The sequence below is a fragment of the Pantoea sp. ABR1s genome, assembly GCF_057812235.1.
In genome coordinates this window covers 3,540,262-3,655,604 of sequence record NZ_CM173823.1, presented here as the reverse complement: position 1 = coordinate 3,655,604, position 115,343 = coordinate 3,540,262, and the positions used below count along the sequence as shown (strand labels likewise).

Below are 115,343 nucleotides of genomic sequence, written 5' to 3'. Positions count from 1 at the left end.
TGCAATAGCAGGTTCAGGGATGCTGCTGTTGTTGCTTCTCGCGCTCAGCCTGATGCTGGGTGCCAAATCTATCCCCTTTCATGATGTCACGCAGGCCTTATTCAGCGACTGTAACCGCGTCGATTGTGTCATCGTGCGCGATGCCCGACTGCCGCGCACCCTGGCGGGTCTGCTGGCCGGGATCAGTTTAGGTCTGGCGGGCGCGCTGATGCAGAGCCTGACGCGCAATCCGCTGGCCGATCCCGGCATTCTCGGTATCAACGCCGGTGCAGGCTTTGCGGTGGTGCTGGGCATCGCCCTGTCTGGCGCTGACTCCCCCGCGGACTGGCTTGGCTTTGCCTTTACGGGCGCACTGCTGGCCTCCCTGCTGGTGGCGCTGACCGGTGCGCTGGGCGGTGGCCGCGTTAATCCGGTGCGTCTGACGCTGGCAGGCGTGGCGCTGGGCGCGGTGCTGGAGGGGTTAACCTCTGGTTTATCGCTGCTCAATCCTGACATCTACGATCATCTGCGTTTCTGGCACAGTGGCTCGCTGGATATCCGCAATTTTGCCATTCTGCGCACCACCTTTCCGGCGGTAGTCGCCGGGAGCCTGCTGGCGCTGCTGCTGGCGCGTTCGCTCAACAGCCTGAGTATGGGCGGTGATATGGCGACTGCGCTGGGTACCCGGGTGATGCGTACCCAGCTGGTGGGATTACTGGCTATTGCGCTGCTGAGTGGGGCGGCGACAGCCGCTGTCGGCCCCATCGCTTTTGTCGGCTTAATGACGCCACATCTGGCCCGCTGGCTGCTGGGTAACGATCATCGCTGGATGCTGCCCGGAACCCTTCTTATCACCCCCTGTTTGCTGCTGGCCGCCGATATTCTGGGACGGCTGCTGGTACCGGGCGAACTGCGCGTGTCGATTGTCACGGCCATACTGGGCGCGCCGATGCTGATTGTGCTGGTGCGCCGCAAGTCGGGAAGAGGGCAGATATGAAACGGGTGATAATTAATGCGCTGATGCTGCTGGTGGCCTGCGGGGTGCTGGCCTTTCTGAGCATTACGCGCGGCACCTTACCGATCTCCGCCAGCCAGTTGTGGGCCCTTATCAACGGCGAGGCGGCGCGTAACATACAGCTGATTGTACTGGAGTGGCGACTGCCGCGCGTCATGATGGCGCTGCTGATTGGTGCGGCACTGGGCGTCAGCGGGGCAATTTTTCAGTCGCTGCTGCGCAACCCGCTGGGCAGCCCCGATATTCTGGGTTTCAATACCGGCGCTTACAGCGGCGTCCTGGTGGCACTGGTGCTGTTCCAGCAAAACATGGAGGGCATGACGCTGGCGGCACTGCTTGGCGGACTGCTCACGGCGGGCGTGGTCTGGCTGTTCAGCTGGCGCAACGGCGTGGAGACCTTTCGTCTGATCATTGTGGGCATCAGCGTGCGGGCGCTGCTGATGGCGCTGAACAGCTGGCTGATTATCAGCGCCTCACTGGAGGCGGCACTGAGCGCCGGGCTCTGGAGCGCCGGTTCACTCAACGGCATTACCTGGGCGAAAACGACGCCGGTGATTACCGTGCTGCTGCTGGCGCTGCTGGCGACAAGCATGCTGGCCCGGCGCATGCGTCTGCTGGAGATGGGTGACGACACCGCCTGCGCGCTGGGCGTACCGGTTGAACGCAGCCGCGTTTTGCTGATGCTGACGGGCGTGATCCTCACCGCCGCCTCTACCGCGCTGGTCGGTCCTGTCTCCTTTATTGCGCTGCTGGCACCGCAGATTGCTCGTCGGCTGTGTGGCGGTATCAAAGGCGCGCTGCCGCTGGCTGCCTTGTGCGGCGCGCTGCTGTTAACCGCCGCGGATTACGCCGCGCAGCACTTTTTCCTGCCTTATCAGCTGCCGGTTGGCGTCATCACGGTTAGCCTGGGCGGACTCTATCTGATTGCTTTACTGGTACGGGAGGCGCGACGCCAATGACAGTGAAAACACGTTTGCAGGGCGACGCGCTGACGCTGGGGTATGACAAAAAAATCGTGGCGGAGAATCTCACCGTCGCGATCCCCGACGGTGAACTGACCGTTATTATTGGCCCCAACGCCTGTGGAAAGTCGACGCTGCTGCGTACCTTAAGCCGCCTGGTCTCGCCTCTGAAAGGCCAGGTGCTGCTGGATGGCAATGCGATTGCTCACTACGCTACCAAAGAGGTGGCGCGTCGGCTGGGGCTGCTACCGCAAAGCTCGAATGCACCAGCGGGCATCAGCGTCAGCGAACTGGTCGCGCGCGGGCGTTATCCGCACCAGTCGCTGTTTGGTCGCTGGCGACAGGAAGATGAGACGGCTGTTCAGCAGGCAATGCAGGCTACTGGCGTGGCAGATTTGGCGCAGCAGCAGGTTGATACGCTCTCTGGCGGCCAGCGGCAGCGGGTGTGGATTGCGATGGTGCTGGCTCAGCAGACGCCACTGTTGCTGCTGGATGAACCGACCACCTGGCTCGACATCGCCCATCAGATTGAGTTGCTGGAATTAATGCAGGATCTCAATCAGCAGCATGGCCGTACGCTGGTGGTGGTGCTGCACGATCTCAATCAGGCGTGCCGCTATGCCAGCCACCTGATTGCGATGCGAGACGGGAAAATCATTGCCGAAGGGAAACCGGCGGAGATCGTCACGCCGGAACTGATAGAAGCGATCTACGGCCTGCGCTGCATCATCATTAACGATCCGGTGGCCGGTACGCCGATGATTGTGCCGCTGGGAAGAGGCTGACCTGCGCTTTCTCCACCCGAAGAAAGCGCAAAGTCAGAACGGTTCAGGGATCCAGCGACGCCAGGCACTGCTGCAGTCGTGGCCCAATCTGTTCGAACATGCGTGGTGAGATGATCTCGACGTGCGCACAGTCCAGCGGCCAGATGGTAAGCTCGCCGACATAGGGCGCCCAGGCGCGGCGCGCATCCTGACCGGGCTGCTGCGTCTGTTCCGCCAGGAACAGGGTTGCGTGTCCGGTGAAACGGGCACTGCGCGCTGTTGCCAGCAGGCGCACCGAACTGGCGTAGTTGGCTTCAATGGTGGTAAACAGTGCCTCCATTCCTTCACCGGCCTGCTGCCGCTGCGCAGCGATAAACTGCTCGCGCTCACGATTAACCTCTTCCAGCACCGCCGGATCCAGCACGTTTTCACCGCGTCGTTCATCCCAGTTCTGCGTCTCCGGCGGCCAGGTATCCAGCAGTCCGAGGAAGGCAACGGTTTCACCTTCGGCCTCCAGCCGCGCGGCGATACCCTGCGCCAGCGTGCCACCCAGCGAGTAGCCCAGGAAATAGTATGGCCCCTGTGGCTGCTGCTGACGCACCGTCGCCAGATGCGCCTCACACACCGCGTCAAGGTGCTGCGCCTGGTTCAGCGGGCTGGCGGTGTGGGGTGACTGAATGCCGAGTAGCGACCAGCGTGCATCCAGATAGCGCTGCAACACGCTGAATTGCCAGGCAAAACCGGAGGCGGGATGGAAGCAGAACAGCGTCGGGCCAGTGCTGCGTCGCAAGGGTAATACCGCTTCAAATCCGGCGCGAGCCACATCCGCGGGCTCGCTGCTGAGCAGTGCCGCCAGCTTTTCTACCGTGGATGCCACCATGATCTGGCCCACTGACACAGGCTGATTCAGCGTCCGGCGCAGCTGTGCTGCCAGCCGCATCGCCAGCAGCGAGTGACCGCCCAGCGAGAAGAAATCATCCTGGGCGCTCACCGGTTCGCACTCCAGCAGCCTGGCAAACGCCTGTGCCAGTGTCGTTTCGAGTCCGGGATGCGGCGCGCGACCAGCCAGCGCTGCCTGCGTTTGCGGCAGCGGCAGCGCTTTGCGATCCAGCTTACCGTTGCTGCTGAGCGGTAACGCCGCCAGCTGAACAATCGCCACCGGCACCATATGCGCCGGTAACTGTGAGGCCAGAGTCTGACGTATTGCGTCGGTATCGATCGGGCCATCAGCCACCACATAGCCGACCAGCTGGCGGGCATCGCCCTGCTGATCGCTGCTGCTCCCCAGCACCACCGCATGCGTGACGGCCTGCTCAATGCCAGGTAGCGCAGCCATGGCGTGGTCGATCTCGTTCAGCTCGATACGCTGTCCGCGAATTTTAAGCTGATCGTCGCTGCGGCCCAGATACTCCACCGCACCATCCGGCAGCCAGCGCGCCACATCACCGGTGCGGTACATCCGGGAGCCGTGTCCCCACGGATCGGCGACAAACCGGCTGGCAGTGAGGTCGGGACGATCAAGATAGCCATGCGCCAGCTGCACGCCGGTCAGATAGAGATCGCCAGCCACGCCCGGTGGCACCGGCTGCAGACGCGCATCCAGAATCCGTAAGCCGGTGTTCCAGACCGGGAAGCCAATCGGCACGCTGGCCCCTTCGACGGCCGCCAGCTCCGGGCCAAAGGCCGGATAGTAGCTGACATCAACCGCCGCTTCGGTCGGGCCATAAAGATTATGCAAGGGCACACGGGTCAGCGCCTGCCACTGGCGCGATAACTCTGCGGGCAGCGCTTCGCCGCTACAGAAAACCCGGCGCAGGGTGGCGCAGCGCGCTATCGCGTCACCTTCCTGCAACGAAGCGACAAAAGCAGCCAGCATCGACGGAACAAAATGGGTGGTGGTCACGCGGTAGCGGGCAAACAGCTGCTGCAGCGCGTCCGGGTCGCGATGAGCATCGGGCGGAGCCATCACCAGCCGTGCGCCGACGATAAGCGGCCAGAAGAACTCCCATACCGAAACATCAAAGCTGCTCGGGGTTTTCTGCAACACCACATCATCGCTGCCGAGCGGATAGCGATCCTGCATCCATAACAGACGGTTGACGATCGCCTCATGACTGACCAGCACCCCTTTTGGCCGACCGGTCGAGCCGGAGGTATAGATGATGTATGCACCATCCTGTGGACGCGGGGCCTGCATCAGCACGCTATCCACGGGTGTTAACAGCGCGTCGTAAAACAGCGGCGCGACGGGTGAGAGTGCCGCCAGCCGCTCGGCCAGTTCACGACAGGTGATCAGCGTTTTCGGCGCGGCATCTTCCAGCATCATCTGTAACCGATCGTCCGGGTAGCCGGTATCAAGCGGCAGCCAGGTTGCCCCCACGCTGACGATCGCCTGCAGCGCCAGCGATAAAAAGACCGAACGCGGCAGCGCTACGGCGACGATATCACCCGGCGTCACTCCCTGCGCAATCAACTGTTGCCCCAGCGCAGCGACCTGCTGCTGCATCTGTTGATAGTCAAGCTGATGCCCCTCATCTGCCAGTGCCGGAGCGCGCGGCGAACGCTGTGCCTGACGGAGCAGCAGGCTGCTCAGGGTTTCTGCGGGCAGCATTACGGCAGTCTGGTTGATCGCCGCGAGCTGCTGATGCTCTTCCGGCATCAGCATGTCCAGCTCGCCACAGGCACTGGCTGGCCGGACGGCAAGCTGCTGAAGCAGCAGGCCAAAGCGGCTGGCGTGTTGCTTTAGCGTTGTCTCACTGTAGCGCTGTGCATTAGCCAGTAACTCCAGCGTCAGGTCGCCCTGTTCGCTGAGGTAGATAGCAATCTCCAGATCGCGTACCGGTCCTGACGCCAGCTGATGAGTTATGCCTTTGATGCCAGCGAAATCGAGCTGGTAATCAAACATCTTCAGATTGATTACCGGCCCATAGAGCGGATCGCTGTCGCCGGAGCGACCCAGATCGCGCTGCACCTGTTCAGCGTCGTAGCGCTGATGGCGACGCATTTTTTTGACTTCGCCCGCCAGACGCCCGGCTAGTGCCGTCAGCGGCTGTGCCGGATCGTAATGCACCGCCATTGGCAGCACGTTAATCACCGGACCGGTGGCGCAGAGCGCGGCCGAGCCGATGCGGCGCATAAAGATGAAACCGGCGGCGAACGCATGCTGGCCGGTGAGGCGCGCCAGCCATAATGCCACCAGCGCAAAGGCGGTATCCGCGGCACTGAGGTTGTGCTGCCCGGTGTGCGTCAGCAAAGCCTGAAACGTGTCGCGATCCACGGCAAACGTGTGGCGCAGCAGGTCGGTACTGGCGCTCTGACCGGCCAGCGGCAGAGCGGACAACGAGGCGGGCGCAGGTAGCTGCGCGCCTTTCTCCAGCCAGAACTGGCGATCGCGCTGCCAGCCCGAAGATTGCTGATAGCGCTGATATTCATCAACGACGTCGCTGAACGGTACAAACGGGCTTGGCTCCGGCGTGTCGCCGCGCTGCCAGGCGCTGTAGAGATTGGCGATACGGCGGGTCAGAGCGGTGAAACTAAAACCATCGACCACCAGGTGATGGTATCGCTGATACCAGTACCAGTGATTCTCATCCAGCCGAAGCAGGCTGTGATGGTAGAGCGGCGCGCCGCTCAGCACCCGCAGATCGCCGGTCATATCCTGCTGCATCAGCGCACGTGCTGCGGCCACCGGATCGGCGGCATCGCGCAGATCGATCACCTCAGGCTCGTGGAAAGCCTGGGGTTCAGGCCACTGTAGCGGTTCACCCTCCTGCTCGCCAAAGGCCATATTCAGTGTGTCCGCTTCCTGCATGCCAGCAATTATGGCCTGTGACAGCAGCGCGCTGTTCAGCGCACCGCGCAGTTCGACAAAATGCGCCACGGCGTAAGCGTTGGAATAGGGCGATAGCTGGTCAGCGATCCAGATTCCGGGCTGAGCGGCCACCAGCGGCAGCGTTTTTTGTTCTGTCTGCGGGTTGAGGGTGATCTCAGACATTTTCGCCTCTGTCCTGCGTCATAACCGGACGGATATCGTGCCAGTTTTCATTCAGCCAGCTCAGACAGTCAGCCTGTGGCCCGGGGCCAAACACCGGCTGCCATCCTGCCGGAACCGCACAAAAGGCGGGCCATAAGCTGTACTGCTGCTGATCGTTCTTCAGCACCTGACAATCCTGTTGCGGATCGTCGAAAGGGTTAAGTTGTTGCATGTCGGTCTCCTGTCCGCAGTCACCGGGCGCGCTAACGCCGCTGTCCTGCATAGATATCTTTCAGTGGCGCGCAGAAGGCGGAATATAAGCGGGTTAGGGCTATTGCCACATGGCTTTAAGGCCTGCCAGCAGTCCACCGCGCCAGCACAGCGCATCGTGACCGCCTTCGACCGGGTGATAGCTGACCTGATGTCCGGCAGCGGTCAGATCGTGCTGAAACTGCTGGTTTGCTGCCAGAATCAGCCGTTCGCGTCGTCCCGCTTCCAGGTAGAAGCGGCGAGGGGGGGCCTGCAGTAAGCCCTGTTGTAACTGCTGTGGCAGCCAGCCATTGGGATCGCCGCGCGCGGGCCACCAGAACGACCCGGAGAGGCTGATCGCCCCAGCAAAGGTTTCCGGCCAGGTCAGGGTGGCGTAAGCGGCAGAAAGGCCGCCAAAACTCTGTCCCGCTACCAGCGTGCTGTCGGCACGAAACGGCGCCCAGCGCTGAACCTGCGGCAACAGCTCGTGCTGAATCGCCAGCCAGAAGTCAGGGTTACAGGTCAGCTCACGCGTGCGGTGCTCGCGGTCGATGATGTCGATCATGACATAGACCGCAGGGGGCAGTTCGCCTGCCTCTGTCAGTTGCTGAAGCGGGCCGGCAACCGGCATGTTCTGTGCCCAGAACTGACCATCCAGCAGCAGTACCAGCGGACGATCGCCTGCACTGGCGTCTCCGGTAACAGAGATCCAGATCTGACGCTGGTTTCCCAGTCGTTCGCTGCGCCACAAATAGTGTTGCAGCGGAATATCGGCGGCACGGCCCTCATCAACCGCATGCCACACCTGCTGATCCGGCGCGTGTGGCAGGTGCAGTGGCGAGACCCTCATTCCGCGTCCACCCGCCCAGCTACGCAAAGGATTCAGCGGGTCGCTTTGCGCCTGCGGGAATTTCTGACGCCACCACTGGCGCACTGACTGCATATCGGCCTGCCCGGTAAAAGTCTCTTCCTGACTATCAGGAATCAGGCAGTAGCTGCCGCGCCAGTCAGCGGGCAGGGCGGTTTGCCACCACCAGACATCGGTATCGGGAACAGGCGTTAATGAGGAGGGGACGGCTGAATGATGATGATCGGTTACGCCGGTGATATTGATCCAGACGCGCCGGGTATCGGAGTGCTGCGTGTCACCCTGGGGATCGCGCCAGAAAAAGGTGACCTGACAGGTTCCCTTTTCGCCAGCTTCAACCAGAGGAATGCCCCGTTGCTGCTGCTGTTGCCACCAGTATTCACTGCCGGTTTCTTCATTTAACCACGTCATACGCGCCATCTTTCGATCACCCTTGATTAGGGTCATGCATGTTATGAATAATAGTATTGATAATTATTTGCATTTGCAATAGGGTGTTTCCGCCCGACAGGGAGCGCGCGCATCCTCTCTGCCGCACCGGCTTTCAGACTGATGCAAAGCGGTTCTGACGCTGGCCCGGCGACAAGGGGAAAACGTTGCAGGCAAGGTTATTACTTTTTTACCGGCACGCCGGCAGTGGCATCCTCGCCGGCACTCCAGGAACAGAAAAATGAAAAAGTTATCCCGGCTTTCGTTAGCCATTATGATTGAACTGGGTTTCACCGCCTCTCTCATTTCTGCCGGTGCCGTGGCTGCTGAAGCCACCCGCGAACCGGCTATCGACAGCAGCACCTCCGATACCCTCCACGACGACACCATGATGGTGACCGCCGCCGAGCAGACGTTGCAGGCACCTGGCGTGTCGACCATCACCGCCAACGAAATTAAAAAACATCCACCCGCACGCGATGTCGCCGAAATTATTCGCACCATGCCTGGCGTCAATCTGACCGGTAACTCCACCAGCGGCCAGCGCGGAAACAATCGCCAGATCGATATCCGCGGCATGGGGCCGGAAAATACCCTGATTCTGATCGATGGATTGCCGGTGACCAGCCGCAACGCGGTTCGGCTTGGCTGGCGTGGCGAGCGTGATACGCGCGGCGACACTAACTGGGTGCCGCCAGAGATCATTGATCGCATTGAGGTAATCCGCGGTCCGGCAGCGGCCCGTTACGGTAACGGTGCAGCGGGCGGCGTGGTGAACATCATCACCAAAAAAGAGATGGATAATCAGTGGCACGGCTCATGGAGCGCCTATTACAACGTGCCGGAACACAAGGAGGAGGGCGCGACCCGTCGCACCAACTTCAGCCTTGAAGGGCCACTGGGCGAGGATGTCAGTTTCCGGCTCTATGGCGGACTGGCAAAAACGCAGGCTGATGCTTACGACATTAATGAAGGGCACGCCGCAGACCGCACCGGCAGTTACGCCGGATCGTACCCGGCGGGCCGGGAAGGCTCGATCAACAAAGATATTCATGGCCTGCTGCGCTGGGCATTTGCGCCGATGCAGACGCTGGAAGTGGGGGCCGGTTACAGTCGTCAGGGCAACCTCTATGCCGGGGACACGCAGAACACCAATACCAACGCCCTGGTGAAAAGCAAATATGGTGAAGAGACCAACCGGCTCTATCGGCAGAACTTTTCTGTTAAGTGGACCGGTGCCTGGGATAATGGCATCAGCACCAATACTTACGCGCAATATGAGAATACCCGCAACGCGCGTCTGAATGAGGGGCTGGCAGGCGGCACCGAAGGCATCTTCGCCAACAGCAACTTCAATACCATCCAGCTGGATGATGTGTTGTTGCACAGTGAGATCAGTGTGCCGTTTGAATGGCTGGTGAACCAGACCGCGACTTTCGGGACGGAATGGAATCAGCAGCGGATGAAGGATCCTTCATCGACGACTCAGGCCGCCAGCTACGGGTCGATTCCCGGTATCGCTACGACCGGCCGCACACCCTATTCGCAGGCGGAGATCTTCTCGCTGTTTGCCGAAGACAATATTGAGCTGACCGACAGCACCATGCTGACGCCGGGCCTGCGCTTCGATCACCATTCGATTGTCGGCGATAACTGGAGCCCGTCGCTCAACCTGTCACAGGGATTAGGCGATGAGTTCACCCTGAAAATGGGCATTGCGCGCGCCTATAAAGCCCCGAGCCTCTATCAGACCAACCCGAACTATCTGCTCTACAGCAATGGTCAGGGCTGCGCCGCCAGTGCCGGTGCCTGTTATCTGATGGGTAATGACGATCTGAAAGCGGAAAACAGCATCAATAAAGAGATTGGGGTCGAATGGAAGCGCGACGGCTACCAGGCGGGCCTGACCTGGTTCCGCAACGACTATCGTAACAAGATCGAGGCTGGCACGGCGCCAACCGGCACCGCATCTAACGGCAAAACCGACATCTACAAATGGGAAAATGTGCCGAAAGCGGTCGTCGAGGGACTGGAAGGCACGGTTAATGTCCCGTTCTCCGACAGCGTAACGTGGAACAATAACTTCACTTACATGCTGCAGAGTAAGAATAAAGAGACCGGCGATCGTCTGTCGATTATTCCGGAATATACGCTCAATTCGACGCTGAGCTGGCAGGCGATGCAGGACCTCTCCCTGCAAACGACCCTGACCTGGTACGGTAAACAGGTACCGAAGAAATATGACTATAAAGGTAACGCCGTTACCGGTAGCGCCACCGATCAGGTGAGCCCCTATTCGGTTGTGGGCATGAGCGGCACCTATGACGTTAATAAATATGCCAGCGTCACCGTGGGTATCGACAACCTGTTCGACAAGCGCCATTTCCGTCAGGGCAACGCGCAGACCACCGGCAATGCCACCACCGGAGCGTGGCTCTATGGCGCAGGGGCCAATACCTTTAACGAGTCGGGCCGCACCTGGTATATGAGCGTGAATACCCGCTTCTGATGGACGGGCAATAAAAAGCGCAGCGGTTGATCTGACCGCTGCGCTTTTTTTATGACTGAATAATCAGTTGTTCTGATTGATATCGCGGTAGAGACGGCTCTCAAATCGCACCAGCGGAATACGGCGGGTACGCTGATCTTCCGGCGGGACCGCATAACCGGAAAGGAACTGAACGAACGCCACCCGCGCGCCACTGGAGGTGGTAATAAAGCCCGCCAGGTTATAGACGCCCTGCAGTGAACCGGTTTTCGCCGAGACTTTGCCATCCAGCCCCGCCTCATGCAGCCCGCCGCGATACTGCAGCGTGCCGTCGTAACCTGCCAGCGGCAGCATCGAAATATAATCCAGCGTGTTGTCATTCTTCGCAATGAACTGCAATACCTGCATCATGGTTTGCGGCGAAATCAGGTCATGGCGGGAGAGACCTGAACCATCCACCTGAATGCTATTACCCATGTCGACATTGGCTTTGGCTTTCAGGATGCGGCGAACGGCATCCTGTCCGGCGCGGAACGTGCCGGGCACATTGAAATAGTGATGACCAATGGTGCGAAACACCGTGTCGGCAATCATGTTGTCTGACTTCTTCAGCATGGTGTGCAGCAGCGTATGCAGCGGCGCGGACTGGGTCGATGCCAGCACCGTACCCGGTTCGGTGACCTGCGTCTGTCGCACCAGATGCCCGCTGTAATCAATCTCAGACGACCGCAGTTCCGCCTTGAGGATTTCGCCAGCCCAGGCCGCGCCATCCTGCACCGCAAATGCCAGCGGCAGCGGTTCCGCGCGCTGGCGCATACAGCCCGTGAGGGTGTAGCGGTTCAGCTCGCCCGGCACCACATCCAGCTCGCAATATTGCCCTTCGCCGCTGTTGCGGCCAATGGTGCGCACCTGGCTGTACATATGCGCCGGATAATAGGAGGCGATACGTACAAAGGCATTCTCACCCGGCGTATTAGCACTGTAGAGCGACACCGAGAAGCAGTTTTTATCAACGATTGCCGCACCCGGCGGAGCACTGAAGCACTGGGTCATATCGTTCCACGGCCAGCCCGGCGCCATATCGTGACTGGCAAAAACGGAGGTGTCGATAACCAGATTGCCTTTGATATGGTTAATGCCCTGCTTCTTTATCGCCGCCACCATGTTGCGCAGATCCTGACGGCTTAAGGTGGGATCACCGCCGAAACGTGCAACTAAATCGCCGTTCAGGGTGCCATCGATAATGGCGCCGCGAGTCTCAAAAGTGGTCTGAAAACGGAAGTCGCCACCCAGCTCCAGCAATGCTGCCAGCGCCGTCACCACTTTCATGGTACTGGCGGGCAGGGCCATCTGTTTTCCGTGATAATCAATAATCGGTGTTGATGCGCCTACTTTTTGTACCATCAGCGCCAGATTGGCGCCGTCTGGCAGGTACTGCATGTATTCATCAACTGGCGCTGCGTGTGCCTGCAGCATAAATGCGCAGCTTAATCCGGTAACAAGTCGTGAAAATCGCATAATCTCGCGGTAACTGGCAGGTGAGGGCGTCAATACTACGTCGCTGGACGGTGCAAAGTAAACGATGACCCGCAGGGAACTCTGGGGTAAAATACGTATCAAATTGCAAAACTCTTTTCTGGCCTGGAAGCATCTCCGGGTCAGGATTCTTTTATTTGCAAAAACGGGCTAATGCGCCGCAGAACGCTTTTTTCTGCAGTCACCGGTCAGGATGACATCGTTAAACAGGAAAGATGGCGAGGAGCTTAAATGAATCAGATTCCGATGACGTTAAGAGGCGCTGAAAGATTGCGCGAAGAGCTGAACGAGCTGAAAACCGTGAAGCGCCCGCGCATTATCGCCTCTATCGCTGATGCACGCGAACATGGCGATTTAAAAGAGAACGCGGAATATCACGCTGCGCGTGAAGAGCAGGGTTTTTGCGAAGGCCGTATTCAGGAGATTGAAGCCAAACTCTCCAATGCGCAGGTTATCGACGTCACTCAGATGCCGAAAACCGGACGCGTGATTTTCGGTGCAACCGTCACCGTGCTGAACGTCGAAACCGACGAAGAAGCCACGTATCGCATTGTGGGCGATGACGAAGCGGACTTTAAGCAAAATCTGATTTCGGTCAATTCGCCGATGGCGCGTGGCCTGGTGGGTAAAGAGGCCGATGACGTGGCTATCGTGAAAACCCCGGGCGGCGACGTTGAGTATGAAATCCTGAAGGTGGAATACCTTTAAGATGTTGCTACGCTTTGAAAAGCGTTAAAGCACAATGTAAAGAAAGGAAAAAGGCCGCATTGCGGCCTTTTATCTGAGGTAAGAGCATGTCACTTTCTTTGCCCACTTAGCGTGGCAGAGAAATTTTGCTCTCTTTAGAGGGGCGATACAGCACCAGCGTTTTGCCGATCACCTGTACGTTGCTGGCACCGGTCTCACGCACGATAGCCTCAACGATCAGCTGCTTCGTTTCACGATCTTCCGAGGCAATTTTTACCTTGATCAGTTCGTGATGCGACAGAGCCTGCTCGATTTCGGCCAGCACGCCTTCAGTCAGGCCATTGCCACCCAGCATAACCACTGGCTTGAGCGGATGGGCGAGGCCCTTGAGGTGCTGTTTTTGTTTGGTACTTAGATTCATCGTAGTTTTTTACTTACTCAGGGATTGAAAACGGTTCATTCTACCGCCATCTCGGGTATATCACCAAATCGACGCAACCCATTGCGTGCAGGTTTATCGCTACGATGACGATTTAGTTGGAAATATTATGACGGGTAAAAAGCGTTCGGCCAGCTCCGGCCGCTGGCTTCAGGAACACTTTAGCGATAAATATGTGCTCCAGGCGCATAAAAAAGGGTTGCGTTCGCGCGCCTGGTTTAAACTTGATGAAATACAACAGGGTGACAAGCTTTTCAAACCCGGCATGACCGTGGTAGATCTGGGTGCTGCACCCGGAGGCTGGTCGCAATATGTGGTACAGCAAATTGGGAACAAAGGGCGAGTCATTGCCTGTGATATCCTGCCAATGGATCCGATAGTCGGTGTCGATTTCCTTCAGGGCGATTTTCGTGAAGAATCGGTGGTCAATGCGCTGCTTGAACGCGTTGGCGATCAAAAAGTTCAGGTTGTCATGTCCGATATGGCGCCGAATATGAGTGGTACACCTGCCGTAGATATTCCCCGGTCGATGTATTTAGTCGAGCTGGCGCTGGAGATGTGTCGGGATATCCTGGCACCTGGCGGCAGTTTTGTAGTGAAAGTGTTTCAGGGAGATGGCTTCGATGAATACCTGCGGGAAATTCGCTCCCTGTTTACGAAAGTGAAAATTCGTAAGCCGGACGCTTCACGTTCACGTTCACGTGAAGTGTATATTGTGGCGACTGGGCGCAAACTATAACCAAATTGCTGGAGAAGTCCGCAGTTTTGCTGCGATTCCATGTATGCGGGATCTATAGTACCCTACGCTATCTGTTAACACCGTTGTAATATGAGGTTAATCCCTTGAGTGACATGGCGAAAAACCTGATTCTCTGGTTAGTCATCGCGGTCGTGCTGATGTCAGTATTCCAGAGCTTTGGGCCCAGCGAGTCGAATGGCCGTCGGGTTGATTATTCAACCTTCCTGTCGGAAGTGAACCAGGATCAGGTCCGCGAGGCACGTATTAACGGGCGTGAAATTAACGTCGTTAAAAAAGACAGCAATAAATACACGACCTACATTCCTGTCAACGATCCCAAGTTGCTCGATAACCTCTTGACCAAAAACGTCAAAGTGGTTGGCGAACCGCCGGAAGAACCAAGCCTGCTGGCTTCAATCTTCATTTCGTGGTTCCCGATGTTGCTGCTGATCGGTGTGTGGATCTTCTTTATGCGTCAGATGCAGGGCGGCGGCGGTAAGGGCGCGATGTCCTTCGGCAAGAGCAAAGCCCGCATGTTGACGGAAGACCAGATTAAAACCACTTTCGCCGACGTAGCAGGTTGTGACGAAGCGAAAGATGAAGTTGCTGAGCTGGTGGAATATCTGCGTGAGCCAAGCCGTTTCCAGAAGCTGGGCGGTAAGATTCCAAAAGGCGTTCTGATGGTGGGGCCACCGGGTACCGGTAAAACCTTGCTGGCAAAAGCGATTGCCGGTGAAGCGAAGGTGCCTTTCTTTACCATCTCCGGTTCTGACTTTGTGGAAATGTTTGTCGGTGTCGGTGCATCCCGTGTGCGTGACATGTTCGAACAGGCCAAAAAAGCGGCTCCGTGCATCATCTTTATCGATGAGATCGACGCAGTCGGTCGTCAGCGTGGCGCCGGTTTAGGCGGTGGACATGACGAACGTGAGCAGACGCTGAACCAGATGCTGGTTGAGATGGATGGTTTCGAAGGTAACGAAGGTATTATTGTTATCGCCGCAACTAACCGTCCTGACGTACTGGACCCTGCGCTGCTGCGTCCAGGTCGCTTTGACCGTCAGGTTGTTGTTGGCCTGCCAGATGTTCGCGGTCGTGAGCAGATCCTGAAAGTGCATATGCGTCGTGTGCCGCTGGCAACTGATGTTGATGCAGCAATCATTGCACGTGGTACGCCAGGCTTCTCGGGTGCCGATCTGGCCAACCTTGTTAACGAAGCAGCGCTGTTCGCGGCCCGTTCAAACAAGCGTGTGGTTTCGATGGTAGAGTTCGAGAAAGCGAAAGACAAAATCATGATGGGTGCGGAACGTCGCTCCATGGTGATGACGGAATCGCAGAAAGAGTCAACTGCCTACCACGAAGCAGGCCACGCCATTATTGGTCGCCTGGTGCCAGAGCATGACCCGGTTCATAAAGTAACGATTATCCCGCGCGGTCGCGCACTGGGTGTGACCTTCTTCCTGCCTGAAGGCGATGCGATCAGCGCCAGCCGTCAGAAACTGGAAAGCCAGATCTCAACGCTTTACGGCGGTCGTCTGGCAGAAGAGATCATCTACGGTGCAGAACGTGTTTCTACCGGTGCGTCCAACGATATTAAAGTTGCGACCAATCTGGCGCGTAACATGGTGACGCAGTGGGGCTTCTCTGAAAAACTGGGTCCGTTGCTCTATGCAGAAGAAGAGGGTGAAGTGTTCCTCGGACGTTCTGTCGCGAAAGCGAAACATATGTCTGATGAAACGGCCCGCATCATCGACCAGGAAGTTAAGCACCTGATCGACAGCAACTACCAGCGTGCTCGTCAGATTCTGGGTGAGAACATGGACATCCTTCACGCGATGAAAGACGCGCTGATGAAGTATGAAACCATTGATGCACCGCAGATCGACGACCTGATGGCGCGCCGCGAAGTGCGTCCGCCAGCGGGCTGGGAAGATCCAGGCAGCAACTCAGACAGCAACGGTACGCCAAAGGCGCCACGTCCGGTTGATGAACCGCGTACGCCAAACCCAGGCAATACCATGTCAGAGCAGTACAACAAATAAGACGCAACATCGTCAGACAAAACCCCGGCTGGTCCGGGGTTTTTTACATCCAGATATTGATCAGCAAGGAGTTTCCGCCATGAAGTTGTTCGCCCGTGATTCCCATCTCGATTTATCTTTTCCACATGTGATGGGCATTCTTAACGTCACGCCGGACTCTTTTTCAGATGGTGGAAAGCATAACGCGCTGGTTGATGCGCTGACGCATACCAATGAGATGGTCAATGCAGGCGCAACCATCATCGATGTGGGTGGGGAATCAACCCGTCCTGGCGCGGATGAAGTGAGTGTGGAGGAGGAGCTGGAGCGGGTGATTCCGGTCATCGATGCCATTGCCCAGCGTTTCGAAGTCTGGATTTCAGTGGACACCTCTAAAGCCGATGTCATCCGGGAAGCCGCGCGAGTGGGTGCTCACATCATTAACGACGTGCGTTCACTTTCCGAACCCGGAGCACTGGAAGCCGCCGCCTCGACCGGGCTGCCCGTCTGTTTAATGCATATGCAGGGCGAACCGCGCACCATGCAGCAGGCACCGGTTTACGAAAATATTTTAAGCGAAGTGGACACTTACTTCGCTCAGCAGATAGCGCGCTGCGAAGCAGCGGGCATTAAAAAAGAGCGTCTGATACTCGACCCGGGCTTCGGTTTCGGTAAAAATCTCAGCCACAATTATGAACTGCTGGCTCATCTTGGCGATTTTCACCACTTCGGCCTGCCGCTGTTAGTGGGGATGTCGCGTAAATCGATGATTGGCCAGCTGTTAAACGTCGGCCCGTCACAGCGTTTAACCGGCAGCCTGAGTTGCGCGGTGATTGCTGCTATGCAGGGCGCGCAGATTATTCGCGCCCATGATGTAAAAGAGACGGCTGAAGCGATGCGCGTGGTCGAAGCGACCCGAAGAGCAAAAGGAGTATCATGAGTAATCGTAAATATTTCGGTACAGACGGCATTCGTGGCAAAGTCGGTGAAGCACCCATCACCCCCGATTTCGTCCTGAAGCTGGGCTGGGCTGCAGGTAAAGTGCTGGCGCGCCACGGTTCAAAGAAGATCATCATCGGTAAAGATACCCGTATCTCTGGCTATATGCTGGAGTCGGCGCTGGAAGCCGGCCTCGCCGCGGCGGGCCTGACGGCCGCCTTTACCGGCCCGATGCCGACGCCAGCCATCGCCTATCTGACCCGTACCTTCCGCGCAGAGGCAGGCATTGTAATTTCAGCCTCACATAACCCGTTTGACGACAACGGGATTAAATTCTTCTCGTCCGAGGGCACTAAACTGCCCGACGATGTTGAAGAGGCGATTGAGCTGGAGATGGAAAAGCCGATTACCTGCGTTGAATCAGCGCAGTTAGGCCGAGCCAGCCGCATCGTCGACGCAGCAGGGCGTTACATTGAGTTCTGCAAAGGGACGTTCCCCAGCGAACTGAATCTGAATGGCCTGAAAATTGTGGTCGACTGCGCCAATGGCGCCACCTACCACATTGCGCCGAATGTATTGCGTGAACTGGGCGCGACGGTGATTGCTATCGGTGTCCAGCCAGACGGCATGAACATCAACAAAGAGTGCGGTGCCACCGATCTCAAACTGCTGCAGCAGCGCGTGCTGGCGGAGAAGGCTGATATCGGCCTGGCCTACGACGGTGACGGCGATCGCATCATGATGATTGACCATCTGGGTGACAAAGTTGATGGCGACCAGATCCTCTACATCATTGCGCGTGAAGCCCTGCGTCAGGGACAGTTACGCGGCGGCGTCGTGGGTACGCTGATGAGTAACATGGGGCTGGAGTTAGCGCTGAAACAGCTTGGCATTCCGTTTACCCGTGCCAAAGTCGGTGACCGTTATGTACTGGAGAAGATGCAGGAGAAGGGCTGGCGTCTCGGTGCAGAGAACTCCGGTCATGTGATCCTGCTGGATAAAACCACAACCGGTGACGGTATCGTTGCAAGTTTGCAAGTGCTCACTGCGATGGTGCGTAACCACATGAGCCTGCACGATCTCTGTAGTGGCATGAAGATGCTGCCGCAGGTTCTGGTTAACGTACGCTTTGCGGGCGAACATGATCCGCTTCAGAGTGACGCGGTAAAAGCTGTCACGGCTGAAGTGGAAAAAGCGCTGGCGGGTCGCGGACGCGTTCTGCTGCGTAAATCAGGTACTGAGCCATTAATTCGTGTCATGGTCGAAGGCGAAAATGAGGCGCAGGTTACCGAACTGGCGAATCGCATCGCCGACCAGGTCAAGGCCGTTTAAAACCGTAACAGGCGGTCTGCAGAGCACTGAACTGCCTGTAAAATCACCGGGATGGCGTTTTTTTCTGCAAACAGTATGGGTAGTAAAAATTGCACTTGCAGAGATATGCGCCTTTGGTTAGTATTCACACCCGCTTCTGATGGGTGATGACGAGACTCCCCATCAATACTGGTTGAAGCTTTAACTGTACGATTACCGTGCAAGGAACAGGATGATATGTACCAAGCTCTTTTAGTAGTTTTCCTTATTGTAGCTATCGCCCTCGTGGGTATGATCATGCTGCAGCAAGGCAAAGGCGCTGATATGGGAGCCTCATTCGGTGCAGGCGCATCCGGTACGGTGTTTGGTTCTTCGGGTTCAGGTAATTTCATGACTCGTACAACCGGCATCTTAGCAGCGCTGTTTTTCATCATCAGCCTGGTTCTGGGTAATCTGAACAGCAATAAAGCGTCTAAAGGAAGCGAGTGGGAAAATCTTTCTGCGCCGGCGCAGTCTTCTCAACAGACTGAAAAGCCAGCTCAACCGGTAACGCCGGGCAGCGATATTCCTAAGTAAGGTCGTCAGCACAACGAATCGTTGTGGTCAGTGCAGTGCCGTGGTGGTGGAATTGGTAGACACGCTACCTTGAGGTGGTAGTGCCCGATTGGGCTTACGGGTTCAAGTCCCGTCCTCGGTACCAAATAGTAGTATCCCTTGCATTTTATGCAGGTCTGGCGTATTATTCGCCACGTTTTCGGACGCGGGGTGGAGCAGCCTGGTAGCTCGTCGGGCTCATAACCCGAAGGTCGTCGGTTCAAATCCGGCCCCCGCAACCAATTTTCCCTTTGAGTTCTTTTTCAAATATACTGTATGCATCGACGGACGCATTCACGGTTATTTTTTGAAAGAAAATTCTTTGGATGGAGTCCGGGCCGCATTGCGGCATACAGGGTCCAGTGATTAAAAGCCCCGAATATTCGGGGTTTTTTGTTATTAGCGAATCGTAATACTGGGCTATAGGCCCTTTTTTTATGTCTTGGGGGTGGGCTTGTCCACATTAGAGCAAAAATTGACAGAGTTGGTATCGGCTCCCGTAGAAGCGCTGGGTTACGAACTGGTTGGAATTGAATTCGTTCGTAGTCGCACATCTATCCTGCGCATCTATATTGATAGTGAAGATGGCATCAATGTCGATGATTGCGCCGATGTCAGCCACCAGGTAAGTGCGGTAATGGATGTTGAAGATCCCATTACGGTCCCTTACAACCTAGAAGTCTCTTCACCGGGACTCGATCGTCCTCTGTTCACTGCAGAACACTACACCCGCTTTATGGGTGAAGAAGTGAGTCTGGTGTTGCGTATGGCCGTTCAGAACCGCCGTAAATGGCAGGGAACCATTAAGTCAGTTGATGGCGAGATGATCACGGTGCACGTTGAGGGTAGCGATGAAGTGTTCGCGCTGAGTAATATTCAGAAAGCGAACCTGGTCCCCCACTTTTAAAAGTCCGGATTGAGGCTAACCAGGATGAACAAAGAGATCTTAGCTGTTGTAGAAGCCGTTTCTAACGAAAAAGCCCTGCCGCGTGAGAAAATCTTCGAAGCGCTGGAGAGCGCGCTGGCGACTGCGACCAAGAAAAAGTATGAGCAGGAAATTGAGGTACGCGTCAGCATTGATCGCCGCAGTGGCGATTTCGATACTTTCCGCCGCTGGGAAATCGTAGAAGAGGTGACACAGCCGACGCGCGAGATCACGCTGGATGCGGCCCGCTTCGAAGATGAAGCATTCAATCTGGGCGAATATGTCGAAGATCAGATTGAATCGGTCACCTTTGACCGTATCACCACCCAGACCGCTAAGCAGGTTATCGTGCAAAAAGTGCGCGAAGCTGAGCGCGCAATGGTGGTTGATCAGTTCCGTGAGCAGGAAGGCGAAATTATCACGGGCGTGGTGAAGAAAGTTAACCGCGACAACATCTCCCTCGACTTAGGCAGCAATGCCGAAGCGGTGATTCTGCGCGAAGATATGCTGCCGCGTGAAAACTTCCGTCCAGGCGACCGTATTCGTGGCGTACTCTACTCTGTACGTCCGGAAGCGCGTGGCGCGCAACTGTTCGTGACGCGTTCTAAACCAGAAATGCTGATTGAACTGTTCCGCATCGAGGTGCCAGAAATTGGCGAAGAACTGATTGAAATTAAAGCCGCTGCCCGTGATCCGGGTTCGCGCGCTAAAATTGCAGTCAAAACCAACGACAAACGTATTGATCCGGTGGGTGCCTGTGTGGGCATGCGCGGCGCGCGTGTTCAGGCAGTTTCCAGTGAACTGGGCGGCGAGCGTATCGATATCGTGCTGTGGGACGATAACCCGGCGCAGTTTGTTATTAACGCCATGGCTCCGGCCGATGTGGCGTCAATCGTGGTTGATGAAGATAACCACACCATGGATATCGCCGTAGAAGCTGGCAATCTGGCTCAGGCGATCGGCCGTAACGGCCAAAACGTGCGTCTCGCTTCACAGCTGAGTGGCTGGGAGCTGAACGTGATGACCGTCGATGATCTGCAGGCTAAGCATCAGGCTGAAGCACATGCAGCGATCGATATGTTCACTAAACATCTCGACATCGACGAAGAGTTCGCCACCGTACTGGTGGAAGAGGGCTTCTCCTCGCTGGAAGAGCTGGCATACGTGCCAATCAACGAGCTGCTGGAAGTCGACGGCCTCGACGAAGAGACCATTGAAGCCCTGCGTGAACGAGCAAAAAATGCGTTAACCACCCTGGCACTGGCGAAAGAAGAGAGTCTTGGAAATCAGGAGCCCGCTGAGGATCTTCTGAATCTTGAAGGCCTCGATCGTGCGCTGGCGTTCCGCCTGGCGTCGAAAGGCGTTTGCACGCTGGAAGATCTCGCTGAGCAAGGTGTTGACGATCTGACGGATATTGAAGGCATGTCTGATGAACAAGCCGGCGCGCTGATTATGGCCGCACGTAATATCTGCTGGTTCGGCGATGACGCGTAATAACAGGAAGGAACAGCATGACAGATGTAACCGTAAAATCGCTGGCCGCAGAAATTCAGACTCCGGTCGATCGCCTGGTACAGCAATTTGCTGATGCGGGGATCCCTAAGTCTGAAAATGACGCGGTGACCCAGCAAGAGAAAGAAACCTTACTATCTCATCTGAACCGTGAACACGGTCAGGTCGGTTCAGCTAAGCTGACGCTGCAGCGTAAAACGCGCAGCACCTTGAATATTCCAGGCACCGGGGGTAAAAGTAAGTCGGTGCAAATTGAAGTCCGCAAAAAGCGTACCTATGTGAAGGGTGATGCAGAGGCTGAGCAAGCTCAGGCAGAAGCTGAAGCCGAGGCGCAGCGTGAAGCGGAAGAGCAGGCGCAACGCGAGGCTGAAGAAAAAGCCCGTCGCGAAGCTGAACAGAAAGCGCAACGTGAAGCCGAAGATAAAGCCAGGCGCGAAGCCGCTGACAAGGCCAAACGTGCAGCAGCGGAAAATGAAAAAGTGACAAATCAACCTACCGACGAAGTGACCAGGGCTGCGCAATCAGACAAAGCCCGTCGCGAAGCTGAAGCTGCCGAACTGAAGCGTAAAGCTGAAGAAGAAGCCCGCCGTAAGCTTGAAGAGGCTGCCCGCCTCGTAGCAGAAGAAGCCCGCCGTCTGGCTGAAGAGAAATCAGCTGAATGGGAAAAACCGGAAGAAGAGGATAAAGGCGACTATCACGTCACCACTTCGACCCATGCCCGTCAGGCGGAAGACGAAAACGACCGTCAGGTTGAAGCAGGTCGTGCGCGTGCGCGTACTACGGCTAAAGCTGCGCGTCCGGCGAAAAAAGGCAACAAACACTCTGAAGCCAAAACTGACCGTGAAGAAGCGCGTGCGCAGGTTCGTGGTGGTAAAGGCGGCAAGCATCGCAAACCTAGCGCACTGCAGCAGGGCTTCAACAAGCCAGCGCAGGCCGTTAACCGCGATGTTGTGATTGGCGAAACTATCACCGTAGCCGAACTGGCTAACAAAATGGCGGTGAAAGGTTCTCTGGTCATTAAAGCGATGATGAGAATGGGCGCCATGGCGACCATCAACCAGGTCATCGACCAGGAAACTGCACAGCTCGTTGCCGAAGAGATGGGCCACAAAGTGACCCTGCGTCGTGAGAACGAGCTGGAAGAAGCGGTAATGGACGATCGTGATACTGATGCTGCGCAGGAGTCTCGTGCTCCGGTTGTCACCATCATGGGCCACGTCGACCACGGTAAAACGTCCCTGCTGGACTATATCCGTTCCACTAAAATCGCCTCTGGCGAAGCGGGCGGTATTACTCAGCACATCGGTGCTTACCACGTTGAAACCGACAACGGTATGGTTACCTTCCTGGATACCCCGGGCCACGCCGCGTTTACCGCGATGCGTGCACGTGGTGCGCAGGCGACCGATATCGTTATCCTGGTGGTTGCAGCAGACGATGGCGTGATGCCACAGACTGTCGAAGCTATTCAGCACGCCAAAGCCGCTAAAGTGCCGGTTGTGGTTGCAGTGAACAAGTGCGATAAGCCAGAAGCGGATCCGGATCGTGTTAAAAACGAACTGACTCAGTACGGTATCATTCCGGAAGAGTGGGGCGGCGAAAACATGTTCGTTAATGTCTCTGCGAAAGCGGGTACCGGCATTGATGACCTGTTAAACGCTATCCTGCTGCAGGCGGAAGTGCTGGAACTCACCGCTATCCGTGAAGGTATGGCGAGCGGCGTGGTGATCGAATCGTTCCTCGACAAAGGTCGTGGTCCGGTTGCCACCGTGCTGGTACGTGAAGGTACGCTGAACAAAGGCGACATCGTTCTTTGTGGTTTCGAATATGGCCGCGTTCGTGCAATGCGTGACGAACTGGGTCGCGAAGTCATGGAAGCGGGTCCATCTATCCCGGTTGAGATTCTGGGCCTGTCCGGCGTGCCGGCTGCGGGTGATGAAGCGACCGTGGTACGTGACGAGAAGAAAGCACGTGAAGTTGCGCTCTATCGTCAGGGCAAATTCCGCGAAGTTAAACTGGCTCGCCAGCAGAAATCTAAGCTCGAGAACATGTTTGCTAACATGACCGAAGGCGAAGTGTCTGAACTGAACATCGTTCTGAAAGCTGACGTTCAGGGTTCTGTGGAAGCAATCTCCGACTCCCTGCAGAAACTCTCCACCGACGAAGTGAAGGTGAAGATTGTGGGTTCAGGCGTGGGCGGGATTACCGAAACCGATGCGACCCTGGCTGCTGCCTCTAACGCCATCCTCCTTGGCTTCAACGTCCGTGCCGATGCCTCTGCGCGTCGCGTCATTGACGCAGAAAGCCTGGATCTGCGCTACTACTCTGTCATCTATAACCTGATTGACGAAGTTAAAGCGGCGATGAGCGGCATGCTGGCACCAGAGTACAAACAGCAGATCATCGGTCTGGCTGCGGTGCGCGATGTGTTCAAATCACCGAAGTTTGGCGCGATTGCCGGTTGTATGGTGACGGAAGGTAACATCAAGCGTCACAATCCAATCCGTGTCCTGCGCGACAACGTGGTAATTTACGAAGGCGAGCTGGAATCTCTGCGTCGCTTTAAAGATGACGTCAACGAAGTGCGTAACGGCATGGAGTGCGGTATCGGCGTGAAGAACTACAACGACGTTCGCGTTGGCGATATGATCGAAGTGTTTGAAATCATCGAAATTAAACGCACCATCGAGTAATAGACTGCTGATGTGTTGCAATTTGGGAGGCCTCTGGCCTCCCGAATTATTTGGGAGAAATAATGATGGCGAAAGAATTTGGTCGCCCGCAGCGCGTTTCACAAGAGCTGCAAAAAGAGATTGCGATGATCCTGCAGCGTGAGATCAAAGATCCACGTCTTGGCATGATGGTCACCGTATCTGGCGTTGAAGTCTCACGCGATCTCGCTTACGCAAAAGTGTTCGTGACTTTCCTCAACGACAAAGATGAAGAAGCGATTAAACATGGCCTGAAAGCGCTGAAAGAAGCGTCAGGTTATATCCGCATTCTGCTGGGCAAAGCGATGCGTCTGCGTATCGTGCCTGAGCTGACTTTCTTCTACGACAACTCGTTAGTCGAAGGGATGCGCATGTCCAATCTCGTCACCAGCGTCGTGAAGAACGATACTGAACGCCGTGGTCCGGACGCCACTGGCGATGACGAGGAGGCGTAATGAGTCGTCCGCGTCGTCGCGGTCGCGACGTCCATGGCGTGTTGTTGCTGGATAAGCCACAAGGCGTCTCGTCGAATGATGTCCTGCAGAAAGTGAAGCGTATCTTTAACGCGAATCGCGCAGGACATACCGGCGCGCTGGATCCTCTGGCTACCGGCATGTTGCCGATCTGCCTGGGTGAAGCGACTAAGTTTTCGCAGTATCTGCTCGATTCCGACAAACGCTATCGCGTGATTGCCCGACTGGGCGAGCGGACCGACACGTCAGACGCCGATGGCAACATCGTGCAGACGCGTCCGGTCAGCTTCAGTCAGGACGATCTGGACAGTGCTCTGGAGAGCTTCCGCGGCGAAACGCTGCAGGTGCCTTCGATGTTTTCGGCACTGAAGCATCAGGGACGCCCGTTGTATGAATATGCGCGTCAGGGCATTGAGATTGCGCGTGAACCGCGTCCGATCACTGTCTATGAGCTGCAATTTATTCGCTGGCAGGATAATGAGCTGGAGCTGGAAATTCACTGCTCCAAAGGCACCTATATCCGCACCATCATCGATGACCTGGGCGAAAAGCTGGGATGCGGTGCGCACGTGATTATGCTGCGTCGCGTTCAGGTTGCCCGTTATCCGTATGAAAGGATGGTGACGCTGGAACAGCTCAACACCCTGCTGACGGAAGCCACAGAAGCCGGCATTTCACTGGAAACGCAGCTCGATCCGCTGTTGTTGCCAATGGACAGCCCCGCCTCTGATTTCCCTGAAGTGAATATCCCGCCTGCCGTGGCAGATTTCTTCCGCCAGGGACAGCCGGTACAGGCCAGCAATGCGCCTGCGCAGGGGCTGGTAAGGGTATCGGAAGGCGAAGCGCGTAAGTTTATCGGTATGGCAGAAATTGCCGACGATGGCCGGCTTGCGCCACGTCGTTTAGTGGTTGAGTATCAGGATTGAGCCAGGCGTTCACTTTTCGCTGATGGGGCATTTGCGTTGCTATCGGGCGCAGAGTAGAATAGCGCGGCTTTAAAGCGGGATGCTGAATTAGAGATCGGCACCCATACATTCATTTATTACTGGAGTTTATTATGTCTCTAAGCGTAGAAGCTAAAGCAGAGATCGTTGCTAAATATGGCCGTGGTGCTAACGACAGCGGTTCAACTGAAGTTCAGGTTGCCCTGTTGACCGCGCAGATTACCCATCTGCAGGGTCACTTCTCTGAGCACAAAAAAGACCACCACAGCCGCCGCGGTCTGCTGCGCATGGTATCTCAGCGTCGTAAGCTGCTGGACTACCTGAAGCGTAAAGACGTTGCACGCTACAGCAGCCTGATCGAAAGTCTCGGTCTGCGTCGCTAAGTCTGAAGAATCTGATCGTCGGGGCATTATGCGGGCTTTTGCACTCTGTGCAGCTTACGATCAGATTTGTGCGAGTTTCGTGAAGAGGGGGCCTTTATGGCCCCTTTTTTCGAGCAATCGGCAGCAATCCGGACCAAACTGATGTATTGTTGCTTAGTGTGATCTTTAGTTTGCAGAATTTCGCGCGGCTAATGAGAGGCTTTACCGCAGGGGCGGTCGAGGGTTGTCATTAGTCGCGAGGATGCAACTGAAGATTGGTAATCAATGGCGGGCTACAGATAGCCATGCCCCGAAGTTAAGGACTTTGATTTTGCTGAATCCGATCGTACGCAAATTCCAATATGGTCAACATACCGTCACGCTGGAAACCGGCATGATGGCTCGCCAGGCGACAGCCGCTGTTATGGTGAGCATGGACGATACTGCAGTATTCGTCACTGTAGTAGGTCAGAAAAAATCTAAACCAGGTCAGGATTTCTTCCCACTGACCGTGAACTATCAGGAGCGTACTTACGCTGCTGGTCGTATCCCAGGCAGCTTCTTCCGTCGTGAAGGCCGTCCAAGCGAAGGCGAAACCCTGATTTCGCGTCTGATTGACCGCCCGATTCGTCCGCTGTTCCCGGAAGGTTTTGTTAACGAAGTTCAGGTTATCGCCACTGTTGTCTCTGTGAACCCACAGGTTCATCCGGACATCGTTGCCATGATCGGTGCTTCTGCTGCACTGGCGCTTTCTGGTCTGCCGTTCAATGGCCCAATTGGTTCTGCGCGTGTTGGTTACATCAACGATCAATATGTCCTGAACCCAACCGCAGATGAGCTGAAACAGTCTCGTCTGGATCTGGTGGTTGCCGGTACGCAGAATGCCGTTCTGATGGTTGAATCTGAAGCTGAGATCCTGTCAGAAGAGCAGATGCTGGGCGCCGTGGTCTTTGGTCACGACCAGCAGCAGATTGTTATCGAAAACATCAATGCCCTGGTTGCTGAAGCGGGCAAACCACGCTGGGACTGGCAGCCAGAAGCGGCCAATACCGCACTGATTTCTCGCGTTGCTGCCCTGGCAGAAGCGCGCATCAGCGATGCTTACCGCATCACTGACAAGCAGGAGCGTTACACCCAGGTTGGCGTCATTAAAGACGAAACCATCGCTGCGCTGCTGGCTGAAGATGAAACGCTGGATGGTTCAGAAATCGGCGACATCGTGCATAGCCTTGAAAAAACCGTCGTTCGTACTCGCATCCTGAATGGCGAGCCACGCATCGATGGTCGTGAAAAAGATATGATCCGTGGTCTGGACGTGCGTACTGGCGTATTGCCACGTACACACGGTTCATCACTGTTCACCCGTGGTGAGACGCAGGCACTGGTTACTGCAACGCTGGGTACGACCCGTGATGCGCAGAACCTTGATGAGCTGATGGGCGAACGTACCGACAGCTTCCTGTTCCATTACAACTTCCCTCCATACTCTGTCGGCGAAACCGGCATGGTAGGTTCGCCGAAGCGTCGTGAGATTGGTCACGGTCGTCTGGCGAAGCGCGGCGTGTTAGCGGTAATGCCTAAAGCGGAAGATTTCCCTTACACCATTCGTGTTGTTTCTGAAATCACCGAATCTAACGGCTCTTCTTCAATGGCCTCTGTCTGCGGTGCCTCACTGGCGCTGATGGATGCAGGTGTGCCAATCAAAGCCGCCGTTGCCGGTATCGCAATGGGTCTGGTGAAAGAAGATGAGAAGTTTGTTGTTCTGTCTGACATTCTGGGCGATGAAGATCACCTGGGCGACATGGACTTCAAAGTAGCCGGTAGCCGTGAAGGTATCACCGCGCTGCAGATGGACATCAAAATCGAAGGCATCACGCGTGAAATCATGCAGGAAGCGCTGAACCAGGCCCGGGGTGCACGTCTGCACATTCTGGGCGTTATGGAACAGGCTATCAGCACGCCGCGTACTGAGATTTCTGAATTCGCACCACGCATTTACACCATCAAAATCAGCTCTGACAAGATCAAAGATGTGATCGGTAAAGGCGGCTCAGTGATTCGTGCACTGACCGAAGAGACCGGCACAACGATTGAAATTGAAGATGACGGCACCGTGAAAATCGCTGCGACCGATGGTCTGAAAGCGAAAGAAGCGATTCGTCGTATCGAAGAGATTACCGCAGAGATCGAAGTGGGCCGCGTTTACAGTGGTAAAGTGACCCGTATCGTTGACTTCGGCGCCTTTGTTGCAATCGGCGGCGGTAAAGAAGGTCTGGTTCACATTTCACAAATCGCTGATAAGCGCGTTGAGAAAGTGACTGACTATCTGCAGATGGGTCAGGAAGTACCGGTTAAGGTGATGGAGGTTGATCGCCAGGGCCGTGTACGTCTGAGCATCAAAGAAGCGACAGAATCTAAGCCGCAGGCTGAAGAAGCTGTCGCGGTGACCACGCCTGACGCTGCTGAATAAGTCGTTGCTGATTTGCCCCTCTCTGCCTGGCAGAGAGGGGCGTTTGTATCATCGCGAGGGCGGGAATCCTTGTGCACAGCAGGCGGATGACAGGATGGTTATCCCAATGTTTGTATTCGGGAGTGGGAAATGAAGCCTTTTCTGCGCTGGTGTTTTGTTGCGACAGCTTTGACGCTGGCAGGATGCAGCAACTCCAATTGGCGTAAGAACGAAGTTCTTGCAGTGCCTTTACAGCCCACACTGCAGCAGGAAGTGATACTGGCGCGCATGGAACAAATTCTTGCCAGTCGCGCTCTCACCGATGATGAACGCGCACAGCTGTTATATGAGCGCGGAGTGTTGTATGATAGTTTAGGTCTGCGGGCATTAGCGCGGAACGATTTTTCGCAAGCGCTGTCTATAAGACCAGATATGCCCGAAGTGTTTAACTACTTAGGCATATATTTAACGCAGGCGGGCAACTTTGATGCCGCCTATGAAGCGTTTGATTCTGTACTTGAGCTTGATCCAACTTACAACTATGCGCATTTAAACCGTGGTATCGCCCTCTATTACGGCGGTCGATACAAGTTAGCGCAAGATGATCTGCTGGCGTTTTATCAAGACGATCCTAACGATCCTTTCCGCAGTTTGTGGCTCTATCTCGTTGAACGTGAGATGGATGTCGACAAGGCAAAAGTCGCGCTTCAACAGCGTCACGACAAAGCGGTCAGAGATCAATGGGGATGGAATATTGTCGAGTTCTACCTTGGAGATATCAACGAGAAAACGTTGATGGAAAGTCTCAAGGCGGACGCAACGGATAACACCTCGCTCGCTGAACATCTCAGTGAAACCAACTTCTATTTAGGTAAGTACTACCTAAGTCTGGGGGAGAAGGACGACGCGAAAGCGTTGTTCAAACTGGCGGTGGCCAACAACGTCAATAACTTTGTTGAACACCGATACGCATTGTTGGAACTGGCGCAACTCGGCCAGGCACAAGACGATTTATCAGAATCTGACCAGCAATAGCTGACGAACTTAATTTGCCTGTAAAACCTGTTAAGTCATCATCTTAAAGGATGAAGGCTTTTCTGTTCGTCAAAACTTTTAATTTGAGCCGGTTCACACTTTTTGATGAAAATGACTGAAAGTTTTCACGACGAGTTATGTAGACTGGCCGCCGCAATCTAAGAGGCACGTGTACTACATGACTGATATTCAAACCACTTTTGCTGACCTTGGCCTGAACGCCGACATCCTTGAATCACTGAATGGCATGGGCTACGTAAAGCCATCCCCAATCCAGGCTGAGTGTATTCCTCACCTGCTGGCGGGCCGTGACGTGTTAGGCATGGCGCAGACCGGGAGTGGTAAAACCGCGGCGTTCTCTCTGCCGCTGTTACATAACATTGATCCTACTGTTAAAGCGCCACAAATCCTGGTGCTGGCACCTACCCGCGAACTGGCGGTACAGGTTGCTGAAGCAGTTACCGAATTCTCTAAACACATGCGTGGCCTGAACGTGGTTGCCCTTTACGGCGGCCAGCGTTATGACGTGCAGCTGCGCGCACTGCGTCAGGGACCACAGGTTGTTGTGGGTACGCCTGGCCGTCTGCTTGACCACCTGAAACGCGGCACGTTAGACCTTTCTAACCTGCGTGGCCTGGTGCTGGATGAAGCAGACGAAATGCTGCGCATGGGCTTCATCGAAGACGTTGAAACTATCATGGCGCAAATTCCAGCCGATCATCAGACCGCGCTGTTCTCTGCAACCATGCCGGAAGCGATTCGTCGTATCACCAAACGCTTCATGAAAGATCCACAGGAAGTGCGTATTCAGTCAAGCCTGACCACGCGTCCTGATATCAGCCAGAGCTACTGGACCGCTTACGGTCGTAAAACAGACGCACTGGTTCGCTTCCTGGAAGCAGAAGACTTTGATGCTGCCATCATCTTCGTGCGTACCAAAAACGCAACCATGGAAGTGGCAGAAGCGCTGGAACGTAGTGGCTATAACAGCGCCGCGCTGAACGGTGACATGAACCAGGCTCTGCGTGAGCAGACGCTTGAGCGCCTGAAAGATGGTCGTCTCGACATTCTGATTGCAACCGACGTTGCGGCCCGTGGCCTGGACGTTGAGCGCATCAGCCTGGTTGTTAACTACGACATCCCGATGGACTCAGAATCTTACGTTCACCGTATCGGCCGTACCGGTCGTGCTGGCCGTGCTGGCCGTGCGCTGCTGTTCGTTGAGAACCGCGAACGCCGTCTGCTGCGTAACATCGAACGTACCATGAAGCTGACTATTCCTGAGGTAGAACTGCCTAACGCAGAACTGCTGGGTGAGCGTCGTCTGGCTAAGTTCGCTGCTAAAGTTCAGCAGCAGCTGGAAAGCAGCGATCTGGATCAGTACCGTGCTCTGCTGGCTAAAATGCAGCCAGAAGAGGAAATGGATCTGGAAACACTGGCAGCTGCACTGCTGAAGATGGCACAGGGCGAACGTCCTCTGATTCTGCCACCAGAAGCACCGCGTCCGGCACGTCGCGAATACCGCGATCGTGACGAGCGTGATGGCCGTCGTGACAGCCGTGAAGCGCGTGGCGATTCTCGTGCTCCGCGTGAAAACCGCGAAAGCCGTGATGGCGATCGTCCACGTCGCGAACGTCGTGACGTTGGCGAAATGCAGCTGTACCGCATCGAAGTAGGCCGCGATGATGGTGTTGAAGTTCGTCACATCGTTGGCGCTATCGCTAACGAAGGCGACATCAGCAGCCGTTACATCGGTAACATCAAGCTGTTCGGTACCCACTCGACTATCGAGCTGCCGAAAGGCATGCCAGGCGATGTGCTGCAGCACTTTACCCGTACCCGTATTCTGAACAAGCCGATGAATATGCAGTTACTGGGTGATGCACAGCCGAACGAAGGCCGTGGTGACCGTCGTCCAGCTGGTGCTGGCGGTGAGCGTCGCAGCGGTCCAGGTGCAGGCGGTCCGGGCGCAGCTAACCGTGAAGGTGGTCGTCGCTTCTCTTCTGAACGCCGTGAAGGTGGTCGTGAAGGCGGCGGACGTACTTTCAACCGTGAAGGTAGCCGTGGTCCACGTCGTGAAGAGGGCGCAGCCGCCGCTCCACGTCGTCGTGATGCATAACGACTTAGCGTCGTAACAAAAAGGGAAGCCAATGGCTTCCCTTTTTTTATGCCTGTCAGGCACCGCCGCTGATCATCACGCGCTCGCCGCTGACCCAGGCGGACTCTTCAGAGGCCAGAAACAGCGCAACCTGCGCCACATCTTCCGGCAGACCAAAGCGTCCCAGCGGCGTGGCTGCCAGCAGTTGCGCTTTGAGCTGTGGGCTCATCCTCTTCGCGGCCAGTAATCCCTCCGTCAGAATCATGCCTGGTGCCAGGGCGTTAACCCGGATGTTCTTTGCGCCCAGCTCGCGCGCCAGTCCCTGGGTCAGGGTATCCACTGCGCCTTTGGTTGCCGCCCAGAGCACGGAACCCGGCGTGCTGTTTTTACTGTTCAGGGCGCTGAGATTAATAATGCTGCCGCCGTGCGCCGGGAAGTGATGAATCGCCTGCTGACAGACCATCAGCGTACCCAGCAGGTTAACGTTAATCTGCTGCTGCATCTCCTCCAGCGTCAGCGCCGCAAACTCGCCGTGATGAAAGCTGCCCGCATTGTTCACCACAATGTCGGGCGCGCCGAAGCACTCTGCGGTGGTGGCGAAGAGCCGTTCCACATCGCGCAGGAGAGAGATATCTGCCTGTACCGCCAGGGCTTCACTGCCCAGGGTGACGATATCGCTGACCACGTCAGCCGCTCCCACTTCATCCTGACGATAGTTGACCACGACGCGGGCGCCAGCCGCGGCAAAAGCGATGGCAATCGCCGCACCAATGCCTTTTGAGGCGCCTGTTACCAGCGCGATTTTATTCTGCAGTGCCTTCATTATGTTGTTCTCCGCCGTAATGATTGCGTCGAAAGACTATGCGCGCTGGCGCCGAAAAGCGGGTAGTGCAATCCTGCAAGCTTCTTGCACGATCCTGCAAAAGTAACGCAACGGGACAGGTATTCCGCTCAGCGTCAGGTAATATCAGCACAGATAGCGGGAGGGGAGAACACAGTGACAGAGAGTGAGAAGTGGCAGGGGCTGGCACAGTTAATTGCCCGTCATGCTCCGGAGGATGGGCGGCATTCAAGCGCCATAGATTGCCTTTTTTTTGGCCGGGTTTCAGCACCGACTGAGCCAATGCACTTTGCTCAATGGGCCAGTTTTGCCCTGGTGGCACAGGGCGGTAAGGCGCTGCATATCGGTGATGAGGTGCTGCACTATGGTCCGGGCGATCTGCTGCTGGTGACGCTGGATATGCCGGTGCGCGCCTGCGTCACCGTCGCCACGCCGGAAAAACCCAATCTGGGGATTGGTATTGCCATCAATGAATCCCGGCTGATGCGCTACCTCGAACAGTTTCCCCCGACGCTGCCGCTGGTGACACCAGACAGTGAACGCGGCGTCACCGTGCATAAGGTCTCACCTTTGCTGGTGGATGCGGTTATCCGGCTGGTACGCCTGCTTGACCATCCTGAGGACATTGAGGCGCTGGCCCCGCTCATTGAGCAGGAGATTTTCTATCGGCTGCTGACCGGGCCGGAAGGTTCGCGCATCCTGAATATGGCGCTGGCTGAGCGGCCGGGCAACCGGGTCGCGCAGGCTGCCCGCTGGCTGCGGGAAAACTTTCATCAGCCGCTGAAGATCGATCGGCTCGCCAGCAGTGTCGGCATGAGTATCTCTTCGCTGCATCATCACTTCAAAGCCGTCACGGCCATGACGCCGATGCAATACCAGAAACAACTGCGGCTGAATGAGGCGCGACGTTTGATGATGGTAGAAAAGCTGGATGCCGGTACGGCAGGCTATCGGGTGGGGTATCAGAGCGCGTCACAGTTCAGCCGGGAGTATCGCCGCCTGTATGGGCAATCTCCGGCCAGGGATAGTCGTCAGCTGGCGGTGAGCCCGGATAGATTGCGCCCACCGCAGAACTGATTACAGGCTGTTAGCCGCTTCCATCGCAATGGCGAAGGAGCGCAGGCGCGCTTCGGAATCAAAAATCTGGCCATTGACCATAATTTCATCCGCCTGGGTTTCACGCATCAGTGAGGCCAGCCCATGACGCACTTTGTCCGTATCGCCGACCAGCGACATGCTGAGCGCCTGCTGTACACCGTACTGTTCTGATGGCGACCAGAGGTTATCCATGTTTTCAACCGGTGCCGGTAACGGGCCCGGTTTGCCGCGGCGCAGGTTGATAAACTGCTGCTGCTGCGAGGTAAACAGGAAGCGCGCATCACGCTCACTGTCTGCGGCGATCACGTTAATGCAGACCATGGCATAAGGCTTGTCGAGACGCGCCGATGGCTGGAAGTTTTCGCGGTAGACGTGCAGCGCCTGGAACAGCTGGTCAGGGGCAAAATGGGAGGCAAACGCAAACGGCAGGCCCATTTTCGCTGAAAGCTGTGCGCTGTAGAGACTGGAGCCGAGCAGCCAGACCGGAATCTGCAGGCCCAGACCGGGTACCGGCTGCACTGGCGGCTGCGCATCCGCTTCGGCATCGAACCAGCTAATCAGTTCAGCCACATCCTCGGGGAACGTGTCGATGTGCATGTTGGCCTGATGACGGCGCAGTGCCATCATGGTGCGCTGGTCAGAACCTGGCGCGCGACCTAAGCCGAGATCGATACGGCCAGGATAGAGAGAGGCCAGCGTACCAAACTGCTCGGCGATCACCAGCGGCGCATGGTTGGGCAACATAATGCCGCCGGAGCCCAGCTTCAGAGTCTCGGTATTCGCCGCCAGATAGCCAATCAGCACGGAGGTGGCTGCGCTGGCAATCCCCGTCATGTTGTGATGTTCAGCCAGCCAGTAGCGTTGATAGCCCAGTTTTTCAGCCTGACGCGCCAGCGCCAGCGAATTATGGAACGCATCCCGAGCGGTCGCGCCCTGTGGAATCGGCGCGAGATCCAGCACGGACAGGCGAAGAGGTTTTTTATCAGACATGACTACTCCCGTTGTATGGCGCAGGCGTTAAGTTAAGGCCTGCACCATTTAGTATTACGCATCATTCCTTATATTAAAACTGCTAACCTCAGCAGGAATATAGCCGGTATGTGCTTTTATTCAGGATGCCAGCGTCATGCCCGCCAGTTTGCGCCAGTAACCATTACAATCACTGCCTTTTGCGACCATTAGCGGAGCCTGACCGTTTTCATTGGCGCGGAAACGGTCGATCTCTGCCAGCGTCGTCACATCCTGCGGCGAGAGCCGTATGCAATCGACCTGGCCGTGCATACCAGCCAGATCGTTACCCAGGTTATAGCAGTAGCCGCTCATGGTCTGAATGCCATTGAGGACGAACACCTGCTGCCCCTCCTGGGAGTTGACGCGCCGGCCTGTCGGATAGTTGATACAGCAGGTTTCGCAGTCATCTTTCGCGCGGTTTTCCGAGCGGGCGGTGAAGCAGCGCGCTGAGAGCGCCAGCGGCAGATGACCGTAGCCCAGCACCTCCACCTCAAACTGCTGCCGAATACCCCGCGTCTCGCACTGCTCCAGCAGCTGCATCAGCCAGTCACGTGACATCTCCACCGGCATACACCAGCGCGTCATGCCCTCTTTGACCAGCAGCTGCAGCGTGTCGGCGTTATAAACATTGAGCGTCGGGCCCGCGACAAAGGGCAGATGACGCTCAGCGGCCATGTTTACCGTGCCGATATCATTGGCTTCAATCAGGAACTCACCGTTCTCTACGTAACGCTGAAGCTCTTTCAGCTCAGAGGGCGATTGCAGCAGCGCCAGCGTGCTCAGCACCACCTGTTTGCCGCTGGCCGCGAGTTCACGGGCCAGCGCCATCCAGCGGGCATAGGGCGTGGCGCGACGTTTACTGCACACCGCTTCGCCAAGGTAGATAATATCCGCGCTACTGCGGGCAGCCTGCTGGTAAAAATCTTCCAGCGTATCGGTCGGCCAGTACCAGAGCACCGGCCCAAGGGCATATTGCATCATGACTCCTTATTGCCATTCACGGTGATAAGCACCCAGCGTGGTTTGCGAACCTTCTGAGAGATCGCCCAGCGTCTGCATCCACTGTGGTGCGACTTCAAACTGTTCCGGCTGCGCCTTGCAGCGATCAATTGCCTGACGCCAGACGCGCGCCACGTCAGCGACATAGGCAGGGCTGCGCTGACGGCCTTCGATTTTCACCGAGGCGATGCCTGCCCGCAGCAGTTCCGGCAGCAGCTCCAGCGTGTTCAGACTGGTGGGCTCCTCGAGCACGTGATAACGCTTGTCGTTAACCATATACCGTCCTTTGCAAAGTGTCGGATAACCCGCGCTTTCGTCCGGGGCGTAGCGATCGATCAACACTTCATTAAGACGTGACTCCATGCCCTGCGGCGTCTGCTGCCAGCGCACAAACTTCGCCGGGGAGCAGGCACCGGCGCTGTTAGGCGATTCACCGGTCAGCCAGGAAGAGAGGTAGCAGCGGCCTTCCGCCATGATGCACAGGCTGCCAAAGGCGAATACCTCCAGCGGCACCGGTGTGCTGCGCGCCAGCTGTTTAACCTGGTGAATCGACAGGACGCGCGGCAGCACCACACGCTGCAGATTGAAGTGGCGATGGTAAAAGCGAATCGCCTCCAGATTGGTCGCCGAAGCCTGTACAGAAAGATGACGTTCAACCTGGGGATAGCGCGTCGCGGCATACTCCAGCGTGGCGATATCTGCCAGGATCAGCGCATCGGCTCCGTTTTGCGCCGCCACATCAATCGCCCGCTGCCAGCGACCCATGCCATCCGGATGGGCAAAGGTGTTGATCGCGACATGCAGTTTGCGACGATGCTGATGAAGATAACGCGCGGCTTCAGCCAGTTTTTTATCGGTGAAATTCAGACCCGCAAAATGACGGGCATTGGTGTCATCTTTCAGCCCCACATACACCGCATCAGCGCCATTCTCTACAGCGGTGCGCACTGCGGGTAAGTTTCCTGCCGGGCAGAGCAGTTCCATAGATATTCCTCTCAACATGCAGATGGGCGTCGAGTCTAGGCATCTGGTCCGGGCTGCGTGTTGATTTGGGGCAGTGAAATTCAAATTCATCCGCCCGGCGGCGCTTTTTTTACCTGCATGGCAGCGGTTTTTATTGATCTCAGAGGAGGCGCGCAGAAAAGGATATGGCAATATACGTAAAATTTTCTGAAGGGAGTGACGAAAGTGTTAGAGCGGATACATGCCCATTGTGTGAAAAACGGTCCTAAAATCTTAGGGTTACCCGCTGCGTTCACCCCATTCCCGGTCAAAAAGTTGCTTCTGCAACAACTCTTAAACTGGCAATTTCGTCATGCTTTGGCTGAAGGTGAGTTAGACTTTCTGGATGGTCGCCTGCTGGGTATTGAAATTGCCGATCTCAATCTGCAATGGATAACCACGCTGCAGGACGGCCGACTGGCGGTATTGCAACAGTCCGAAGCGGATGTCTGGTTTCGGGGCAATGCCAATGATCTGTTGCTGGTGGCAGCACGTAAAGCAGATCCCGACATGCTGTTCTTTCAACGCCGGCTGGTGATTGAAGGTGACACTGAACTGGGACTTGAGGTGAAGAACGTAATGGATGCTATTGAACCCGAGGCTATGCCCACCGCGTTACGCACGGCAATTGAGCAGATGGCGGCATTTGTCGACGCCGGCATGAAACAGGACGCGAAGGCCGCTCAGGCGCGCGCAGGTGCTGCATGTTGATTCGTAGTGAAATTGGCGTGGATGCCGCAGGCATCGACGCGCTGCTCAGACGCTGCTTCAGTACCTCTGCAGAGGCGGAACTGACTCAGGCGCTGCGTGAAGATGGCTTGCTGACCTTAGGCGTGGTCGCGACGGATGACGAGGGACAGGTGCTGGGTTATGCCGCATTCAGTCCGGTCAGCGTTCAGGGTGAAGATCGCGGCTGGGTTGGGCTGGCACCGCTGGCCGTCGATGAGACGCTGCGCGGTCAGGGAATTGCCAGCAAGCTGATCTATGAGGGGCTGGATACGCTCAATGAATTTGGCTACAGCGCGGTAGTGGTGCTGGGCGATCCGGCGCTGTTCAACCGTTTTGGTTTTGAACCGGCGGCACGCCACGGCCTGCGCAGCCGCTGGCCGGGCACAGAGGCAACGTTCCAGGTCTACCGTCTGGCGGATAATGCGTATGACGGGGCGGAAGGGCAGATCGACTACGCCGAACCCTTTAATCGCCAGCCGTAATACCCAGCCAGCTCTCCAGACAGCCGGGCTGGCCCGCCACCAGCAGTAATTTCTGCTGGCGGGTCAGCTGCTTGACCTGATACTCCAGTCTGGAGGCGCTGGCGCGATCGCCCGCGTCACAGTGAAACACCAGGTCCAGCGGCCCTTTGCCGCGCAGCGCGCGGGCGCCGCGTCCGCTCTGGTGCTGAGCGACCCGGCGCACCACATCCGTGGTGATACCGGTGTACAGGCTCCCTTTCGCCGTACGGACGATGTAGAGTTGCCACTGCTGACTCATCGCAATCATTTCCCAAAAAAAGGTGCCGGGCAGTGTAGCGCGCTTCACTCTCCGGTGCACCGCCAGGAGTTTATCTTGTCCGATCACGCCCATCTGGTTCGCTATCTGAGAAAGCAGCATGTGCTTTCACTCTGCTGTACCGCCGACGATCAACTGTGGTGCGCTAACTGCTACTACGTCTTTGACGAGACGCGCATGGTCTTCTGGATCATGACGGAACCCGATACCCGCCATGGTGAGTTAATGGTGCAGAATCCGCAGGTTGCGGGCACCGTCAATGGCCAGCCCAGAAGTGTGCTGCTGATTAAAGGGGTGCAGTATCGTGGCCATGTCAAACGGCTGGAGGAGACAACAGAGCAGATCGCCAGAGCCGCTTACCAGAAACGTTTTCCGGTCTCACGCAAAGTGTCGGCACCGCTGTGGGAGATTGTGCTGGATGAAGTGAAGATGACGGATAATGCGCTGGGATTCGGCAAGAAAATTGCCTGGCAGCGGGAGAAATAGAAACGCCCTTTTCAGCAGAAAAGGGCGTCGCGGCTTACAGCGCTTCGAGGATCCGCAGGGATTCACGATTAAAGGCCGGTAAATCGGCCGGAGTGCGGCTGGTGACCAGCTTATCGTCGTCTACCACCACTTCCTTGTCATGGAAGTCGGCACCGGCATTGATCAGGTCAATGGCAACGGCTTTAACGGTAGTCATCTTGCGACCACGCACGCCGTTAGCGCTAATCAGCAGCTGTGGCCCGTGGCAGATGGCAAAAATTGGCTTGCCGCTGGCGACAAACTCTTTGGTAAAAGCAACAAAACGATCGTCGCCGCGCAGGGCATCGGGCGAGTGACCGCCAGGCAGGAGCAGAGCGTCAAATTCAGCCGGGCTGACGTCATCAATGCTGCGATCGATGGTCACTTCCGCTTCGCCTTTCTTGCCTTTAACGACATTACCGGCTTGTTTCTCAATGGTAACCACCTCAAAACCAGCGCGTTTGTAAACTTCCGCAGGTGAGGTAAATTCTGAGTCTTCAAATTCATCGGTAATTAAAACCGCCACTTTCTTGCTCATTTTTTTCCTCCTTCAGCATGTGGAGCGCGAGACGCGCTTTCCGGATAACGCTATAAGCCTGGTCGCTGAGAGTGAGAACGCAAGCCAGCCCGTTAAGATCAGCTATCTTTTAACCAGTCAGCAGTGAAATAAGGATGAATCTGAGATGAATCGCGTATTACTGACCGGTGCCACCGGCTTAGTCGGGTCGCATCTGCTGCGCTTACTGATTGAGGATCCACGCGTCGATGAGATCATCGCGCCAACCCGTCGGCCACTACCCGCCATGGACAAGGTGGTGAATCCGGTTGAGGCCGATCTCACCGATGTACTCGGGCCGCTGCAAAGCTCGCTGGACACGGTGTTCTGCTGCCTGGGCACCACGCGTAAGCAGGCGGGCAGTAAACAGGCTTTTATCCACGTTGATTACACCCTGGTGGTGGACAGCGGGTTAAGCGGATTACGTCTGGGGGCGAAGCAGATGCTGGTGGTCAGCGCGCACGGGGCCAGTCGTCACTCGCCGTTTTTGTACAATCGCGTCAAAGGCGAAATGGAGAATGCGCTGCGCCATCAGGGCTGGCCTCGCCTGACGCTGGTGCGGCCTTCATTGCTGCTTGGGGATCGCGCGCAGAAGCGCCGGGGCGAAAGTCTGGCGGGACCGCTGTTTTCGCTGCTGCCGGGCAACTGGCGGGCGGTCAGCGCGCACGACGTGGCACGCTGTCTGCACCAGCAGGCTTTTACGCCGGGGAGTGAGAGCGTCAATATCATTGAGTCTGGCGAAATCCCGCGCCACTCAGCGTAACTGCCAGATAATCTGATTACGGCTGCCGCGCCATTGCAGCGTGGCATCCTTCTCCTCTTCGACAAAACGGCCATCGATCAGCACGTCGAGATAGACCAGCACAGCGCGCTGCGCCGCATTCAGCTCCTGCATCCGGTAACCGGTCCAGAGCCAGATATCTTTACCGGGACACGTCTGCCGCACCCGTTTCACCAGACGGCGAATGTGCGGCACGTTATGCGGGTGCAGCGGATCGCCACCACTCAGCGACAATCCCTGGCGTGGAATGCGGGTGTCCTGCAAATCCGCCAGCAGTTGCTCCTCCATCGCAAGCGTAAAGGGCACGCCGGAGTCGATCCGCCAGGTGCTCTGGTTATAGCAGCCGCGGCACTGATGTTCGCAACCAGCGACAAACAGCGTGCAGCGGGTGCCGGGTCCATTAACGATATCCACATCATAGTAGCGATGGATGTGCATCATCCCAGCGGTCCTTCAGACAGATGCTTCACCCGACGCTGCACTTCCTGCTGTTTACCGGCATTAAAGGGCCGCGCATCCGGGCTGCCCAGATAGCCGCAGACCCGCCGGGTAACGGAGACGCGCGCCGGATCGTGGTTGCCGCAATTCGGACAGGTGAAGCCGCGGCTGGTACAGGTGAACTCGCCGTTGAAGCCGCACTCGTAACACTCATCAATCGGGGTATTGGTGCCGTAATAGGGCACGCGGTCGTAGCTGTAATCCCAGACATCCTCCAGCGCCTTGAGGTTGTGCTGCACATTCGGGTATTCGCCGTAACAGATGAATCCGCCATTCGCCAGCGGCGGATAGGGCGCTTCAAAGTCGATTTTGTCGTAAGGATTGACCTTCTTCTCAACGTCAAGATGGAAGCTGTTGGTGTAGTAGCCCTTGTCGGTAACGCCTGGCACCAGACCAAACTGCGCCGCATCAAGACGGCAGAAGCGGTCGCACAGATTCTCGCTTGGCGTGCTGTAAAGGCTGAACCCATAGCCTGTTTCTGCTTTCCAGCGCTCGGTGGCATCGCGCATGTAAGCAATGATCTCTACCCCTTTGGCGCGCAGGGCCGCGTCATCGTAAGGATGCTGATGACCGCCGCTGAGCGCATTCAGGGTTTCATGCAGGCCGATATAGCCCAGCGACAGCGACGCGCGGCCATTACGGAAAATAGGACCGACTTCATCATCCGCATTCAGCCGAACGCCACAGGCGCCTTCCATATAGAGGATGGGCGCCACGCGCGCTTTGGTCTTCTCCAGCCGCGCCACCCGCGTCATCAGCGCCCGCTTAGCCAGCTGCAGTCGCGCATCGAGCAGCGTCCAGAAGCGCGCTTCATCACCGCCCGCTTCCAGTGCGATGCGCGGCAGGTTCAGGCTGATCACCCCGATATTGTTGCGGCCCTCATGAATCTGCTCGCCGTTCTCTTCATAAACGCCAAGGAAACTACGGCAGCCCATTGGGGTTTTAAACGAGCCGGTGACTTTAACCACCTGATCGTAATTGAGGATGTCGGGATACATCCGCTTGCTGGCGCACTCCAGCGCCAGTTGTTTGATATCGTAATTAACGTCGCCCGCCCGGCGGTTGACGCCTTCGCGAATGCTGAACACCAGTTTAGGGAACACCGCCGTCTTGCGATTTTTACCCAGTCCGGCCAGCCGGTTAAGCAGAATCGACTGCTGAATCAGCCGGGCCGCCCAGTCCGTCCCCAGACCAAAACCAAAGGTGACAAACGGCGTCTGGCCGTTGGCGGTGTGCAGGGTATTCACCTCATACTCCAGCGACTGAAAGGCGTCGTAGCACTCTTTCTCCGTACGCTGGCGCGCATACTGCTCGGCCTGCGGGATCTGCCACTGCTCCGCAATTGCCAGATGCCGGGCATAGCTCTGCTCAACAAACGGGGCCAGCACTTCATCAATACGGTTAATGGTGGTGCCGCCGTAAATATGGCTGGCGACCTGCGCGATGATCTGCGCCGTCACGGCGGTGGCGGTGGCGATCGATTTAGGCGGCTCGATTTCAGCATTGCCCATTTTGAAACCGTTGGTCAGCATGCCTTTCAGATCGATCAGCATGCAGTTGAACATCGGGAAGAAAGGGGAGTAGTCGAGATCGTGATAGTGGATCTCGCCGCGCTCGTGCGCCAGCACCACATCGCGCGGCAGGATCTGCTGCTGTGCGTAGTGTTTTGCCACGATCCCGGCCAGCAGATCGCGCTGCGTAGGGATCACTTTGCTGTCTTTGTTGGCATTCTCGTTCAGCAGCGCCGCATTGGTCTGATCGACCAGTCCGCGAATGGCGTGATGTAACTGGCTCTGACGATCGCGGGCGACGTCGCGATCGTGGCGGTATTCAATGTAGGCGCGGGCCAGTTGAGGGTAAGGACCCGCCATCAGCGTCTCTTCTACCGCACACTGAATTTCACGGATATCCACTTCCGGACAATCGGCCAGCCGCAATGCCACGCGCTCAGCGACCTGCGCGCACCAGGCCGCGTCTTCTACTTCGGCTGCCCGTGCCGCCGCCGCCACGGCCTGCTCAATACGCTGCGCATCAAAGCCTGTCCGGCATCCATCACGCTTGATTACCACCGTCGCCATTTCTCTCTCCATAAACTACATATAGGGGTAGAAAGGATTCTATTCGCTACATGTAGTGATTGCTGAGAATTATTGCGATCAGATTTGACCTGAAACAAGGAAGCCTCAACCCGCTGGAAAACTCCGGCTGATGTAAAAAATCGGGTGCTGGTTCAGGTTTCCTGCAGGATCCACTGGCGGATTGGCGTGCAGCAACTTTAATCAACGTTCTGCCCTGTCAAAACGTTGACGTTACAAGGATGCCCGCCAATGTGGTTACCCCGTTCTCTGCTCCTGCTCTCAGCCCTCTGCCCGATCGCTCTGGCCAGTTCGCTGCCGCTGATGCCCTGGCCGCAACAGGTGGAACAGCCCGCCAGCGGCGGCACGCTTATCCTGACGCCGCAGCTGACGCTGCAAATCTCCGGCGATCATCTGGCGGGTGCCGAAGCGCGCTGGCTGGAGCGCATCAGTAATCAGACCGGCTGGCCGCTGTTGCCCGCCACCCAGCCGGTGGCAGCACCGACTATCCGCATCGTCATTGTGAAGGCGGTGGATCCGCTGCCGCTGCCTGATAGCGATGAGAGCTATCAGTTGCAGGTCGATGGCGACGGCGTCCTGTTAACCGCGCCCAGCCGTTTCGGCGCGATGCGCGGCATGGAAACCCTGCTGCAGCTGATACAAAACGGCGCACAGGGGACAACCATTCCTTATGTCACCATCCACGATCATCCGCGCTTTCCGTGGCGCGGCGTGCTGATCGACACGGCGCGTCACTTTATGCCGGTGGAGACGCTTAAACGTCAGATCGACGGCATCGCCGCCGCGCGAATGAACGTCTTTCACTGGCATCTTACCGATGATCAGGGCTGGCGCTTCGCCTCCAGCCACTATCCCCAGCTGCAGCAGAAAGCCAGCGATGGCAACTATTACAGCCAGCAGCAGATGCGGGAGATCGTGAAATATGCCACCGATCGCGGGGTGCGTGTGGTGCCCGAGCTGGATATGCCGGGACATGCTTCTGCGCTGGCGGTGGCGATGCCAGAGCTGATTAGCGCACCCGGCCCCTGGCAGATGGAGCGCGGCTGGGGCGTCTTTAAACCGCTGCTCGATCCCAGCAACGAACAGGTTTATCAGGTGATCGACACGCTGGTGGGTGAGATGGCGGCGATCTTCCCCGATCCCTGGCTGCACATTGGCGGCGATGAGGTGGATCCGACACAGTGGAACGACTCGCCCGCGATTCAGCAGTTTATGCGCGACCACGATCTGAAAGATGCCCATGCGCTTCAGGCATATTTCAATCAGCGGGTAGAGAAGATCCTGGAAGCCCATCACCGTCAGATGGTGGGCTGGGATGAGATTGCCCATCCCGACTTGCCGCGCAGTATTCTGATCCAGTCGTGGCAGGGCCAGGATGCGCTGAGCGCGCTGGCAAAAGAGAACTACCGCGGCATCCTCTCCACCGGTTTCTACCTCGATCAGCCTCAGCCTGCCAGCTATCACTACCGCAATGAGGTCACGCCACAGGGCCTCAACGGCCAGGATCGTCTGCGGCCAGGCGACCAGGCGCAGAGCTGGTCATTCACCATGCCGCGGCTGAAAGGCAGCCCGGTGAAGGGCAGCTTTACGCTGATACAGGGAGAACCAGGCTGGCGCGGTTTTATCGACTTCGATGGCAAAGCCCGCCGGATGGTCGGTCAGATCAACTGGCTCTCGACTCAGCAGGTGCGGTTTAGCGTGGATAGCTGGATGGGGCCGTTCCAGCCGGTGTTCACGCTGCAACAGAACGCCCTCAAAGGTTATGCAGAGGTAGGCAACGTGCGTTATCCCACCACCGGCCAACGGCTGGCGCAGACGCCTGCGGGCATCGCGCCCGCGCTGCCCACACCTGCGCAGGTGCAGCAAAATCTGCTGGGTGGCGAGGCGGCGCTGTGGGCGGAAAACATCAACAGCCAGATTATTGATACCAAACTGTGGCCGCGCGCCTTTGTGGTGGCCGAGCGGTTATGGTCGGCACAGGATGTCACCAATACCGACTCGATGTATTCGCGGCTGGCGGCGATGGATCGCTGGAGCAGCGTGTCGGTCGGAACGCTGCAACACGCGCAGACGGAGCAGCAGATGATGCGGCTGGCCAGGGGGCATGACATCGCCCCACTGCGGGTACTGGCCGAGGTGCTGGAACCGGCGCAATACTACACGCGCCAGCATCTCAAGTTTCAGGCGGGCCATTACGACTACCATGAACCCCTGAACCGGCTGGCAGATGTACTGCCCGCTGAGAGTGAGGCGGTACGTCAGCTGGAGCAGCAGGTCGCCGTGTTAATCGCCAATCGTAATAATCCGGCTGCCGCCTCTGCGGTTCGCGCGCCGCTGCAGCGCTGGCAGGCTAACACCAGCGCGGTGCTGCCGATCATTAACGCCAGTGCAACGCTGAAGCCGCTGGCACAGAGCGTGCAGCAGATCGAGGCGCTGAGCGCCATGGGCCTCGCGCTGGTTAATGCTTACGTTCGCAATCAGGCGTTTGGTGCCAGTGAAGTGGCGGAGATGCGTGCGACACTGGATGCCGCCGCAGAGGTACAGGATGAAACAGTGATTGCGCTGGTCAGGCCGCTGGAGACGCTGCTGCGCGCCTTTCAGTAAACGCTGCGGCCGGATTAACCGGCCATAGCGTCCTCAGGCCGGGCCGCTGACCGAGTGGCGGCGCACCAGGGTCGGGCTGAACATGTGGGTCACTTCCGGCAGCGGCTGATTGTTAGCCAGCGCCAGCGCCAGCTGGGCCGCCTGCTGCGCCATGGTGACAATCGGATAGCGGATGGTGGTGAGGCGCGGTCGCACATAGCGCGAAACCAGCACATCATCGAAGCCGATCAGCGACATCTCTTCCGGCACCCGAACGCCGTTATCGCTCAGCACCGCCAGCGCGCCGGCGGCCATTGAGTCGTTGTAGCAGGCGACGGCGGTGAAATTCTTGCCGCGACCCAGCAGTTCCGTCATCGCCTGCTCACCGCCCACTTCATCCGGTTCACCCCAGGTGACCAGCCGATCGCTGCACGGCAGGCCATGTTCTTTAAGCGCATCGTAGTAGCCCTGCAGGCGATCTTCTGCATCGGAGATAGTGTGGGTCGAGCAGATAAAGGCGATATTCTGGTGGCCAAGCTGGATCAGATGACGGGTCGCCAGCCAGGCGCCGTAGCGGTCGTCGAGCGCGATGCAGCGCTTTTCAAAGCCTTTTATCAGCCGGTTCAGCAGCACCATGCCAGGCACCTGCTTCATCAGCACTTCCAGTTCTGCATCCGGGATTTTCTTGGCGTGAACCACCAGCGCCGCGCAGCGGTGACGCATCAGTTGTTCAATCGCCTGCCGCTCTTTTTGCTCATTATGGTAACCGTTACCAATCAGCAAAAAGTTACCGGTGTCACCTGCCACCTCATCCACGGCTTTAACCATTGCGCCAAAAAAGGGATCGGAGACGTCACCGACAATCAGGCCGAGCGTTTCGGTCGATTGCTGCGCCAGCGCACGTGCGTTGGCATTCGGGTGATACTGAAGCTGCTCCATCGCCTGACCTACGGCCTGTCGGGAGCTGTCGCTGGCTTTGGGAGAATTATTGATTACACGGGAGACTGTGGCGACAGAAACGCCAGCCAGTCGCGCAACATCCTTTATGGTAGCCATGCGTTGACCTGCTTTGGGGAAAACGTTTACACATCGCATCAGTGTTACGGAAAAGGGCGGACACATCAACCCGACAGAATGCCAGCGTCGTCGCAAAAAGGGGTAAAAACGGTCACTGCTGCACGTCTTCTGCTGAGGCGTCGCACCATGCTATGCTCAATCTCCCACCTGGCTACCGTGAAAAACAACGATGAAAACCAAAGTGCCACATCTGGCGCACTGGGGCGCCTTTACCGCCGTCACTGAAAACGATCGCCTGATTGGCTGCGAACCTTTCTTCGCCGATGCCGATCCGTCACCGATGATCCACACCATTCCTGAACTGGTCTATTCCGACAAACGCATTCGTCAGCCGATGGTGCGGCGCTCGTGGCTGAAGTCACGCGAAAAGAGCGACCGTACGCTGCGTGGCCGGGAAGATTTTGTTGCCGTCGACTGGGAAACCGCGCTGGATCTGGTGGCGGAGGAGAATCGCCGCATTCGCGAGCGCTATGGCGCATCGGGCATTTTCAACGGCTCCTACGGCTGGTCATCGGCCGGTCGCGTCAACCATGCCCGCACTCTGGTTCGTCGCTTCTACTTTCAGGGCGGCGGCGGCGTTGATCAGCAGGGTAACTACAGCTGGGGCGCCGCGCAGTTCTTCCTGCCCTATGTTATTGGCACCTACATGCCGCTGACCGGGCGCGTCACCGAATGGCCGCAGGTGGTGAAACATGCCGAAATTTTTGTCGCCTTTGGTGGGCTGGCGCTGAAAAACGCCCAGGTCGCCTCGGGGGGCGCAGGGCAGCACAGCCTGAAACCGGCGCTGATGCAGCTGGCGGCCAAAGGCACGCCGGTGGTCAACATCAGCCCGATGCGCGATGACTGCCCGGAATTTGTTAACGCCGAATGGATTCCGATTCGCCCCAACACCGACGTGGCGCTGATGCTGGCGCTGGGACATGAGATCACCCAGCGCGGCGCGGTTGACGAAGCGTTTCTCGCCAGCCACTGCACCGGCTGGCCGCAGCTGCGCGCCTATCTGCTGGGCGAAACCGACGGCGTGGCGAAAACCGCCGGCTGGGCCAGCCGTATCACCGGCATCCCGGCCGATCGCATTGTGCAGCTGGCGCAGCAGCTCACCGGCAAGCGCAGCTTTATTACCTGCTCCTATTCCGTTCAGCGCGCCCATCGCGGCGAGCAGCCTTACTGGATGATGATTGCGCTGTCGTCGATGCTCGGCCAGCCAGGCCTGCCGGGCGCAGGTTTCTCTTTTGGTCACGGTTCGATGAACAGCGTCGGCAACCCGCGCCAGGACGGTCCGGCTCCGATGATGAGCACCGGCCCCAATCCTTCCGGGCTGTCGATTCCGGTGGCGCGGATCAGCGATATGCTGCTCAATCCCGGCCAGCCTTACCGCTTTCAGGGCGAAACCCTGCACTATCCCGACATTCACATGGTGCACTGGGCGGGCGGCAATCCTTTCCATCATCACCAGCAGCTCAACCGGCTGGTGGAGGGCTGGCAGCGGCCCGATACGGTCGTGGTGCAGGATATCGTCTGGACACCCGCCGCGCAGATGGCGGACATTGTGCTGCCTGCGACCACCACGCTGGAGCGCAATGACATCGGCGGCTCCTCACGCGACCGCTTTGTGCTGGCGATGCATCAGGCGATTAAACCGCAGCATCAGGCGCGCAACGACTTCGATATTTTTGCTGACCTGGCGGAGCGCCTCGGCTACCGCGATACCTTCACCGAAGGGCGCAACGAGATGCAGTGGATCGCCCATCTTTATCAGCAGTGTGCGACCGCGCATCAGCGTAAAGGCATCGATTTCCCGTCGTTTGAGGAGTTCTGGCAGCGCGGCTTTGTGGAGATCCCCGAAGGGGGCAAACCCTATCAGTTTATGGATGATTTCCGTGCCGATCCGCAGGCCAATCCGATTAAAACCGCCAGCGGCAAAATCGAGCTCTTCAGCCAGACCATTGCAGACTACCAGCTGGACGATTTCGCCGGCCATCCGGAATGGCGTGAACCGCAGGAGTGGCTCGGTTCGCCGGTCAGCCGCGACTATCCGCTGCACATGATCTCGATTCAGCCTTCCGACCGGTTACACAGTCAGCTGGATGCTACAGAAACGGTGCAGGGCAATAAAACCGCCGGACACGAAACGCTCTACATGCATCCGCAGGATGCGGCCGCGCGCGGGCTGGTGGAGGGCGACGAGATAGAGGTGAGCAACGCACGCGGCGTGATGCTGGCGGGCGTGCGGATCACCGATGGCGTGACGCAGGGCGTGGTGATTATCGCCACCGGCGCCTGGTTTGATCCCGGCTTTGGCAAGGCGTGGCAGCCGCACGATCGCGCGGGTAACCCCAACGTGCTGACGCTCGACATCGGCACCTCGTCGCTGACGCAGGGGCCAAACGCCATGAGCTGCCTGGTGGAAATCAAAAAACATCAGGATTGCACAATAGCGTAAGGATCTCATGGCTGGTTACATTTTGCCGGTAACTGTTGCGTTTGAGAGATGGCAGCCGATCGATCCCTCTTGCTACATTCAGGGTCCCAGAGGTATTGATGGGTGAACATCAATAGATTTTCTTGATTACACCAACCTGCGCAGATGCGCAGGTTTTTTTTTGCCAGAAATCGGCTGCCGATAACGAACTGATACACAGTTTTCCTGTTATACGGCCAGCGCTTTCTTTATAACTGCTGGCACCAGCCCCTTTCTCTTTATTTTGCGCAGCGGAATGCCATGCCCCGGATTAAAAAACTACTGGGAAAAGACCAGATAAAAGCGCCGTTTAACCCTTTTCGTTTCCGACTGATCTGCCTGGGTGTCACGACCTGTCTGGTGGTGCTGCTGGCGCGCGTCGCGGACCTGCAGTTCCTGAATCAGCCGATGCTGGAGCACGAAGCGGATCAGCGATCGCTGCGTACCGTGACGCTGCCGACCAGTCGCGGCACGCTGCTGGATCGTAACGGTGAAGCGCTGGCGCTCAGCGTCCCGTCGCGCGACGTGATTGCCGATCCGCAGCGCGTGCTGGAGAGCAACCCCGATTTTACCAGTGCCAAATGGGCCTATCTGGCGGCGGCGCTCAACACCCGTCCCGAAGAGCTGGCGGCGCAGATCACCGCCAACCCGAAACGTCGCTTCCTCTATCTGGGGCGTAAAGTCGAGCTGGGCATTGCCAAAGATATTAAAGAGCTGAAGCTGAAAGGCATCAGCGAAGTCTATGACGACAGCCGTTTCTATCCGATGAGCGAGGCCTCTGCGCCGCTGATCGGTATCGTCGGGGCGGATAACGTCGGCCTGAACGGATTGGAAAAGGGCTTTGATAAAGTATTGCAGGGCGAGCCGGGCAAAGAGGTCTATCGGCAGGATGCCGCGGGCAATATCATCGCGATGATCAACTATCAGCCGCCGACCCAGCCGCCGACGGTACAGCTCAGCATCGACAAATATGACCAGTACACGCTCTACAGCAAACTGCGCGACGGCGTACTGATTAATAAGGCGGACTCGGGTGCGGCCGTGCTGGTGAAAATCGACACCGGCGAGATTCTGGCGATGGCTTCCTATCCGTCGTTCAACCCCAACAACTATGAAGGGGCAACGCCCGCGCAGATGCGTAACTCTGCCATCAATGACAGCTACGAACCGGGATCGACCGTCAAGCCGTTAGTGGTGATGGAAGCGCTGGAGCGCCACCTGGTGCGCCCGGATTCGGTGATCGACACCACGCCTTACAGCGTTAACGGCCACCTGATCCGCGACGTCGGCCACTGGCCGCGCCTGACCATGACCGGCATTCTGCAAAAATCGAGCGACATTGGCGTGTCACACCTCGCGCTGGCGATGCCCGCCGAAGCGCTGGTCAACACCTATCATGCGTTCGGCCTTGGCAAACCAACCGGCTTAGGGCTGACCGGCGAAAGCGTCGGCTACTTTCCATTGCACCGCACCCGCTGGGCAGATATCGAGCGGGCCACCTTCTCCTTTGGCTATGGCCTGCGTGTGACGCCGCTGCAGATTGCCCGCGAATACGCCACGCTCGGCTCCTATGGCATTTACCGTCCGCTGTCGATCACCCGCGTTACGCCACCGGTCATGGGACGCCAGGTCGCCAACCCGGAAACGGTGAAAGAGGTGGTGCACATGCTGGAGAGTGACGTCCTGCCGGGCGGAACCGGGCTGAAAGCTGCGGTGCCGGGCTACCGTCTGGCAACCAAAACCGGTACGGCGGAAAAAATGGGCACCAGCGGCAAGTATGATGGCGGCTACGTCAACTACACCGCCGGTCTCGCTCCCGCCAGCCATCCTGAAGTGGCGCTGGTGGTGATGATCAACCATCCGACGGCGGGCGATCACTTCGGTGGCTCGGTTGCTGCGCCGGTGTTCGGCAATATCATGGGACCGGTACTGAAACACATGAATATTGCACCGGATGCCATCTACACCAAACCGGCGGCCACTCCTTCAGATAAATCTTAGACAAATCAGAGTGTAAGCGAGGCGTGAAGGATATTCACACCTCGTTGCACTTCCCCGAATTCGGTTGCGTTTTCCTGCTGTCTCCGCGCGGTCAATCAGTGCGAGGATAGCAGTCCCAGAGGTATTGATGGGTGTGAAAACAACACCGCTTCGGCAGTGAGACCCTGTTATTACACCGACCCACGCAGATGCGTGGGTTTTTTTTGCCTGCTCGCCTGAGCCTGCCGTTACCGCTGTAAAAACCCCCGCTAAATCAACATCGTTCTTAACGAAACCCTGACAGTTTGCCAATAGAAAGGCGCGTCGCCTTTCACTGATAATGGCCGCCGTGAAGCCTGGCGCTTTTTTGCTCGCCGCCGCTCACTGCCGCATTCCGCACGTTCCGGGATTTCTTTTTTTGCTTATCTGAAGAGTTCGACGATGACTCACCTTTCTCGCCCCACGCGTTCCTTTGGGCTTAAATGGCTGCTCCTGTTGCTGGTGGCGGCGATTGTCGCTGGGGTTATCTGGCGTCTGCTGGCGGCAGGTCACGGGCCGGGCGAGGGGATGCCGTCGGGCAGACCGGGTGCGCATGGCATGATGGGCGGAGGGGCAACGCTGGTTCACAGCGGTGTCGCCAGCACGGCGGATGTGCCGGTGTGGCTGAATGCACTCGGCACGGTCATCCCCAACGCCAGCGTCACGGTGACCAGCCGCGTTGACGGCCAGCTGGAGCAGGTTTTCTTTACCGAGGGGCAGAAAGTCAGCGCCGGGCAGCTGCTGGCGCAGATCGATCCGCGCAGCTTTCAGGCCACGCTTAACCAGTATCAGGGCGAACTCAGCGAAAACCAGGCGCTGCTGAAAAGTGCGGAGCTGACGCTGGCGCGCTACCGCAAACTGGCGGCGCAGGATGCACTGGCGCGTCAGGATCTGGACAGCCAGATTGCCACCGTCGGGCAGTATCGCGGTGCCGTCGCCGCCGATCAGGCGCAGATCGCCAGTGCCAGACTCAGCATTGAATATGCCCGGATCACCGCCCCGATCAGCGGGCGCGTCGGCCTGCGTCAGGTCGATCCCGGCAACATGGTTCAGAGTGCCAGCAGCACCGGTCTGGTGACCATCACCCAGATGCAGCCTGCCGCCGTGACCTTTAGCGTGCCACAAAGCGAAATCCCGACGCTGGTCAGCGTGCTGCATCAGGGGCAGAGCCTGCCCGCCACGCTGTATGATCAGGACAACCAGCATCAGCTCGGCAGCGGCGAAGTGAAGTTCATCAGCAACCAGATCGACACCGCCACCGGCACCGTGGCGCTGAAAGCGGTGTTCGCCAACCAGGATGAGTCGCTGTTTGCCAATCAGTTTGTGAATCTGCGGCTGCAGACCCGGGTGCTGAAAGGCGCGACGGTGATCCCGGCCCAGGCGCTGCAGCTGAGCAGCGACGGCAGTTTTGTCTTTGTGATTAATCAGGATCACAGCGTCACGCGCAAAGCGGTCACCACCGGTCCCGCTTTCGGAGACGATCAGCAGGCGATCCTCAGCGGCGTTTCGCCGGGCGATCGGCTGGTGACGGAAGGGATCGATCGTCTGACCAGCGGCAGCAAAGTGTCGCTGGCTGATGAGACGCCCGCCGCTGCGGGTGCTGTGTCGAAATGAACCCGTCGCGCCTGTTTATTCTGCGTCCGGTCGCCACCATTCTGCTGATGGTCGGCGTGCTGATCGCCGGCATTTTTGCCTGGAAATTCCTCTCTACCTCGGCGCTGCCGCAGGTCGACTATCCGATCATTCAGGTCACCACGCTCTATCCGGGTGCCAGCCCGGATGTGATGGCATCGTCGGTCACCTCACCGCTGGAGCGCCAGTTAGGGCAGATGGCGGGACTGAGCCAGATGAGTTCCACCAGCGCCAGCGGCTCCTCGATCATTACCCTGAAGTTCAGCCTCGATCTGTCGCTGGATGTCGCCGAACAGGAGGTGCAGGCGGCGATCAATGCGGCGAATAACCTGCTGCCCGACGACCTGCCCAATCCGCCGACCTACAAAAAGGTCAATCCGGCGGACAGCGCGGTGGTGACGCTGGCGGCGAGCTCCAGCACGTTGCCGCTGACCGCGGTGCAGGATCTGGTCAACACCCGGGTGGCACTGAAGCTGTCGCAGATCTCCGGCGTCGGGATGGTGACGCTGGCGGGCGGCCACCAGCCGGCGATTCGGGTGCAGATGAATCCTCAGGCGCTGGCGGCGCATCATCTGACGCTGGAGGCGGTAAATACGCTGATTGGTAACAGCAACGTCAATGGCTCCAAAGGTGGCTTTGACGGGAAATATCATTCGGTGACCATCGACGCCAACGACCAGCTGCGCACCGCAACCGAGTACGGGAACCTGATCCTCAGCTATGAGAATGGCGCGGCGCTGCGCCTGAAAGATATCGCCCACATTGAACAGGGTCCGGAAAACAGCTTCCAGTCGGCGTGGGCCAACAACCAGCCCGCGATTGTGATCAGCGTGCAGCGCCAGCCGGGCGCGAACGTCATCCAGGTGGTGGACAACATCAAGGCGCAGCTCCCCGCGCTGCAGGCGGCGCTGCCGGACGGGGTGAAGATGACCATTCTTTCCGATCGCACCCAGACCATTCGCGCCTCGATCAGCGACGTCCAGTTTGAACTGATGCTGTCGATTGCGCTGGTGGTGATGGTGACCTTCCTGTTTCTGCGCAACGTGGCTGCCACGCTGATCCCGAGCGTAGCGGTGCCGCTGTCGCTGGTCGGCACCTTTGGGGTGATGTATCTGGCGGGCTTCAGCCTGAATAATCTGTCGCTGATGGCGCTGACCATCGCCACCGGTTTTGTCATTGATGACGCTATTGTGGTGGTCGAGAACATCTCCCGGCGGCTGGAGCAGGGCGAGTCACCGATGGAGGCGGCGCTGAAAGGCTCACAGCAGATTGGCTTCACCATCATCTCGCTGACCTTTTCGCTGATTGCGGTGCTGATCCCGCTGCTGTTTATGGGCGATGTGGTCGGGCGACTGTTCCGGGAGTTCGCGATTACGCTGGCGGTGGCGATTCTGGTGTCAATGCTGGTGTCGCTGACCCTGACACCGATGCTGTGTGCCTGGCTGCTGCGCCACATTCCGCCCGAACAGCAGTCAACATTTGCCCGCAAGGGCGGCGAGCTGTTTGATGCCCTGGTGCGCGGCTATGACCGGGTGCTGACCGTGGTACTGAACCATCAGAAACTGACGCTGCTGGTGGCGCTGGCCACCTTCGGGCTGACGGCGCTGCTCTACATGATGGTGCCGAAAGGCTTCTTCCCGACCCAGGATACCGGGCTGATTCAGGGCATTACCGTCGCCTCACAGGACGTCTCGTTTAACGCCATGGCAACGCGGCAGCAGGCGTTGTCGGCGCGGATCCTGAAAAACCCGGCGGTGGAGAGCGTCTCATCGACGATCGGCATCGACGGCACCAACACCAGCCTTAACAGCGGACGATTGCAGATCAACCTTAAGCCGTTTGGCTTCCGCGATCTCAGCGCCAGCGAGGTGATCAGCCAGCTGAAACAGGCGACTGCCGATGTGGCGGGCATCCGGCTCTATCTGCAACCGGCGCAGGATCTCACCGTCAACGATCAGGTCTCGCCGAGTCAGTATCAGTTCACCCTCGATGATGCCGACAGCGAAAACCTGGTCAGCGCGTCGCCGAAACTGGTGGCGGCGTTGCAGCAGCGGCCCGAGTTTAATGGCGTGGTGAGTAACCTGCAGGATCAGGGGCGCGTCTCTTACGTTGAGCTGAACCGCGATAAAGCGGCGCGCTTCGGCATTACTGCATCGGACGTGGACACCGCGCTCTATAATGCCTTTGGTCAGCGGCTGGTCTCGACCATCTTCACCCAGTCGAATCAGTATCGGGTGGTGCTGGAAGTGGCTCCGGCATACCAGCAGGGTCCGGCGTCGTTTGATGATGTCTGGCTGCAATCGTCCGGCAGCAGCAGTTCGGCGTCGTCATCCACCAGCACGACTTCATCAACGTCAACATCTTCGTCGACGTCCACTTCAGCCTCTGACACCAGCGCCAGCACGACCAGCAGCGGCATGGTCAAACTCACTGCTATCGCCACTATCCACCAGCGCACCGGTTCGCTGATGCACATGCGGCTGAATCAGTTCCCGGCGGTGATGATCTCCTTCAACCTTAATCCGGGCTATTCGCTGGAGGATGGACAGCGGGCGATCGCGGAAGTACGGCAGCAGCTGCAGCTGCCGGAGAGCACCACGCTGCGTTATCAGGGGGAAACCTCGGCGTTTCAGAGCGCCACCGGCAACACGCTGTGGCTGATTCTGGCGGCGCTGATCACCATGTATGTGGTGCTCGGCATCCTCTACGAGAGCTTTATCCATCCGGTGACCATCCTCTCTACGCTGCCGTCGGCGGCGGTGGGCGCGCTGCTGACGCTGCTACTGGCGGGCACCGAATTCAGCCTGATTGCGCTGATTGGGGTGATACTGCTGATCGGCATCGTGAAAAAGAACGCCATCATGATGATCGACTTCGCGCTGGAGGCGGAACACCATCAGCAGCTCAGCGCGCGCGACGCGATTCATCAGGCCTGCCTGCTGCGCTTCCGCCCGATTCTGATGACGACGATGGCGGCGCTGCTGGGTGCGCTGCCACTGATGCTGGCCTCCGGCTCCGGGGCAGAGCTGCGTCAGCCGCTGGGGCTGGTGATTGTCGGCGGGCTGATTGTCAGTCAGGTGCTGACACTCTTCTCCACGCCGGTCATCTACCTCCTGTTTGATGGGCTGGCGCAGCGCGGTAACGCCTGGGTGAAACGCCGTCAGCAGCGGGCGCGGAGCGGGCAATGAATCTGACCCGGCTGTTTATCTTTCGTCCGGTGGCGACGCTGCTGCTGACGCTGGCGATCCTGCTGCTGGGCGCGCTGGGCTACCGGCTGCTGCCGGTGGCACCGCTGCCGCAGGTCGATTTTCCTACCATCATGGTCAGCGCCAGTCTGGCAGGCGCCAGCCCGGAAACCATGGCGGCGACGGTCGCTACGCCGCTGGAACGTTCGCTGGGGCAGATTGCCGGTATTAGTGAGATGACCTCCAGCAGCTCGCAGGGCTCCAGCAGCATCATCCTGCAGTTTGAACTGGACCGCGATATTAATGGCGCGGCACGCGACGTGCAGGCGGCAATCAACGCGGCGCGCAGCCTGCTGCCCAGCGCAATGGCCTCGCTGCCAACCTATCGCAAAGCCAACCCGTCAGACGCGCCAATAGTGATGCTGGCGCTGACCTCTGCCACCCGCACGCCAGGCGAGCTCTACGATCTGGCGGAGAGCAAAATCGAACAGGAGATGGGGCAGGTACAGGGCGTCGGCGAAGTGTCGCTGATGGGCAGCGCCTTACCGGCGGTGCGGATTGATCTGCAGCCGCTGAAGCTGACCCATTACGGCATCTCGCTGGAGACGGTGCGTGCCGCCGTCGCCAACAGCACCACTAATCTGCCTAAAGGGATCTTACAGGGCAGTGACCAGTCGTGGCTGGTGGACAGCAACGGCCAGCTGGAGAAGGCGGCCAGCTACCGCGATCTGATCATCACTTATCAGCAGGGCAACGCGGTGCGGCTGCGTGACGTCGCCACGGTCTATGACTCGGTAGAAGATCGCTATCAGGCGGGGTTTCTGAATGCCACACCGGCGGTGATGATCGGTATCAAACGTCAGGCGGGTGCCAACATGCTGGAAACCATCGACGCGATAAAAGCGCAGTTGCCGCAGCTGGAAAAGAGTCTGCCTGCTGACAGCCAGCTGAACGTGGTGGTTGACCGTTCGCCTGGCGTGCGCGCCTCGCTGTATGACACCGAAGAGACGCTGCTGATCGCGGTGCTGCTGGTGATTGCGGTGGTGTTTATTTTTCTGCGCAATCTGCAGGCGGTGATCATTCCGGCGCTGGCACTGCCGGTGTCGCTGATCGGCACCTGCGCGGTGATGTATCTGCTGGGATACAGCCTGGATAACCTGTCGCTGATGGCGTTGATTATCGCCACCGGCTTCGTGGTGGATGATGCGATTGTGGTGCTGGAGAACATCACCCGTCACATTGAGCGCGGGCTGAGCCCGCTGCGGGCAGCGCTGCGCGGGGCGCAGGAGGTGAGCTTCACCGTGCTGTCGATGACCGTGTCGCTGATCGCGGTGTTCATCCCAATCCTGCTGATGGGCAGTATTGTCGGGCGGCTGTTCCGCGAATTCGCCGTGACGCTCACCGTGTCGCTGCTGATCTCGCTGTTTGTCTCGCTGAGTCTGACGCCGATGCTCTGCGCCCGCCTGCTGAAACCAAAGCCGCCCGTCAGCCAGCGGCCGCATCCGCTTTATCAGTTGATTGAAAACCAGCTGAATCGTCTGCTGGCCGCCTACGGGCGCGGGCTGGCCTGGGTGATGCGCCATCAGAAACTGACGCTGCTCAGCCTGCTGCTGACCGTACTACTGAATGTTTTTCTCTTCGTCGTGGTGCAGAAGGGCTTCTTCCCCAATCAGGATACCGGGCTGCTGATGGGTGCGCTGCGCGCCGATCAGAACATCTCGTTCCAGGCGATGAAGCCGAAAATGCTGATGTTCACGCAGATCATTCAGGAAGATCCGGCGGTAGAGAGCGTGATGTCGTCGATGGGCAGCGGGATGTTTGGCTCCCGTAACAGCGCCAACTTCTTTGTGCGGCTTAAAGATTTTGATCAGCGCGATGCGACCGCCACCGAGGTGGCCAACCGGCTGACGCGCAAAACCAGTCACATCGCCGGGGCGCAGATGTTCCTGATGGCGGCGCAGGACCTGCACATTGGCGGACGCAGCGCCAACGCCACGTATCAGTACAGTCTGCAGGCGGACGATCTCGATCTGCTGCGCACCTGGACGCCGAAAGTGCAGGCGGCGCTGGCGGCGATCCCCGAGCTTAACAGCGTGGACTCCGATTCGCAGACCGGCGGCCAGGAGGTAGAGCTGAACATCGATCGTGATCGCGCCACCCGGCTGGGCGTCAACGTGAACATGCTGGATACGCTGCTGAACAATGCGTTCAGCCAGCGGCAGATCGCCACGCTCTATCACACCCTGAATCAGTATCACGTGGTGATGTCACTGCAGGATAGCGACACTGCCAATCCCGAGACGCTGCAGCAGCTTTATGTGATTAACGACAGCGGTGACCGCGTGCCGCTCTCCGCTTTTGTCCGCTTCAGCGGCGGCAACGCGCCGCTGTCGGTGGCGCATCAGGGCCAGTCCGCGACCAGCACCCTGGCGTTTAATCTCAACGAGGGGGTGTCACTGGAACAGGCGCAGGAACTGATAAAACAGGCGATGGCGAAGCTGGGCCTGCCGTCGACCCTTCATGCCGGTTTTGCCGGCACCGCCGCCGCCTTTTCTCAGCTGACCGCGACCATGCCGTGGCTGATTCTGGCGGCGCTGGCGGCGGTCTATCTTGTGCTCGGCGTGCTCTATGAGAGCTACATCCATCCGCTGACCATTCTTTCGACCCTGCCGTCAGCGGGCGTCGGCGCGCTGTTACTGCTGCTGCTGACCGGCACGCAGCTCACGGTGATCGCGCTGATTGGCATCATCCTTCTGATCGGCATCGTGAAAAAGAACGCCATCATGATGATCGATTTCGCCATCGACGCGGAGCGGCGGCAGGGCATGTCGCCACAGCAGGCGATCACCCAGGCGTGCCTGATGCGCTTCCGGCCCATCATGATGACCACGCTGGCCGCCTTTTTCGGCGCGTTGCCGCTGGCGCTGGGCAGCGGCGGTGATGCCGATCTGCGCAGCCCGCTGGGCATCGCTATTGCGGGCGGACTGGCGCTCAGCCAGCTGCTCACGCTGTTTACCACGCCGGTTGTTTATCTTTGGCTCGATCGTCTGGGCCGTGCCACTCAACGTCAATGGCGTCGTCTGCGCCCTACGGAATCCTGATCCATGAAACCGCTTATCCCCTTTGTTGTGATGCTGCTGCTGGGCGGCTGTAGCGTCGGTCCCGACTATCAGCGCCCCGCGATGGTGATGCCGGTCCACTATAAAGAGGCCAGAGGCTGGCAGCAGGCGACGCCGCTTGATGCGCAAAGCAAAGGCGAATGGTGGGCGGTTTATCACGACGCCACCCTGAGCGGCCTGCTGAACCAGGTGAGCATCTCGAACCAGAACGTGGCGAATTATGCCGCGCAGTACCGGCAGGCACAGGCGCTGGCGAGTGAGTCACGCGCGGCGCTGTTTCCCTCGCTGGGCTATTACGGCAGCGCGACGCGCAGCGGCAGCCACGCGACTGACAGCAGCGTTCGCACCACCAGCAGCAGCCATCAGGCGGAGCTGAGTGCCAGCTGGGAGCTGGACCTGTGGGGCAAACTGCGACGCACGCTGGAGGAGAACCGCGCCAGCGCCTCGGCCAGCGCGGCGGAACTGGCCAATATCACCCTGAGCGCCCAGTCTGAGCTGGCGCAGGACTATTTCCAGCTGCGCATCATGGATCAGAAAATCGCGCTCTATCAGCAGAGCGTTGATGCTTATCAGCGCTATCTGAAAGTGATTACCAGCCAGTATCAGGCGGGCACCGCGTCGCGTGCCACCCTGGCTCAGGCGCAGCTGCAGCTGGAGAGCGCCAGCGCCTCGGCGCAGGATTATCAGTGGCAGCGCGCGCAGATGGAGCACGCCATTGCGCTGCTGATCGGCAAAGCACCCGCTGAATTCAGCCTGACCGCCGCGCCGCTGACGGCCACGCTGCCCGCGATTCCGGCAGCCCTGCCGGGCGAGCTGTTGCAGCGCCGTCCCGACATTGCTTACGCCGAACGTAACATGGCCGCGGCCAATGCTGCGGTGGGCGTGGCGGTGGCCGGTTACTATCCCGACCTGACCCTGAGCGCCAGCGGTGGCGTCAGTTCTTCCGTGCTGCATTCGCTCTTCTCGCTGCCGAATCGCGTCTGGTCGCTGGGGCCGGAGCTGAGCGGCACGCTGCTGGATTTTGGTGCGACCGCAGCACAGGTCGATCAGGCACGAGCGGGCTGGGATGCCAGCGTTGCGACCTATCGTCAGACAGTGCTGACCGCAATACAGGAGGTGGAAGATAAGCTGGTGGAGCTGAACACGCTGCAGGGTGAGATCGCCGCGCAGCAGCGCGCCACCGACGCGGCGCAGACCTCTGCGCGGGTAACCCGTTTGCAGTATGAGGCGGGCATGATTACGTATCTGGATGTGGCGACCACCGAAAACAGCCGCCTGAGCGCGCAGCAGAGTTTGCTGACGCTGCAGAGCACGCAGTGGGTCAGCAGTGTGGCGCTGATTGCGGCACTGGGCGGTGGCTGGCAGGCACCCTGAAGGCGGCGTCAGGTTACCGATAATTCTGTTGTCGAACCGCCTCAAATCCTGCATCGTGAGGGGCTATTTTCACGATGCTAAGGAGCCGGCATGGTTTTCACACTATTGCGCCTGATATTTCGCCTGTTATGGCGGGTCGAACTGCGTGGCGACGTCGCCGAACTGCATAAGCAGAAGGTATTGATCACGCCGAACCATATGTCGTTTCTCGACGGCATATTGCTGGCGCTATTTTTGCCGATTAAGCCGGTCTATGCGGTCTATTCGACCATCAGCGAAAGCTGGTTTATGCGGCTGGTTAAACCCTTTATCGACTATGTGCCGCTCGATCCCACCAAACCCATGGCGCTCAAACAGCTGGTCAGGCTGATCGACAGTGGCCGTCCGGTGGTGATCTTCCCGGAAGGACGCATTACCGTCACCGGCTCGCTGATGAAGATCTACAGCGGGGCGGGTTTTGTCGCGGCGCGTTCGGGCGCGAATGTGGTGCCGATGCGCATTGAAGGCGCAGAGTACACGCCGTTTGGTCGTCTGGCGGGCGTGTTTAAACGTCGCCTGTTCCCCCGCATCACCCTGACGATTCTGCCCGCCACCCGCATTCCGATGCCGGAGGCGAAACGGGCGCGCGATCGGCGCGTGCTGGCCGGTGAGCATCTGCATCATGTGATGATGGAAGCGCGCATGGCGGTGCGTCCGCGTGAAACCCTGTTTGAGGCGTTTCTGGCGGCGCGTACGCGTTATGGCGCGTTTAAGCGCTGCATCGAAGATGTCAATTTCAAACCTGACAGCTACAACGGACTGCTGAAGAAGGCGCTGGGCGTGGGCCGTATTCTGGAACGCTACAGCCAGCCGCGCGAAGTGGTAGGGCTGCTGCTGCCCAATACCACCGTCACGGCGGCGGCGATTTTCGGAGCATCCCTGCGCGGACGCGTTCCGGCGATGCTCAACTATACGGCCGGCGTGAACGGCATGCGGGCGGCACTGACCGCCGCGCAGATCAAAACGGTCTTCACGTCTCGCCAGTTCCTGGACAAAGGCAACCTGTGGCATCTGCCGCAGGGGCTCGATGATGTGCAGTGGATCTATCTGGAAGATCTGAAAGATACCGTGACCAGTAAGGACAAACTGTGGATCGTCGCCCATCTGCTGATGCCGCATCGCGCGCAGCTGCCCCAGCAGCCGGAAGACGCCGCGATGGTGCTGTTTACCTCCGGCTCGGAAGGCAACCCCAAAGGGGTGGTGCATTCGCATAAAAGCCTGCTGGCGAACGTTGAACAGATCCGCACCATCGCCGACTTCACCCCGCGCGACCGCTTTATGTCGGCGCTGCCGCTGTTCCATGCGTTTGGTCTGACCGTCGGGCTGTTTACGCCGCTGATGACCGGCGCCCAGGTGTTCCTCTATCCCAGCCCGCTGCACTATCGCATCGTGCCGGAGCTGGTCTATGACCGCAACTGCACCGTGCTGTTTGGCACCTCGACCTTCCTCGGCAACTACGCGCGCTTTGCCGCGCCCTATGATTTTGCCCGCCTGCGCTATGTGGTGGCGGGGGCGGAGAAGCTGCAGGAGAACACCCGTCAGCTCTACATGGAGAAGTATGGCATTCGCATTCTTGAAGGCTACGGCGTAACCGAATGCGCGCCAGTGGTCGCGATTAACGTGCCGATGGCGGCGAAGGCGCACACCGTCGGACGCATTCTGCCGGGCATGGATTCGCGGCTGATGTCGGTGCCGGGCATTGAGCAGGGCGGACGGCTGCAACTGCGCGGACCGAACGTGATGAAGGGCTATCTGCGCGTCGAGAATCCAGGCGTGCTGGAAGTGCCGGTCGCCGACGATGGCGAAGGCAATCAGGAATCGGGCTGGTATGACACGGGTGATATCGTCAGCTTTGATGACGGCGGTTTCTGCCAGATTCAGGGGCGTGCCAAACGCTTTGCGAAGATTGCCGGTGAGATGGTGTCGCTGGAGATCGTCGAGCAGATCGCTCTGAAGGCGTCGCCGGATAAACAACATGCCGCCTCGCTGCGCCCGGATGGTCAGCGTGGTGAGGCGCTGGTGCTGTTCACCACCGACGCTGAACTGGCGCGCGACAGCCTGCAGAAAGCGGCCCGCGAGCTGGGTGCGCCAGAACTGGCGCTGCCGCGTGATATCCGGGTGATGAAGCAGTTGCCGCAGCTGGGCAGCGGTAAACCCGATTACGTCACGCTGAAAAAAATGGCGGAAGAGGAGCAGGCATGAGCCTTGATCGTAATGCGCCGCTGATGTCACGCGGCATGATCGCCGTGATTATCGCCCAGTTCTTTTCGGCCTTCGGCGATAACGCGCTGCTGTTTGCCACGCTGGCCGTGCTGAAAAGCCAGTTCTATCCCGACTGGAGTCAGCCGGTGCTGCAGATGCTCTTTGTCGCGGCCTACATTCTGCTGGCACCGTTTGTCGGTCAGGTCGCGGACAGCATGGCAAAAGGGCGAGTGATGATGCTCGCCAACAGCCTGAAGCTGCTGGGCGCGCTGGTGATCTGCTTCGGCTTCAACCCCTTCCTCGGATATACCCTGGTGGGCGCGGGCGCAGCGGCCTACTCCCCGGCTAAATATGGCATCCTCGGTGAGATCACCCACGGTGAGAAGCTGGTGAAAGCCAACGGGCTGATGGAGGGATCGACCATCGCCGCCATTCTGCTCGGCTCAGTGGCGGGCGGGATGCTGGCTGACTGGCATCTGCTGGCGGCGCTGGGGATCTGTGCGCTGACCTACGGCATTGCCGTGGTGGCCAACCTGTTTATCCCGAAACTGCAGGCGGCGCGTCCTGGTCAGAGCTGGCAGCTGGGTATGATGGTAGGCAGTTTTTTCAGTGCTGCCGCGCTGCTATGGCGTGATGCGGAGACGCGCTTCTCGCTGCTCGGCACCAGCCTGTTCTGGGGCGCAGGCGTGACGCTGCGTTTTCTGCTGGTGCTGTGGGTGCCGGTGGCGCTGGGCATCAGTGACAACACCACACCAACGACCCTGAATGCTATGGTGGCGATCGGGATTGTGATTGGGGCGGCGGCGGCGGCGAAGCTGGTGACGCTTGAAACGGTGCGTCGCTGTATGCCAGCCGGTGTGCTGATTGGTGTGATGGTCGTCGTCTTCGCGCTGCAGCATTCTCTGCTGAATGCCTATCTGGTGCTGATGCTGATTGGCGCGCTGGGCGGTTTCTTTGTGGTGCCGCTGAATGCGCTGTTGCAGGCGCGGGGCAAAGAGAGCGTCGGTTCAGGTAATGCGATTGCGGTGCAGAATCTGGGTGAGAACAGCGCCATGCTGATCATGCTGGGGCTCTATACGCTGGCGATCAAGGCGGGTGCCCCTGCGGTGGCGACGGGCGTCGGTTTTGGCGTGCTGTTTGCGCTGGCGATAGCGCTGCTGTGGCTGTGGCGACCGGCTAAGCGTTAAGCGATTCACCGCCTCTCTCCGGGATAGCCGGAGAGAGGCGGGCGCCCTCGTTAACAATAGATGTTAACAACGGAGATTAGCGACGGAGGGCAATCGCTTCGATTTCGATCTTCACATCTTTTGGCAGACGCGCCACTTCGACACAGGAACGCGCCGGGAAGTGCGCTTCATGCTCGGTGAAAAACGCCTCATAAGCCGCATTGACCGTGGCGAAGTCATTTAAATCTTTTACGAACACCGTGGTCTTCACGATGTCGCCGACCTTCAGACCTGCTGCTTCAACAATCGCCTTCACATTTTCCAGTGACTGACGCGCCTGTGCGGCAACGTCATCCGCCACCTGGCCGGTCGCCGGATCCACCGGGATCTGGCCAGAGGTGATGATCATGCTGCCCAGATCGACACCCTGAACATAGGGGCCGATAGCGGCAGGGGCTTTTTCAGTACTGATTTCACGAGACATCATTGCTCCTTTGATTACGTCGTCAGGCGGCGATGCCGCCGGTGTTGCCCATTATAAGGTCGGGCAGGGCGATTACCAGTGACCCAGCACCACATGGCGGGCGAACTCTTTTTCGCAATATTTGCACTTCAGATGCACATCGTCGGCGCGCTGCTTCACGGCAAAGCTGGAGAAGACCGGCTCGCTGCGGCTGATGCAGTTGCTGTTCGGGCAGGTCAGCACCCGTTCAACGTGGTCCGGCAGCGTCGGGGCGATCTTCGCCACTACTTCATAGTCGTCGATGCGGTTGACCGTAGCATGGGGCGCATAGACCGCCAGCTGATTGACCTGATCGTCGGTGAGAAAGGTGTTCTCAATCTTGATCAGATCTTTGCGGCCCATCTCGCCTGAGGGCAGATTCAGGCCAATGGTAATGCGCTGATCGGTTTCGGTCAGCCGGAACAGAGAGAGCAATTTAAAGCCGATCTGCGCCGGAATATGGTCGATGACCGTGCCGCGTTTGATCGCTTCGACCTGCAGTTTGTTGTCCTGCGTCATGGGGGTATCTCCTTACAGGGCGAGTTCGCTGTTTAAAACCAGTGCCAGCAGAGCCTGGCGCGCATAGATGCCGTTACCCGCCTGCTGGAAATACCAGGCATACGGGGTTTTATCGACATCGGTGGTGATTTCGTCGATGCGCGGCAGCGGGTGCAGTACCTTCATATTGTCGCGCGCCGTAGCGAGATCGGCAGCGCGCAGAATGAATTGCGCTTTGACGTTGGCATATTCTGACGGATCGAGCCGTTCTTTCTGCACGCGCGTCATGTAGAGGATATCGAGCTGCGGCATCACCTCTTCAAAGCTGTCGTGACGTGACCAGCTGATATTCTTCTCATCCAGCATATCGGTGATATAGGCCGGCATCGCCAGCGCATCGGGCGCGATAAAGAAGAAGCGGTTGCCGTCAAACTTCGCCAGCGCCTGGGTCAGGGAGTGGACGGTGCGGCCATACTTCAGGTCGCCGACCATCGCCACATTCAGCTGATTAAGACGGCTCTGCGTCTCCTGAATGGTGAAGAGATCAAGCAGCGTCTGGGTCGGATGCTGGTTCGCGCCGTCACCGGCGTTGAGAATCGGGATGCCACCGGAGAATTCGGTCGCCAGCCGCGCCGCGCCTTCCTGCGGGTGACGCATCACAATGGCATCGACGTAGGTGCTAATCACTGAAATGGTGTCGGCCAGGGTTTCGCCTTTTTTGCCCAGCGACGTATTACTGCCGTCAGCAAAGCCCACCGCTGACGCGCCGAGGCGATGAATGGCGGTTTCAAACGACAGGCGGGTACGGGTCGACGCCTCAAAAAAGCAGCTGGCGATAACCTTGTGCTTCAGCAGTTCCGGCTGCGGATGGGCTTTAAGCTTCGCGGCGGTGTGTAGCGCCAGTTCCAGCTCTTCACGACTGAGGTCGTTGATTGAAATAATGTGCTTGCGATATAGCGGGTTAGCCATAGCTGTCTCCTCTGCGCGGCCGGATTGCGGACAAAAAAAAGCCCCTGCTTAAGGGGCTTTTTTAAGATCGGGTCGATGACCGAAAGAAACAGTAGCACCGCCTGCGGTCAGGCGTGATTGAGCGTCAAATTGTCCGCTGTGCTGTAGCATATTTCCTCCGGCAAATTGGGCCGCATTATACCCGTTCGCGGTGGGTCAGCAAGAGGAAAAGGAGCATAACGAAACCGTTGACGGCTGTGCATCTTCAGTGGTTATTCAGGGGTGTGGCAAACTAGTGCCTGAAGTTAGTAGCGAAATGACAAAGTGAAGTTATTAGCGTTGGCGAACTAAAGGGGAGCTTAAAAAATCGTCGATATTCCGTTGTAGGCAAACATTTCAGTGAACAAATAACTGAGGGTATTTGGGTTAAGTTCTGAGCAGTGTATGATGCGCATATATCCACACTAAGTTCAGGGAGAACGGGATGAAGATGGTACTGCCGGTTGACGGCTATCATTCGGCAGCGGAGTTCATGGCTGCCATGCAGGGAAGCCGGGGAGACACACACTGGCTGATGAAGCAGGCAGAGCACTGGCACGGTGGCATCCACCTGTATGATGGCTTTGCCGGAAACGCCGTCTTTAAACCCGGCAGCTCCGGCCTGAAATCCATGACGGACGGTCACGCGGTTGCCTGGCGGCTGAACGATGATTATCAGACCGCAGCGTTTGGAAAAAGAACGCTGAAATTCAGCTCCTCCTTTCTTCTTATCAAATCCACCTGCATCCCGGACAGCGACAGGCCCGATAACGCGCTGGATTTCTACACCCTGTGGATGCAGGTTGCCCCGCTGTCTGAGTACGGCGTGACCGGCGTGCGGACCGCAACCGTCACCGCCGGCACGCTGAAAATCCGCGAGCACAATACGTTTCCGGGCTGGATGCGCGGCGGGCTGACAGAAGGCGTCAGCGTTCCGTCCGATGCGCGGCGTTACTACGAGGTGCCGCAGGATACACACACCACGCTGCCGCGCGGTACCGTGGTGGAAGTTAAGCAGGAGGCCACTTTTCTGCTTAAAGGCAGGCCGGCTCCGTTTATCTTCGTGTCCGTGGTGTCGGTACCTGAAGGGGCAAAGAGCGGGTTATCTGCCGGAGAGTCCGGCTGGATTTCGGGGCTGGCCAGGTTCGTGAAGCGGCATGAGGATGCCCTGCCGGCCTGGATGCAGGCCGCCCGTGAGCACGGCGTATTTAATCAGGTGGTGACGGTTTCCGGGGAGGATGCTCCGGTGGTAAAGGCGGGAGAAGTCATCGGGCACCTTGGCCTGTATGAACAGCCCTTCGATGCCCCGGAGCACTTCTGCCATCTTGAGGTGTTCAGCCAGGACGCGCGCATGAAAAGTTTCCTGGCAAATGCGGCCGGTACGACAAACGGAACGGCGGAGCTGCACACGCTGGCGGGCAGGACGCGCTGGATGTACCGGGAAAGGGAAAAGAGGTTCATTGTGGCCGGCGTGGATGGTGACCCTTCACCCAGTATCGCGGAGCGCTACACGCCGGAAGGTGAGTGCCGCAGGATGGAAGCAGATGGAAAGTGCTGGTACTGCATCCCCGGTGAGAGCGCATGGATGGCGGCTGAAGACGTGGAGAAGGTGAATCAGTTTGAGCTTGGAAAGCGGGGCTTTATGCCGCTGGAGCAGGAGGACACACCGCAGAGCATTTTCCAGACCCCGAAAGAGAGCTGGCTGCGGAAGAGTGTTCGGGCGGCTGGAGGCGCTGGCCAGGAGTGAAACGAGGGACATGTACTCAGCCAGCTATACCGAAAGATATCAGAAGCTGGTGAAGCAGATGGATACGAACCGGGACGGGGTGATTGACGCCGGTGAACTGTGGCGGTTTCTGCACAACAGTCAGCCACACATCCGGTATCAGGTGGAGCGTCTGGTTGTGAAGCACCACAGCGAGTGGCTGAAGGACGGGATGTCGGCCCTGTGGCAGGCCGCTCTGGATGAGCAGGCGAAGAAATATCCGGATTTGGCGTTGTATAACCGCGACTTCATCAATGCACTGGTGTGGATGAAACAGGTGCCTGAAATCCGCAGTAGTGAAGCGCTGTGGCATATGCATCCGATTGTGTTTCTTGATGCGATAAAGGTTAATGAATATGATTTTTCCACAAGAGAAGGCACTATTCACGCAATTATCGAAGAAAGTAGAAAACAAGGATTAAACCTCCATTCACAGATCGCATATATTTTAGCTACGGTTAAAAGAGAGACTGGAGATACATTTCAGCCCGTAAGGGAGGGAGACTGGATAGGACATACTTCAACTGATGAGTATCGAAGAAAACACTATCGCTATTATCCCTACTACGGGCGAGGGTATGTTCAAATTACATGGGATTACAATTATAAAGCCTATTCAGAAAAACTGGGTGTTGATTTATTTTCTCAGCCAGACAAAGCACTTGAACCTAATAACGCTTTGTTCATTCTAATAGATGGTTTCAAAAATGGTGTTTTTACAGGTAAGAAATTGTCTAATTATGTTAATCATATTGAATCTGATTTTTTTAATGCTAGAAAATGCATAAATGGTCTGGATCACGCGGAGCAAATAAAAGAATTTGCTAACGAATTTCTTACTAAGCTTGATTCAGGGGAGCTGAAGTGAAAATTACATTGTTTTTTTTAATATTATTATCAATTAGCTTAAGTTCAGTTGGTAGTGAGCTAAGATGTGGCTGGCTACAAAACCCCAGTCCAGGAAATAAATGGATAATTGATAAAGATGGAATTTGGGATATATCTTCTCAGGGAGGTTTTTTTTCTGATGGGATTGATAATTTAAAAGATTTTACAGATAAGGAATATGTTAAAACGAATGGAGGTTATGGTTATGGGTGTGCTTGTATTAAGGTTGATGTAGACCATATTAAAAAAAGAATAACAAAAATTTATAGTGAGAGGGTGTTACCTCTTGCTCGTTGCCAAAATGATCCGAATCTTCATCGACCCTGACATGCATTCTACTCAACAATAAACCATGAATCCGGTGAAAATGATCTTTTTGAGATCTTTGAGAACCAGGCGCATTTTTCCCTATAACAGAAAAAGCCACCTTGAGAGGTGGCTTGAGCGAAATTAAAGCTGATGTGGAGCTGGCTTCTTAATCAGAAACTGGGGTGATTTATCTCCCACCACGTTCACCTCAGCGCTGGCCCAGCGTGGCCACCATTACCGCTTTAATCGTGTGCATCCGGTTCTCAGCCTGGTCGAACACAATGCTGTGTGGTGACTCAAACACCTCGTTGCTCACTTCCATGCCGTTGGGCAGATCGTACTGTTCCGCCATCTGCTGGCCCAGCGTGGTCTGATCGTCGTGGAAGGCGGGCAGACAGTGCAGAAATTTAACCTGCGGGTTGCCGGTCAGATCGAGCATCGCCCGGTTCACCTGATAGTCACGCAGCAGCGCGATACGCTCGGCCCACACCGCTTTGGCTTCGCCCATCGACACCCAGACATCGGTGTAGATAAAGTCAGCGCCTTTCACGCCGTCGGCAATATGTTCGGTGAGGGTAATTTTCCCGCCGGTCTGCTGCGCGGCTGCGCGGCACTGCGCCACCAGTTGCTCCTCTGGCCAGCAGCTCTTTGGTGCCACCAGACGCAGATCCAGCCCCACCTGTGCGGCGGCTTCCAGCATGGTGTTGCCCATGTTGTTACGCGCATCACCTACATAAACCAGCGTCATCTCGCTGAGTTTTTTGCCCGGCAGATGCTCCTGCATGGTCAGCAGGTCGGCCAGCAGCTGGGTCGGATGAAACTCGGTGGTCAGGCCGTTCCACACCGGCACACCGGCATGTTCCGCCAGCGTTTCCACCAGTTCCTGACCGTAACCGCGATACTGAATGCCATCATACATCCGGCCCAGCACCCGCGCGGTGTCGCGCATCGACTCTTTATGGCCGATCTGGCTGCCACTCGGCCCAAGATAGGTGACGTTCGCACCCTGATCGTAAGCGGCAACTTCGAAAGAGCATCGGGTACGGGTCGAGTCTTTTTCGAAGATGAGCGCGATGTTTTTACCTTTCAGATGCTGCACTTCCTGGGCACTTTTTTTCGCCCGTTTCAATTCAGCGGAAAGGGTAAGCAGGTGATCAATCTCGGCGGGCGTAAAATCCAGAAGCCTGAGGAAATGGCGCTGATACAGCTGACTCATACAACACTCCGGTAATCATTAAAGTGAATTAAAATTCAATCTAACCGTATGAATATGCATTTTCAAGTGCAGGGCTAATAAACTTTTCGTTTTGTGTAGTGGCGCGACGGGCAGTATGGGAAAATAATTGATTATTGCCGAACTCAGAGAGGATATCGTCATGGCATATGAAGCATTACTGGAAGAGCAGCAGGAAGAGACGCGGCAGATTATCGAAGAGCTGCTGGAGGATGGCAGCGATCCTGATGCGCTCTATACCATCGAGCACCATCTCTCATGCAATAATTTTGATTCGCTGGAAAAAGCGGCCGTTGATGCGTTCAAGCTGGGTTATGAAGTGACCGAGCCGGAAGAGCTGGAGCTGGAAGATGGCACCACCGTGATGTGCGTCGACATCATCAGCGAATCCGCCCTGAAGCCTGAACTGATCGATGTGCAGGTTGAGCAGCTGGTGAACCTGATTGGTAAGTACAACGTCGATTACGACGGCTGGGGCACCTATTTCGAAGATCCCGATGCCGAAGATGAAGATGACGACGCCATCGAAGATGAAGATGATGATGGTATTCGCCACTAAGTAGCCGGGGCGGAGAGTTCTCCGCCTGTCACCCCTGCCACCTGTTTTAACATCATGAACTACGCACCCTTACTTGAACCGATCTATCAGTTTCTGCACTGCCGCACGCCACAGGCCTGGATTGATGAGGCGCGCAAGCCGGAAAATCTGACCCTGCTGTTAACCGACCATCTGGTGTGCGAACTGAAAGCCGCGCAGACCGCGGTGTGGTTGATCCGCAAATATGTTGCCGACAAACCCAGCGGCGACGCCATTCTGGCGTGGCTGAAACCCTATGAAGATTTTATCTTCCGCGAAGATGGCGACAGCGACTTTATCAACGCCCATAAGAACCTGACAAAACGTATCATCGTGCGCAATGCGCTGCCGTGGGCGGATGAGCTGGTGGAGAAGATGGTGCTGCTGATTAAAGAGGAGCTGCATCACTTCTATCAGGTGTGGGAAATTATGCAGTCTCGCGGGCTGGTCTATCAGAAGATCACTTCCAGCCGCTATGCCAAATCGCTGCTGCGCGAAGTCACCACCCATGAACCGGAAACACTGGTGGATAAGCTGATATGCGGCGCTTACATCGAGGCGCGCTCCTGCGAACGTTTCGCCAGTCTGGCACCTTATCTTGATGACGAACTGGCGAAGTTCTATCTGTCGCTGCTGCGCTCAGAGGCGCGACATTATCAGGACTATTTAACCCTGGCGGCGCAGATTGCCACCAGAGACATCACGCCGCGGGTGCAGGCGATTGGGGCAACAGAAGGGCGGTTAATTAGCGAACCCGACAACGAATTACGCTTTCACAGCGGCGTACCGGCGTTCTGAAAAGAGTAAACGGCGCTCTAATGATGGCCGTTTATTTTTTATATTGAACCGGGTTGATTTTATTAATAATAAAAAGATAAGTATTAACTGTTAATCTAATATGAACGCGTTACCTCCGAAAATATAATTTGAGTGACCCCTCACAAAATATTTTATCTCTTCTGTTTTTTCTTTGCGGAATAACTATAGTGCTCTTGCCGGATTAGGATTGTTATTTTTCAAGCAAAACCTGATTCATAACGCCTCTTTGCCAGAGAGGGTTGTGAATCAGGTTTTTTTTTGCACCGGCTATAGCCGGGGAAAAGAATCAGCGACTTTTTTTTGGCGTCCAGTTTTGCTAATAAGCATTTAATGGAAGGAGTCATTAACATGAGGGGAAAGCGCGGTATTCCGTTATTTATTTTACTGTTTTTGCAGCCATCTGGCGCATGGGCTGACTTTTCCGACGCATTATCGTTCTCTGACAATGCTTTCCTGCGTGATTCGCAACTCGATCTCAGACTGCGTAATCACTGGAAGTATCTCAAGGAAAATGAAGCGCAGCCTGCCACCGTTCATAATGCCTGGGGACAGGCGTCAAGCCTGAATTTTCGTTCCGGCTATCAGTGGGACTGGCTGGGTTTCGATGCAACCTATACCCGAGCGATCAGGCTGGGAGCCAGCGACTACTTTGCCACGCGCGGCCTGCTTTACGACAGCGGCGGTCATCAGCAAAAAGCTGACGCGCACGGCTTCAGCAAGTTTGGTGAACGCTATCTGAAAGTGAAGCTGGGGGACGCGGATGCGGGATTTAAAGGAAAAGCGGGCTGGCAGGAATTAAAAAACATCGGCGTGCTGACCACCACGGAACGCTTGTCACGCAACAGTTACTCAGGCTATAGCGGCGCGCTGAACGTGCAGAAGGTACGGCTGGATTTGGCTTACGTGACCAAAACGCTTCGCCACGACTCGCCGGAGAGTCTTGCCCTGCAAACCCAGGACCGACGAAAAATTAATGCGATCTATACCGGTGCACTGAGCTATACCGGTGATCGCGGACGTCTCGCCTACGCATTTGGCGAAGCGGAAGCCTACCAGCGGCGTCATGTTATCGAAGCGAATTACTCGCTCTCGCCGAACTGGCGCTTGTCCTCTCAAATTTATGGCAGTCAGGGGCTGGAAAATTATAAAAGCATGGCGGCCAGCAAAAGATCGTTCGATAACCACGCGTGGCACTATGTCGGTGAAGCAGACTGGATTAACGACAGATGGACACAGAAATTCGCTGCCGCCTGGACTTCGGCGCCCAAACATAATGCGGTGGGATATTATGTGCGCCCGCTGACAAAAAATACCCGTGGACGTTTCAACGCCCTGACCTCTGCCGGAAAAGATTATACCCGTGATAAAGAACTGGCGCTGGTGTCGCAGACGGAATTTGAAATTTCAAAAGGCATTTTTAGCGGGTTTCAGATTAACTATGGACAGTTTAATTACCGTAATACGCGTATACGTTCGGGGGAAGTTGCGCTCATAAATCGCTTCATCGAACCCCATCCGGTCCTGAAGGATTTATCGGTCTTTACGCTATTCGGTTATGGCTGGTCATATAAGAATAATAAAGAAACGCCGGTTTTTAATGCGCAAGGGAAATATATGCGTTCTCCCAGCCTTTCTGCCGAGATCGCGGTTGAGTATAAATTAAACCTGTTCAGATAAGGAAAATACGATGAAAAGAATTTTTAAAGCGTTGCTGATTCTTATTGTGGTTGGGGCTGTCGCAGGCGAAGCCCTTGCCGCCGATGTCACTCTCTACGTTACGCGGCACGGTAAAACGATGTTCAACACGGTGCATCGCGCGCAGGGATGGGCAGATACTCCGCTAACGCCAGCGGGGGTAGAGGTGGCGCAAAAGCTGGGACGCGGTCTGCAGACGATCCCGTTTATCGCCGTCTGGTCCAGCGATGCTGGCAGAGCGAGAGAAACCGCGCAGCTTGTGATGCAGGCATGGAAAACACCGCTGCCGCTGAACGAACGCCGGGAATTGCGGGAAGTGGGCTTTGGCCTGTATGAGGGCGATCTGAATAATAATATGTTGAACGATGCTGCTCATCAGTTGGGATTTGCATCCGATACGGCGCTAATGGAGGCTTATGGCAAAGGCAAGGTTCATGTCGACAGGATCATAGACGCTATCCGGCAGGCGGAAGCGTCAGGCACGCCGGCACTGAGAGGCATTAAATCAGCAGGCATGGCCGAAAGCTATCAGCAGGTTGCGAAGCGAATGGTCGATAGCCTGACTGAGATAGCGCAGCAGGCCCGGCAGCAGGGCGGCGGTAACGTTCTGGTGGTCACGCATGGCCTGGCGATTACAGCGCTACTGCAGGCGCTTGGCGATACGTCGTTAAACCAGACGCTGGACAATGCGAGCGTAACCCGGCTGCGCTATACCGACAGCGGAGAGTTCGTGATTGAATCCATCAACGATATGAGTTACGTAGAGCGCGGCTTATAACTTCCGCAACATACGCACTTCGCAGTCGACATGGCCGGTGCAGCCCATCGCGCTGTCGATATGCTCAAAGCCGAGTGACTCATAAAGTTTAATGGCCCGCGTCAGGCTGGCGGTGGTTTCCAGATAGCAGCGACGGAAACCGTGGCTGCGTGCATGTTCTATCGCCCGCAGCGCCAGTTCGCGAGCCAGACCCTGACCGCGCACCTCTGGCAGAAAGTACATCTTTTGCAGTTCGCAGATATCGGGCGCGCTGCAGGCGAGCGGCGCAACACCGCCGCCGCCGACCACCTTGCCCTGATACTCAACAATCCAGTAGGCGCTCTGTTCGGCACTGTAGAGCTCAAACAGCTGGTCGAGCTGCGGATCGGAAACGGTGTAGCCCTTGTCAGCCGTCAGGCCGAACTCCGCGGAAACGTCGCGGATCACCTGGGCGATATGCGGATTATCGGCGGCAGTAATCGGCCGCACCTGGAGGTGCTGAGAGTCAGAAATCATGTGGGAGTTGAGCTATGTAAATCGGTTAGACGTTTACCAGAAGTAACATTATCGTCATGTAAAAGCAATATTCCTGACAATGCAGGGAGGCTTTAAAAACGTCATGTTTTTTAATGTCACTTGAAAATCTGTTTTATCATTTACACCTTACTATGTTCAGTAATAAGGGATTGTTTCTATCTTCTGGTCTTAATAGTGCTGATTACTTCACAATCAATTTGTTTGTCTTAATTGATGTGAATCAAAAATGCTGACTGCTACTCCTGTAAGTTAATACCTTTAACGCTAATTAAAGGATTAATTTCATGGCAATTCCAGCTTACCTATGGCTGAAAGATGATGGTGGCGCAGATATCAAAGGATCAGTTGACGTCCAACATCGAGAAGGAAGTATTGAAGTACTTAGTTTCATGCATGGTTTGAGCATACCGGTCGATCCTCACACCGGTAAACTCACAGGGACGCGTGTTCATAGTGCATTAGAATTCGAAAAAGAATTCGACTCATCCAGCCCTTATCTCTATAAAGCAGTCTCCTCCGGGCAAACACTCAGGTCAGCTGAAATAAAATGGTACCGTATTAATCACGCTGGCCAGGAAGAGGAGTACTTCAATATGTTCATTGAAGGAGTGAAAGTGGTGTCGGTTAATCCACTCATGCATAACATCAAATCCATTGAAAATATGAACCATCTTGAGTCAGTAACGCTGCGCTACGAAAAAATCACCTGGAAGTACTGTGATGGCAATATTCAGCACTCCGATTCATGGAAGGAACGCACATAATTCAACTATCAATGGCGCAGCAATTCTGTGAGTCATTTTAAGGAGCGTGTATGACATGGGTCTATGACGTCAGAAAGCGATCTTTTACACGAGATGGTGTCTATAAATTCGATGCGTTATATGCCGGGGCTGAAGGATATAAAGACGATCCTGCATTAGCATGTGAGGTGAACAAAGGTCCTTTGCCAGCAGGAAAGTATAAGATTGCCAGTCCTATGGCAAAGCATCCTACAGCCGGACGATTTGTTCTCCGTCTGATACCTTATGCGGGTAACAATATGTGTGGTCGCGCCGGATTTCTTATTCATGGAGATAACGGCTTTGGTACCGCTTCGAATGGCTGTATTGTCGCGTCTTTCAATGTAAGAAAAAGTATTGCGGATAGCGGCGACAGGGAGTTAATAGTAAAATGAAATGGCTCATTATTTTGCTATTAGCATTGTTTTCCGTCTCCTGTTCATCAGGAAGGTTCAATTCTGCAGAACATGTTTTGTCAGATAAAGTGATTACGGCATCCCGCAATAACGACAGCAGTTCACTTTCAGATGCTGATTATGACAAGATAACAGAATATCTTTCTCAGGGCCGGACACGCTGGATTGAACTTTACCCCATTCTTAATCGATCGCCATTCTTAGGCGCAACCTCTTTTCAGGAAGGTCTGGACATCGCGATGGCCTATGCCTTACCTGAAAATCCTGGCGCGGTAATGAAATACGTTAATCAAGGCAATGTTAATAAGCTATGCGGCATGCCATTTATTGAGCCGACTCCGGATGAAACAGATGCGTACTTTTTAAAAGCCCGCACGGCGCTTACTCAGTTAACGTCAGAAAGTGACCGGGAAAAAAGATGCCTGTCTGTATTAGAAAAGAGTCATGATCATCTTGCTGCTGAAACAAGGACGGGAAGGGTGTCATCGAAAAAATGATATAAAAAACCCCGCGCCAGAGCGCGGGGTTTATTCAGAGCGAGGAATCAATCAGAGCGCCGCAATGACCGCCTGCTGTTCAATCAGTTTTGTTTTTGATTGTTGCAGGTCCGCTACGCGTTCGCGCTCTTTCGCCACCACCGCTTCCGGGGCACGCGAAACAAAGCCTTCGTTCGCCAGCTTGGTCTCGATCTTCTCGATTTCCACATCCAGCTTAACCAGCTCTTTCGCCAGACGCTCCAGCTCAGCGGTTTTATCCACCAGATCCGCCATCGGGATCAACAGCTCTGCGCCTTCAACCAGTTTGGTCACCGACACCGGACCTTTCTCGCCCGCAGGCAGAATGGTCAGGCTTTCCAGACGCGCCAGGCGCGACAGGAAGTTGCGGTTAGCTTCAACGCGACGCAGTGCCGCAGGCGAGCAGTCACGCAGCAGCACATCCAGCGGCTTGCTCAGTGCGATGTTCATCTCGGCACGGATATTACGCACCGCCACGATCGCCTGTTTCATCCACTCGATGTCCGCTTTCGCTTCGGCATCTTCTTTCGCCGCATCGTACTGCGGGAAAGGCTGCAGCATGATGGTGTCGTCGCTGATATTTTTCAGCCCCTTCACGCGCTGCCAGATGGTTTCAGTGATAAACGGAATGATCGGATGCGCCAGACGCAGCAGCGCTTCCAGTACGTGAACCAGCGTATGACGGGTGCCACGCAGTTCAGATTCACTGCCGCTGTTCATGACCGGCTTGGTCAGCTCCAGATACCAGTCGCAGAACTGGTTCCAGGTGAAGTCATACAGCAGGTTAGCCGCGATATCGAAACGGTAGCTATCCAGCGCTTCACGGTACGCTTTCACCGTGTTGTTGAACTCGGTCAGGATCCAGCGATCCGCCAGCGACAGCGTCATTTCGCCGCCGTTCTGTCCGCAATCCTGCTCTTCGGTGTTCATCAGCACAAAGCGGCTGGCGTTCCACAGCTTGTTACAGAAGTTGCGATAGCCTTCCAGGCGCTTCATGTCCCAGTTGATGTCGCGACCGGTAGAGGCCAGCGCCGCCAGGGTGAAACGCAGCGCATCGGTGCCTGATGGCTCGATGCCGTCCGGGAACTGCTTCTCGGTACGTTTGCGGATTTTCTCCGCCAGCTGTGGCTGCATCATGTTGCCGGTGCGTTTTTCCAGCAGCGCTTCCAGTGAAATGCCGTCGACCATATCCAGCGGGTCAATCACGTTGCCCTTGGATTTCGACATCTTCTGACCTTCTTCATCACGGATCAGACCGGTCATGTAGACGGTTTTAAACGGTACCTGTGGTTTGCCGTTTTCATCTTTGATGAAGTGCATGGTCAGCATGATCATGCGGGCAATCCAGAAGAAGATGATGTCGAAGCCGCTGACCAGCACGCTGGTCGGATGGAAAGTACGCAGCGCTTCGGTGTTTTCCGGCCAGCCCAGGGTGGAGAAGGTCCACAGACCTGAGGAGAACCAGGTATCCAGCACGTCATCATCCTGACGCAGCGCGACGTCGGCGGCCAGGTTATTCTCGGCGCGCACTTCGTCTTCGGTGCGGCCGACGTAGACGTTACCGTTGTCGTCATACCACGCCGGGATGCGGTGACCCCACCAGAGCTGACGGGAGATACACCAGTCCTGAATATCGCGCATCCAGGAGAAGTACATGTTTTCGTACTGCTTCGGTACAAACTGGATGTCGCCGTTTTCAACGGCTTCAACCGCGACTTTCGCCAGCGGTGCGGTACGCACATACCACTGATCAGTCAGCATCGGCTCGATAACCACGCCGCCACGGTCGCCGTAGGGCACGGTCAGATCGTGGGGTTTGATCTCTTCAAGCAGGCCGAGTTCATCGACAGCGGCAACAATCGCTTTACGCGCCGCAAAGCGTTCCATGTTCTGGAAAGCCGCCGGGATCTCATCGGAACAGGCATCGCTGGCTTCGCCATTGGTGTCATACACCTGAGCACGGTCGCGGATATCGCCGTCGAAGGTCAGGATGTTGATCATCGGCAGTTTGTGACGACGGCCGACTTCATAGTCGTTGAAGTCATGCGCCGGGGTGATCTTGACGCAGCCGGTGCCTTTTTCCATGTCGGCATGTTCGTCGCCAACGATAGGGATAAGACGGCCAACCAGCGGCAGCATCACAAATTTGCCGATCAGATCTTTGTAACGTGGATCTTCCGGGTTAACGGCGACGCCGGTATCGCCCAGCAGGGTTTCCGGACGGGTGGTGGCGACCACCAGATAATCTTTACCGTCGGCGGTTTTTGCGCCGTCAGCCAGTGGATAGCGGATATGCCACATCGAGCCTTTGCTCTCGCGGTTTTCCACTTCCAGGTCGGAGATTGCGGTACGCAGTTTTGGATCCCAGTTCACCAGGCGTTTGCCACGGTAGATTAGGTTCTCTTTATAGAGGCGAACAAACACCTCTTTCACGGCGTTGGAAAGGCCATCGTCCATGGTGAAGCGCTCGCGCTCCCAGTCGACGGAGTTGCCCAGACGGCGCATCTGGCGGGTGATGGTGCCGCCGGACTCTGCTTTCCACTGCCAGATTTTGTCGATGAACGCATCACGGCCATAGTCCTGGCGCGTCTTGCCCTCTTCAGCCGCAATTTTGCGCTCAACTACCATCTGCGTTGCGATGCCCGCGTGGTCCGTACCCGCCTGCCACAGGGTATTTTTCCCCTGCATGCGCTGGTAACGGATCATGGTGTCCATGATGGTTTGCTGGAAGGCGTGACCCATGTGCAAGCTACCGGTGACGTTCGGCGGCGGGATCATGATGCAAAAGCTTTCCTGGCTGGTATCGCCATTCGGTTTGAAGTAGCCCTGCTTTTCCCAATGCTCGTAAAGCGGCTGCTCGATATCTTGCGGGTTATATGTCTTTTCCATTTCTGCTATGTCGTTTGCGGCTGTGGTGGCGCTGCCGTATTCAATTGGAATCCAACGCTGCGATACGCTTTATAGCGGTCGCGCGCCAGTTGTTTGAGCGTGTCTTCGTAAGGAACGAAGTCTATCACTTCATGGAAAGCAGTAGCAAAATCTGCGAAGTGGGGCAGCAGGCTAATCAGCAGGTCACGCGGTGAACTGCCGCGACGCTGTGGCCAGGCCAGCTCAACCGGCGCACCGTAGCGCGGGCCTTCACCCGCCAGGTTATGCGGCACGAAGGCGTTTGCCGGTCGTTGCCACAGCGCTTCGTCGAGACGAATGGCTTGCTGTTCATCTTCGCAGGCGATCAACACCCGCTTTCCGGCCCGCCAGCGTGTTTCCGCCAGATTGCACACCAGCGCTTCAACGGCGCTAAGGCCATCGCTCGTTGCATCGGTTTCCAGCACGTAGAAGGTTGCGTTTTTCATCGGTTTGCTCATCAGAAGATCAAGGGCGGAATGATATCCGCCCTTGCTGTCAGAAAAGAGGGCGCTTAATCGTCGCCGTTCAATCCTGCCCGATTCAACAGAAATTGCGACAGCATCGGCACCGGACGTCCGGTGGCGCCTTTGGCCTTGCCGGAGCGCCAGGCGGTACCGGCGATATCCAGGTGTGCCCAGTTATATTTGCGGGCAAAGCGTGCCAGGAAGCAGGCGGCGGTAATCGCGCCGCCGGGACGGCCACCAATGTTCGCCATATCGGCAAAGTTGGACTCCAGCTGCTCCTGGAACTCATCCGCCATCGGCAGACGCCAGGCGCGATCGCCTGACTGCTCCGAGGCGCTGATCAGCTCATGCGCCAGCGGATTGTGGTTCGACAGCAGGCCACTGATGTGATGACCCAGCGCAATCACGCAGGCACCGGTCAGCGTCGCCACGTCAATCACCACTTCCGGATCGAAACGTTCAACATAGGTCAGCGCATCGCACAGGACCAGGCGGCCTTCGGCATCGGTGTTCAGCACCTCAACCGTCTGGCCAGACATGGTGGTCAGCACGTCGCCCGGACGCATCGACCGGCCATCCGGCATGTTTTCACAGCCCGCCAGCACGCCAACCACGTTCAGCGGCAGATTCAGCTCTGCCACCATACGCATTACGCCATAGACGGCGGCCGCGCCGCACATGTCATACTTCATTTCGTCCATGCTGTCGGCAGGCTTGATGGAGATGCCGCCGGAGTCAAAGGTCAGCCCTTTGCCCACCAGCACAATCGGACGTGCTTCCGCATCCGGATTGCCTTTGTACTCAATTACCGACATCAGCGATTCGTTTTGCGAACCGGCCCCGACAGCGAGATAGGCGTTCATGCCCAGCTCTTTCATCTGCTGTTCGCCGATGACGCGGGTGGTGACATTTTTGCTGAAGGCATCCGCCAGCTGACGCGCCTGTGACGCCAGATAGGCGGCGTTACAGATATTAGGTGGCATGTTGCCGAGATCTTTAGCCGCTTTCATACCGGCCGCGACTGCTAATCCATGCTGGATCGCCCGTTCGCCGCTGGTCAGTTCACGGCGGGTCGGCACGTTAAAGACCAGCTTGCGCAGCGGACGACGTGGCTCCGCTTTGTTACTTTTCAGCTGGTCAAAGTTGTAGAGCGCCTCTTTGGAGGTCTCTACTGCCTGACGCACTTTCCAGTAGGTGTTGCGGCCTTTGACATGCAGCTCGGTCAGGAAGCAGACCGCTTCCATTGAGCCGGTGTCGTTGAGCGTGTTAATAGTTTTCTGAATGACCTGCTTGTACTGGCGTTCATCCAGCTCACGCTCTTTACCGCAGCCAATCAGCAGAATACGCTCGGACAGGATATTTGGCACATGATGCAGCAGCAGTGTCTGGCCCACTTTTCCTTCCAGCTCGCCGCGGCGCAGCAGGGCGCTGATGTAGCCGTCGCTGATTTTATCCAGCTGCTCGGCAATCGGTGACAGACGACGCGGTTCGAAAACGCCAACGACAATGCAGGCACTGCGCTGTTTTTCCGGGCTTCCGCTTTTTACACTGAACTCCATGCACTCTCCTGAATCTTAAAGACAACGGCCGCTGCTGCCGCTAGAATGTAGCGCGCTCATGACCCATTTATTCATCGTCGCAGCATGACATTCTGCTGCTGGAGGTCATAATGAATCAGGGTGACAAGATGTTGTTTTTTCACCACCCGGACGCGTTTTTCATACAAATTTAGCTACGGCGACGGCCATTGATGAAGAAAAATGGCTGATAAGCGTTGAAACTAGCGATTTTCCTGCAAAAAGACAAGTTTTCACAGGCGTACTAAGCGTGATCATCATTAGATATCTGGTTCGGGAAACGCTCAAAAGCCAGCTGGCTATCCTGTTTATCCTGCTACTCATCTTCTTTTGTCAGAAGTTAGTCAGGATCCTGGGTGCCGCGGTGGATGGCGAAGTGCCGACAAACCTCGTTCTGACCTTGTTAGGACTCGGTGTGCCTCAAATGGCACAACTTATACTGCCCTTAAGTCTGTTTCTGGCGATCCTGATGACGCTGGGGCGGCTCTACACGGAAAGTGAAATTACCGTGATGCACGCCTGCGGCCTGAGTAAGGCCGTCCTGGTGAAAGCAGCGATGGTGCTGATGCTGTTTACCTCGATAGTGGCGGCCGTGAACGTCATCTGGCTGGGGCCATGGTCATCCCGCTATCAGGATGAGGTGACGCAGAACGCCAAAGCGAACCCGGGCGCGGCAGCAATGGCCGCCGGACAGTTCCAGACCTCCAGTGACGGCAGCGCCGTACTGTTTGTCGAGGATGTGAAGGGCAACAACTTTGGTAACGTGTTCCTGGCGCAGTTACGGCCAAAGGGCAACGCGCGACCGTCGGTGGTGCTGGCTGACAGCGGTCACATGGAGCAGCATAAAGATGGCTCGCAGGTGGTGACGCTGGATAAAGGCACCCGTTTTGAGGGCACCGCTCTGCTGCGTGATTTCCGTATCACCGACTTCACCAATTATCAGGCCATCGTAGGCTATAAAGCGGCAACGCTCGATCCTAACGATGCAGAACAGGCAAGCCTGACCGACCTGTTCGCGAATAAGACACCTGAGTTTCAGGCCGAGCTGCACTGGCGTCTGACGCTGGTGTTCTCGGTGCTGGTGATGGCGCTGATGGTAGTGCCGCTCAGCGTGGTGAACCCACGTCAGGGGCGCGTGCTGTCGATGCTGCCCGCCATGATGCTCTATCTGATTTTCTTCCTGTTGCAGAGCTCGCTGAAGTCGAGCGGCGCGAAAGGGCGGCTCGATCCGGCGCTCTGGATGTGGGTGGTGAATATCAGCTATCTGGTGCTGGCGGTGCTCCTTAACCTGTGGGATACGGTGCCGATGCGTCGGATTCGCGCCCGCTTTACCCGCGGAGGGTCGGTCTGATGTTTCGCGTACTTGACCGCTATATCGGTAAAACCATTTTCAATACCATTATGCTGACGCTGTTCATGCTGGTGTCGCTTTCCGGCATCATCAAGTTCGTCGATCAGCTGCGCAAGACCGGCCAGGGCAGCTACAACGCGCTGAGCGCCGGTTACTACACGCTTCTTAGCGTACCGAAAGATATTGAGATCTTTTTCCCGATGGCGGCTCTGTTGGGCGCACTGCTGGGACTGGGCGCGCTGGCGCAGCGCAGTGAACTGGTGGTGATGCAGGCGGCGGGCTTTACCCGCATGCAGGTTGCGCTGTCAGTGATGAAAACTGCGATTCCGCTGGTGTTGCTGACCATGGCGATTGGCGAGTTTGTTGCGCCCTCGGGCGAGCAGATGGCGCGTAACTACCGGGCGCAGCAGCTTTACGGTGGCGCACTGGTCTCGACGCAGAACGGTCTGTGGGCGAAAGATGGCAATAGCTTTATCTTTATCGAGCGCATTAAAGGCGACAACGAAATTGATGGCGTGAGCATCTACAGCTTTAACGATCAGCGTCGTCTGCAGAGTGTGCGTTACGCGGCGACGGCGACCTGGGATGCGGCTAAGAAGCGCTGGATACTGTCGCAGGTTGATGAGTCTAACCTGACCGATCCGAAGCAGATTACCGGTTCACAGAGCCTGAGTGGCGAGTGGAAAACCAATCTGACGCCGGATAAGCTGGGTGTGGTTGCGCTGGATCCTGACGCGTTATCGATTCGCGGTCTGCATAGCTACAGTAAATATCTGAAGCAGAGCGGCCAGGAATCGGGACGTTATCAGCTGAATATGTGGAGCAAAATTTTCCAGCCGCTGTCGGTGGCGGTGATGATGCTGATGGCGCTGTCGTTTATCTTCGGACCGCTGCGTAGCGTGTCGATGGGTGTGCGGGTAGTGACCGGTATCAGCTTTGGCTTCCTGTTCTACGTGCTGGACCAGATTTTTGGTCCGCTGAGCCTGGTTTACGGTCTGCCGCCGATTCTGGGAGCGATTCTGCCGAGTTTTGCGTTCTTCGCTATCAGTATGTTTATGTTGATTAAGCGGCGCTAAGCGCAGTAAATGCAGTAAAAGAAAAGGCCGCGCAAGCGGCCTTTTTTGTTTTTAAAGTGAAGGCTCAGGGAGCATACGCCTTCCACAAAGACGCAAAAGCGCCATCCGTGGCGGCTCAGCGCGGGCCATCCCTGGCCCGCTATGCTTTGCTACAGGCGTATGCTCCCATCGCTTTACGTTTGACAGCCGTGTGGAAGATGCAGTTTCAGTGACGGTTTCAGCGGCTTTATTCTGCGCTGATGCCCTGTTTATGCGGAGTGCCGGGTCGTCTCTTTCAGTGTCCTGATAAGTTGTTCTCTGTTCAGGGCTACGCAATAGGCGGGCGTCGCACGCTCGAAACGCCAGCCTTCCGCTAACGAGCCCGCATCCACGGCATCAAATCCAAAGGCTTCATATAAAGCCGTGGCGATCGCTTTCCCTTCGCTATCATCTCCCGCCAGCGGTAACGCCTGTCGGTTGGCATCGCCCGGCGGCAGGCCCTGAGTTTCAAGATCGGTCATGCGGATGGCATTGAATGCCTTGGTGACGCGGCTGTCAGGAAGCAGGCGGGCAAGCCGTTCACTGGTGCTGATGCTGCCATTGAGCAGCTCTTCAATTTCGCCATCGCGGTCGGGATAGTAATTGACCGCATCAAGCACGATTTTTCCCCACAATTCTGTGGCCGGAAGTTGTTCCGTTGCCGTGAGCGGCACGGCAATCACCACCACGTCACCGAACTCTGCGGCCTCGGTGGCGGTGCCGGTTTCACAGCCAATCATCGGTTTCAGGCTGAACAGCGTTCGTGGATCGCGCGAGTTGCTGAGCATCACCTGATGTCCCGCCTGAATCGCCAGTTTTGCAATCGCCCGGCCAACAAAGCCTGCGCCAATAATGCCTATTTTCATACGTTTCTCCTCGATGAGTTTCACGCACTGACCTTAATTAAAAACAGGAGGTGAATAAATCGACAAACAGACGCAATATAAACAACCAACAGGAGGGAATCATGGATCGGCTTACCAGCATGAACGTGTTCGTTACCGTCGCGGAATCGGGCTCGTTTGCCGCCGCAGGCGGGCATTTGCAAATCTCACCGCAGATGGTGGCGAAGCATATCGCCATGCTGGAGAAGCATCTCGGTACGCTGCTTCTGCATCGCACCACCCGACGACAAAGCCTGACGGATGTGGGCCGCAACTATTACGAACGCTGCAAAATCGTGCTGGCAGAGGTGCAGGAAGCGGATGCGATCGCGCTGGATATGCAGCAGCGGCCGTCCGGTACGCTGAAGGTCAGCGCCCCGGTCACGTTTGGTTCTTTTAGCCTGGCGCCGTTTGTGACCCGCTATCTTGACCGGTTTCCGGAAACGCAGGTCGATCTTGAACTCAGCGATCGGCTGGTCGATCCGTTTGAAGAGGGTTATGAGGTGGTGATCCGGATTGGTGCGCTGGCGGACAGTTCGATCATCGCCCATCCACTGCAGCCCTACCGGCTGATAGCCTGCGCGTCGCCAGCCTATCTGGCGCGGCACGGTGTGCCCGCCACGCCAGCGGAGCTGGTGAACCACGCCTGTCTCGTTTATGGCATCTGGTCGCCCTCAAAACCCTGCCGCTGGGTATTCAGCCAGGCCGGTAAGGTTGAAGAGGTGCATCCGCAGGGGCGCATGCGGTCGAATGACTGGAAAGCGCTGCTGCATGCGGCGCTGGAGGGTTATGGCATTACCCTGGGGCCGGCCACCATTCTCTCTGAAGAGATCAGACAGGGCCGGCTGGTCCAGGTGCTGCCCGATTATGCCGGGCCAGCACGACCCATGCATGTGCTGATCCCGGCGGGCCGCCGCCAGACGGTGAAAATCCGCAGCTTTGTTAGCGCTATTATCACCGAGTTTGGCCTCTATCCACCCCAATCCGGCTAAACCAGGCGGTTATCGGCTCAGCAGCGGGAGTAACTGGGGCAGCTGCGACAACAGGTAGAGAATCAGCCCGATGGTGCCGCCAACCAGCGTGCCGTTGATGCGGATAAACTGCAGGTCTTTGCCGATATTAAGTTCGATCTGCTGCGACATGTCGCGTGCATCCCAGCTCTTCACGGTGTCGCTGATGTGGCGCGTCAGGAAGCCAGCAAACTCTGGCGCAACGCTGCGTGCGGCCTGTTCCAGATGCTGATTCATCGAGTCACGCAGCGCCGGGTCGGCCGCCAGAGTTTCGCCCAGCCACAATGCTGCACCGCGCACTTTCTCCTGCACTCGTGAATCATCACTGCTGAGATCCGCCTTGAGCCAGTTGCGCATATCATTCCACAGCTCGCCGATGTAACGATTGAATGAGGCATCTTCTTTCAGCCAGCCTTTGATCTCCTCGGCACGCTCTGCCATCTCCGGGTCGTTCTGCAGTTTAACGATCAGCTTGTCGACCGCCCGATTGAAGCCGAGGCGCAGCTCATGGCCCTGATCCAGCGCCACATCATCCAGCAGTGAATCGACCGCGTTTGCCACCAGCTCGGCGCTGTGCTCGCCCAGCCATTCGGTCGGCAACATTTTTGCTTTAATCGGATGCTCGCGTTTCAGCCAGCGCACCAGCTGCATGGCAATAAACTCGCGGGTACTGGGCTTATGCAGCAGCTTCAGCAGCTGTTCGATTGCCGCGTCCAGCAGCGCCTGATGACGGTTGTTTTTCGTCAGGCTCTCCAGCAGCAGGGCGCTGGTCTGGCTGAGATCGACCTTGTCGATGGCGCGATGTACTGCGCGGCGCATGAAATTCTGGATCCGTGTGTCATCGGTCAGATCAAGGAAGCCGCGCATGACCTGCAGCAGATGGCGGCCAATGTGGTCAGCATTGCCCGGCGCATTCAGCCATTGCGCCAGCAGGTTGGAAGGATCGTGACGGCGAATCAGATTGAGCAGCGAGTCGGTATCAAGAAACTTCTCCTGCACAAAGCGACCGAGGTTTTCACCGATACGATCTTTGTTGCGCGGAATGATGGCGGTATGACGCGAGATAAAGGGCACCGGCACGCGCCGGAACAGTGCGACCACCGCGAACCAGTCCGCCAGCGCGCCGACCATCGCAGCTTCTGCTATCGCCTTTACGCCGCTGACCCAGAAGCCGGGTGGCAGAAAAAGCGTAACGATAAAGGTAATTGCAGCCAGCAGTAACAGCAGCAGCGCCAGACGTTTCGTCCGTTTCAGTTCGTGTTGTTTATCCATATCCTGATCTTAGCAGAGAGCCGGTTTCATCGGCGACGACCACCCAGCAGGCTGCCGAGTACGCCGCGGATGATCTGATTGGTAATCTGGCGCGTAGCGCTTTTCGCCATGGTCTGCACCACGCCATCGTGCTTGCCGCCGCGCGGGCCGGTTCGGCCAAACAGGATCTCTTTCAGCCCGCCGAGAATGCCGTTATCTACCGCGACATCGTCGCCTTTCGCCGGAGGCGCACTGGCCTGATCGCTGGCGGCCTGAAACCCTTTTTGCAGCTTCTCAAATGCCGATTCGCGATCAACTTCGCTGTCATATTTGCCATAGAGCGGTGAATGGTTGATCAGGCCGTTGCGTTCATCGCCTGTGACCGGACCCATACGTGAGCCGGGGGCGATCACCATGGCGCGTTCTACCACCGACGGGCTGCCTTTGGTATCCAGGAAGGAGATCAGGGCTTCGCCGGTGCCCAGTGCCTGAATCGCCTCTACGCTGTCAAACGCTGGGTTGGCGCGCAGGGTATCGGCGGCGGTTTTTACCGCTTTCTGATCTTTAGGGGTGAAGGCGCGCAGGGCGTGCTGAACGCGGTTGCCGAGCTGGCCCAGCACCCGATCGGGAATATCCGCCGGGTTCTGGGTGACGAACCAGACGCCGACCCCTTTGGAGCGGATCAGCCGCATGACCTGTTCTATTTTCTCCAGCAGCACCGGCGGCGCGTCGGTAAACAGCAGGTGCGCCTCATCAAAGAAGAACACCAGCTTTGGCTGATCGAGATCGCCCGCTTCCGGCAGGTGCTCGTAAAGCTCCGACAGCAGCCACAGCAGGCTGGTGGCGTAGAGTTTCGGCATCTGGTAGAGCTTCTCAGCGGAGAGGATGTTGATGACGCCTTTGCCGTTGCTGTCGACGCGCATCCAGTCGGCGATATCCAGCATCGGTTCACCAAAGAAGTGCTCCGCGCCCTGTTGCTCCAGCGTCAGTAACCCGCGCTGGATGGCGCCGACCGAGGCGCTGTTGATGTTGCCGTAGTGGGTCTGGAAGCTTTTGGCGTTGTCACCGATGTACCGGGTCATGGCGCGCAGATCTTTGAAGTCCAGCAGCAGCAAACCCTGATCATCGGCGATGCGGAAAATAATCTGCAATACGCCACTCTGCACCTCATTCAGATTCAGCAGTCGCGCCAGCAGCAACGGCCCGAGATCGGAGACGGTAGCGCGAACCGGATGGCCTTTCTCGCCGAAGATATCCCACAGCACCACCGGATTGCTCTGCGGCTGCCAGTCGGTGACGCCGATTTTCGCCAGCCTCTCCTGCAGCTTTTCGCTGGACTGGCCAGCCATCGCCACGCCGGTCAAATCGCCTTTAACGTCAGCCATAAAGACCGGCACGCCGCTGGCGGAGAACGATTCAGCCAGTTTCTGCAGCGTAACGGTTTTACCGGTGCCGGTCGCGCCGGTGATCAGGCCGTGGCGGTTGGCCATTTGCGGCAACAGATGAAGTTCGACGTCTGGCGTACGGGCAATCAGTAGCGGGGAAGTCATGATTTTCCACTCTCAGGCATTGGATTATGCCTGAAGGATAGCAAGCCGGAGCGGCACAGGAGGAGAACTATTCACCAAAAAAAAGGCCGCTGCCCGGGGAACAGCGGCCTGCAACAGTGGTTTACTTCTGAACCTCTTCAAAATTGAGCAGGCTGACCCCGATGCCCTGCTGCAGATGACTGAGGTTGCTGCGCACCGCCACCTGGGTTGCGCCCTGTAACAGCATGACAAACGGAGAATCCTGCTGGATGCGGGTTTGCAGCCCGGTGTAGAGGTTGCGACGTTTCACCGCATCGCTCTCTCCGGCGGCGGCGCGGGTCTGTGCACTCAGCTCCGGAATCGTCCAGCCGACGCGCCACGCCAGGGTTTTGCCGCCGCCCGGCACGTTATAGGCAAAGGTGCTGGCATTTGTATTGGGATCGATGTAGTCCGCGCCCCAGTAAGTAAAGATGGCCTGGAAGTCACGGCTGCGCATTTTGCTCCACAGCTCCGATTCCGCCACCGGCTGGATATCAAGCTGCACATCCGCTTTGGCAAAGCTGGCCTGCAGTGCCTGCGCCACATCAATATAAGGCGGCTGGTTCACCACCGTCAGCGCGATATGGGTGCCAGGCTTGATGCCGCCTTTTTGCAGTATCGCCTGCGCCTTTTTCAGATCGTAATGAAACGGTGTCGTGTTCAGCGCACCATCGAAGCCGTCCGGCAGGAAGCTCTGATGAATGCGGTACTGACCTTTCAGCAGCTGGTTCGCCAGGCTGTCATAGTCAACCAGCCAGCGAGCCGCCTGCCACAGCGCCGGATTGCCCAGCGCCGGTTGCTGCGGGCTTTGGGTGTTAAAGCCGATGTAATAAACCAGGCTGGACGGGAAGGCGTCGACACGCACATTCGCCACATTTTTCAGCGCGGCAATCTGATCCGGACCGAGCTGATAGGCGACATCCACATCACCCTGCTGTATCAGCAGACGGCGGCTGCCGGGATCGGCCACACCTTTCAGCAATACCCGCTTCAGATGCGGCTTCTGGCTGCTGTGGGGATTGGCTTCCAGCACCAGCGCCTGTAGCGGCACAAACTGTTTGATGGCATAGGCGGCGCTGCCGGCGGAGTGCACCTTCAGCCAGCTATTGCCGTAATCGTTGTTGCTGGCGTGCTCTTGTGCCAGTTTGCTGTCGACGATGGAGGAGACCGGCGCGGTCAGCAGGCGCAACGCCAGATCGCTGCCAATCTCCGCTGGCCAGCGCAGTTCAAGCTGGTGGTCGTTGATCACGGTGAACTGCTGATCGATGTTTTCTGGCGTCCAGCCAAATTCACCCAGAATAAAAGAGGGCGCTTTATTGAGTTTTACCGCGCGGGTTAATGAAAAGACCACATCCTGTGCAGTCACGGGATGACCACTGGCGAAGCGGGCCTGCGGATTAAGATCAAACACCAGGCTATGAGGCGTTTTGCCTGCCTGCCAGCGCGTAGCAGCCAGCGGTGAGAGCTGCTGCGGATTCTGATGATCCGGCTCCAGCAGTGTCTGATAGATATTGCGCTGGCTACTGTTGCTGACGGTCTCAAAACTTTCCGCCGGGTCGAAACTGATGATGCCATCAAGCGGAACGGCAATCACCAGCGTGTCGGCAGGCGTGGCGGCATGTGCCGGGTGAACCAGTGCCAGAGCCGTAAACAGTGACAAGAGTGTTTTTCGCATGGAGGGTTATCCTGAGTCGTTGATAGCTCTACTCTATCGGGCGCCGGATAATCTCCAAATGCGGGTTTCTTATGAGCTTTGCACAATTATTAGCGTAGTCATTCAGGCAAAGAGACAAAATAAGATAATGACGGTCAGTAATTATTTTATTGTCATTTTACAGCGGGCGGAATAAAGCCGGTTTTACTCAGCCGATCACAAATTGCGCACAGTCTGATTGTATGACTATCAAAGTCACTATAGTGTTAACGATGAGAATGATTCTCTTGTATGGAAGTATGATATTTTTTTATCGGTTATCTGGCGTGATGATGTCAGGGCGAAAATAATAACCCTCATTCCTGCGTTAAAAGAGTTAAATACCCGATGTTTATGCGGTTTTACCCCCGATTTTCGCGCTGTAAATCTTTTACCTCTCTGCAACCCTTTCGCAACACCATGATAAACTTTTACTAAGACACATCTTAAATTCAATTTTTACATCCAGACATATCTATATCCCTAAGATTGCCAGGTTATTAACCGATAAGTTCCGTTAGTCACCGAACCATAATTCTACCTGCCCTTGTCTGTTCTGCCGTCGTCTGTGCCGCGTGCGTTGATCTCTGCGGGGAGTTTTCCGCCTGCACTCAGCCTTTCAGCTTCATAACAAATAAAGCGGGTATTTAGCAGATGAGAGTCGTGCGGATATGCTTTTAGAAAAACCCACCACCAGGCGTAAATTTTTGCTCGGTTCACTGCTGGCGTTGCCATTAAGTGAACTGGTCTTCAAAGGCATTACTGCGGCACAGGCGGCAGAGATGGCCGCACCGGAGTTAGCCGATTACAAACCGATCTTTTTTAGTGCCGATGAGTGGCAGTTTATCCTGGCCGCCACTGACCGTTTGATTCCGGCAGGTGGCAAAGGCAAAGCGCCGGGCGCGCTGGAAACTAACGTGCCGATCTTTATCGATCAGCAGCTGCACAGCGAAGCGTTTGGCAGCGAAATCTACATGCAGGGGCCGTTCAATACGCAGGCGCCCGCGACCATGGGTTACCAGATCCCGTTCCGCCCACAGCAGATGTATCAGACCGGTATCCGGCTGATTAATCAGTGGTCGCAGAACACCCATCAGAAAGCGTTTCATGCACTGACGCTGGAAGAGAAAGATGCGGTACTGACCCAGGTAAACAAAAACGAGATCGACTTTGCCGCACTGGGCGAAGCCGATCTTAAGCCTGCGCATTTCTTCAGCCAGCTGCTTTCCGATACCAAGCATGGCTACCTTGCTGACCCGATGTACGGCGGTAATAAAGGCATGAAAGCCTGGATCGCCATCGGCTTCCCCGGCGCGCGTGCCAGCTTCACCGAATGGGTGAAACAGCACAACGTTCCTTATCCGCTGGGTCCGGTCAGTGTGAAGGGCGAACGCGCGTAGGGCGCGTCCACATCAGGTATTTGAAACAGGATTATCATGGCACAGGTTACTAAAAAAGAAGTCGACGTCGTGGTCTGCGGCCTCGGCTGGGCAGGCTCGCTGATGAGCATCGAGCTGGCACTGGCAGGTCTGGATGTGCGCGCCCTTGAGCGCGGCGGCGATCGCGATTATGACGAGTTCGCCTACCCGAAACCAGCGGATGAATACGCCTATGCGGTGCGCAATAAAGTATTTGCTACCCCCGCCGAAGTGGCGGTCACCGTGCGCTACAACAGCAGCCAGACGGCATTGCCAACCCGTAAATGGGGTGCATTTGCACCGGGCACCGGCGTAGGCGGTTCCGGCCTGCACTGGACGGCGGTACTGATCCGTCCGACACCAACCGATATCAAACTGAAGACCTATGTCGACGAGGCTTACAAGCCGGGCATTCTGCAGGATGATATGCGGGTGATGGACTTCCCGTTCAGCTGGGAAGAGATCGAACCCTACTACTACAAATTCGAACTGATTTGCGGCCAGTCGGGCAACACCGGCAACCTGCGCGGCAAAATTCTGGAAGGCGGCGATCCGTTTGAAGGCCCGCGTTCTGAGCCTTATCCGCTGCCTGCGCTGGATGACACGCTGAACAATGTGATGTTCAAAGAGGTGGCGACCAAACTCGGTTACCATCCGTTCCCGAACCCGTCGGCCTGTGTGTCGCGTGCGTGGAAAAACCCGTACGGCAACCAGATCGCGCCGTGCAACTACTGCGGCTACTGCAGTAAATATCCCTGCCTGAACTACTCCAAAGCGTCGCCGCAGACCGCCGTAATGGATTCACTGAAGCGTATGCCGAACTTCTCCTATGAAGTGAATGCGGAAGTGATCAAGGTCGTGCTGAACGATGATAAGAAAACCGCAAAAGGCGTGATCTACATCGATGCACAGGGCAACGAGTGCTTCCAGCCAGCGAAAATCGTGGTGCTGAGCAGCTTCCAGCTCTACAACGTGCGACTGATGCTGCTCTCCGGCATCGGCAAGCCTTACAACCCGATTACCGAAGAGGGTGTGGTAGGGCGTAACTACGCGTTCCTGTCCAACGGCGGCGCGACGCTGTTCTTTAAAGATAAAAACTTCAATCCGTACGCTACGGCGGGCGCGACCGGCCAGATGTTTAACGATATCTCGCCAGGCAACTTCGACGGCCCATCACTCGGCTTCCTCGGCGGCGCGAAGATCCACAGCTCACAGGCGACCGGTACGCCGATCAGCACCGCGCTGCCAAAAGGCACGCCGACCTGGGGTATGGGATACAAGGAAGGTCTGGAGGAGTGGTACGGTCATTCGATGAAGATCAGCATTACCACCACCTGTCAGTCTTACCGCGATATCTATCTGGATCTCGATCCGAACTACAACGATCACCGTGGCCTGCCACTGCTGCGCATGACCTTCAACTGGAAAGAGAATGAGCTGAAGCTGCAGCAGCACCTGAAAGGCATCGTCGGCAATATCGCGAAAGAGCTGAATCCTGACAGCATGAGCATGAGCTTCCTGCCAATGGGTGCGGATTTCGATCTGACCAAATATGTCTCTACCCACAACGTGGGCGGTGCCGTAATGGGCGATAACCCGAAAACCTCGGCGCTGAACAAGTATCTGCAGAGCTGGGACGTGCATAACGTCTTTGTGCCGGGCGGCAACGCTTTCCCGCAGAACTTCCAGGCGAACCCGACCGATACCATCGGTGCGATCACCCTGATGGCGGCACAGGCGATCAAAGATCAGTATCTGAAAAATCCCGGCCCACTGGTACAGGCATAAGCGCATGAATAAGCTGAAACTGAAATCTTTTATCTTTGCCAACGCGGTGCTGTTAGCCAGCGGATTTGCGCTGCCGGTTCACGCCGAAGATGAAGCGCAACTGATTAAGCAGGGCGAATATCTCTCGCGGCTGGGCGACTGCATGGCCTGCCACTCACTGCCTGGCAAGCCTGACTATTCAGGCGGGCTGGCGATTGAGTCGAACCTTGGCACCATCTTCTCCACCAACATCACGCCCGATAAGCAGCACGGCATCGGCAACTACAGCGAGCAGCAGTTCTCTGACGCAGTGCGCAAAGGGGTATTACCGGACGGTTCGCATCTCTATCCGGCGATGCCTTATCCTGATTACGCCAAAATCAGTGATGCCGACATCCACGCGCTTTACGTCTACTTCATGAAAGGCGTGCAGCCAAGCGCAGAACAGCCGCCGGAAACCGATCTGAGCTTCCCGTTCAGCCAGCGCTGGGGCATGCGTTTCTGGAACTGGGCGTTCGCCTCGGATAAGCCGTTTCAGCCGATTGGTGGTGCGTCAGCAGAGGTTAACCGCGGTGCCTATATCGTGGAGAGTCTGGGCCACTGCGGCAGCTGTCATACGCCGCGCGGTCTGGGCATGAATGAGAAAGCGCTGGATAGCGGTGACGATAAATTCCTGGCAGGCGGCAGCCTGAACAACTGGGATGTGCCGTCACTGCGTGGCCTGCCACGCTGGAGCGAGCAGGAAGTGGTGGATTACCTGCAGACCGGTCGTAACGATAAAGCAGCGGTGGGCGGCGAGATGACCTCGGTGATTGAGCACAGCAGCTCACACATGACCGACGCCGATCTCAAAGCCATCGCGGCCTACCTGAAGTTCCTGGGCGGCAACCCGCCATTGCAGGCGTACAACGTGCAGGCGCAGCAGGCAACGGAAGCGAAACTCACTGCCGCGAAGAACCTGAGCGAAGGCGAGCGTCTTTATCTGGATAACTGCGGTGCCTGTCACTTCGTGACCGGCAAAGGCGCGCCAGGGATCTTCCCGGAGCTGGATCAGGCGACGATTGTCAATGCCAAGGATCCAACCGGATTGATCCACACCATCCTGGCCGGCGCACAGCAGCCTTCCACCGCGAAGGCCCCGTCGAAACTGGCGATGCCAGGCTTTGGTCAGCGTCTGAGTGATGAAGAGGTGGCGCAGCTGGCGACCTTTATTCGCCAGGGCTGGAGCAACACCGCGTCAGCGGTGAGCAAAGATCAGGTTGCTGAAGTGCGTAAAACGCTGAAGTAATCGAGCTTTCCCCTCTGCCCGTTCGGAGAGGGGAAATCCCGGATTAGTGAAAGGTGCGCACCACTTCCAGCACGCCGTTAATGATAAACTGCACGCCCATACAGACCAGTAAAAATCCCATCAGGCGCGATATCGCCTCAATGCCGCTTTTACCCACCAGCTTCATGATGGCACCCGAACTGCGCAGTGAAATCCACAGGATCAGACTCACCAGCAGGAAGATCAGCACTGGCGCGACGGTGATTACCCAGGCCGGAAAGTCGACGCCGCTTCTTACCGTCGAGGCAGAGGAGATGATCATCGCAATGGTACCTGGCCCCGCCGTACTCGGCATCGCCAGCGGCACAAAGGCGATATTCACTGGCTCTTTGGCTTCATCCAGCTCATCCAGTTTCTGCTTTGCTTCGACAGAATGGCCGGCAGGTTTAGCCGGAAATAGCATCCGAAAACCGATAAAGGCGACGATCAGACCCCCCGCCATGCGCAGGCCAGGAATGGAGATGCCGAAGGTATTCAGCACCGCGCTGCCCGCGTACCACGCCACCATCATGATGGCGAAGACATAGATAGAAGCCTGGCGCGCCTGTCGGTTGCGCTCCTGGAAGTTCATCTCACCCGCCAGCCCCAGAAACAGCGCCACGGTGGTGAGTGGATTGGCGAGCGGCAGGATCACCACCAGCCCCAGGCTGACTGCTTTAATTAACTCCAGCATGACAAATCGCCTTTTCCGTGGTGATTAGTGCTTCGGACGCTCCAGCGCCTCAAGCAGTTCCGGGAAGAAGTCCTGCAGGATTTCAGGCGTCATCAGTTCGGGATACTGCATCAGATGCTCACGGATACGCTCATTGATGTCCGGCAGCAGACGCTGGGCCGCAGCGCTGGGGGTGATTTTGTGCTTCTTCATGGCGCGCAGCAGATCGCCTGGCAGCGCGTCTTCGTCGTCGGCGTCATCCACCATCTCCAGCGCGTCCAGCTCGTCGAACATCTCCATCAGCGCTTCGGTCTGCGGCGTGCGCGACTCATATTCACGCGGATGTTCATCTTCCAGGAAACGCAGCATAGCGCGCATCGGCGTGCCGTCTGGCGTGGAAGGCGGCTCGGTAGCGAACCAGCTCAGCAGCTGATGCATGGTGACCTGATGGACGCGAAAGCCGCTGTCGACCAGCTCATCGGCCAGCAGCTCGGCGGTTTCGTTTTCAATCACGCAGATGTGGGTACGTTTGGGTTCGTACTGCTCCAGCCACTGGTAGATCTCTTCAATCACGCCATCGTCATACTCGAATTTTTTGGTGACATAGCTGTCGTCCTGTTCGTGAACGCAGGCCTGAATCTGATCGGGGTCGAAGTAAAGTGCGATGTTGATGCCTTTCATGCGTGCTGTCCTGTAGAAATCAAAACAACACTATAGCGCTCAACCCCAGGTTAAGGGAATGTCAGGCGTCACAGCATGGGGGGCGTTTAACGCTCCCCTCAGAGCAGAGAGGGGAGAGAGAAGGGAAGGAGATCAGGAGATAAAGTTTTTGCCCTGCTTCAGCACCACATCACAGGCTTTGGTTTTCAGCTTCTCACCCATCGGCGAGTTGCTCAGGCTTTGCAGATTCAACTGCTGGCCATTACCGGTATTCAGCAGACCGGCCACGCCCTGGGTGTAATCGGTTTTCTGTTCCTGCGCGGTGGTGGTGTTCAGACCGAGCTTGCTCAGCACCTGGTCTTTGACCGACTGCACGTTGTTTTTCACCACGTTGTGTTCGACGCAGTACTGCATCACACCAGCGGCGTTGGTCATGCTGTTGGCGCTGACCGCTTTATCGCCGCCACCCAGCATGCTGGTAATGGTAGAAAGCGACATGCCGCCATTCTGCTGCGTGGTGCCGGTGCTGCTGCCGTTGTTTTGCTGGCTGAGCTGTGACGCTGCACTGCTCAGCTGATCCTGCCAGCTTGCCGCTGATGCACTGCCTGCGACCAGAAGTGCCGCCAGTCCCCATCCCCACGCACTGCGTTGTGCTTGCTTCATTTCAACCTCGGTATGTGCTTATTCAGTTTTCCTAAGAAAGGCTGACGGGCAGAAAGTTCCTGACTTCCTTTTATAAAAAGCGTCTTAAATAGCACTTTGGGAATCTTCTGTAATAAGAGCGATAAAATATTCAGATGCTTGTGGGTGTTATTATTCTGTGAAGTGATTAACTGAAGGCAGTAATAAGCACATCCCGCGGAAATATTATTTAATATCCTCACGATTTTTATCAGGAATTGTCCTGGTTTAAATTAAAGTTACCGCTTTGCTTATAGCGTGTTTTCTAAGCGCTTGCGTCTGGTCTGGTAATATTTACCTGCGAAATCATATTAATATAACTTATTGTATTTTAGTTATTTTTAATTTTTAGCGTAGCGGTGATTTAAGCCAGATTGCTGTTTTTTGATACGATTTTCTGTGCCGTAATTCAATTTAGTTGGCGGAGTTTTTTATTATTCCGGCTTGCGAAATCAGCCAGAGTGTTCATGCTTAATCACTGTGTCAGGCAGTTGTGGTAGATATTTAATTTAACGGGAGCGATATTATGGCTGGACAGCCAGAGCACAATAATAATGCAGAGGTCACGCTTAAACTCGCTGAAGAGAAAATAGCCCTGACGAAGCAAAAGATTGTGGATGGAAATGTCCGTGTTACCCGTTCCACAACTGAGCATGACGAGGTCATCAGTACACTGCTTAACCGGGAGAAGGTTGAGGTTGAGCATGTAGCGAAAGCGCAACCTGTTGAAACGATGCCCGAAATCAGGGAAGAGAACGGTGTACTGATTGTCCCGGTAGTAGAGGAAGAAATCCAAATCGTCAGAAAGCTGGTGCTTAAAGAGGAGATCCACATCCGAAAAGTGCAGGAGAATGTTCCTTTTCAGGAGGTGGTGACCCGACGTGAGCAGCAGGTGAACGTTGAAAGAGATGACGATCAAATTAGCTAACAGAGAGGAACCTATCATGGCACATGAAAAAATCGTAACACTGTTCGATTCTGCAATTCAGGCAGAGGCCGCGAAAAGAAATCTCGTGAAAGCAGGCTTTTCTGATCGGGACATCAGTCTTATCAGTGGAGAACGTTTGCAGGAGGAAGGACACTCTATCCGCCATCCGAGCATCTGGCAGCGTCTGTTTGGTCACTCCGTTGATAAAGAGCAGGCCGATGTTTACACCAGAGCGATGGACAAGGGCGGTGTAGTGCTGACCATCCGCACTGAGGAGGAGAAGCTGGCTCGCGCCATGACCATTCTCCATTCTCATGACTCGGTGGACGTTCCGTCACGTATGCAAAGCTCGGTTGAGAATGGCACCACCGCGCCGGGCATCAACCCGACGACGGCCGGTAAGCAGTTTGCCGGTGAGACCAACGACCGCCAGGTTGAACCGCGACGCACCTCACTGACCGGTGATGAGAGCGAAGCTGATATTCTGCGTCTGGCCGAAGAGCAGGTAGAAGTGGGTAAACGTCTGGTGAGCGAAGGCTCCACCCGCGTACGCCGCTATACCGTGACCGATACCGTATCTGAAGACATCTCGCTGCATGAGCAGCACGCTGACATCTTCCGCCGTTCGGTGAATGAACCCGCGCTGGCTGGTGAAGTGGACTGGTCCGAGAAAACCGTCGAGGTCGCTGAGACCCATGAGCAGCCGGTAATCAACAAAACGACCCACGTGAAAGAAGAAGTAGTGGTACGTACCGACGGCAGCGATCGTACCGAGACCATTAACGACACGGTGCGTCGTCAGGAAGTGGATATCGACCATGCACGAGGTGGTCTGGAGCGCGAGCTGCCGGGTACGACCGCAGGGGTAAAACCAGCGACCGCCGCAGCAGGCACGCAGTCACCAGGGGTGCATAACCGTGACCACAAAGAGAGCCTGACTGAGAAGGTGAGTGAGAAAGCCAGCGAAGTGAAGGATAAGGTCGGGAATAAATTGCACGACCACTCGCATTGAGGCGCTTATCCTGACAACAACAGGCGCTAATGGGCACCGCTGATGCCCGATGCTGAGCATGCAAGATGCAAGAAGGGGCCAACCGAGAGGTTGGCTCTTTTGCGTTATTTTTTCCTGATAATCGCATTCAGCCAGACTTCGTCGCCACGTCCCGCTCGTACATCACCGGTCTGCCAGATTGTTTCTGTTTCAAGGGCGAACCTATTTACCGCTGCGTCCTCAGAGCCAGCCTCTCTTTTTATCCCTATCTTATTTGTAGCCAGAATGTCACCGCCAAGTGTATTAACCCCATCTATCAGTTTCTGTAAGCCAGCCACATCCATATCTGTAAATCTGCGCCCATCCTTTTCCCGTTCGCCGCGGCCATATTTAAAAGAGAGATACCCTACGGCGCCAGGCTTCAGCGCCATTGCCAGTTTTGTTATGACGCCGGGTAGTTCAGCTTCGGAAACATGCAGCAGCGAGGCGCAGCACCAGATACCGTCATATCTTTCAACCGCATCCACATCCTGAAAGCGCATCTGCGCTACAGGCTTTCCGGATAACTGGCGGGCCAGCGCAACCAGCTCCGCCGAGGCATCAAAGGCTTCGACGGCAAAACCCATTTCGCTGAAGGCTTTAACGTCACGACCTGAACCACAGCCTGCATCAAGAATGCGAGCGCCCGGCGGCAGGCAGTCAATAAAAGGCGGGTAAAGCGCAGACATATCCACGCTTACCGTATCGGTAAAAAACCGCTGAGCGTTCTGTCGGTAATAATCTTCATTGTTCAAAACAGGCTGTCTCCCTGTGCCGCTGGCTGCCATTCGTGGAGCAGAGAAAATTTTGCCGTATCCCAGCTGTTTTGCAGGAAGCTGTGCCGCAGCATCGGCGTTGCGCCGGTCTGGCGGATTAACGTCTCCCGCAGTGGCAGATGACTGTTAATAAAGTATTCGTTTCGATCATGCAGTCGCTGCAAAAGTGTTATTGAGGGAATACGTGCAAATTTACCCTGGGAACCGCGATTACAGGTCTGGCAGGCCAGCACCAGATTCCAGACGCCGTTGAGGTTGCCGATTTGCTCGCTGAGCATCAGCGGCAGAAAGTGATCGACATCCGCTAGGTTCTCTTCGCCACCCGTCACGCCAATGGCACGGAAGCAATAAAAGCACCGGCCTTTCTGGTAGCCGTTCAGGCTGCTGCGGCAGCTGGTAATGGTGACGCGCCGACCGCTCTGGCGACTGAAAAGCATCTTGTCATTATCGTCATAATCAACCGCAATCAGGTTATGTGAAACGTTCATCGCCCAGGCTTCTTCTACCAGCCGCCATCTGGCATCCGTTTCCGCTTTCAGACTGGCAAACTGTTCGTTTTCCGTCAGCTGATAAAAGTTATCCGTAAGCCTAATGCCTTTATGGCTTCGCCGTTCATCCAGGAAAAAGCGTTTGTCGATCTCGGCGTGATTCACATTATGAAAAGCATCGATGACGTTAGCGAACCCGCGCTTAACGGTAATAGCAATTAACTGCTCTTCGCTGATTTCGCCTGCGTTGAATTGTCTGCATGCCTCCAGAAACTCGCTGCTTTTGCTGGTGATCTGCTTTGGTGCATGGCGCAGGTGGGCACACAAATGCCGCACAAAAGGCACGGCCAGCGCTTCCAGCGTAATCAGGTCGTTGTCCGGCTGCTTCAGGTCATAAAGCGCATGAGCAAGCGCAAATTTATAGGAGGCGACATTTTTGCCAAAAAGGATAACGCCGCGCCAGTAGTTTTCAAGGCGGGGATCGGCCTGGTAAAAGCGCATGCAGGATCCTGTTTTGCGAGACAGCTCGAAAAAATTACGTAACAGGATCACATAACAAATGCAGGTAAATGTAAACCGTAAAGGTGGGGAGGAGTTGGGCGTTTCTAAGGGCGAACAGGCGCTGTAAGACAATCAAGACAACATCAGCGTGAGAGGTAAGTAGAGGGAGGATACTCAGGCTAAAACGTTGGGCCATAGCCGGATTTATTCAGGCAACTCAGTTGTGCGGCAGGTGCGCAGCAATGTCTGTCGCTGGTACGCGTCAGACAGATCGTAGTGCACTGAAAGATGAGCGGGCAGGGCGGTAAAAACTGATAACGGCGTCATATCTTCTTCGATATAATCAGGAAATCTCCGCGCAGACAGGGACATTTACATGCACGAGATTTTTTCTTTTATCGTTCCACTGCTGTCGTTAGCGTTCTTCATTTTGCTCATCTGGTCTTTCTTCAGGCCTTTGCCCCTTAAAAAAGGGCCTCCTCCTTCTCCTGGCGAGATGAAAAAGATATCGGCTAATACTCCGATATTGAAAAAATTGGGCATGAACACGGAAGATTATTACTATGACAGCGACTTCCTGTATCAGCAGCGTGAAGGCGAAACGCTTTGCAAAGTTCCGCTGGAAAATATTATCAGGATAAAAGTTACCGGAACTGAAGTCAGCAGTCGCCGGGTATGGCTGGTTCGTTATGTCACCGGGTCTTATAGCACCGAAAGGGAGTTCAGAGTCCTGAACAACTACACCCTTTTTAATCGGGATTTTGCCGGTTTTCTTGCCGCCGTGAAAGAGGCCAATCCAGCGGCTGAGGTGCAGGAAATGACCTTAGGACGACTGTAAATTGGCAGGATAGTGCGGAGCGCTTTAGCAGGAGCAAAGATATGGAACCCCCATTAGCTGACGTTATCGCTTTTGTCCGAGATTTTGCAGGATGCAGACGTGAAATAATCGATGAAAATACCTGGCTGGAAAAGGATCTGGGGATTACCGGCGATGATGGTGTTGAATTGCTGGAGGAGGCCGAAAAAGTTTTCGGCGTGAGCTTTTCTGCAGAAGAAGGTGGTTTCAGGAAGGCGTTCTTTCTGAAAGAAAACGAATATCTTTTCCATAGTGAAGGCATCGATTTTTTTGGCATTGTTTATCTTTGCAGACGACTGCGCGGTATTCCTGCGCCTGTCATCCGCGATCTCTCTGTCGGCCAGCTGCATAGCGTGCTGGTTGAAGCGCTTAACAAAAAAGAGAGAGTTACCCGATAGGCGCATCGCCCAGGACGGGGCGTAGCCTTTTTTCAAAGCCCGTCGGCGATTAACAATGGCTTTAGGTTCCCTCACACCGATGGTGAAAGAGTGACACCTGTGCTGATATCAGAAATACAACCTGAGGGAATAAAGTGAACTGTAAACCGATGCTTTTCGTGCTGGCGGCGTTCTCCCTGTCGGCTCAGGCCGCCCAGAGCGGAAAAACGCTTGAGCACAAAGACTGGGAAGTTGTTTGTGATAACACCCTGACCTGTCGCATTGCAGGTTATGCCAAAGAAGAAGATCCCTCCGGCTCCATCCTGCTCACCCGTGCCGCTGGACCTGGAACGGAGACAGTGGGAGAGGTGACGCTGGGCGACACCGAAGATGACAGCAAACCGGCGGAAAAGTTAACGCTGTGGATCAACGGAAAATCAGCTGGCGATCTGGTGGCGGCTGATGACAACTGGCGAATGTCGGCCAGCCAGACCGCTGCGGTAATCAGCGCCGTCAAAGGCAGCGGTAAAGTCGAATTTAAAGGCGGCACAAAGCCTTTCCTGCTTTCCGGCGAGGGCGCTTATGCCGTGCTGCTGAAAGCGGACGACGTGCAGGGCCGTATCGGCACGCCAGGTGCACTCACCAAAAAGGGCAATAAGCCGGAAAGCAGCGTGGCTAAGGCTGTGCCCGCACCGGTTATTCAGGCGGCAAAAACCCTCAGCGGCGAACCCCGTTTGCTGACCGCACCAGAAATCGACGCACTGAAAACCCGACTGCTTTCGACGGTCAATCACAATGACGATGACACGTGCGACAGCCTGTATTCACCTGCAGAAAACAGTGATCCGGAAACCGATGGACTCACGCTTACGCCACTGGACGACACACACGCCTTGCTTTCGGCGCTCTGCTGGCGTGCCGCTTATAACGAAGGATATGGCTACTGGGTCATCGATAACCAACTCAAAGGCAAGCCGGTGCTGGTGACCATTTCCGGATCGGATTACGACAAGGGCGAGATTACCAATGTGCAGAAAGGCCGGGGTATCGGGGACTGTATGAGCCAGGAAAGCTGGGTATGGGACGGCAAGACTTTCCGCAAAAGCTATGACGGCGGGACCGGTATGTGTCGTTATATCCATGCGGGCGGCACCTGGGATCTGCCCACGCTAGTAACGGATGTGAAGCCTGTTTCGGGGTAAAGCTTTTGATATGCCAGTGAAACATGATGGCTGACGTGAGTGCTTTGCAGCGGGCGAGGGTGAGTGAAGAATTTCTGACAAGGATTTCACACAGTGTCCCGGAGAACCCAAGAGACGGTTTTTTCAGCAGTTGCACCACTGCCTGCGGATAAGGGTTGCGGAAACAGGGGGTAACGGTATAATCCACAACGTTTTCCGCATACCCTTCAGTGCCGAAGTGGCGAAATCGGTAGACGCAGTTGATTCAAAATCAACCGCCGCGAGGCGTGCCGGTTCGATTCCGGCCTTCGGCACCAGGTATGGAAATTAAAGTCGCTCATGGGCGGCTTTTTTTGTGTCTGAAATCCGATGTTTACCTATCACTAAATTATCACTTAAATCTAAAGGTATGATTGCTTTCCTAAACTATTATTGTGGAAGGGCTGTATATATCTTGATCTGCAATGATGAGCAAGTTTCTTGGATGCAAATTGGTAGAAAAGGATTACGCTGTTTTACTACTCAAAAATCAACCCTGGTAATGACATGTGAATTGTTTGCCATATCCGTTTAATTAAAGTTAATCGGCTAGCCTTAATGGGATGGCTGGTTGGTAATTTTTCTCAATGGCATTATCACCAAGAGCAATACATTCACTGATTTTATCGGCAAGAGCGATCCACGAATTCTTTCAATAAGTGGATAATTAATAAGATTACTGAGCTCTACGCTCAATTAGTCATGGATGCTATTGTATAAACGGTTGAGTACAAAACACTATTGCCGCTAGTGTGAATCCCCACAGTAGATTCAGATGTATCATTTAACATAAACTCCAAGGGTACAGGAGAAAGTACCCCTTGTTCTTTAATCATTCAACACAAAGAATGACCTTGCAATTGAGTGTTTGTCACTATTCTATTTAAGTATCATGCTTTATTTTGTTCAATCTTTTGATATAATTGATCGTTGAAAAAAACACTTTTCGACATAAGATGGTACATCTTATTAATGTACGCACAATAAAACCACATGTTTTTAGAAGGATGAATTTAACTCTATGTTTCTCAGTTATGAGACGATTCTCTACATTACCTATTTTTGTCATTACATTGGCAATTTTCCCACCAATAAAAAAAGACATAGCAATAAACCACATCCATCTATAATGAGGGGCATTTTTACTTAAGGATAAACGAGCTTGTTCTTTTAATAAAACTTGGCGGTACCTTAATAATGATGTAGTTACACACTCATTGGCGACAGCGAAACGGTCTGACATGCCTGTTTTATATTTTCCCTCTTGAATGGCATTGCAGTAAGCTGGGGGTGGGGTCTGGCACCATCGAGAAGGTGATGGCAATTGTGTTATTGTTTTTGAAAGAGTCTTATTTGGACATAGTTTTTTATTATAGTCTTGAAGTTCCTGTCTGATTTTCTCCGGAGATACTTGATTACTATAATACTCAGGAATTTTGTAGAAGGTGTCAATATTTTCAGGCATAACATATTCAATAACAGATGATTTTGTACCGGCAATGTTTTCTAGCGTTTCTTGAATGTACGATGCCCACTGACAAGATGACATTTCGTAAAGCCTGTTATTATCACACATGCGGCTATAGTCTTTCACCTGAACAAGAAGATATTTGGCGGCATCATTAATGTCTGTAATTGTTTCCTCATAAGCCGTTTTACCGACAGCAACCTCTCTATCTGATACCCAAAAAATACCGTTACCAACTGCTGTCAGAATGAGAAAAATATCTGTCCACTGTCTGAATTTTTCTCCTGTAGAAAAAATATCGCTAATGATTACGGCTATGATCCAGCCACACAATAGCCCAATGAAACTCAGGCTTGCGAGTCCAGCCGCGTTACCTGTCACACCTGTACCTCCTATTGCATAGGTCAATGGTAACCACTGGATAGCTGGAAGAAGATGAAAGAGTGATAATAGCCCTGGAATTATAATAAGTACAAAAGAAATGATGAGACCTTTTTTTCTGGCAAGTATCCATGAGCTCAAGAAAACGAAGGGTAATAATAAAATAAAGAGCTCAAGAAAGCCGCCTCCTAAGATAACTGCAACTTTATTGGGAGACCAGTAGCTGCTCAAAAGAGCACCCTGTGCGTTCGTTTCTACAAAGTTGGTACTAATCACTCCCATCCCATCCAGTGTTTGCAATAAGGCATATCCAGCGCTGTAGCAAAGCATTATGTAGGGATAAAAGAATAGGATCATAATTTACTCTCTTTTCTTACTTTTTCTATCATTTTTATAGCATATTCGATTCGTTCTTTAATATGGCTAAAGTCGAACATTGTCAATTTTTAGCCCTATTTAGAACCAATAACAACTAAATCTGCCATCGTTGTTTTTTTGATAAACAGCGCCGTGCTGCCAAGTAGCTTAAGGCCTTCTTCATTAATTTTTCTTACTCTAAGCCCTGGTTGAACAATAACAACTTGGAATTTAAGAGGTGTGATTCTGGAGCGCTCTTTCATAGCAGTAAGGTCTTTTATTGTGCCTTTCAGAAAGCGAGAATGGCCACGCGATCGCCACTTCTCCTCGCGACGCTTAATATGGTGGTATAGATAGGAAAGATTCAGGTGTTTCCAACGAATGCATCTCTGTGCCTGCCCACATACTTCGTAAAGGTCTATAAGTCTGGCTCCTGCTTCTTCTGAACCTGAATATTTGCAATGGATTAAAGAGAGAACAATACAGTCATCAACTATTTTCAACCCCACTAAATCTGCTGACTCACCTTTCCCATCATCATTAATAATGACATCGTAATTATCTTTAATTTCACAGTACCAACGCCATTGGATGGATAATGGATCACGAGTATAGCCCATTGATTCCACTCGAACATCAGTTCCTTTCCAATCAAAAGCTACAATTTCGTCTTTGTCATAAAGGCCAATATTTTGGCTTACATGGACTATATGAGCGTTGTATGAAAATGAACCATCGGAGTAATGAATCATTACTGGATCAATTTCCATATATTCTGATAGTGATACCGGTTCAGATTCACTACGCTGTACAAAAACTTCAGGGCCAGATATCAACTGATAGGCATAGCCTTTTGCTGTAGCGCTTCCCGTGAGACATAATTTATATTCAGATGACGTTTCATCTGTAGAGAAAATGAGTCGCACATTACCATCTTCAAACTTTCCAGCAGTCCTAACCTCTACTAAATATAAATGAGCAGATACAGTATCAAAATGAAAAATAACTTTATCTTCGAACGCAGTAAGCAAATACTCACCCCATTGAGCTGATATTGGATATTCATTATAGGGTTCAAGTAATGGGACAGGACGCAAAAAGTTACGCGTAAGGTTGTTTGGATCCGGTTCAGAACTAAAAATTTTGTCCCAGGCTTTCTTAACCCAGCTGCACCAATCAGCAATGCTGCCACCTTTTTGTGGTGACCAGACTTTACCTTTGCGTTGGGAGCATCCCCAAATTACACGGTTTCCGGATTCATAACCTAATGCAGCAATATTACTTAAGCTTGATTGAGATGCTTCAATTAATGACAGCCCCTCAGTGACATTTGGGCCAAAGTATTGAGTAAAGCTGATTGCTCCAATTTGGGATGCGCCTAAATTTCTTGCCAAAGGATATTCAATACCATTAAATACATTAAAGACTTTTTCACCACTGACAACTTCAAATTTATCATCACAAATAGTACTGACTAGATTCTCAACTCGAAATGCTTTATAGTCATTTGAAAATATAAACAAGGCGGATCTGCTTTGATCCCAATGAGCAATTAGAATTTTATAATTGGTATCTTTAAGATCTTTGTAGTTTCCCCACCGGACTGAAGTTGCCTGTACAGCTAGCACAACAAGCAAATTCTCATCTTCAGCTATTGCATGCCAGGATTCATCGAATCTAGGCAGTTTCTCCTTGTATCTTTCAGGCTCCCAATTGTCACAGTACGTTTTAAATAACATGACAGAACAACTTGGCTCAAGATTCCAGAGAGAAATCTGATCGTGTAAATCACCTTTCCTTTTTAAGGCATCCACGACCTCTTGCAACCTAATCTCTCTAGCAATTCGTCCTTCAGAGAGTCGCCTTAATACGTTATCCCAATCGGCATCTGTTGAATATAGATGCTGTAATTCACCTTCAACATTAGGGTCCGCAACATTCATGACTACACTGGCTTGACCAATTTTCTGTGCTTTATTGACACGAGTAAATCGGCCAATGAACTGCAAAGTTACTGCAAGAGACTTATGATGATCATGTAAAGCTGCAATTTTCAGGTTGGGTAGATCATAACCTTCTCCCAACATGTCTACGCAAATAACGATTCTTGATTGTCTTGATAATAATTTATTAAGACGTTTTTTTATTTCCGTTTTAGGATAATCAGAATGAACAACGATTGGATTAAAATTCGGTACAATATTCTGATAAATAGTAAATATTTGTTCTGCTCGCTGCTTATTGCTAGTACGGGCCATAATCAAATGATCAAGGCCATTATTTAAGTCTATGCGCAGTTGACCAACGGCTGTATCTGCGATTGCGTGATCCATAAGGTCAGAGTAATACTCTTCTACAGGCAGCAAATTTACATTTGTAAAATAGCCAGCTCGTTGGGCTTCCCCCATCGTGTAGTTATAGATAATTTTTCCACCAAGGGACTTCTTATCATTCCTAAAGGGGGTAGCTGTAAACTGCACAACACGTTTGTCTTTAAATCGTTCACGAATTGTTTGCCAAGATGAGGCTGAGATATGATGAGCCTCATCAACAAAAAGATGGCTACACGACTCGCAAAGTGTATTTAATGCTGCTTCGGAGCAGGCAGACAAAACGCTGGTCGTAGCAACCAAGACGTTTGATTCTAAAGCTAATTGCTTAGCCTCTTCCGCTACCTGAATTCCCTTCTTAATAATAGCTACATTAGGGAGTGCAATGTTAGGCGGAACGACTTTTAGCTCTGGTAAATATCCTAAATCTATGAACTTTTTGGATATTTGTGTTCGGAGGGAGTCAGATGGGACTATGAGCAAAATTCGCTCGCATCGCTGGTATATCATGGTAGCCAGCATTGTTTCCGTTTTTCCCGTTCCAGTGGGCAGTACGACGGTAGCTGGTTCTACCTGCAAATCAGTAGCGAAATAGCCTGCGATTGCATGAAGTGCACCCAGTTGGGGTTTTCTAAGACCTGGATAATGGCGCTCTGGATCGTCTTCTCTAAACTGAAATTGATGATGCCATTGTTCATTAATTTCATCAGGTGAAGTGCTAAATGCTTGCTCTGGAAATTGCTCCCAGATTAATTCAGTATCTTCTCGCCATTTTTCGAATGTAAATGGTTCCTTAGCTTTAAGAGAAGCTACACCATCTGAGCATTTCCCTCTGGAATTTGGATCTTTCAAATAGATATAGTCTAGAGGAGGCTTTAGACCCGTAACAAGTTCAAAATATCCTGGGAAACGTGCATTTCTGACTTGAGCCGATACTGTTGTTGAGCGGCAAAGTAACTTATGAACTAAATTCCCACCAACTTTTCGTGCAGGAACAGCTTGCGCAGGCAAGGTGATTTTAATTGTTAACAGGTCGAAGAGTTCCATTTGAACTTACTCCTATAGATATCCTGAAAATATCTTTTGGTTTAACATTGTGTATAATTTTGTGAACGAATTGCAAGAATACGGGAGATTCATGACTGAATTTCTAATTTCAACGAATTTTTTTTGTAGGGATATTGGAGGCATGTAAATATCAAGTGACTCAATCCCACCTTGGCTAATAGTATACTGGCCCGCAGATGTTTTGATTTTCCTTGATATTATTCTTTTTCCACTTTCATGATTGAAAAAATAAGATAAAAATATTGGTTCATATTCTTTACTGATTTTTAATCTTATTAAATGATCGTTGTGATAAACATTTTCTTTATATCCTTCAAAAACGGCAGAGCGTCCAACGTAATCTGGATTTCCATTTACACGAATAAAAAGGATATCCCCGTTAGCAACTAAAAAACGCTCTTTTTCGGGAGTTGTTAATTTGATTCTATTCAAATTATTATCGAAGCGAATCCCTTCATAATGAACATCTTGCAGTCTAAGTACCACTTCCCCAGTATTCTCGCTTTCTTTCCTTCTGCGTGATAATCCATTATTTGCATGAATAATGTGTTGACCTAACGGTCTAACATCCCATCCCATGGGATTTGATACTGGATCGCCGAACATTTTCAAAAAGGTAGCGCGCAAAAAATCATCAGCCAATTTGATAGCTTGTTCGCGTTTTTGGCGTATATCAGCAGCTTTATCAAGAATCTCCGCGATACGCTTTTGTTCACTTAAAGAAGGCAGAGGAACTTCCAATGATTTAATCAATCCTTGGCTAATATTAGGTTGAGCTCCACCAACCGCATTTTCGACAAAATAGCTGAACTTGCTCTTCAAGAAGTAATAGAGATACTTCATATCAGCAATTGTCGTATCTGGCCTAATATTGCAGATAGCTTGATTCGTGGCTGCATTAATTCCTAAAATTGCTAAGCGGCCAACAGTGGCTCCATACATTGCTATTAAGATTGAGTCTTTCTCAACTATTTTAGCGCTGCTATTTTCTAGCCCTGCGGCTGTAATGTACTCATTTGCGTCATAAATTGTTGAATCTTTAAGGTCTCCTGATTTAATCCAAGGGATATCTCCCCCCTCATAATACTCAGGCTTTGACCTACTGGGTGTTCCACCGCTACCGGTGCTACAAAAATCCTCAATTTTTAAATAACGCCAACTCACAGCATCCCCTCCAGCTCATCCAAATCCGCCAGAATCTCTTTCTCCAAGTCCTTCAGGCGTATCAGTATCACCTTCGGATCTTCATATTCCTCAGCCTGATACACCACCTCTTTGTAACGGTTTATAGAGAGATCGTATTTTTGCGCCGCAAGCTCCTCCTTTGGCACAACAAACGCCGCCTGAGTGCGATCTTTAAAATCAACGTCAGTATCAATCCCTTCCGGTTGCTGCTGTTTCAGCAACGAGGCTAATTTCTCGCCCATAAAGTTATCAACCGGTAGTCCGCGCAAAGTACGGTAATGCTTCCAGCTTGCCAGCAGATGCGGCAGGTCGTTATCTTTTATCGGGTTACGCTTATCATCCAGGCTGTAGCCGTCATTTTGTAGATCGTAGAACCAGACCTCATCCGTCTGACCGCCTTTGGTAAAGATCAGGATCGCCGTTGCCACGCCAGCGTAAGGCTTAAATACACCGGAAGGCAGGTTGATCACCGCTTCCAGTTGGTTATCTTCCACCAGCGTTTTACGCAGCGACTGGTGCGCTTTGCTGGAACCAAACAATACGCCCTGCGGCACGATAGTGGCACTGCGTCCGCCAACTTTCAGCATTTGCAGAATGCGCGCCAGGAACAGCAGCTCAGTTTTCTTGGTTTTCACCATCGCCGACAGCGTGGCGTCGATATCTTCCTCATCCAGTGAACCAGTAAACGGCGGGTTCGCCAGAATTAGGTTGAATGCGTTTCTACTGGCCTGCGGGAAATTGGTGCTGAAGCTTTGGCTCATGGTGTCCTGATAATGAATATCCGGCTCTTCAACTCCGTGCATAATCAGGTTCATGGCGGCAATACGCAGCATGGTGGTATCAAAGTCGTAACCGTGGAACATGTTGTTATCCACATGGTCACGCCACGGTGTCAGCAGATCGCCGGTAAAGATTTTTTGCTCTTCTAATTCGCCGCGTTCGTTGGTGCCAATCTCGGTATGAATGGACTCCAGTGAACTGTATTTCTCCAGCAGGTACTCATAACTGGTTGCCAGAAAACCACCAGTGCCACAGGCCGGATCGCAGATCGTTTCACCACGTGCCGGGTTTGGCTCCATCATTTCAACCATTGTGCGGATAATGTGGCGTGGCGTGCGGAACTGACCGTTGATTCCGGCGGTGGTCAGTTTGCTTAACAGGTATTCGTAGAGATCGCCTTTGGTGTCGCCACGATCCAGCGGCAGGTTTTTGATCACCTCCACGGCTTTGGTCAGCAGTGACGGTTTAACAATCTCCAGGCGAGCATCTTTCATAAAGTTGCCCAGCAGCGTCACTTTCGTATCTTCAGCTTGCCCAAGCTGACGGAAATGCTGGAACACGCCGTCGCGCACAACTTCCATCATCTCGTCCGAGCCAAGGTTGCTGTAGTGGCTGAAGCGGAACTCCTGCTGCTCAGGCGCAAAGCGTGGTTTAAAATCAACGCCTGCGATTTGCTTACGCTTCTCGTCCCGTTGTTCCTGGGTATCCAGCATCCTGGAGTACATCAGGTAGGTGATCTGTTCGATAACGGTCAGCGGGTTTGTGATACCACCTACCCAGAAATCTTCCCACAGCCCGTCGATTTTACTTTTTAAGTCACCGGTGATCATTGTTAACGTCTATACCCTGTTATAAATACAAAAGCCCCGCTGCCGGGGCTTGTCATGTGTGTATTATACCGTCGCTGCGTCGGTCACAACACCCAGCTCTTCGACTATCTTTTGCAACCGGACGATCTGCTCTAGATCCGGGAATACGCCAGTAACGCCTTCGTTGTGGATATGAGTAAACGGCTGTTCAAAGAGTTGCCGCATCTCAATGGTGCCGTAATCGCGGATGTGGTTTTTCAGCAATGACAGGAAGCGCAGTTGCTGGCTGGTCAGGCTGTTGTCAGCTGCGAACTGTGCAAAACGTACTTCTACCGCGTCGCTGTCCATCCCGATGATGGTACGTAAAAGTTTATCCAGGCTGGCGGTTGCCTGCGGATAGAACTCTTTCAGCGCCCGAATATCAACGTTAGGGTTCTGGATCAGCACCAGCTTAGCCAGTTCATCCAGCTCGCTTTGCGTCACCGGCTCCCCGTTGCGGATTTTCTTCAGTACCGGATTTTGCTGGAACAGCGGCTCCAGCGCTCCCTGAACCTGCTGACGATACAGTTTGAAATCAATCGAGCGGATGTTGGTTTTGCGGGTTTCCGTCTGGATTAGGTTCGCATCTTCGGTAATATCCACCTGTATCGAACCAAATTTTGGCGTCGCATCTTTCTCCATCAGGTGCATTATACCGCGCAGATGAATACGGATATCCTCCAGCTCTTCCAGGCTGGCTTGCTTCCACCAGCCTAAATCACGAAGTTGATTAATCCGTTGTCCCTGTTGCTGCACCTGAGTCAGATGCGGCGGCAGACGTTCCACTTTCTCGATGATGACCGGCCAGAGCACATCCAGCTCTTCCGGGTTGGTATAACGGGCAGTTTGCGCCGCCAGAATATCCATATCAAAGCGCATGGCATCGCTTTGCCCGCGAACGTCCAGCCACTGCATCAGAGGGGCCAGGACAGATAGCAGATCCTGTTGTGTTTTCGGGGAAAGCTGGCGCAGCACTTTTTCATCGCTGTACCGCGCTTTTTGCTGCCACTTTTCCTGCACGGCAATCGACTTTTCATCCAGCGCGTTGATCTGCTCGCGGAGCTGGTGAGCGACTAAATCCACCGCCTGTTTGTCGAACTTACGCTGCGCAGTAGCCCCCAGCATAACCCACGCTTCAAAGCGTTTTTGCGCCAGCGATTTTGTCGCTGTGACTTCGGCCTCTTCGGTATGCAGCTCGTGATACTCAAAATTGCCCCAGTGATCGAAGATACGGAATTTTTGTTTATCCAGCGGTTTGCCGTTGTCATCGTAGCCGTACAGCCCCGCGCAGAGGCGCGTACCACGGCCAATCATCTGCCAGAACTTCACTTTCGATTTGACCGGCTTGGCAAAGACCAGATTCACAATTTCCGGGACATCAATGCCGGTATCGAGCATGTCAACAGAGATAGCGATAGTCAGCTCTTTGTTGGTGCTTTCGTCCAGTCCTTTAAAATCGTCGATCAGTTGCTCGGCACGGGGGTCATAGTTGTCGATGACCTGACAGAAGCGTCCGGCAAACTGCGGGTACATGTCGTCGAACAACTCATTCAGCAACAGCGCGTGTTTATGATTACGGGCGAAAATAATGGTTTTACCAGGCAGTTGGCCGTCCTGATCTTTCAGGCCGTTTTCCATCAAGTTACGCAAGATATAGCGGTTGGTGTCTTTGTTGTAGATCGCCTCATCCAGCGCCTTGCCATCAAATTCCAGCGTATTAGGATCGATACCCTGTTCTTCAAGTTCGCGGATTTGTGCGTCGCTTAATTTCTCCCGTTTGATGCCTTCGCGCAGGAATTCAGTTGTGTGCGTGACAACCTCATAGGGAACCAGATTGTTATCGGCGATGGCATCTTCCAGGCTGTAGTTGGCGGTAGGGATACGTCCTTCACAACCAAACAGGCCGAAAGTGGTTTTGCTCACCATGTCGATTGGCGTAGCTGTCAGGCCAATCTGGAGGGCATCAAAATACTTAAACAGATCGCCGTAAACGTTATAGATCGAACGATGGGATTCATCGGCGATGATCAGATCGAAATAACCGACATCGAAATGGTCCATGATTTTCATCATGCCAGGATAGGTAGCGATGTAGATTCTGGCATTCTGCCTATCTGCTTTTTTCGATTTCCCGACCACATACAGCGGCTCATTGGTGAATTGATTGAAGGCATTCGCCGCCTGTTTGCGCAGCTCTTTACGGTCGCAAAGGAACAGAACGCGTTTTACCCAACGGGCATCAATCATCAGTTTGCTCAGTGCAATCGCTACACGGGTTTTACCAGTGCCGGTGGCCTGAACGATTAATGACTGACGATATTTATTGGTAAACCGTTCGCTGACGCGGGCAATGGTTTCAAGCTGATACAAACGTCCGGCAACGGCCTTACCTTCGTTATCTTTAACGTGCGGGACACTATTCAGCGGCAGACGGGTTTCACGTTGCTGAATAAGATATTGCAGGCTTTCCATGCTGTAGAAGCCAAATACCCGGCGCGGAGGATAGCCATGAGTTTTATGGTCGTCCCACAGCCAGATGTCGTAGCCGTTGGTGTAGAAAATGACCGGACGCTGACCATATTCTTTTTCCAGCCAGTCTGCATACAACCGGGCCTGAATTCGCCCTTGCTCGGCATTGACGCTGGTTTTTTTTGCTTCCACCACCGCCAGCGGTTTATGTGCCTCATCCCACAAGACATAGTCCGCATAACCGTCACCGGTCGCGGTAGGCTGTTCTTTAACGGGGTGTTCCTGCGTAACCTGATCGGTATTGTTAAGCTCTTCCCCTACATTCCAGTCGGCGGCAAGCAGGCGAGAATCAATCAGGCGGCGGCGGGTTTCCGCTTCATCAATAGAGAGGATATCGGCAACATGCTGGTTGCGAGCTCTGGCTTCATTCAGGCGCTGGGTGAGGTGTTCGGCCTTTTCCTGCTCTTGCTGTAGTGCACGTTGTAACGCCAGTTCACGCTCACGGCTTTCATCTTGAGCTCTGATTGCATCTTCCAGACGTTTTTCATCTGCACGACCTGAAGATTGCGTTAATGGAGGAAGAGAAAATTTGGGGCAGTTATCAACATTACCGTGGGCATAACGAACATACAGCCAAACTCCCAGTAAATACGCTTCCTTTAACAGCCAGTAAGTATCTTTAGCTTTGATACGTCCGCCGTGCGCGGCGCGGTTACCGTGTATACGCAGTGCATCCAATTTCATGATGATGGCTTCCGGCATCATGCTGGTAAACACATCGGCGTTCATTAAATCGTACAGATTCGCCTTGATGCCTTCCGGCAGTCTTTCTTGGCGGTACAACCAGCGCACCATTAATTCGGTATAGTTGCGAAGCTTAACTAGGCTGCTTTCCGGGTCTGTGTGGACATAGCGTTCTGCCATTAACCCCAGATCTGCCAGTTCCGGCCACTGGCTACGCAACATTTCAAAATTGAGAGACTGCTCCATCAATCATCGCCTTATGTCGTGGATACAACAGGATTTCTGGAAATAATATCACACTAATTTGGCTGACGAAGTGAGTCGGATGGCATATGGTGATTACGAATTGGTTGGAATAACAAATTAATGTAGATCAAGCATCTATTTATTACGGCCTGCAGCGTGATTCTTTTAAACTTTGGGCTCAGAATAGTCTTTTAGACGAAAATGGTTCAGGAGCATTTCACCATTATGACTACTCTCGTTTTTTCCTATTCTCATGCGGATGAAGCACAACGCAATGAGCTAGAGAAGCATCTCTCCCCGCTAAAGCGAATGGGGAAAATCACCACATGGCACGATCGCCGAATCGTTCCTGGACAAGAGTTTGAACATCAGATCGATCACTATTTTTCGCAGGCAGATATTATCCTGTTGCTAATTAGCAGTGATTTCATCGCTTCTGACTATTGTTACCAGGTGGAGATGACCAATGCACTGGAGCGGCATAAAAGGGGCGAGGCGGTGGTCATTCCAGTGATCTTAAGAGAGTGTGCCTGGCATCAGTTGCCATTTGGCAGCATTATGGCGGCGACAATCGACGGTAAAGCTATAAGCAAGTTTGCCAGCCACGATGAGGGATATGTTCAGGTCGTCGATGCTGTTTCTCGAGCCATTGCCAATTTAGAAACGAAAAAGCCGCAGCAGATTGTGCCCGCACCAGCTCCGGCTAACCCAATGCTTCAGGCGACGGATACAGTGTTTACGCCACGTTCCAGCAATCTTTCTCTGCCAAAGAATTTTACTGACCTCGATAAAGATCGTGCCCGTCGCGAAGGTTTTGAGTATGTTGCTCGTTATTTTGCAAACTCACTGGATGAACTCAAAAAGCGCCATGCAGGGCTAGACGTTGATTTCCATCAACCTGATAACGATTCCTTCACATGTGCCGTGTATATCAACGGTGGCAAGGTTGGTCAGTGCGGAATCTGGTGTGGCAGTCGTAATATGGGATTCGGGGATATCTGCTACAGTCAAAGCGGTGTGACTCGTAATAGTTGCAATGAAAGTCTTTGTGTTGCAGATAATGGGCAAACACTTGGGTTCCGCACCTTGATGGGATTGGGCTACAGCAACTCAAGGGATTTGTTATTGACTAACGAAGGTATGGCAGAGCATCTATGGGATATGTTCTTTAGTCCTATTCAGCAGCGTAATCGATAATTGCAGACCGTATCAGCAAAATTGATACGGTCTATGTTGATGATCAGCCAAAGCCCATCTCGGTTAAGGTAATGGCAGAATCCTATATTCCACCTCGATAATTGCTTTGAAAAATGGCCGAGCGGATCACCGCCCTTAGCGCTAACATATCGTTAACTCGCACTGTTTCTTCCTTAGTCTGATATCTATCAGCAACACGAGGTAATTTTCATGATGACACATACTAGATTATCTCAATATCACTCAGAACATAGTTGCCCT

Annotated in this window: 92 protein-coding genes and 3 tRNA genes (1 of these 95 running past the window's edge); 59 read left to right on the top strand and 36 right to left on the bottom strand. The window is 55.1% G+C overall.

The window, feature by feature from the left end; all coding sequences use genetic code 11:
* The 3 genes in view from fepD to ACXKZD_RS17200 are tightly spaced (each overlapping or abutting the next) and all read left to right on the top strand, a layout consistent with a single transcriptional unit that may run on beyond the window.
* On the top strand, positions 1-976 hold the 3' portion of the coding sequence (gene fepD / locus ACXKZD_RS17210) for a Fe(3+)-siderophore ABC transporter permease (protein WP_073832255.1). The gene continues 14 nt to the left of window position 1, outside the view; 976 of the gene's 990 nt are visible here — the last part of the coding sequence; its start codon lies beyond the left edge, outside the window; it ends in the stop codon at positions 974-976.
* Entirely contained in the window at positions 973-1,953 is a 981-nt protein-coding gene (fepG, locus tag ACXKZD_RS17205) for an iron-enterobactin ABC transporter permease (protein ID WP_488981769.1), read from the top strand. Before fepD ends, fepG begins: the two co-directional genes overlap by 4 nt.
* Positions 1,950-2,741: an ATP-binding cassette domain-containing protein gene (locus tag ACXKZD_RS17200; protein WP_022625275.1), complete on the top strand. Its 792-nt coding sequence runs from the start codon at positions 1,950-1,952 to the stop codon at positions 2,739-2,741. The genes fepG and ACXKZD_RS17200 overlap by 4 nt, the downstream gene beginning before the upstream one ends.
* Positions 2,742-2,784: 43 nt before the next feature.
* Here ACXKZD_RS17200 and ACXKZD_RS17195 read toward each other — a convergent pair whose 3' ends face one another.
* The 3 genes from ACXKZD_RS17195 to fes all read right to left on the bottom strand — a co-directional run bounded on the left by ACXKZD_RS17195 (position 2,785) and on the right by fes (position 8,230).
* Positions 2,785-6,714, bottom strand: a complete 3,930-nt coding sequence (locus tag ACXKZD_RS17195; protein ID WP_488981768.1) for an enterobactin synthase subunit F — start codon at positions 6,712-6,714, stop codon at positions 2,785-2,787.
* Complete coding sequence (locus ACXKZD_RS17190) at positions 6,707-6,925, bottom strand: MbtH family protein (RefSeq protein WP_029519500.1); 219 nt, start codon at positions 6,923-6,925, stop codon at positions 6,707-6,709. The genes ACXKZD_RS17195 and ACXKZD_RS17190 overlap by 8 nt, the downstream gene beginning before the upstream one ends.
* 99 nt (positions 6,926-7,024) lie before the next feature.
* Complete coding sequence (gene fes / locus ACXKZD_RS17185; RefSeq protein ID WP_488981767.1) at positions 7,025-8,230, bottom strand: enterochelin esterase; 1,206 nt, start codon at positions 8,228-8,230, stop codon at positions 7,025-7,027.
* A 250-nt stretch (positions 8,231-8,480) separates the two neighbouring features.
* On the opposite strand from fes, the gene ACXKZD_RS17180 reads away from it, so the two are divergent.
* A complete protein-coding gene (locus ACXKZD_RS17180; RefSeq protein ID WP_488981766.1) occupies positions 8,481-10,748 on the top strand; it encodes a TonB-dependent siderophore receptor in 2,268 nt (755 codons plus the stop codon).
* Positions 10,749-10,811: 63 nt separating this feature from the next.
* On the opposite strand, the gene dacB is transcribed toward ACXKZD_RS17180, so the two are convergent.
* Positions 10,812-12,245, bottom strand: coding sequence for a serine-type D-Ala-D-Ala carboxypeptidase (gene dacB / locus ACXKZD_RS17175; RefSeq protein WP_010251813.1), 1,434 nt, complete (start codon positions 12,243-12,245; stop codon positions 10,812-10,814).
* 249 nt (positions 12,246-12,494) lie between these two features.
* Between dacB and greA the strand changes: the two genes are divergently transcribed.
* Positions 12,495-12,971 (top strand): transcription elongation factor GreA, encoded by a 477-nt coding sequence (gene greA / locus ACXKZD_RS17170; RefSeq protein ID WP_010251811.1) that lies wholly within the window; start codon positions 12,495-12,497, stop codon positions 12,969-12,971.
* A 106-nt stretch (positions 12,972-13,077) separates the two neighbouring features.
* Here greA and yhbY read toward each other — a convergent pair whose 3' ends face one another.
* Entirely contained in the window at positions 13,078-13,371 is a 294-nt protein-coding gene (yhbY, locus tag ACXKZD_RS17165) for a ribosome assembly RNA-binding protein YhbY (protein ID WP_010251809.1), read from the bottom strand.
* Positions 13,372-13,498: 127 nt separating this feature from the next.
* Here yhbY and rlmE point away from each other — a divergent pair, with 127 nt between their 5' ends.
* The 17 genes from rlmE to ACXKZD_RS17080 all read left to right on the top strand — a co-directional run bounded on the left by rlmE (position 13,499) and on the right by ACXKZD_RS17080 (position 31,520).
* On the top strand, positions 13,499-14,128 hold the full coding sequence (rlmE, locus tag ACXKZD_RS17160) for a 23S rRNA (uridine(2552)-2'-O)-methyltransferase RlmE (protein ID WP_010251807.1): 630 nt from the start codon (positions 13,499-13,501) through the stop codon (positions 14,126-14,128).
* Between the two features lie 113 nt (positions 14,129-14,241).
* Positions 14,242-16,167: an ATP-dependent zinc metalloprotease FtsH gene (ftsH, locus tag ACXKZD_RS17155; RefSeq protein ID WP_010251805.1), complete on the top strand. Its 1,926-nt coding sequence runs from the start codon at positions 14,242-14,244 to the stop codon at positions 16,165-16,167.
* Between the two features lie 79 nt (positions 16,168-16,246).
* Positions 16,247-17,086, top strand: coding sequence for a dihydropteroate synthase (folP, locus tag ACXKZD_RS17150; RefSeq protein WP_010671999.1), 840 nt, complete (start codon positions 16,247-16,249; stop codon positions 17,084-17,086).
* Entirely contained in the window at positions 17,083-18,417 is a 1,335-nt protein-coding gene (glmM, locus tag ACXKZD_RS17145; RefSeq protein ID WP_010251799.1) for a phosphoglucosamine mutase, read from the top strand. Before folP ends, glmM begins: the two co-directional genes overlap by 4 nt.
* 216 nt (positions 18,418-18,633) lie before the next feature.
* Positions 18,634-18,972 carry a preprotein translocase subunit SecG gene (gene secG / locus ACXKZD_RS17140; RefSeq protein ID WP_010251798.1) on the top strand — a complete coding sequence of 113 codons (339 nt, stop codon included), beginning with the start codon at positions 18,634-18,636 and terminating at the stop codon, positions 18,970-18,972.
* Positions 18,973-19,009: 37 nt separating this feature from the next.
* Positions 19,010-19,096: transfer RNA gene (locus ACXKZD_RS17135), tRNA-Leu, on the top strand.
* Between the two features lie 59 nt (positions 19,097-19,155).
* A tRNA-Met gene (locus ACXKZD_RS17130) sits at positions 19,156-19,232 on the top strand.
* Positions 19,233-19,444: 212 nt separating this feature from the next.
* On the top strand, positions 19,445-19,897 hold the full coding sequence (rimP, locus tag ACXKZD_RS17125) for a ribosome maturation factor RimP (protein WP_010251795.1): 453 nt from the start codon (positions 19,445-19,447) through the stop codon (positions 19,895-19,897).
* A 24-nt stretch (positions 19,898-19,921) separates the two neighbouring features.
* A complete protein-coding gene (nusA, locus tag ACXKZD_RS17120) occupies positions 19,922-21,409 on the top strand; it encodes a transcription termination factor NusA (RefSeq protein ID WP_010251792.1) in 1,488 nt (495 codons plus the stop codon).
* A 17-nt stretch (positions 21,410-21,426) separates the two neighbouring features.
* Positions 21,427-24,120: a translation initiation factor IF-2 gene (gene infB, locus ACXKZD_RS17115; protein WP_010251789.1), complete on the top strand. Its 2,694-nt coding sequence runs from the start codon at positions 21,427-21,429 to the stop codon at positions 24,118-24,120.
* A 65-nt stretch (positions 24,121-24,185) separates the two neighbouring features.
* A complete protein-coding gene (gene rbfA / locus ACXKZD_RS17110; protein ID WP_010251785.1) occupies positions 24,186-24,593 on the top strand; it encodes a 30S ribosome-binding factor RbfA in 408 nt (135 codons plus the stop codon).
* Positions 24,593-25,537: a tRNA pseudouridine(55) synthase TruB gene (truB, locus tag ACXKZD_RS17105; protein WP_488981765.1), complete on the top strand. Its 945-nt coding sequence runs from the start codon at positions 24,593-24,595 to the stop codon at positions 25,535-25,537. The genes rbfA and truB overlap by 1 nt, the downstream gene beginning before the upstream one ends.
* A gap of 131 nt (positions 25,538-25,668) precedes the next feature.
* A complete protein-coding gene (gene rpsO, locus ACXKZD_RS17100; RefSeq protein ID WP_003851063.1) occupies positions 25,669-25,938 on the top strand; it encodes a 30S ribosomal protein S15 in 270 nt (89 codons plus the stop codon).
* A 310-nt stretch (positions 25,939-26,248) separates the two neighbouring features.
* Positions 26,249-28,387 carry a polyribonucleotide nucleotidyltransferase gene (pnp, locus tag ACXKZD_RS17095; protein WP_010251767.1) on the top strand — a complete coding sequence of 713 codons (2,139 nt, stop codon included), beginning with the start codon at positions 26,249-26,251 and terminating at the stop codon, positions 28,385-28,387.
* 129 nt (positions 28,388-28,516) lie between these two features.
* Positions 28,517-29,401 (top strand): lipoprotein NlpI, encoded by an 885-nt coding sequence (gene nlpI / locus ACXKZD_RS17090; RefSeq protein ID WP_010251765.1) that lies wholly within the window; start codon positions 28,517-28,519, stop codon positions 29,399-29,401.
* Positions 29,402-29,506: 105 nt separating this feature from the next.
* Complete coding sequence (gene yrbN, locus ACXKZD_RS17085) at positions 29,507-29,563, top strand: protein YrbN (RefSeq protein WP_098053093.1); 57 nt, start codon at positions 29,507-29,509, stop codon at positions 29,561-29,563.
* Between the two features lie 16 nt (positions 29,564-29,579).
* Positions 29,580-31,520, top strand: coding sequence for a DEAD/DEAH family ATP-dependent RNA helicase (locus ACXKZD_RS17080; protein WP_031592043.1), 1,941 nt, complete (start codon positions 29,580-29,582; stop codon positions 31,518-31,520).
* A gap of 55 nt (positions 31,521-31,575) precedes the next feature.
* Here the strand turns inward: ACXKZD_RS17080 and ACXKZD_RS17075 are convergent, their stop codons facing one another.
* Entirely contained in the window at positions 31,576-32,322 is a 747-nt protein-coding gene (locus tag ACXKZD_RS17075) for an SDR family NAD(P)-dependent oxidoreductase (protein ID WP_488981764.1), read from the bottom strand.
* A gap of 174 nt (positions 32,323-32,496) precedes the next feature.
* On the opposite strand from ACXKZD_RS17075, the gene ACXKZD_RS17070 reads away from it, so the two are divergent.
* Entirely contained in the window at positions 32,497-33,417 is a 921-nt protein-coding gene (locus ACXKZD_RS17070; RefSeq protein ID WP_033770876.1) for an AraC family transcriptional regulator, read from the top strand.
* Here the strand turns inward: ACXKZD_RS17070 and ACXKZD_RS17065 are convergent, their stop codons facing one another.
* From ACXKZD_RS17065 to ubiU, 3 genes are all read right to left on the bottom strand, one after another.
* Positions 33,418-34,428, bottom strand: coding sequence for a luciferase-like monooxygenase (locus tag ACXKZD_RS17065; protein WP_010251755.1), 1,011 nt, complete (start codon positions 34,426-34,428; stop codon positions 33,418-33,420).
* Positions 34,429-34,548: 120 nt separating this feature from the next.
* Entirely contained in the window at positions 34,549-35,427 is an 879-nt protein-coding gene (locus tag ACXKZD_RS17060; RefSeq protein WP_488982093.1) for a U32 family peptidase, read from the bottom strand.
* Between the two features lie 9 nt (positions 35,428-35,436).
* The gene (gene ubiU / locus ACXKZD_RS17055; RefSeq protein WP_010251751.1) at positions 35,437-36,432 is read right to left on the bottom strand and encodes a ubiquinone anaerobic biosynthesis protein UbiU; all 996 of its coding nucleotides are present in this window, start codon (positions 36,430-36,432) and stop codon (positions 35,437-35,439) included.
* Between the two features lie 204 nt (positions 36,433-36,636).
* Here ubiU and ubiT point away from each other — a divergent pair, with 204 nt between their 5' ends.
* Positions 36,637-37,161, top strand: coding sequence for a ubiquinone anaerobic biosynthesis accessory factor UbiT (ubiT, locus tag ACXKZD_RS17050; RefSeq protein ID WP_010251750.1), 525 nt, complete (start codon positions 36,637-36,639; stop codon positions 37,159-37,161).
* Positions 37,155-37,661, top strand: a complete 507-nt coding sequence (locus ACXKZD_RS17045) for a GNAT family N-acetyltransferase (protein ID WP_010251747.1) — start codon at positions 37,155-37,157, stop codon at positions 37,659-37,661. The genes ubiT and ACXKZD_RS17045 overlap by 7 nt, the downstream gene beginning before the upstream one ends.
* Here the strand turns inward: ACXKZD_RS17045 and ACXKZD_RS17040 are convergent.
* Positions 37,645-37,938 carry a GIY-YIG nuclease family protein gene (locus ACXKZD_RS17040; protein WP_031292823.1) on the bottom strand — a complete coding sequence of 98 codons (294 nt, stop codon included), beginning with the start codon at positions 37,936-37,938 and terminating at the stop codon, positions 37,645-37,647. The two genes, ACXKZD_RS17045 and ACXKZD_RS17040, sit on opposite strands and share 17 nt — an antisense overlap.
* Positions 37,939-38,013: 75 nt before the next feature.
* Between ACXKZD_RS17040 and ACXKZD_RS17035 the strand changes: the two genes are divergently transcribed.
* Positions 38,014-38,442, top strand: coding sequence for a YhbP family protein (locus ACXKZD_RS17035; RefSeq protein WP_022625289.1), 429 nt, complete (start codon positions 38,014-38,016; stop codon positions 38,440-38,442).
* Positions 38,443-38,476: 34 nt separating this feature from the next.
* Here ACXKZD_RS17035 and ACXKZD_RS17030 read toward each other — a convergent pair whose 3' ends face one another.
* A complete protein-coding gene (locus ACXKZD_RS17030) occupies positions 38,477-38,998 on the bottom strand; it encodes a type 1 glutamine amidotransferase domain-containing protein (protein ID WP_010251739.1) in 522 nt (173 codons plus the stop codon).
* Between the two features lie 145 nt (positions 38,999-39,143).
* Between ACXKZD_RS17030 and ACXKZD_RS17025 the strand changes: the two genes are divergently transcribed.
* Positions 39,144-39,779 (top strand): NAD(P)H-binding protein, encoded by a 636-nt coding sequence (locus ACXKZD_RS17025; RefSeq protein ID WP_062759372.1) that lies wholly within the window; start codon positions 39,144-39,146, stop codon positions 39,777-39,779.
* On the opposite strand, the gene nrdG is transcribed toward ACXKZD_RS17025, so the two are convergent.
* Positions 39,771-40,238, bottom strand: coding sequence for an anaerobic ribonucleoside-triphosphate reductase-activating protein (gene nrdG / locus ACXKZD_RS17020; RefSeq protein WP_488981763.1), 468 nt, complete (start codon positions 40,236-40,238; stop codon positions 39,771-39,773). The genes ACXKZD_RS17025 and nrdG overlap by 9 nt on opposite strands.
* Complete coding sequence (gene nrdD, locus ACXKZD_RS17015) at positions 40,235-42,373, bottom strand: anaerobic ribonucleoside-triphosphate reductase (RefSeq protein WP_033759656.1); 2,139 nt, start codon at positions 42,371-42,373, stop codon at positions 40,235-40,237. The genes nrdG and nrdD overlap by 4 nt, the downstream gene beginning before the upstream one ends.
* Before the next feature lie 249 nt (positions 42,374-42,622).
* Between nrdD and ACXKZD_RS17010 the strand changes: the two genes are divergently transcribed.
* Positions 42,623-44,995, top strand: coding sequence for a beta-N-acetylhexosaminidase (locus tag ACXKZD_RS17010; RefSeq protein ID WP_488981762.1), 2,373 nt, complete (start codon positions 42,623-42,625; stop codon positions 44,993-44,995).
* 33 nt (positions 44,996-45,028) lie between these two features.
* On the opposite strand, the gene galR is transcribed toward ACXKZD_RS17010, so the two are convergent.
* Positions 45,029-46,030: an HTH-type transcriptional regulator GalR gene (gene galR / locus ACXKZD_RS17005; protein ID WP_010251726.1), complete on the bottom strand. Its 1,002-nt coding sequence runs from the start codon at positions 46,028-46,030 to the stop codon at positions 45,029-45,031.
* Positions 46,031-46,220: 190 nt separating this feature from the next.
* Here galR and ACXKZD_RS17000 point away from each other — a divergent pair, with 190 nt between their 5' ends.
* The 8 genes from ACXKZD_RS17000 to lplT all read left to right on the top strand — a co-directional run bounded on the left by ACXKZD_RS17000 (position 46,221) and on the right by lplT (position 63,269).
* Positions 46,221-48,494, top strand: a complete 2,274-nt coding sequence (locus ACXKZD_RS17000; protein ID WP_488981761.1) for a molybdopterin guanine dinucleotide-containing S/N-oxide reductase — start codon at positions 46,221-46,223, stop codon at positions 48,492-48,494.
* A 279-nt stretch (positions 48,495-48,773) separates the two neighbouring features.
* Positions 48,774-50,513, top strand: a complete 1,740-nt coding sequence (locus ACXKZD_RS16995; protein WP_010251720.1) for a penicillin-binding transpeptidase domain-containing protein — start codon at positions 48,774-48,776, stop codon at positions 50,511-50,513.
* Positions 50,514-50,933: 420 nt separating this feature from the next.
* Positions 50,934-52,145, top strand: a complete 1,212-nt coding sequence (locus tag ACXKZD_RS16990; RefSeq protein ID WP_033769515.1) for an MdtA/MuxA family multidrug efflux RND transporter periplasmic adaptor subunit — start codon at positions 50,934-50,936, stop codon at positions 52,143-52,145.
* Entirely contained in the window at positions 52,142-55,351 is a 3,210-nt protein-coding gene (locus ACXKZD_RS16985) for an efflux RND transporter permease subunit (RefSeq protein WP_488981760.1), read from the top strand. Before ACXKZD_RS16990 ends, ACXKZD_RS16985 begins: the two co-directional genes overlap by 4 nt.
* Positions 55,348-58,449: a multidrug efflux RND transporter permease subunit gene (locus ACXKZD_RS16980; protein WP_488981759.1), complete on the top strand. Its 3,102-nt coding sequence runs from the start codon at positions 55,348-55,350 to the stop codon at positions 58,447-58,449. Before ACXKZD_RS16985 ends, ACXKZD_RS16980 begins: the two co-directional genes overlap by 4 nt.
* A gap of 3 nt (positions 58,450-58,452) precedes the next feature.
* Positions 58,453-59,841 carry an efflux transporter outer membrane subunit gene (locus ACXKZD_RS16975; protein ID WP_488981758.1) on the top strand — a complete coding sequence of 463 codons (1,389 nt, stop codon included), beginning with the start codon at positions 58,453-58,455 and terminating at the stop codon, positions 59,839-59,841.
* A 90-nt stretch (positions 59,842-59,931) separates the two neighbouring features.
* Positions 59,932-62,082: a bifunctional acyl-ACP--phospholipid O-acyltransferase/long-chain-fatty-acid--ACP ligase gene (gene aas / locus ACXKZD_RS16970; protein WP_089414629.1), complete on the top strand. Its 2,151-nt coding sequence runs from the start codon at positions 59,932-59,934 to the stop codon at positions 62,080-62,082.
* Complete coding sequence (gene lplT, locus ACXKZD_RS16965; RefSeq protein WP_488981757.1) at positions 62,079-63,269, top strand: lysophospholipid transporter LplT; 1,191 nt, start codon at positions 62,079-62,081, stop codon at positions 63,267-63,269. Before aas ends, lplT begins: the two co-directional genes overlap by 4 nt.
* Positions 63,270-63,345: 76 nt before the next feature.
* Here the strand turns inward: lplT and ridA are convergent, their stop codons facing one another.
* The 3 genes from ridA to pyrB all read right to left on the bottom strand — a co-directional run bounded on the left by ridA (position 63,346) and on the right by pyrB (position 65,217).
* Complete coding sequence (gene ridA / locus ACXKZD_RS16960; RefSeq protein WP_010251687.1) at positions 63,346-63,732, bottom strand: 2-iminobutanoate/2-iminopropanoate deaminase; 387 nt, start codon at positions 63,730-63,732, stop codon at positions 63,346-63,348.
* A 72-nt stretch (positions 63,733-63,804) separates the two neighbouring features.
* Complete coding sequence (gene pyrI, locus ACXKZD_RS16955) at positions 63,805-64,269, bottom strand: aspartate carbamoyltransferase regulatory subunit (RefSeq protein WP_010251684.1); 465 nt, start codon at positions 64,267-64,269, stop codon at positions 63,805-63,807.
* 12 nt (positions 64,270-64,281) lie between these two features.
* Positions 64,282-65,217, bottom strand: coding sequence for an aspartate carbamoyltransferase (gene pyrB, locus ACXKZD_RS16950; protein ID WP_010251681.1), 936 nt, complete (start codon positions 65,215-65,217; stop codon positions 64,282-64,284).
* A 463-nt stretch (positions 65,218-65,680) separates the two neighbouring features.
* Here pyrB and ACXKZD_RS16945 point away from each other — a divergent pair, with 463 nt between their 5' ends.
* Genes ACXKZD_RS16945 through ACXKZD_RS16935 form a run of 3 tightly spaced genes read left to right on the top strand, consistent with a single transcriptional unit; the run spans position 65,681 to position 68,215 of the window.
* A complete protein-coding gene (locus ACXKZD_RS16945; RefSeq protein WP_488981756.1) occupies positions 65,681-66,982 on the top strand; it encodes a hypothetical protein in 1,302 nt (433 codons plus the stop codon).
* Positions 66,983-66,992: 10 nt separating this feature from the next.
* Positions 66,993-67,868: an EF-hand domain-containing protein gene (locus ACXKZD_RS16940; RefSeq protein WP_488981755.1), complete on the top strand. Its 876-nt coding sequence runs from the start codon at positions 66,993-66,995 to the stop codon at positions 67,866-67,868.
* Positions 67,865-68,215 (top strand): DUF4087 domain-containing protein, encoded by a 351-nt coding sequence (locus tag ACXKZD_RS16935; RefSeq protein WP_072014609.1) that lies wholly within the window; start codon positions 67,865-67,867, stop codon positions 68,213-68,215. Before ACXKZD_RS16940 ends, ACXKZD_RS16935 begins: the two co-directional genes overlap by 4 nt.
* Before the next feature lie 190 nt (positions 68,216-68,405).
* Here the strand turns inward: ACXKZD_RS16935 and argF are convergent, their stop codons facing one another.
* Entirely contained in the window at positions 68,406-69,413 is a 1,008-nt protein-coding gene (gene argF, locus ACXKZD_RS16930; RefSeq protein WP_033780487.1) for an ornithine carbamoyltransferase, read from the bottom strand.
* A 160-nt stretch (positions 69,414-69,573) separates the two neighbouring features.
* Between argF and rraB the strand changes: the two genes are divergently transcribed.
* The 4 genes from rraB (at position 69,574) to ACXKZD_RS16910 (ending at position 73,300) form a co-directional block, all read left to right on the top strand.
* Positions 69,574-69,990: a ribonuclease E inhibitor RraB gene (gene rraB, locus ACXKZD_RS16925; RefSeq protein WP_010251675.1), complete on the top strand. Its 417-nt coding sequence runs from the start codon at positions 69,574-69,576 to the stop codon at positions 69,988-69,990.
* A gap of 54 nt (positions 69,991-70,044) precedes the next feature.
* Complete coding sequence (gene miaE / locus ACXKZD_RS16920) at positions 70,045-70,806, top strand: tRNA isopentenyl-2-thiomethyl-A-37 hydroxylase MiaE (RefSeq protein ID WP_033769520.1); 762 nt, start codon at positions 70,045-70,047, stop codon at positions 70,804-70,806.
* 369 nt (positions 70,807-71,175) lie between these two features.
* On the top strand, positions 71,176-72,504 hold the full coding sequence (locus ACXKZD_RS16915; RefSeq protein ID WP_488981754.1) for a hypothetical protein: 1,329 nt from the start codon (positions 71,176-71,178) through the stop codon (positions 72,502-72,504).
* A 10-nt stretch (positions 72,505-72,514) separates the two neighbouring features.
* Positions 72,515-73,300 carry a histidine phosphatase family protein gene (locus ACXKZD_RS16910; RefSeq protein WP_061901813.1) on the top strand — a complete coding sequence of 262 codons (786 nt, stop codon included), beginning with the start codon at positions 72,515-72,517 and terminating at the stop codon, positions 73,298-73,300.
* Here the strand turns inward: ACXKZD_RS16910 and ACXKZD_RS16905 are convergent.
* Entirely contained in the window at positions 73,295-73,795 is a 501-nt protein-coding gene (locus tag ACXKZD_RS16905) for a GNAT family N-acetyltransferase (protein WP_010671786.1), read from the bottom strand. The genes ACXKZD_RS16910 and ACXKZD_RS16905 overlap by 6 nt on opposite strands.
* A 305-nt stretch (positions 73,796-74,100) precedes the next feature.
* On the opposite strand from ACXKZD_RS16905, the gene ACXKZD_RS16900 reads away from it, so the two are divergent.
* Genes ACXKZD_RS16900 through ACXKZD_RS16890 form a run of 3 tightly spaced genes read left to right on the top strand, consistent with a single transcriptional unit; the run spans position 74,101 to position 75,511 of the window.
* A complete protein-coding gene (locus ACXKZD_RS16900; protein ID WP_010671785.1) occupies positions 74,101-74,580 on the top strand; it encodes an Hcp family type VI secretion system effector in 480 nt (159 codons plus the stop codon).
* A 50-nt stretch (positions 74,581-74,630) separates the two neighbouring features.
* Entirely contained in the window at positions 74,631-74,993 is a 363-nt protein-coding gene (locus tag ACXKZD_RS16895) for a tlde1 domain-containing protein (RefSeq protein WP_010671784.1), read from the top strand.
* Positions 74,990-75,511, top strand: a complete 522-nt coding sequence (locus ACXKZD_RS16890) for a hypothetical protein (protein WP_062759385.1) — start codon at positions 74,990-74,992, stop codon at positions 75,509-75,511. Before ACXKZD_RS16895 ends, ACXKZD_RS16890 begins: the two co-directional genes overlap by 4 nt.
* Positions 75,512-75,562: 51 nt before the next feature.
* On the opposite strand, the gene ACXKZD_RS16885 is transcribed toward ACXKZD_RS16890, so the two are convergent.
* The 3 genes from ACXKZD_RS16885 to pepA form a co-directional block, all read right to left on the bottom strand.
* A complete protein-coding gene (locus tag ACXKZD_RS16885; RefSeq protein WP_010251660.1) occupies positions 75,563-78,418 on the bottom strand; it encodes a valine--tRNA ligase in 2,856 nt (951 codons plus the stop codon).
* 5 nt (positions 78,419-78,423) lie between these two features.
* Positions 78,424-78,882: a DNA polymerase III subunit chi gene (locus ACXKZD_RS16880; RefSeq protein ID WP_010251657.1), complete on the bottom strand. Its 459-nt coding sequence runs from the start codon at positions 78,880-78,882 to the stop codon at positions 78,424-78,426.
* A gap of 65 nt (positions 78,883-78,947) precedes the next feature.
* A complete protein-coding gene (pepA, locus tag ACXKZD_RS16875; protein ID WP_010251654.1) occupies positions 78,948-80,459 on the bottom strand; it encodes a leucyl aminopeptidase in 1,512 nt (503 codons plus the stop codon).
* A 268-nt stretch (positions 80,460-80,727) separates the two neighbouring features.
* On the opposite strand from pepA, the gene lptF reads away from it, so the two are divergent.
* Positions 80,728-81,828, top strand: a complete 1,101-nt coding sequence (gene lptF, locus ACXKZD_RS16870) for an LPS export ABC transporter permease LptF (RefSeq protein ID WP_010251651.1) — start codon at positions 80,728-80,730, stop codon at positions 81,826-81,828.
* Entirely contained in the window at positions 81,828-82,904 is a 1,077-nt protein-coding gene (lptG, locus tag ACXKZD_RS16865; RefSeq protein ID WP_010251648.1) for an LPS export ABC transporter permease LptG, read from the top strand. Before lptF ends, lptG begins: the two co-directional genes overlap by 1 nt.
* Positions 82,905-83,152: 248 nt before the next feature.
* Here lptG and ACXKZD_RS16860 read toward each other — a convergent pair whose 3' ends face one another.
* Positions 83,153-83,788, bottom strand: coding sequence for an NADPH-dependent F420 reductase (locus ACXKZD_RS16860; protein ID WP_187491920.1), 636 nt, complete (start codon positions 83,786-83,788; stop codon positions 83,153-83,155).
* Positions 83,789-83,889: 101 nt separating this feature from the next.
* On the opposite strand from ACXKZD_RS16860, the gene ACXKZD_RS16855 reads away from it, so the two are divergent.
* Positions 83,890-84,798: a LysR family transcriptional regulator gene (locus ACXKZD_RS16855; protein ID WP_050679780.1), complete on the top strand. Its 909-nt coding sequence runs from the start codon at positions 83,890-83,892 to the stop codon at positions 84,796-84,798.
* A gap of 9 nt (positions 84,799-84,807) precedes the next feature.
* Here the strand turns inward: ACXKZD_RS16855 and ACXKZD_RS16850 are convergent, their stop codons facing one another.
* From ACXKZD_RS16850 to ACXKZD_RS16840, 3 genes are all read right to left on the bottom strand, one after another.
* Positions 84,808-86,088: a DUF445 domain-containing protein gene (locus ACXKZD_RS16850; RefSeq protein WP_061703579.1), complete on the bottom strand. Its 1,281-nt coding sequence runs from the start codon at positions 86,086-86,088 to the stop codon at positions 84,808-84,810.
* A gap of 26 nt (positions 86,089-86,114) precedes the next feature.
* Complete coding sequence (locus ACXKZD_RS16845) at positions 86,115-87,617, bottom strand: helicase HerA-like C-terminal domain-containing protein (protein ID WP_010671776.1); 1,503 nt, start codon at positions 87,615-87,617, stop codon at positions 86,115-86,117.
* Between the two features lie 121 nt (positions 87,618-87,738).
* The gene (locus ACXKZD_RS16840) at positions 87,739-89,310 is read right to left on the bottom strand and encodes an ABC transporter substrate-binding protein (protein ID WP_033759684.1); all 1,572 of its coding nucleotides are present in this window, start codon (positions 89,308-89,310) and stop codon (positions 87,739-87,741) included.
* Positions 89,311-89,999: 689 nt separating this feature from the next.
* Here ACXKZD_RS16840 and ACXKZD_RS16835 point away from each other — a divergent pair.
* The 3 genes from ACXKZD_RS16835 to ACXKZD_RS16825 are packed head-to-tail and all read left to right on the top strand — an operon-like array spanning position 90,000 to position 93,801.
* Positions 90,000-90,728 (top strand): gluconate 2-dehydrogenase subunit 3 family protein, encoded by a 729-nt coding sequence (locus tag ACXKZD_RS16835; protein ID WP_010251628.1) that lies wholly within the window; start codon positions 90,000-90,002, stop codon positions 90,726-90,728.
* 36 nt (positions 90,729-90,764) lie between these two features.
* Positions 90,765-92,534: a GMC family oxidoreductase gene (locus ACXKZD_RS16830; protein WP_010251625.1), complete on the top strand. Its 1,770-nt coding sequence runs from the start codon at positions 90,765-90,767 to the stop codon at positions 92,532-92,534.
* Between the two features lie 4 nt (positions 92,535-92,538).
* The gene (locus tag ACXKZD_RS16825) at positions 92,539-93,801 is read left to right on the top strand and encodes a c-type cytochrome (RefSeq protein ID WP_061703582.1); all 1,263 of its coding nucleotides are present in this window, start codon (positions 92,539-92,541) and stop codon (positions 93,799-93,801) included.
* A 43-nt stretch (positions 93,802-93,844) separates the two neighbouring features.
* On the opposite strand, the gene ACXKZD_RS16820 is transcribed toward ACXKZD_RS16825, so the two are convergent.
* The 3 genes from ACXKZD_RS16820 to ACXKZD_RS16810 form a co-directional block, all read right to left on the bottom strand.
* Positions 93,845-94,513 carry a MarC family NAAT transporter gene (locus ACXKZD_RS16820; RefSeq protein WP_010671772.1) on the bottom strand — a complete coding sequence of 223 codons (669 nt, stop codon included), beginning with the start codon at positions 94,511-94,513 and terminating at the stop codon, positions 93,845-93,847.
* A 24-nt stretch (positions 94,514-94,537) separates the two neighbouring features.
* Positions 94,538-95,173: a hypothetical protein gene (locus ACXKZD_RS16815; RefSeq protein WP_488981753.1), complete on the bottom strand. Its 636-nt coding sequence runs from the start codon at positions 95,171-95,173 to the stop codon at positions 94,538-94,540.
* Positions 95,174-95,305: 132 nt separating this feature from the next.
* Positions 95,306-95,815, bottom strand: coding sequence for a YjjA family protein (locus ACXKZD_RS16810; RefSeq protein ID WP_010671770.1), 510 nt, complete (start codon positions 95,813-95,815; stop codon positions 95,306-95,308).
* A 544-nt stretch (positions 95,816-96,359) separates the two neighbouring features.
* On the opposite strand from ACXKZD_RS16810, the gene ACXKZD_RS16805 reads away from it, so the two are divergent.
* Positions 96,360-96,761, top strand: coding sequence for a DUF2382 domain-containing protein (locus ACXKZD_RS16805; protein WP_187511274.1), 402 nt, complete (start codon positions 96,360-96,362; stop codon positions 96,759-96,761).
* Positions 96,762-96,777: 16 nt separating this feature from the next.
* Complete coding sequence (locus ACXKZD_RS16800) at positions 96,778-97,773, top strand: YsnF/AvaK domain-containing protein (RefSeq protein WP_033770902.1); 996 nt, start codon at positions 96,778-96,780, stop codon at positions 97,771-97,773.
* Positions 97,774-97,877: 104 nt separating this feature from the next.
* On the opposite strand, the gene ACXKZD_RS16795 is transcribed toward ACXKZD_RS16800, so the two are convergent.
* Complete coding sequence (locus ACXKZD_RS16795; protein WP_488981752.1) at positions 97,878-98,579, bottom strand: class I SAM-dependent methyltransferase; 702 nt, start codon at positions 98,577-98,579, stop codon at positions 97,878-97,880.
* The gene (locus ACXKZD_RS16790) at positions 98,543-99,556 is read right to left on the bottom strand and encodes an HNH endonuclease family protein (RefSeq protein ID WP_488981751.1); all 1,014 of its coding nucleotides are present in this window, start codon (positions 99,554-99,556) and stop codon (positions 98,543-98,545) included. The genes ACXKZD_RS16795 and ACXKZD_RS16790 overlap by 37 nt, the downstream gene beginning before the upstream one ends.
* A gap of 376 nt (positions 99,557-99,932) precedes the next feature.
* Between ACXKZD_RS16790 and ACXKZD_RS16785 the strand changes: the two genes are divergently transcribed.
* The 4 genes from ACXKZD_RS16785 (at position 99,933) to ACXKZD_RS16770 (ending at position 102,287) form a co-directional block, all read left to right on the top strand.
* Positions 99,933-100,394: a hypothetical protein gene (locus ACXKZD_RS16785; RefSeq protein ID WP_050679771.1), complete on the top strand. Its 462-nt coding sequence runs from the start codon at positions 99,933-99,935 to the stop codon at positions 100,392-100,394.
* 41 nt (positions 100,395-100,435) lie between these two features.
* Positions 100,436-100,810 (top strand): hypothetical protein, encoded by a 375-nt coding sequence (locus ACXKZD_RS16780; RefSeq protein WP_488981750.1) that lies wholly within the window; start codon positions 100,436-100,438, stop codon positions 100,808-100,810.
* 149 nt (positions 100,811-100,959) lie between these two features.
* Positions 100,960-101,991 (top strand): DUF1176 domain-containing protein, encoded by a 1,032-nt coding sequence (locus ACXKZD_RS16775; RefSeq protein ID WP_488982092.1) that lies wholly within the window; start codon positions 100,960-100,962, stop codon positions 101,989-101,991.
* A gap of 211 nt (positions 101,992-102,202) precedes the next feature.
* Positions 102,203-102,287 (top strand) — tRNA-Leu (locus ACXKZD_RS16770).
* Between the two features lie 605 nt (positions 102,288-102,892).
* Here the strand turns inward: ACXKZD_RS16770 and ACXKZD_RS16765 are convergent.
* The 5 genes from ACXKZD_RS16765 to ACXKZD_RS16745 all read right to left on the bottom strand — a co-directional run bounded on the left by ACXKZD_RS16765 (position 102,893) and on the right by ACXKZD_RS16745 (position 113,885).
* On the bottom strand, positions 102,893-104,158 hold the full coding sequence (locus tag ACXKZD_RS16765; protein WP_235188739.1) for a hypothetical protein: 1,266 nt from the start codon (positions 104,156-104,158) through the stop codon (positions 102,893-102,895).
* A 152-nt stretch (positions 104,159-104,310) separates the two neighbouring features.
* Positions 104,311-107,592, bottom strand: coding sequence for a DEAD/DEAH box helicase (locus ACXKZD_RS16760; RefSeq protein WP_488981749.1), 3,282 nt, complete (start codon positions 107,590-107,592; stop codon positions 104,311-104,313).
* A gap of 12 nt (positions 107,593-107,604) precedes the next feature.
* Positions 107,605-108,777, bottom strand: coding sequence for a restriction endonuclease subunit S (locus ACXKZD_RS16755; RefSeq protein WP_051959686.1), 1,173 nt, complete (start codon positions 108,775-108,777; stop codon positions 107,605-107,607).
* Positions 108,774-110,408 (bottom strand): type I restriction-modification system subunit M, encoded by a 1,635-nt coding sequence (locus ACXKZD_RS16750; RefSeq protein ID WP_019725280.1) that lies wholly within the window; start codon positions 110,406-110,408, stop codon positions 108,774-108,776. Before ACXKZD_RS16750 ends, ACXKZD_RS16755 begins: the two co-directional genes overlap by 4 nt.
* Before the next feature lie 63 nt (positions 110,409-110,471).
* Positions 110,472-113,885 (bottom strand): DEAD/DEAH box helicase family protein, encoded by a 3,414-nt coding sequence (locus tag ACXKZD_RS16745; RefSeq protein WP_488981748.1) that lies wholly within the window; start codon positions 113,883-113,885, stop codon positions 110,472-110,474.
* A gap of 225 nt (positions 113,886-114,110) precedes the next feature.
* Here ACXKZD_RS16745 and ACXKZD_RS16740 point away from each other — a divergent pair, with 225 nt between their 5' ends.
* The gene (locus ACXKZD_RS16740) at positions 114,111-115,082 is read left to right on the top strand and encodes a toll/interleukin-1 receptor domain-containing protein (protein ID WP_031593699.1); all 972 of its coding nucleotides are present in this window, start codon (positions 114,111-114,113) and stop codon (positions 115,080-115,082) included.
* Positions 115,083-115,343: the final 261 nt, after the last annotated feature.

Bases quoted from the DNA above. Each gene is read 5' to 3' on its own strand.
- fepG (WP_488981769.1), top strand. From the start codon at position 973: ATGAAACGGGTGATAATTAATGCGCTGATGCTGCTGGTGGCCTGCGGG.
- ACXKZD_RS17200 (WP_022625275.1), top strand. From the start codon at position 1,950: ATGACAGTGAAAACACGTTTGCAGGGCGACGCGCTGACGCTGGGGTAT.
- ACXKZD_RS17195 (WP_488981768.1), bottom strand. From the start codon at position 6,714: ATGTCTGAGATCACCCTCAACCCGCAGACAGAACAAAAAACGCTGCCG.
- ACXKZD_RS17190 (WP_029519500.1), bottom strand. From the start codon at position 6,925: ATGCAACAACTTAACCCTTTCGACGATCCGCAACAGGATTGTCAGGTG.
- fes (WP_488981767.1), bottom strand. From the start codon at position 8,230: ATGGCGCGTATGACGTGGTTAAATGAAGAAACCGGCAGTGAATACTGG.
- ACXKZD_RS17180 (WP_488981766.1), top strand. From the start codon at position 8,481: ATGAAAAAGTTATCCCGGCTTTCGTTAGCCATTATGATTGAACTGGGT.
- dacB (WP_010251813.1), bottom strand. From the start codon at position 12,245: ATGCGATTTTCACGACTTGTTACCGGATTAAGCTGCGCATTTATGCTG.
- greA (WP_010251811.1), top strand. From the start codon at position 12,495: ATGAATCAGATTCCGATGACGTTAAGAGGCGCTGAAAGATTGCGCGAA.
- yhbY (WP_010251809.1), bottom strand. From the start codon at position 13,371: ATGAATCTAAGTACCAAACAAAAACAGCACCTCAAGGGCCTCGCCCAT.
- rlmE (WP_010251807.1), top strand. From the start codon at position 13,499: ATGACGGGTAAAAAGCGTTCGGCCAGCTCCGGCCGCTGGCTTCAGGAA.
- ftsH (WP_010251805.1), top strand. From the start codon at position 14,242: ATGGCGAAAAACCTGATTCTCTGGTTAGTCATCGCGGTCGTGCTGATG.
- folP (WP_010671999.1), top strand. From the start codon at position 16,247: ATGAAGTTGTTCGCCCGTGATTCCCATCTCGATTTATCTTTTCCACAT.
- glmM (WP_010251799.1), top strand. From the start codon at position 17,083: ATGAGTAATCGTAAATATTTCGGTACAGACGGCATTCGTGGCAAAGTC.
- secG (WP_010251798.1), top strand. From the start codon at position 18,634: ATGTACCAAGCTCTTTTAGTAGTTTTCCTTATTGTAGCTATCGCCCTC.
- nusA (WP_010251792.1), top strand. From the start codon at position 19,922: ATGAACAAAGAGATCTTAGCTGTTGTAGAAGCCGTTTCTAACGAAAAA.
- infB (WP_010251789.1), top strand. From the start codon at position 21,427: ATGACAGATGTAACCGTAAAATCGCTGGCCGCAGAAATTCAGACTCCG.
- rbfA (WP_010251785.1), top strand. From the start codon at position 24,186: ATGGCGAAAGAATTTGGTCGCCCGCAGCGCGTTTCACAAGAGCTGCAA.
- truB (WP_488981765.1), top strand. From the start codon at position 24,593: ATGAGTCGTCCGCGTCGTCGCGGTCGCGACGTCCATGGCGTGTTGTTG.
- rpsO (WP_003851063.1), top strand. From the start codon at position 25,669: ATGTCTCTAAGCGTAGAAGCTAAAGCAGAGATCGTTGCTAAATATGGC.
- nlpI (WP_010251765.1), top strand. From the start codon at position 28,517: ATGAAGCCTTTTCTGCGCTGGTGTTTTGTTGCGACAGCTTTGACGCTG.
- ACXKZD_RS17080 (WP_031592043.1), top strand. From the start codon at position 29,580: ATGACTGATATTCAAACCACTTTTGCTGACCTTGGCCTGAACGCCGAC.
- ACXKZD_RS17075 (WP_488981764.1), bottom strand. From the start codon at position 32,322: ATGAAGGCACTGCAGAATAAAATCGCGCTGGTAACAGGCGCCTCAAAA.
- ACXKZD_RS17065 (WP_010251755.1), bottom strand. From the start codon at position 34,428: ATGTCTGATAAAAAACCTCTTCGCCTGTCCGTGCTGGATCTCGCGCCG.
- ACXKZD_RS17060 (WP_488982093.1), bottom strand. From the start codon at position 35,427: ATGCAATATGCCCTTGGGCCGGTGCTCTGGTACTGGCCGACCGATACG.
- ubiU (WP_010251751.1), bottom strand. From the start codon at position 36,432: ATGGAACTGCTCTGCCCGGCAGGAAACTTACCCGCAGTGCGCACCGCT.
- ACXKZD_RS17045 (WP_010251747.1), top strand. From the start codon at position 37,155: ATGTTGATTCGTAGTGAAATTGGCGTGGATGCCGCAGGCATCGACGCG.
- ACXKZD_RS17040 (WP_031292823.1), bottom strand. From the start codon at position 37,938: ATGAGTCAGCAGTGGCAACTCTACATCGTCCGTACGGCGAAAGGGAGC.
- ACXKZD_RS17030 (WP_010251739.1), bottom strand. From the start codon at position 38,998: ATGAGCAAGAAAGTGGCGGTTTTAATTACCGATGAATTTGAAGACTCA.
- ACXKZD_RS17025 (WP_062759372.1), top strand. From the start codon at position 39,144: ATGAATCGCGTATTACTGACCGGTGCCACCGGCTTAGTCGGGTCGCAT.
- nrdG (WP_488981763.1), bottom strand. From the start codon at position 40,238: ATGATGCACATCCATCGCTACTATGATGTGGATATCGTTAATGGACCC.
- nrdD (WP_033759656.1), bottom strand. From the start codon at position 42,373: ATGGCGACGGTGGTAATCAAGCGTGATGGATGCCGGACAGGCTTTGAT.
- ACXKZD_RS17010 (WP_488981762.1), top strand. From the start codon at position 42,623: ATGTGGTTACCCCGTTCTCTGCTCCTGCTCTCAGCCCTCTGCCCGATC.
- galR (WP_010251726.1), bottom strand. From the start codon at position 46,030: ATGGCTACCATAAAGGATGTTGCGCGACTGGCTGGCGTTTCTGTCGCC.
- ACXKZD_RS17000 (WP_488981761.1), top strand. From the start codon at position 46,221: ATGAAAACCAAAGTGCCACATCTGGCGCACTGGGGCGCCTTTACCGCC.
- ACXKZD_RS16995 (WP_010251720.1), top strand. From the start codon at position 48,774: ATGCCCCGGATTAAAAAACTACTGGGAAAAGACCAGATAAAAGCGCCG.
- ACXKZD_RS16990 (WP_033769515.1), top strand. From the start codon at position 50,934: ATGACTCACCTTTCTCGCCCCACGCGTTCCTTTGGGCTTAAATGGCTG.
- ACXKZD_RS16985 (WP_488981760.1), top strand. From the start codon at position 52,142: ATGAACCCGTCGCGCCTGTTTATTCTGCGTCCGGTCGCCACCATTCTG.
- ACXKZD_RS16980 (WP_488981759.1), top strand. From the start codon at position 55,348: ATGAATCTGACCCGGCTGTTTATCTTTCGTCCGGTGGCGACGCTGCTG.
- ACXKZD_RS16975 (WP_488981758.1), top strand. From the start codon at position 58,453: ATGAAACCGCTTATCCCCTTTGTTGTGATGCTGCTGCTGGGCGGCTGT.
- aas (WP_089414629.1), top strand. From the start codon at position 59,932: ATGGTTTTCACACTATTGCGCCTGATATTTCGCCTGTTATGGCGGGTC.
- lplT (WP_488981757.1), top strand. From the start codon at position 62,079: ATGAGCCTTGATCGTAATGCGCCGCTGATGTCACGCGGCATGATCGCC.
- ridA (WP_010251687.1), bottom strand. From the start codon at position 63,732: ATGTCTCGTGAAATCAGTACTGAAAAAGCCCCTGCCGCTATCGGCCCC.
- pyrI (WP_010251684.1), bottom strand. From the start codon at position 64,269: ATGACGCAGGACAACAAACTGCAGGTCGAAGCGATCAAACGCGGCACG.
- pyrB (WP_010251681.1), bottom strand. From the start codon at position 65,217: ATGGCTAACCCGCTATATCGCAAGCACATTATTTCAATCAACGACCTC.
- ACXKZD_RS16945 (WP_488981756.1), top strand. From the start codon at position 65,681: ATGAAGATGGTACTGCCGGTTGACGGCTATCATTCGGCAGCGGAGTTC.
- ACXKZD_RS16940 (WP_488981755.1), top strand. From the start codon at position 66,993: ATGTACTCAGCCAGCTATACCGAAAGATATCAGAAGCTGGTGAAGCAG.
- argF (WP_033780487.1), bottom strand. From the start codon at position 69,413: ATGAGTCAGCTGTATCAGCGCCATTTCCTCAGGCTTCTGGATTTTACG.
- rraB (WP_010251675.1), top strand. From the start codon at position 69,574: ATGGCATATGAAGCATTACTGGAAGAGCAGCAGGAAGAGACGCGGCAG.
- miaE (WP_033769520.1), top strand. From the start codon at position 70,045: ATGAACTACGCACCCTTACTTGAACCGATCTATCAGTTTCTGCACTGC.
- ACXKZD_RS16915 (WP_488981754.1), top strand. From the start codon at position 71,176: ATGAGGGGAAAGCGCGGTATTCCGTTATTTATTTTACTGTTTTTGCAG.
- ACXKZD_RS16910 (WP_061901813.1), top strand. From the start codon at position 72,515: ATGAAAAGAATTTTTAAAGCGTTGCTGATTCTTATTGTGGTTGGGGCT.
- ACXKZD_RS16905 (WP_010671786.1), bottom strand. From the start codon at position 73,795: ATGATTTCTGACTCTCAGCACCTCCAGGTGCGGCCGATTACTGCCGCC.
- ACXKZD_RS16900 (WP_010671785.1), top strand. From the start codon at position 74,101: ATGGCAATTCCAGCTTACCTATGGCTGAAAGATGATGGTGGCGCAGAT.
- ACXKZD_RS16895 (WP_010671784.1), top strand. From the start codon at position 74,631: ATGACATGGGTCTATGACGTCAGAAAGCGATCTTTTACACGAGATGGT.
- ACXKZD_RS16890 (WP_062759385.1), top strand. From the start codon at position 74,990: ATGAAATGGCTCATTATTTTGCTATTAGCATTGTTTTCCGTCTCCTGT.
- ACXKZD_RS16885 (WP_010251660.1), bottom strand. From the start codon at position 78,418: ATGGAAAAGACATATAACCCGCAAGATATCGAGCAGCCGCTTTACGAG.
- ACXKZD_RS16880 (WP_010251657.1), bottom strand. From the start codon at position 78,882: ATGAAAAACGCAACCTTCTACGTGCTGGAAACCGATGCAACGAGCGAT.
- pepA (WP_010251654.1), bottom strand. From the start codon at position 80,459: ATGGAGTTCAGTGTAAAAAGCGGAAGCCCGGAAAAACAGCGCAGTGCC.
- lptG (WP_010251648.1), top strand. From the start codon at position 81,828: ATGTTTCGCGTACTTGACCGCTATATCGGTAAAACCATTTTCAATACC.
- ACXKZD_RS16860 (WP_187491920.1), bottom strand. From the start codon at position 83,788: ATGAAAATAGGCATTATTGGCGCAGGCTTTGTTGGCCGGGCGATTGCA.
- ACXKZD_RS16855 (WP_050679780.1), top strand. From the start codon at position 83,890: ATGGATCGGCTTACCAGCATGAACGTGTTCGTTACCGTCGCGGAATCG.
- ACXKZD_RS16850 (WP_061703579.1), bottom strand. From the start codon at position 86,088: ATGGATAAACAACACGAACTGAAACGGACGAAACGTCTGGCGCTGCTG.
- ACXKZD_RS16845 (WP_010671776.1), bottom strand. From the start codon at position 87,617: ATGACTTCCCCGCTACTGATTGCCCGTACGCCAGACGTCGAACTTCAT.
- ACXKZD_RS16840 (WP_033759684.1), bottom strand. From the start codon at position 89,310: ATGCGAAAAACACTCTTGTCACTGTTTACGGCTCTGGCACTGGTTCAC.
- ACXKZD_RS16835 (WP_010251628.1), top strand. From the start codon at position 90,000: ATGCTTTTAGAAAAACCCACCACCAGGCGTAAATTTTTGCTCGGTTCA.
- ACXKZD_RS16830 (WP_010251625.1), top strand. From the start codon at position 90,765: ATGGCACAGGTTACTAAAAAAGAAGTCGACGTCGTGGTCTGCGGCCTC.
- ACXKZD_RS16825 (WP_061703582.1), top strand. From the start codon at position 92,539: ATGAATAAGCTGAAACTGAAATCTTTTATCTTTGCCAACGCGGTGCTG.
- ACXKZD_RS16820 (WP_010671772.1), bottom strand. From the start codon at position 94,513: ATGCTGGAGTTAATTAAAGCAGTCAGCCTGGGGCTGGTGGTGATCCTG.
- ACXKZD_RS16815 (WP_488981753.1), bottom strand. From the start codon at position 95,173: ATGAAAGGCATCAACATCGCACTTTACTTCGACCCCGATCAGATTCAG.
- ACXKZD_RS16810 (WP_010671770.1), bottom strand. From the start codon at position 95,815: ATGAAGCAAGCACAACGCAGTGCGTGGGGATGGGGACTGGCGGCACTT.
- ACXKZD_RS16805 (WP_187511274.1), top strand. From the start codon at position 96,360: ATGGCTGGACAGCCAGAGCACAATAATAATGCAGAGGTCACGCTTAAA.
- ACXKZD_RS16800 (WP_033770902.1), top strand. From the start codon at position 96,778: ATGGCACATGAAAAAATCGTAACACTGTTCGATTCTGCAATTCAGGCA.
- ACXKZD_RS16795 (WP_488981752.1), bottom strand. From the start codon at position 98,579: ATGGCAGCCAGCGGCACAGGGAGACAGCCTGTTTTGAACAATGAAGAT.
- ACXKZD_RS16790 (WP_488981751.1), bottom strand. From the start codon at position 99,556: ATGCGCTTTTACCAGGCCGATCCCCGCCTTGAAAACTACTGGCGCGGC.
- ACXKZD_RS16785 (WP_050679771.1), top strand. From the start codon at position 99,933: ATGCACGAGATTTTTTCTTTTATCGTTCCACTGCTGTCGTTAGCGTTC.
- ACXKZD_RS16780 (WP_488981750.1), top strand. From the start codon at position 100,436: ATGGAACCCCCATTAGCTGACGTTATCGCTTTTGTCCGAGATTTTGCA.
- ACXKZD_RS16775 (WP_488982092.1), top strand. From the start codon at position 100,960: ATGCTTTTCGTGCTGGCGGCGTTCTCCCTGTCGGCTCAGGCCGCCCAG.
- ACXKZD_RS16760 (WP_488981749.1), bottom strand. From the start codon at position 107,592: ATGGAACTCTTCGACCTGTTAACAATTAAAATCACCTTGCCTGCGCAA.
- ACXKZD_RS16750 (WP_019725280.1), bottom strand. From the start codon at position 110,408: ATGATCACCGGTGACTTAAAAAGTAAAATCGACGGGCTGTGGGAAGAT.
- ACXKZD_RS16745 (WP_488981748.1), bottom strand. From the start codon at position 113,885: ATGGAGCAGTCTCTCAATTTTGAAATGTTGCGTAGCCAGTGGCCGGAA.
- ACXKZD_RS16740 (WP_031593699.1), top strand. From the start codon at position 114,111: ATGACTACTCTCGTTTTTTCCTATTCTCATGCGGATGAAGCACAACGC.